The sequence below is a fragment of the Robinsoniella peoriensis genome (assembly GCF_000797495.1).
In the GTDB taxonomy this organism is placed as follows: domain Bacteria; phylum Bacillota; class Clostridia; order Lachnospirales; family Lachnospiraceae; genus Robinsoniella; species Robinsoniella peoriensis.
In genome coordinates, this window is sequence record NZ_JTGN01000003.1 from 1 (window position 1) to 115343 (window position 115343).

97 protein-coding genes, 1 tRNA gene and 1 pseudogene (1 of these 99 running past the window's edge) are annotated in these 115343 nt (G+C 41.9%); 28 read left to right on the forward strand and 71 right to left on the reverse strand.

The annotated features are described in order from the left end of the window. On the forward strand, nucleotides 1-1121 hold a 1121-nt coding region (locus QR40_RS06625; RefSeq protein WP_044294042.1), incomplete at its 5' end, for an IS1634 family transposase. 197 nt (nucleotides 1122-1318) lie between these two features. Here the strand turns inward: QR40_RS06625 and QR40_RS06630 are convergent. Beyond that, entirely contained in the window at nucleotides 1319-7870 is a 6552-nt protein-coding gene (locus QR40_RS06630; RefSeq protein ID WP_044294044.1) for a discoidin domain-containing protein, read from the reverse strand. 265 nt (nucleotides 7871-8135) lie between these two features. On the opposite strand from QR40_RS06630, the gene QR40_RS32460 reads away from it, so the two are divergent. Both QR40_RS32460 and QR40_RS33030 read left to right on the forward strand, forming a co-directional pair. Beyond that, nucleotides 8136-8258: a hypothetical protein gene (locus QR40_RS32460; protein WP_276325419.1), complete on the forward strand. Its 123-nt coding sequence runs from the start codon at nucleotides 8136-8138 to the stop codon at nucleotides 8256-8258. Next, on the forward strand, nucleotides 8258-8446 hold the full coding sequence (locus QR40_RS33030) for a DUF6783 domain-containing protein (protein ID WP_081998811.1): 189 nt from the start codon (nucleotides 8258-8260) through the stop codon (nucleotides 8444-8446). The genes QR40_RS32460 and QR40_RS33030 overlap by 1 nt, the downstream gene beginning before the upstream one ends. A gap of 768 nt (nucleotides 8447-9214) precedes the next feature. Here QR40_RS33030 and QR40_RS06635 read toward each other — a convergent pair. From QR40_RS06635 to QR40_RS06655, 5 genes are all read right to left on the reverse strand, one after another. Further along, complete coding sequence (locus QR40_RS06635; protein WP_044294046.1) at nucleotides 9215-10717, reverse strand: sugar ABC transporter ATP-binding protein; 1503 nt, start codon at nucleotides 10715-10717, stop codon at nucleotides 9215-9217. A 53-nt stretch (nucleotides 10718-10770) separates the two neighbouring features. Then, nucleotides 10771-11862: a sugar ABC transporter substrate-binding protein gene (locus QR40_RS06640; protein WP_044294048.1), complete on the reverse strand. Its 1092-nt coding sequence runs from the start codon at nucleotides 11860-11862 to the stop codon at nucleotides 10771-10773. A gap of 83 nt (nucleotides 11863-11945) precedes the next feature. Beyond that, complete coding sequence (locus tag QR40_RS06645) at nucleotides 11946-12956, reverse strand: ABC transporter permease (RefSeq protein WP_044289256.1); 1011 nt, start codon at nucleotides 12954-12956, stop codon at nucleotides 11946-11948. Nucleotides 12957-13018: 62 nt separating this feature from the next. Beyond that, entirely contained in the window at nucleotides 13019-14257 is a 1239-nt protein-coding gene (locus QR40_RS06650) for a uroporphyrinogen decarboxylase family protein (protein WP_044294050.1), read from the reverse strand. 31 nt (nucleotides 14258-14288) lie between these two features. After that, on the reverse strand, nucleotides 14289-14612 hold the full coding sequence (locus tag QR40_RS06655; protein WP_027293344.1) for an L-rhamnose mutarotase: 324 nt from the start codon (nucleotides 14610-14612) through the stop codon (nucleotides 14289-14291). Nucleotides 14613-14966: 354 nt separating this feature from the next. Between QR40_RS06655 and QR40_RS06660 the strand changes: the two genes are divergently transcribed. Continuing rightward, nucleotides 14967-17267, forward strand: a complete 2301-nt coding sequence (locus QR40_RS06660; RefSeq protein WP_027293343.1) for an extracellular solute-binding protein — start codon at nucleotides 14967-14969, stop codon at nucleotides 17265-17267. Between the two features lie 169 nt (nucleotides 17268-17436). Here QR40_RS06660 and QR40_RS06665 read toward each other — a convergent pair whose 3' ends face one another. Both QR40_RS06665 and QR40_RS06670 read right to left on the reverse strand, forming a co-directional pair. Then, nucleotides 17437-18039, reverse strand: a complete 603-nt coding sequence (locus QR40_RS06665) for an adaptor protein MecA (protein WP_027293342.1) — start codon at nucleotides 18037-18039, stop codon at nucleotides 17437-17439. Nucleotides 18040-18224: 185 nt separating this feature from the next. Next, nucleotides 18225-18710: an acyl-CoA thioesterase gene (locus tag QR40_RS06670; RefSeq protein ID WP_044294390.1), complete on the reverse strand. Its 486-nt coding sequence runs from the start codon at nucleotides 18708-18710 to the stop codon at nucleotides 18225-18227. Between the two features lie 296 nt (nucleotides 18711-19006). Between QR40_RS06670 and QR40_RS06675 the strand changes: the two genes are divergently transcribed. The 7 genes from QR40_RS06675 to nspC all read left to right on the forward strand — a co-directional run bounded on the left by QR40_RS06675 (nucleotide 19007) and on the right by nspC (nucleotide 26747). Continuing rightward, nucleotides 19007-19879 (forward strand): DegV family protein, encoded by an 873-nt coding sequence (locus QR40_RS06675; protein WP_044294053.1) that lies wholly within the window; start codon nucleotides 19007-19009, stop codon nucleotides 19877-19879. 513 nt (nucleotides 19880-20392) lie between these two features. Further along, a complete protein-coding gene (speD, locus tag QR40_RS06680; protein ID WP_027293339.1) occupies nucleotides 20393-21154 on the forward strand; it encodes an adenosylmethionine decarboxylase in 762 nt (253 codons plus the stop codon). Between the two features lie 10 nt (nucleotides 21155-21164). Next, entirely contained in the window at nucleotides 21165-22619 is a 1455-nt protein-coding gene (locus tag QR40_RS06685) for an aminotransferase class I/II-fold pyridoxal phosphate-dependent enzyme (protein WP_044294055.1), read from the forward strand. A 4-nt stretch (nucleotides 22620-22623) separates the two neighbouring features. Beyond that, the gene (speE, locus tag QR40_RS06690) at nucleotides 22624-23475 is read left to right on the forward strand and encodes a polyamine aminopropyltransferase (RefSeq protein ID WP_044294057.1); all 852 of its coding nucleotides are present in this window, start codon (nucleotides 22624-22626) and stop codon (nucleotides 23473-23475) included. Beyond that, complete coding sequence (gene speB, locus QR40_RS06695) at nucleotides 23465-24328, forward strand: agmatinase (protein ID WP_044294059.1); 864 nt, start codon at nucleotides 23465-23467, stop codon at nucleotides 24326-24328. Before speE ends, speB begins: the two co-directional genes overlap by 11 nt. A 73-nt stretch (nucleotides 24329-24401) precedes the next feature. Further along, complete coding sequence (locus QR40_RS06700) at nucleotides 24402-25604, forward strand: saccharopine dehydrogenase family protein (protein ID WP_027293335.1); 1203 nt, start codon at nucleotides 24402-24404, stop codon at nucleotides 25602-25604. A 15-nt stretch (nucleotides 25605-25619) separates the two neighbouring features. Next, complete coding sequence (gene nspC / locus QR40_RS06705) at nucleotides 25620-26747, forward strand: carboxynorspermidine decarboxylase (RefSeq protein ID WP_044294062.1); 1128 nt, start codon at nucleotides 25620-25622, stop codon at nucleotides 26745-26747. Between the two features lie 805 nt (nucleotides 26748-27552). Here the strand turns inward: nspC and QR40_RS32465 are convergent. The 4 genes from QR40_RS32465 to uxuA form a co-directional block, all read right to left on the reverse strand. Then, a complete protein-coding gene (locus tag QR40_RS32465) occupies nucleotides 27553-27675 on the reverse strand; it encodes a hypothetical protein (protein WP_276325420.1) in 123 nt (40 codons plus the stop codon). An 80-nt stretch (nucleotides 27676-27755) separates the two neighbouring features. Further along, on the reverse strand, nucleotides 27756-29162 hold the full coding sequence (gene uxaC, locus QR40_RS06715; protein WP_044294066.1) for a glucuronate isomerase: 1407 nt from the start codon (nucleotides 29160-29162) through the stop codon (nucleotides 27756-27758). 111 nt (nucleotides 29163-29273) lie between these two features. Continuing rightward, nucleotides 29274-30893, reverse strand: a complete 1620-nt coding sequence (locus tag QR40_RS06720; RefSeq protein WP_044294392.1) for a mannitol dehydrogenase family protein — start codon at nucleotides 30891-30893, stop codon at nucleotides 29274-29276. A gap of 41 nt (nucleotides 30894-30934) precedes the next feature. After that, on the reverse strand, nucleotides 30935-32002 hold the full coding sequence (uxuA, locus tag QR40_RS06725) for a mannonate dehydratase (protein WP_044294394.1): 1068 nt from the start codon (nucleotides 32000-32002) through the stop codon (nucleotides 30935-30937). 217 nt (nucleotides 32003-32219) lie between these two features. On the opposite strand from uxuA, the gene QR40_RS06730 reads away from it, so the two are divergent. Then, nucleotides 32220-33104, forward strand: a complete 885-nt coding sequence (locus tag QR40_RS06730) for a helix-turn-helix domain-containing protein (protein ID WP_044294067.1) — start codon at nucleotides 32220-32222, stop codon at nucleotides 33102-33104. Between the two features lie 145 nt (nucleotides 33105-33249). Here the strand turns inward: QR40_RS06730 and QR40_RS06735 are convergent, their stop codons facing one another. After that, on the reverse strand, nucleotides 33250-35631 hold the full coding sequence (locus QR40_RS06735; protein ID WP_044294068.1) for an HAD-IC family P-type ATPase: 2382 nt from the start codon (nucleotides 35629-35631) through the stop codon (nucleotides 33250-33252). Nucleotides 35632-35958: 327 nt separating this feature from the next. On the opposite strand from QR40_RS06735, the gene QR40_RS06740 reads away from it, so the two are divergent. Continuing rightward, nucleotides 35959-36966 (forward strand): substrate-binding domain-containing protein, encoded by a 1008-nt coding sequence (locus tag QR40_RS06740; protein ID WP_044294069.1) that lies wholly within the window; start codon nucleotides 35959-35961, stop codon nucleotides 36964-36966. Nucleotides 36967-37102: 136 nt separating this feature from the next. On the opposite strand, the gene QR40_RS06745 is transcribed toward QR40_RS06740, so the two are convergent. From QR40_RS06745 to QR40_RS06755, 3 genes are read right to left on the reverse strand one after another with little or no spacing between them, the layout of a single operon-like run. Continuing rightward, entirely contained in the window at nucleotides 37103-37993 is an 891-nt protein-coding gene (locus tag QR40_RS06745) for a PHP domain-containing protein (protein WP_044294070.1), read from the reverse strand. Between the two features lies 1 nt (nucleotide 37994). Continuing rightward, nucleotides 37995-39287: an MFS transporter gene (locus QR40_RS06750; RefSeq protein ID WP_052430727.1), complete on the reverse strand. Its 1293-nt coding sequence runs from the start codon at nucleotides 39285-39287 to the stop codon at nucleotides 37995-37997. A 1-nt stretch (nucleotide 39288) separates the two neighbouring features. Then, nucleotides 39289-40323 carry an ROK family protein gene (locus QR40_RS06755; protein ID WP_027294851.1) on the reverse strand — a complete coding sequence of 345 codons (1035 nt, stop codon included), beginning with the start codon at nucleotides 40321-40323 and terminating at the stop codon, nucleotides 39289-39291. Between the two features lie 192 nt (nucleotides 40324-40515). Here QR40_RS06755 and QR40_RS06760 point away from each other — a divergent pair, with 192 nt between their 5' ends. Beyond that, the gene (locus QR40_RS06760) at nucleotides 40516-40776 is read left to right on the forward strand and encodes a hypothetical protein (protein WP_242858466.1); all 261 of its coding nucleotides are present in this window, start codon (nucleotides 40516-40518) and stop codon (nucleotides 40774-40776) included. A 93-nt stretch (nucleotides 40777-40869) separates the two neighbouring features. After that, nucleotides 40870-41058 (forward strand): hypothetical protein, encoded by a 189-nt coding sequence (locus QR40_RS06765; protein ID WP_044294071.1) that lies wholly within the window; start codon nucleotides 40870-40872, stop codon nucleotides 41056-41058. A 276-nt stretch (nucleotides 41059-41334) separates the two neighbouring features. Here the strand turns inward: QR40_RS06765 and QR40_RS06770 are convergent, their stop codons facing one another. Beyond that, nucleotides 41335-41976, reverse strand: coding sequence for a hypothetical protein (locus tag QR40_RS06770; RefSeq protein ID WP_152614177.1), 642 nt, complete (start codon nucleotides 41974-41976; stop codon nucleotides 41335-41337). Between the two features lie 1104 nt (nucleotides 41977-43080). Here QR40_RS06770 and QR40_RS31690 point away from each other — a divergent pair. Further along, nucleotides 43081-43287 (forward strand): hypothetical protein, encoded by a 207-nt coding sequence (locus QR40_RS31690; RefSeq protein ID WP_160295778.1) that lies wholly within the window; start codon nucleotides 43081-43083, stop codon nucleotides 43285-43287. Between the two features lie 78 nt (nucleotides 43288-43365). Here the strand turns inward: QR40_RS31690 and QR40_RS06780 are convergent. The 7 genes from QR40_RS06780 to QR40_RS06810 form a co-directional block, all read right to left on the reverse strand. Next, nucleotides 43366-43438 (reverse strand) — tRNA-Gly (locus QR40_RS06780). Nucleotides 43439-43780: 342 nt separating this feature from the next. Continuing rightward, nucleotides 43781-44551 carry a nitroreductase family protein gene (locus QR40_RS06785; protein WP_044294075.1) on the reverse strand — a complete coding sequence of 257 codons (771 nt, stop codon included), beginning with the start codon at nucleotides 44549-44551 and terminating at the stop codon, nucleotides 43781-43783. A 99-nt stretch (nucleotides 44552-44650) separates the two neighbouring features. Further along, complete coding sequence (pepF, locus tag QR40_RS06790; protein WP_044294076.1) at nucleotides 44651-46456, reverse strand: oligoendopeptidase F; 1806 nt, start codon at nucleotides 46454-46456, stop codon at nucleotides 44651-44653. Between the two features lie 204 nt (nucleotides 46457-46660). Continuing rightward, a complete protein-coding gene (locus tag QR40_RS06795; RefSeq protein ID WP_044294078.1) occupies nucleotides 46661-48145 on the reverse strand; it encodes a methyltransferase in 1485 nt (494 codons plus the stop codon). Between the two features lie 34 nt (nucleotides 48146-48179). Continuing rightward, nucleotides 48180-48746 carry an HD domain-containing protein gene (locus QR40_RS06800; protein ID WP_044294079.1) on the reverse strand — a complete coding sequence of 189 codons (567 nt, stop codon included), beginning with the start codon at nucleotides 48744-48746 and terminating at the stop codon, nucleotides 48180-48182. Between the two features lie 3 nt (nucleotides 48747-48749). Then, a complete protein-coding gene (locus QR40_RS06805) occupies nucleotides 48750-49154 on the reverse strand; it encodes a secondary thiamine-phosphate synthase enzyme YjbQ (protein ID WP_027297030.1) in 405 nt (134 codons plus the stop codon). After that, on the reverse strand, nucleotides 49151-49930 hold the full coding sequence (locus QR40_RS06810) for a peptidoglycan recognition protein family protein (RefSeq protein ID WP_044294081.1): 780 nt from the start codon (nucleotides 49928-49930) through the stop codon (nucleotides 49151-49153). The genes QR40_RS06805 and QR40_RS06810 overlap by 4 nt, the downstream gene beginning before the upstream one ends. Before the next feature lie 199 nt (nucleotides 49931-50129). Between QR40_RS06810 and QR40_RS33535 the strand changes: the two genes are divergently transcribed. Further along, nucleotides 50130-50252: a DUF6783 domain-containing protein gene (locus tag QR40_RS33535; RefSeq protein ID WP_416389830.1), complete on the forward strand. Its 123-nt coding sequence runs from the start codon at nucleotides 50130-50132 to the stop codon at nucleotides 50250-50252. Here the strand turns inward: QR40_RS33535 and QR40_RS33540 are convergent. Beyond that, nucleotides 50208-50309 (reverse strand): annotated as a pseudogene (locus tag QR40_RS33540) (DUF6783 domain-containing protein); the annotation flags it as partial. The gene QR40_RS33535 and the pseudogene QR40_RS33540 overlap by 45 nt on opposite strands. On the opposite strand from QR40_RS33540, the gene QR40_RS33545 reads away from it, so the two are divergent. Continuing rightward, complete coding sequence (locus QR40_RS33545; protein WP_465231361.1) at nucleotides 50289-50441, forward strand: hypothetical protein; 153 nt, start codon at nucleotides 50289-50291, stop codon at nucleotides 50439-50441. The pseudogene QR40_RS33540 and the gene QR40_RS33545 sit on opposite strands and share 21 nt — an antisense overlap. On the opposite strand, the gene QR40_RS06815 is transcribed toward QR40_RS33545, so the two are convergent. The 22 genes from QR40_RS06815 to mtaB form a co-directional block, all read right to left on the reverse strand. Then, nucleotides 50394-50897 (reverse strand): DUF6106 family protein, encoded by a 504-nt coding sequence (locus QR40_RS06815; protein ID WP_027297028.1) that lies wholly within the window; start codon nucleotides 50895-50897, stop codon nucleotides 50394-50396. The genes QR40_RS33545 and QR40_RS06815 overlap by 48 nt on opposite strands. Nucleotides 50898-50982: 85 nt before the next feature. After that, nucleotides 50983-51660, reverse strand: a complete 678-nt coding sequence (locus tag QR40_RS06820; protein WP_027297027.1) for a hypothetical protein — start codon at nucleotides 51658-51660, stop codon at nucleotides 50983-50985. Between the two features lie 129 nt (nucleotides 51661-51789). Further along, nucleotides 51790-53412: a chaperonin GroEL gene (gene groL / locus QR40_RS06825; protein ID WP_027297026.1), complete on the reverse strand. Its 1623-nt coding sequence runs from the start codon at nucleotides 53410-53412 to the stop codon at nucleotides 51790-51792. 29 nt (nucleotides 53413-53441) lie between these two features. Further along, complete coding sequence (locus QR40_RS06830; protein ID WP_027297025.1) at nucleotides 53442-53726, reverse strand: co-chaperone GroES; 285 nt, start codon at nucleotides 53724-53726, stop codon at nucleotides 53442-53444. A 323-nt stretch (nucleotides 53727-54049) separates the two neighbouring features. Beyond that, nucleotides 54050-54799, reverse strand: coding sequence for a hypothetical protein (locus QR40_RS06835; protein ID WP_044294083.1), 750 nt, complete (start codon nucleotides 54797-54799; stop codon nucleotides 54050-54052). Next, nucleotides 54783-55508 carry a DUF4489 domain-containing protein gene (locus tag QR40_RS30710; RefSeq protein ID WP_052430728.1) on the reverse strand — a complete coding sequence of 242 codons (726 nt, stop codon included), beginning with the start codon at nucleotides 55506-55508 and terminating at the stop codon, nucleotides 54783-54785. The genes QR40_RS06835 and QR40_RS30710 overlap by 17 nt, the downstream gene beginning before the upstream one ends. Before the next feature lie 153 nt (nucleotides 55509-55661). Further along, nucleotides 55662-56228, reverse strand: coding sequence for a DUF4489 domain-containing protein (locus tag QR40_RS06845; protein ID WP_044289797.1), 567 nt, complete (start codon nucleotides 56226-56228; stop codon nucleotides 55662-55664). A 196-nt stretch (nucleotides 56229-56424) separates the two neighbouring features. Next, nucleotides 56425-57207, reverse strand: a complete 783-nt coding sequence (gene codY, locus QR40_RS06850; protein ID WP_027297022.1) for a GTP-sensing pleiotropic transcriptional regulator CodY — start codon at nucleotides 57205-57207, stop codon at nucleotides 56425-56427. A 180-nt stretch (nucleotides 57208-57387) separates the two neighbouring features. Then, nucleotides 57388-59475, reverse strand: a complete 2088-nt coding sequence (gene topA, locus QR40_RS06855; protein ID WP_044294085.1) for a type I DNA topoisomerase — start codon at nucleotides 59473-59475, stop codon at nucleotides 57388-57390. Nucleotides 59476-59499: 24 nt separating this feature from the next. Beyond that, nucleotides 59500-60582: a DNA-processing protein DprA gene (gene dprA, locus QR40_RS06860; protein WP_044294086.1), complete on the reverse strand. Its 1083-nt coding sequence runs from the start codon at nucleotides 60580-60582 to the stop codon at nucleotides 59500-59502. Between the two features lie 6 nt (nucleotides 60583-60588). Continuing rightward, a complete protein-coding gene (locus QR40_RS06865; protein WP_330373675.1) occupies nucleotides 60589-62124 on the reverse strand; it encodes a YifB family Mg chelatase-like AAA ATPase in 1536 nt (511 codons plus the stop codon). A gap of 189 nt (nucleotides 62125-62313) precedes the next feature. Next, entirely contained in the window at nucleotides 62314-62949 is a 636-nt protein-coding gene (locus tag QR40_RS29585) for a 4'-phosphopantetheinyl transferase family protein (RefSeq protein ID WP_052378067.1), read from the reverse strand. 74 nt (nucleotides 62950-63023) lie between these two features. Then, a complete protein-coding gene (sigK, locus tag QR40_RS06875; RefSeq protein WP_027297018.1) occupies nucleotides 63024-63641 on the reverse strand; it encodes an RNA polymerase sporulation sigma factor SigK in 618 nt (205 codons plus the stop codon). A gap of 83 nt (nucleotides 63642-63724) precedes the next feature. Then, nucleotides 63725-64948: a peptidase U32 family protein gene (locus QR40_RS06880; RefSeq protein WP_027297017.1), complete on the reverse strand. Its 1224-nt coding sequence runs from the start codon at nucleotides 64946-64948 to the stop codon at nucleotides 63725-63727. A gap of 243 nt (nucleotides 64949-65191) precedes the next feature. Further along, nucleotides 65192-65842: an O-methyltransferase gene (locus QR40_RS06885; RefSeq protein WP_027297016.1), complete on the reverse strand. Its 651-nt coding sequence runs from the start codon at nucleotides 65840-65842 to the stop codon at nucleotides 65192-65194. Between the two features lie 12 nt (nucleotides 65843-65854). Continuing rightward, a complete protein-coding gene (locus QR40_RS06890; RefSeq protein WP_044294089.1) occupies nucleotides 65855-66238 on the reverse strand; it encodes an endolytic transglycosylase MltG in 384 nt (127 codons plus the stop codon). Between the two features lie 85 nt (nucleotides 66239-66323). Beyond that, nucleotides 66324-66680, reverse strand: coding sequence for a YlbF/YmcA family competence regulator (locus QR40_RS06895; protein ID WP_027297015.1), 357 nt, complete (start codon nucleotides 66678-66680; stop codon nucleotides 66324-66326). A 12-nt stretch (nucleotides 66681-66692) separates the two neighbouring features. Further along, on the reverse strand, nucleotides 66693-68357 hold the full coding sequence (locus tag QR40_RS06900; RefSeq protein WP_027297014.1) for a ribonuclease J: 1665 nt from the start codon (nucleotides 68355-68357) through the stop codon (nucleotides 66693-66695). Between the two features lie 75 nt (nucleotides 68358-68432). Next, a complete protein-coding gene (locus QR40_RS06905) occupies nucleotides 68433-68699 on the reverse strand; it encodes a DUF1292 domain-containing protein (RefSeq protein WP_044294093.1) in 267 nt (88 codons plus the stop codon). A 2-nt stretch (nucleotides 68700-68701) separates the two neighbouring features. Next, nucleotides 68702-69133, reverse strand: coding sequence for a Holliday junction resolvase RuvX (ruvX, locus tag QR40_RS06910; RefSeq protein ID WP_027297012.1), 432 nt, complete (start codon nucleotides 69131-69133; stop codon nucleotides 68702-68704). 7 nt (nucleotides 69134-69140) lie between these two features. After that, a complete protein-coding gene (locus QR40_RS06915; protein WP_027297011.1) occupies nucleotides 69141-69404 on the reverse strand; it encodes an IreB family regulatory phosphoprotein in 264 nt (87 codons plus the stop codon). A gap of 113 nt (nucleotides 69405-69517) precedes the next feature. Next, nucleotides 69518-70825, reverse strand: coding sequence for a tRNA (N(6)-L-threonylcarbamoyladenosine(37)-C(2))-methylthiotransferase MtaB (mtaB, locus tag QR40_RS06920; RefSeq protein WP_044294095.1), 1308 nt, complete (start codon nucleotides 70823-70825; stop codon nucleotides 69518-69520). A gap of 203 nt (nucleotides 70826-71028) precedes the next feature. On the opposite strand from mtaB, the gene QR40_RS06925 reads away from it, so the two are divergent. Continuing rightward, the gene (locus QR40_RS06925; RefSeq protein WP_027297009.1) at nucleotides 71029-71259 is read left to right on the forward strand and encodes an HPr family phosphocarrier protein; all 231 of its coding nucleotides are present in this window, start codon (nucleotides 71029-71031) and stop codon (nucleotides 71257-71259) included. 172 nt (nucleotides 71260-71431) lie between these two features. On the opposite strand, the gene thiI is transcribed toward QR40_RS06925, so the two are convergent. The 4 genes from thiI to prmA all read right to left on the reverse strand — a co-directional run bounded on the left by thiI (nucleotide 71432) and on the right by prmA (nucleotide 75585). Next, nucleotides 71432-72610: a tRNA uracil 4-sulfurtransferase ThiI gene (gene thiI / locus QR40_RS06930; RefSeq protein WP_027297008.1), complete on the reverse strand. Its 1179-nt coding sequence runs from the start codon at nucleotides 72608-72610 to the stop codon at nucleotides 71432-71434. Between the two features lie 109 nt (nucleotides 72611-72719). Further along, complete coding sequence (locus QR40_RS06935) at nucleotides 72720-73877, reverse strand: cysteine desulfurase family protein (RefSeq protein WP_044294097.1); 1158 nt, start codon at nucleotides 73875-73877, stop codon at nucleotides 72720-72722. A gap of 5 nt (nucleotides 73878-73882) precedes the next feature. Beyond that, nucleotides 73883-74623: a 16S rRNA (uracil(1498)-N(3))-methyltransferase gene (locus QR40_RS06940; protein WP_044294098.1), complete on the reverse strand. Its 741-nt coding sequence runs from the start codon at nucleotides 74621-74623 to the stop codon at nucleotides 73883-73885. Nucleotides 74624-74631: 8 nt separating this feature from the next. Next, entirely contained in the window at nucleotides 74632-75585 is a 954-nt protein-coding gene (prmA, locus tag QR40_RS06945) for a 50S ribosomal protein L11 methyltransferase (RefSeq protein WP_027297005.1), read from the reverse strand. Between the two features lie 157 nt (nucleotides 75586-75742). On the opposite strand from prmA, the gene QR40_RS32470 reads away from it, so the two are divergent. After that, nucleotides 75743-75865 (forward strand): hypothetical protein, encoded by a 123-nt coding sequence (locus tag QR40_RS32470; protein ID WP_276325421.1) that lies wholly within the window; start codon nucleotides 75743-75745, stop codon nucleotides 75863-75865. A 634-nt stretch (nucleotides 75866-76499) separates the two neighbouring features. On the opposite strand, the gene QR40_RS32475 is transcribed toward QR40_RS32470, so the two are convergent. The 10 genes from QR40_RS32475 to QR40_RS06995 form a co-directional block, all read right to left on the reverse strand. Further along, on the reverse strand, nucleotides 76500-76622 hold the full coding sequence (locus tag QR40_RS32475) for a hypothetical protein (protein ID WP_255348087.1): 123 nt from the start codon (nucleotides 76620-76622) through the stop codon (nucleotides 76500-76502). 28 nt (nucleotides 76623-76650) lie between these two features. Then, on the reverse strand, nucleotides 76651-77901 hold the full coding sequence (locus QR40_RS06955; RefSeq protein ID WP_052430729.1) for an ABC transporter substrate-binding protein: 1251 nt from the start codon (nucleotides 77899-77901) through the stop codon (nucleotides 76651-76653). Then, nucleotides 77825-79363 carry a response regulator transcription factor gene (locus QR40_RS06960; RefSeq protein ID WP_044294101.1) on the reverse strand — a complete coding sequence of 513 codons (1539 nt, stop codon included), beginning with the start codon at nucleotides 79361-79363 and terminating at the stop codon, nucleotides 77825-77827. Before QR40_RS06960 ends, QR40_RS06955 begins: the two co-directional genes overlap by 77 nt. After that, nucleotides 79360-81171 (reverse strand): cache domain-containing sensor histidine kinase, encoded by a 1812-nt coding sequence (locus QR40_RS06965; protein WP_027297003.1) that lies wholly within the window; start codon nucleotides 81169-81171, stop codon nucleotides 79360-79362. The genes QR40_RS06960 and QR40_RS06965 overlap by 4 nt, the downstream gene beginning before the upstream one ends. Continuing rightward, nucleotides 81168-84248 (reverse strand): beta-L-arabinofuranosidase domain-containing protein, encoded by a 3081-nt coding sequence (locus QR40_RS06970; protein WP_044294103.1) that lies wholly within the window; start codon nucleotides 84246-84248, stop codon nucleotides 81168-81170. The genes QR40_RS06965 and QR40_RS06970 overlap by 4 nt, the downstream gene beginning before the upstream one ends. A gap of 112 nt (nucleotides 84249-84360) precedes the next feature. After that, nucleotides 84361-89601: a beta-L-arabinofuranosidase domain-containing protein gene (locus QR40_RS29590; RefSeq protein ID WP_052430730.1), complete on the reverse strand. Its 5241-nt coding sequence runs from the start codon at nucleotides 89599-89601 to the stop codon at nucleotides 84361-84363. Between the two features lie 114 nt (nucleotides 89602-89715). Beyond that, nucleotides 89716-91047: an alpha-L-fucosidase gene (locus tag QR40_RS06980; protein WP_027297001.1), complete on the reverse strand. Its 1332-nt coding sequence runs from the start codon at nucleotides 91045-91047 to the stop codon at nucleotides 89716-89718. A 72-nt stretch (nucleotides 91048-91119) separates the two neighbouring features. Further along, nucleotides 91120-91944: a carbohydrate ABC transporter permease gene (locus QR40_RS06985; RefSeq protein WP_027297000.1), complete on the reverse strand. Its 825-nt coding sequence runs from the start codon at nucleotides 91942-91944 to the stop codon at nucleotides 91120-91122. Further along, nucleotides 91941-92813: a carbohydrate ABC transporter permease gene (locus QR40_RS06990; protein ID WP_044294404.1), complete on the reverse strand. Its 873-nt coding sequence runs from the start codon at nucleotides 92811-92813 to the stop codon at nucleotides 91941-91943. Before QR40_RS06990 ends, QR40_RS06985 begins: the two co-directional genes overlap by 4 nt. Nucleotides 92814-92908: 95 nt before the next feature. Beyond that, the gene (locus QR40_RS06995) at nucleotides 92909-94309 is read right to left on the reverse strand and encodes an ABC transporter substrate-binding protein (protein ID WP_044294104.1); all 1401 of its coding nucleotides are present in this window, start codon (nucleotides 94307-94309) and stop codon (nucleotides 92909-92911) included. 525 nt (nucleotides 94310-94834) lie between these two features. On the opposite strand from QR40_RS06995, the gene QR40_RS07000 reads away from it, so the two are divergent. Together QR40_RS07000 and QR40_RS29595 are read left to right on the forward strand one after the other, a co-directional pair. Next, on the forward strand, nucleotides 94835-96640 hold the full coding sequence (locus QR40_RS07000) for a cache domain-containing sensor histidine kinase (RefSeq protein ID WP_044294105.1): 1806 nt from the start codon (nucleotides 94835-94837) through the stop codon (nucleotides 96638-96640). Further along, a complete protein-coding gene (locus tag QR40_RS29595; protein WP_052430731.1) occupies nucleotides 96624-98156 on the forward strand; it encodes a response regulator transcription factor in 1533 nt (510 codons plus the stop codon). The genes QR40_RS07000 and QR40_RS29595 overlap by 17 nt, the downstream gene beginning before the upstream one ends. 93 nt (nucleotides 98157-98249) lie before the next feature. Here QR40_RS29595 and QR40_RS07010 read toward each other — a convergent pair whose 3' ends face one another. From QR40_RS07010 to QR40_RS33045, 3 genes are all read right to left on the reverse strand, one after another. Next, nucleotides 98250-99401 (reverse strand): iron-containing alcohol dehydrogenase, encoded by a 1152-nt coding sequence (locus QR40_RS07010; protein WP_027296994.1) that lies wholly within the window; start codon nucleotides 99399-99401, stop codon nucleotides 98250-98252. A gap of 195 nt (nucleotides 99402-99596) precedes the next feature. Beyond that, the gene (locus tag QR40_RS07015; RefSeq protein WP_027296993.1) at nucleotides 99597-100376 is read right to left on the reverse strand and encodes a 5-deoxy-glucuronate isomerase; all 780 of its coding nucleotides are present in this window, start codon (nucleotides 100374-100376) and stop codon (nucleotides 99597-99599) included. A gap of 30 nt (nucleotides 100377-100406) precedes the next feature. Then, the gene (locus QR40_RS33045; RefSeq protein WP_416389831.1) at nucleotides 100407-100592 is read right to left on the reverse strand and encodes a DUF6783 domain-containing protein; all 186 of its coding nucleotides are present in this window, start codon (nucleotides 100590-100592) and stop codon (nucleotides 100407-100409) included. Between QR40_RS33045 and QR40_RS33550 the strand changes: the two genes are divergently transcribed. Then, a complete protein-coding gene (locus QR40_RS33550) occupies nucleotides 100542-100658 on the forward strand; it encodes a DUF6783 domain-containing protein (protein WP_416389832.1) in 117 nt (38 codons plus the stop codon). The genes QR40_RS33045 and QR40_RS33550 overlap by 51 nt on opposite strands. Here the strand turns inward: QR40_RS33550 and iolG are convergent. From iolG to iolC, 4 genes are all read right to left on the reverse strand, one after another. After that, entirely contained in the window at nucleotides 100633-101646 is a 1014-nt protein-coding gene (gene iolG / locus QR40_RS07020) for an inositol 2-dehydrogenase (RefSeq protein ID WP_027296992.1), read from the reverse strand. The genes QR40_RS33550 and iolG overlap by 26 nt on opposite strands. A gap of 32 nt (nucleotides 101647-101678) precedes the next feature. Further along, nucleotides 101679-102575, reverse strand: a complete 897-nt coding sequence (gene iolE / locus QR40_RS07025) for a myo-inosose-2 dehydratase (protein ID WP_044294107.1) — start codon at nucleotides 102573-102575, stop codon at nucleotides 101679-101681. 95 nt (nucleotides 102576-102670) lie between these two features. After that, nucleotides 102671-104599, reverse strand: coding sequence for a 3D-(3,5/4)-trihydroxycyclohexane-1,2-dione acylhydrolase (decyclizing) (gene iolD, locus QR40_RS07030; RefSeq protein WP_027296990.1), 1929 nt, complete (start codon nucleotides 104597-104599; stop codon nucleotides 102671-102673). Between the two features lie 15 nt (nucleotides 104600-104614). After that, nucleotides 104615-105631: a 5-dehydro-2-deoxygluconokinase gene (iolC, locus tag QR40_RS07035; RefSeq protein ID WP_027296989.1), complete on the reverse strand. Its 1017-nt coding sequence runs from the start codon at nucleotides 105629-105631 to the stop codon at nucleotides 104615-104617. A gap of 1145 nt (nucleotides 105632-106776) precedes the next feature. Here iolC and QR40_RS07040 point away from each other — a divergent pair. Beyond that, nucleotides 106777-107196, forward strand: coding sequence for an HTH domain-containing protein (locus tag QR40_RS07040; protein WP_027293389.1), 420 nt, complete (start codon nucleotides 106777-106779; stop codon nucleotides 107194-107196). Between the two features lie 11 nt (nucleotides 107197-107207). Then, nucleotides 107208-108221 carry an IS3 family transposase gene (locus tag QR40_RS07045; protein WP_044294109.1) on the forward strand — a complete coding sequence of 338 codons (1014 nt, stop codon included), beginning with the start codon at nucleotides 107208-107210 and terminating at the stop codon, nucleotides 108219-108221. Nucleotides 108222-108750: 529 nt separating this feature from the next. On the opposite strand, the gene QR40_RS07050 is transcribed toward QR40_RS07045, so the two are convergent. Further along, nucleotides 108751-109557 carry a MerR family transcriptional regulator gene (locus QR40_RS07050; protein WP_044294110.1) on the reverse strand — a complete coding sequence of 269 codons (807 nt, stop codon included), beginning with the start codon at nucleotides 109555-109557 and terminating at the stop codon, nucleotides 108751-108753. A gap of 254 nt (nucleotides 109558-109811) precedes the next feature. Here QR40_RS07050 and QR40_RS07055 point away from each other — a divergent pair, with 254 nt between their 5' ends. Continuing rightward, a complete protein-coding gene (locus QR40_RS07055; protein ID WP_027293047.1) occupies nucleotides 109812-111671 on the forward strand; it encodes an ATP-dependent nuclease in 1860 nt (619 codons plus the stop codon). A gap of 24 nt (nucleotides 111672-111695) precedes the next feature. On the opposite strand, the gene QR40_RS07060 is transcribed toward QR40_RS07055, so the two are convergent. Continuing rightward, nucleotides 111696-112274, reverse strand: a complete 579-nt coding sequence (locus QR40_RS07060) for a pentapeptide repeat-containing protein (protein ID WP_044294111.1) — start codon at nucleotides 112272-112274, stop codon at nucleotides 111696-111698. 205 nt (nucleotides 112275-112479) lie between these two features. On the opposite strand from QR40_RS07060, the gene QR40_RS07065 reads away from it, so the two are divergent. Beyond that, nucleotides 112480-112743 (forward strand): helix-turn-helix transcriptional regulator, encoded by a 264-nt coding sequence (locus QR40_RS07065; RefSeq protein WP_027293049.1) that lies wholly within the window; start codon nucleotides 112480-112482, stop codon nucleotides 112741-112743. Then, nucleotides 112718-113170 (forward strand): peptide deformylase, encoded by a 453-nt coding sequence (gene def, locus QR40_RS07070; RefSeq protein ID WP_044294113.1) that lies wholly within the window; start codon nucleotides 112718-112720, stop codon nucleotides 113168-113170. Before QR40_RS07065 ends, def begins: the two co-directional genes overlap by 26 nt. Before the next feature lie 110 nt (nucleotides 113171-113280). Here the strand turns inward: def and QR40_RS29600 are convergent, their stop codons facing one another. After that, nucleotides 113281-115343 carry the 3' portion of a M56 family metallopeptidase gene (locus QR40_RS29600; protein WP_052430732.1) on the reverse strand. It continues 94 nt past the right edge of the window, so only the last 2063 of its 2157 coding nucleotides appear in the window; the start codon falls outside the window, past its right edge; the stop codon is at nucleotides 113281-113283.

Below are 115343 nucleotides of genomic sequence, written 5' to 3' on the forward strand. Positions count from 1 at the left end.
GTTCAAACTACTATGTCGAAATTGAGCATGAAGATGTGGCTAAAAAAGACGGGACACGCAAGGAACACAGACCAATCCCGATTATCCAGATGGGACTCTTTACGGATTGTGACGGATTACCGCTGGCTTTTTCTCTGTTGCCGGGTAACCAGAATGAGCAGACATCACTAAACCCTCTGGAGTCTAAAATCCTACAGCAGTTCGGATGTGAAAAGTTTATTTACTGCAGTGATGCAGGTCTCGCTTCGGAAGATAACAGAGTGTTTAACCATTTGGGCCAGCGCTCCTTTATTGTTACACAATCCATCAAAAAACTTCCAGCGGAGGAGCGCAAATGGGCGTTGAACCGGAGTGGTTTTAAACACTTATCCGATGACACGCCTGTCGACTTCTCCCTGCTGGCAGATGCTGATCAACAAAGCCTCTTTTATAAAGATGAACCCTATACAACCAAAAAGCTCCATCAGAGACTGATCATAACTTACTCTCCAAAGTATGCGGCCTATCAGAAAGCAGTTCGCGCAGAACAGGTTGCAAGAGCAGAAAAAATGGTTGCCAATGGCTCTTTAAAACGGCAGCGTAAAAATCCAAATGATCCGGCAAGATTTGTAAACAAGCTGGCCGTAACCACGGAAGGGGAAAAAGCAAAAGTACACTATTTTTTAGATTTGGATAAGATTGCAGAAGAAGAAAAATATGATGGTCTCTATGCCATCTGTACCGACCTGCTGGATGATGACGTGACAGATATCCTGAACGTCAGTGAAGGCAGGTGGCAGATTGAAGACTGCTTCAGAACCATGAAAACAGATTTTGAGGCAAGACCGGTTTACCTTGCACGTGATGACCGCATAAAGGCCCATTTTCTCACATGCTTCCTTGCATTATTACATTTCAGGCTGCTGAAACGCACCTTAAAGGGTACCTATACCACAGAGCAGCTGCTTCAGGTGTTAAGGAGCATCAATTTTGCTGATATAGAAGAACAAGGCTTTATGCCTGTATATGAACGGCAGGAAATAACAGACGATCTGCACAAGGTCTGTGGTTTCCGAACAGACTATCAATTTTTAACGAAACGTAAGATGAAAGAAATTCAGAAAAAAAGTAAAAACAGATAGAACATTACTATATTTCATGTATGGGGCATAAAGTGCCACAAACCCATTATTTTCAAGGGGTTGTGGCACCTATAAATCCCTACATGTGTCAAAGATGGGATAATATCCTGGTAAATGTTACAACTGTTGAATATCAAATCAAAAAAACTGCCCCACCAAACTGATCACTCAGCCCTGCGGGACAGCCTTTACCTGTCTTATTTTGTAATTTTTACGGTCTTTGCCTGTCCTTTTCCACTAAATAACTTTGTATAAGTATTTACTTTAGACTTTGGAACAGAGATTACCGCTTTTGTTGAAATTCCTTTCCATGCATTCTTGCCAACTGAATTTAACCCTTTGGATTTAATGGTAATATTCTTCAGTCCTTTTGTACCATAGAATGCCTGGGAACCAATCTTCTTCACATTAGAACCAATGGTTACTTTCTCCAGTGTTCTCCGGTTCTTAAATGCCTTACTTCCAATTTCCGTAACCTTAAACTTCACTTTCTGAATGGTAACCGTAGAAGGAATGGTCAGTTTCTTAATGTTTTTATTTGTGGTTCCTGTCACTGACACGGTTTTCGATCCGGATGTAAGCTTTGTTATTTTATACTTCAGGGAACCGCTCTGGTATACCTTGCCTTTCTTCAGGCTTGTAACGGTGTCTGTACTTCCCTTTTGTGCAGCTTTCTGTGCTTCTTCTGCTTTTCTCTGCGCCTCTTGTGCCGCATCTCTTGCTGCTTCTACTTTCTTTTGTACTTCTTCTGCTGCTTTTTTAGCTGCTTCAGCTTTCGCCTGGGCTTCCTGAGCCGATTTCTTTGCTTCTTCTGCTGCTTTTCGCTCTTCTTCAGCTTTTTGTCTGGCTGTTTCAGCCGCCTGTTTTTCGGCTTCTGCCTGTTTCTTTGCCTCTTCTGCCGCCTGCTTTTCGGCCTCAGCCTGTTTTCTCGCTTCTTCGGCTGCCTGTTTTTCAGCCTCTGCCTGCTTTTGAGCTTCCTCTGCTGCTGCTTTCAATCGGACAATTTCTTCTTTGGTGGCTTCAGTCTTAGACTGCGCCTCCTGGGCTGCTGTTTTTGCTGCTTCTGCGGCTTTCTTCGCCTCTTTTGCTTTTTCCTGGGCTTTCACTGCTTCTGCTCTGGCAGCCTCAGCCTTCGCCAGTGCTTCTTTTGCTGCTTCTGCATCCTGATCTGCTGCATTTTGTGCTGCTTCTGCCGCAGCCTTAGCTTCTTCTGCCGCCTTCTTTGCCGCTTCTGCTGCGATTTTTTCTTCCTCAGCTTTCTGCTGTGCCGCTTCTGCCGAAGCTTTTGCTGACTCTGCATCCGCCAGCATTTTCTCCAGGATATCCAACAGCTCTTCGTTATTGCCCAATTCGTGGATAATATAAGAAGTCCCCGGCTCTGTGCTAAATTCAATTGTTTTCTCTTTGGAATTTTCTGTTTCCCCGTAAGCTGTGGATACCAGACTTCCGTCTTCCCTGGTCACAAATGCTCCGTCCCATGGAATAACAACTTTTGCATCTGTTCCCTTTTCACTTGTAATATGAATGGACGCAACCGTTCCTTCTTTCATCTCTGCAGATACCAGAAATGCTCCTTTTACGCGGATATCCTGAAATTCTGCGTCATTGCCTGTCCAGGTTGGGAATGTCTTGATAAATCCATTATCGGAATAGACCATCATATCATTCAGAGCTTCCATAACCCCTACTTTTTCCCAGCCGTGGGTGTTGTCATCAACGTAATAATTACCTGCCATTTTCTTAACTACATACTGTTTGATCTTGCTGATCAGTGTTGCAGCATCATATTGTACCCTGGCTGCATGGGTGAAGATCTTTGGCGTGTTATTTACCATATTCCAGCCGGCACTTCCGTAGGCAGCGCCGTCGTTTCCGCATACATTTACGGTATTGCGCGTTACTTCCAGTAAGTAGGGATCGGAATCAAATCCCAGCTGGTCCCCTGGTTGTATTCCTTCCAGATTAACAGTTGCAGATATCGGACGGATCTTACGGTCTTCTGAAAGTCCGAATATTTCTTTTCCCAAATAATTAGAGTTTTTCTGGGAATTCGCATTAAATCCCTGATATTCATATATGCTGACTTCCATTCCGGGCAGGTGGGTGGAAATATCCTGCCATACTCCAAACTTTTCTTGTGACGGTGCTGCTTCACTGCCGATTCCAACCAGCGTATCCAACAGGTTCTGTAAATTGCCTATGGTCACATTGGGGTTGAATTCAAAAGAGCCTTCGTGGGAACCGTCAAATAGTACATAAGTATATTCACCTGTACCGTCATATTCCGGATATTTCTCATAGTTTTTAGTATATTTTGTAGTCTGTGACTGTCCTCCTGCATCGGAGCACGGATTATCCTTTACAAATTCATCATCTACTCTGGCACCCCGTTTTTCTACCCACTGTTCATAGAAATTAGCTGTCTTTACAAGAAAATCATATGGGGAATACAAATTTCCTGATGCAGATTCCTGCTTTTTCATCAGCCATTCCTTATCCAGTGTATAGTTGTAATATGCACAAATCTGAGACGCACAGAACAGAGCATTAATCGTCTGGTTCAAATAAGAAGCATCATCCGATGATACTTTAAATGGCTTTAATCCTACAGGAAGCAGTAAAGCATCCTCAAATCCGTTTTTAAAGTCTTCCTCTCTGGTTCCATAATACCAGCTGCTGATGGATTTTAAATGTTCCGGATTGGCCGCACGTTCTATTCCGGTATCCATGTATTCAATAAACACATCAAACATTGGCTGTGAAAATTCTTTCAACCTGTTGCTGGAATATGAGCCGTAATACGGGGACTGGAAATTATAATTTAAATGGTAGTCTCCCTGCCATCCTGAATTGTCCCTGGTTGTCCAAACTCCATATAAGCCCGGTGCCTGGGAACCTTCTCTGGTACAGCAAGCAAAAATGTATTGTGAACCATAATACAGCCTGTTTAATTCCGTGTCATGAAAGTCTGCATAGGACAGCTGATAATAATCTTTCCACCAATTGAGATGTTTTTCATGCAGGTTATACACATCATCTGTACTCTTTACTTCATCCAGGAGTTCCAGTACATTCTTAACTGCCAGCCCTTCTGCACCATCCGCTGCATCGACTGCCTGATTTTCTGCACAGTCTATGGCTGTAACAACGGTTACCGTCTCTCCTGCCGGGATTTCAATGCGGATAATTCCTTCATTGTCCTGAGAAGAATATTTTAGGTTATCTGTTCCCAGTACTTTGGATGCAATGGCAAACTCGCTCATCCAATCCGCCGCCTTTACCGTCTGGCTTCCATCGCTGCTTTTCTTTATTTCATCTTCTACGTTTGATTTTCTGGTTGCCCATACTGTATCATTGCTGACTCCGGACTGGGCAATGGTCTGCGGTTTACTTAATACATTGGCATCTGTCGTTGTCTTAGCCAGGGTGTTTTTCCCCCATGGGCGGACATCTACAGTCTGTGCCTGGTCGCCCTTTGAAGTAATCTGGGTAACCATTATATTCTTATCTGCCACAAGCCAGTTTGTCATATCCACGGGAACATTTCCCATGTCCATTACGGTACGTACTTCTGCTTTTGCAATGTCCATCTCTTCCCGGAAAGGAGTAGCTTCTCTTGTCTGGGCAGCCACTGGCTCCTCCTTTTGTACCACTGCCTCTTCTGGTACAAATGCAGCTGCCTCAGCAGATACATATTCCTCTTCTGCATATTTTACAGATTCCGCCTGCCCTGCTGCCGTGGCCAGCTCCTGATATACCGGATATTCTTCTACCGGTATTACGACTTTCGGTGTCTCCTGATTGTTAAATGCATAAATCTTACCGATTCTGGCTCTCTGATCCGATGCCGGAGTCTGCTGTCCCTGGCTAACGTTTACTCTGATATAACGGGCTTCTGCAAGTTCCGGTAATTGAATCGTTACTTCGCCTGCCCGGTTATCGGTATAATTACCAATTTCATCCCAGGATTCGCCGTCCTTACTGAGCTCTACGTTAAACTGCTTAGCCCGGAATCTGCGATATCCGATATTTCCTTCCGCATCCGTATACTTGCTGTTATCCGCATTTACAGCTCCCCCTGCTGCAAGATCCTGTACCAGGGCTTCTGCTCCTGCAAATAATATTCCTACTTCATCAAAAGACTTCACCTCACCCAGATCCACTTTTGCCCATTGAGGCATTTGTGCATGAACGCTGATCCAGCCGTTATAATCGTTGATTCCGTTTTTATCCAGTTTTACAAAATTATCTGAGATCAGGGTTTCCTGAGTTGTGTAAGGATCGGAGGAGGTGGTAACAGAAGCTCCCTTGTCCGCCATTGTAAGGCTGTTTGCAAAGTCATCATCCTGATAAAGTTCAAACTGGCTGATGCGTGCTCTTGCTTCCCCGCCGTCTTCTCCGGATGCTTTTGTAATATGTAATCTCACATACTTCGCGCTTACCGGATAAAGCATCTGCCTGTCTGTGACATCTTCCTGGTTATCCACTACCTGGTCAACTGTTACCCATTTTTCACCGTCTCTGCTGATTTCCAGTTTGAAATCCCTGGTGTTATAGACAGCACCTTTTCCGGTAGTTGCATTGTTATGTTTCACATGCCAGCGGCTAAACTGGATCATTTCCGGGAAACTCAGCTGGAGATACTGCTCCTGCCCGAGCATGGATACCCAGCCTTCAAACGCTTTTTCTTTCGAATCATCTGTGTACTGGTACACACCGCCTACCGCGTTTTTCCCTTCATATCCTTCGCTCTCAGAACTAACGCTGACTTCTGCTTTATATGCCACGTTGTACTGTGCCTCTTCCGGAGCAATTACCTCTTTGTTGTCATCCGGCTCCGGTTCCACAGGTGTAAACTCTAATGGCATGGAATATAACGGATTTTCATCATTATTAAAGGCAAATACTTTAAGAATCCGCGCCCGGTCATTTGCACTTTGCTCTGATTTCCCGATATCCACCCTGAGATATCTTGCCGATATAGGCTTGCTCAGTTTATTGTCGTAAATACTTGCCTTATTTCCTGTGATATCGTCCAGTACATCCCAGTTTGTTCCGTCTACACTAACGGAAACCTTATAATTATTTGTAGTAAACTTTTGATATCCCGGAGCATTTTTATTTCCCGTTGCGTACAGATCATCCATATGTGCCTGCATTCCCATATGTAAAATCGCAATTTCATCTATAGACCGTTCCGTCCCAAGATCAATCTGTGCCCAGTGGGGCTTTACATTTGTGTTGCTGACCCATCCGCAATAGTCATTTCCGCCGTTTCCTTCCGTATACCAGTTATTATTAATCATATTATCACCGGTTCGCGCCTCATTCATAATGCTGGAAACCTTCGCCTGTGCCCCTGCATCCAAAGTGGCATAACTGGTACCGTAGTTGTCATCCATATAGATTTCAAACTGGCTGATTCTTGCTCTTGCAGTCTTGTCATCTTCTTGGGAAGCTTTTGTAATATTTAATTTTACATAGCGTGCCTGATGGTCATAAAGCAGCCTTCTGTCTGTCACATCCGCTTTATTGCCGGTCACAGAATCAACCTTTGTCCAGTTCACGCCATCCGCACTGGTCTGCAGATCAAAAGAATCTGTATTTCTGTCTGCTCCTTTCCGGGATGTATAATTATCATGCTTCACATGCCAGCGGTTAAATTTAGTGGATACCTTCAGATCCACTATCAGATACTGTTCCTGTCCGATATCAGATACCCATCCTTCTGCCTGGGTTACGCCGCCCACGGCTTTTTCAGCTTCATGCCCCTGGGTCTGGCTGCTTGCATAAGCCGGCATCTGGTATACTTTATTATAGGGATGTTCCGATCCTTTATTATCTATAATCGGCATCTGGTATTCATCATTTTTGTAATAGCCTTCCAATTGCCCGATTCTGGCAATTCCATCATCCCCTTCAGCAGTCGCTTGGGTAATATAGATCCGAAGATACCGGAAGCTCTGTGCCGGATTTAATTTTACTTCCGTACTGTCGGCTTCATTGCCAGTGATTTTTTCTACTGTAACCCAGTCTTCTTCCCCTGCATTTTCCGGCTTGATGCCATTCTTTAAAGTCTGAATCTCAAAATCCTTTGTATTGCGCCCGCTTCCCTTGCCGGACGTGTAATTGTCATGGCGCACAACCAGACGGTCCATAATCTCATTAAATCCCAGATCATATAAAATCCACTGGGGTGTACCTGTTTCTGCTGCTTCCCAGCCCGTAAAGTTTTCACCGTCTCCATTTAAATTTTTCAAATATAATCCGCCAGCAGTCAGCGCTGCCCCATGGTCCCGGGACTCAGAACTGGCTTTGACCTGGCTGCCATAAATCAGGTTATATTCATGTCCGGCTTCAGCAGGGGTTATTGTCAGCCCGCCCCCCGTTATAATCTGCGGTGTTCTTCCCACATACCCAAAATACAGTGAATTGTCTGACCAGAAATCATTGGATGATAGAAGCCAGGTTTTTTCCGTATCATTCCCATAAGAGGTGGCACCGATTTCTCCATTTCCCAAAAGTGCGGTACTAGGCATTTGCTGCGTGATAGCCTGATCATATTTTGTATTCGTCCAGACCGCTTTATCCGCAAATGTATCCATGATTCCGGAAATCTTTTCCCACTGCGCATCGCTGTTTCCACCTTCTGCCTTCGCCGTAAATGCCGGGCTGATACATGGTACCAGCATTGCCGTGCATAAAATTCCGGCCAATCCCTGCCATACTTTTCTTTTCTTCCTTCTCATAAATGAAACCCCCATTCCTTTTTTTCACAGTGAGACTAATCAAAACGCTTCCATGCAGCTGACCGTAATACCCTTTACTGTGATATTCATAAGTATAACAAATGGATTTTTCTTAGGAAATGCACATTCCTGAACAATGATGTGGAAAATCAGGAACAGTTTTTTGTTTTCTGACGCAAAAACACCGAAAAACTACGTATTTGTAATTTTTCGGTGTCAATACTTGGGGTTTAGTTGAGTAATGACGCTTTGTAAATGATAGGTAGTGTACGGAAAGATGGGCGTGGGAAACTGGTATGGACTCCGTCAGCTGGCCGCAGAACTGGTATTTTCTAACCTTTCCGAAGCGCTTTTTGGCGGCACGCGGGCATTCGCTCCGAAATCCTGATGCATTTCGCAGCTAGAGCGTGTATTAAAATTCCTTCCTGCCATCTGCACGCCCCACTTTGCGGCATATTTGCCCCGAATTCAGGTTACATAGCCCGCTATGCGCCCTTCATCCGGGACAAATCTCCCACAAATTGTGACGCACAGCTGACAGAAATGAATATTAATACACGCTCACTGCCCGCTTAGTATCCGCTGGGAGCCAGTCGAATACTATCCGCCAAAAAACACTCCGCAAAGGTAAGTAAATACTCAGCTCTGCTCTACGCTTCCTCCGCCCACACCAGTTTCCCACCCCCATCTTTCCGAGATTCAGTTTACTTCCACAAAGCTGGTTTTCTCAGCAGGTAGGAACCCCTGGGGCTAAAACTGTCTATTCTTTATTGGATGGAACGCAGTATATTTTTGGCTGTTTATGCATAAGAGAATAAAAGAAGATGAAAGTCCACTTCTTTTTCTGATCACAGAAAGAAAAACAAATCCCGTTCTCAAGATCAGTTGCTTGACATCATTAGCTTTACACCAATAGCGTCCAGCTTGCCACAACCCCAGGGTCCCACCACGCTGAGAAAACCAGCTTTGTATCAACGAATGCTATCTCGGAAAGAGAAGGGGGCGGACCAGGACATTGGTTTGGAAGGCGTATAGCAGAGCTGAGCATTTACTTACCTTCCCGGAGTGCTTTTTGGCGGATACAATTCGACTGGCTCCCATCGGATTGTAAGCGGGCAGTGAGCTGCGAAATGCATCAGGATTTCGGAGCGAATGCCCGCGTGCCGCCAAAAAGTGCTCCGGGAAGGTTAGAAAATGCCAGTTCTGCGGTAAGCCTTCCAAACCAATGTCCTGGTCCGCCCCCTTCTCTTTCCGTACACTACCTCCATCTACAAAGCGTCCCTTCCTCAGCTAAACCCCAATATAATGCATTTAATAGAACATTACAAAACGTTCCCTGTAGTACTAAGCCATCAACTTCCCAATCTCTCCGCTTACATCTTCATATCTTCGTTCCTCTGCATTCAGGTTATTTATTTCGCCTGTGATTTTCTGATCCTTAAATACCAGGATGCGTCTGGCAAGGGTAATCATCTCAGGCATATCGGAAGAAATCAATATAATAGATTTTCCCTCATCCTTTGCAAGGCTCCAGATTAAATCATGGATATACTTTTTGGCTCCCACATCGACACCTACCGTAGGTTCGTCTATGATCAGCACATCACAATCTGCTGCCAGCCATTTCCCGATACTGACCTTTTGCTGGTTTCCGCCGGAGAGACTTCCTACCCTGGTTTCTGCTGTAGGCGTTTTGATTTTCATTTTGTCGATCATGTAACGGATTGTTTTTTCTTCTTCCTTTATATTGATCTTCTTGAATTTATTGCGGATGCGGGACCAGATTGTTATGGTTGTATTGGTCCCAACCGAAAAATCCAGAATCAAGCCTTCCTCTTTTCTGTTTTCCGATACATATCCGATGCCATACCGCTCCAGGCTGTCCTGTACGGAATTTATGGCTGCTTTTTTTCCTTTTACGTAAACTTCACCCTGATCCATTTTATCCGCACCGATCAAAAGCCGCACCAATTCTGTTCTTCCTGAGCCTACAAGCCCGTAAAAACCCAGTATCTCACCACGCTTTAACTGGAATCCAACTTGGTCGAACTGCCCATATGTGGTGATATTTTTTGCTTCCAGCACCACGTCTTCTTTCACATCCAGAAATCCCAGATGTTCATTTGACTCTTCCCGTCCAATCATCATTTTGACAATGTCCTGACGGGTAATTCCCACACAGCTTTTTGTCCCCACATATTTTCCGTCTCTCAGTACGGAGACTTTATCACAGAGTGCAATTACCTCTTCCAGCTTGTGAGATACAAATATGACTGCCACATTCTGTTCCTTTAAGCGCTTTACAATCTTAATCAGATTGTTGCTCTCATAGGTAGTCAATGATGATGTAGGTTCATCCAGAAGTATGTATTTTGCATTTGAGGACAAAGCTTTCGCTATTTGTATCAGCTGTTTTTGTGCAGCCGTCAGGTGTTCTATCTTCTGGGTAGGGCTGATGTCCAGACCCACAATGCGCAGATACTTGACCGCGGTCTCATTAATCCTTTTCCAGTCCACCACAAGCCCTTTTTTAAACTGGTCAATCCGGTCTAAAATAATGTTCTCAGCGACTGTTGACTCCGGAATCACCTGAATCTCCTGGCTTACCATATTGATATCATGGGCAACTGCATCCCTGAAATTCTTGATATCTGCCTTTTCTCCATCCAGATACACCTCTCCCATATCAGGATGGTAAATACCTGTTATAATTTTCATGAGGGTTGATTTTCCAGCTCCATTTTCACCCATTAGAGCGTGTATTTCGCCTTTGCGAAAACTCAGGGAAACATCATCCAGCGCTTTTACCCCCGGGAAGATTTTACTTATATTTTTTAATTCCAGCATACGAACCTCCACTAGGTGCCTCCTGGGGTAAATACTCCGGGAGGCACAATATTCTATTTCGTCAGATACTCGGTTGTAAGTTTTCCCAAGATATCCTGGGTTACCTGATCCAGCTCTGCTTCATAGGTAGTCTGATTATCTTTCGTAACAATAACATTTCCGGCATTGATAAAATACTGGCCATCCTTTACTTTATATCCTTCTCCCATATATTTTAAAATCATACAGGAAATGTAACCGTGACCTGCTGTATTCTGCGCAATTGTTGCATCTACAATACCATTCTCAATCCCTTTCATAACACCGGAGTCCGTATCAATGGCAACCGTATAGATATGCTTGTCATCTCCCTGTTTTTCGTAATAATCAGATAAAGTCTGTGTCATACCTACACTTGTAACCAGTCCGGTACAGACAATTCCATCAATCTTTCCAACGTTTGCAGAAAGTGCACTTTCAATTTTGCTGACTGCCTCTTCCTGGGTTTTAATTCCGGCTATTTCCTGTATGATCGTAACATCCGGATACTTAGCTACTGCTTCTTCCACACCTTCTTTACGAAGTGCAGTATTGGGATCTTCCAGTACTTCCAGTACATTTAAGATATTACCTTTTTCTCCCATCATCTTTATTACAGCTTCTGTTGCATCATATGCCGCCTGTTTTACATCGGTAGCTACTGCAAAGGAAGCAGTGGTAGGTTTTGCCGTATCGGTACCAAAATTAATGACATTAACCCCCATCTTTTTCGTAATTTCTTCATACAGGCCGTTAGCTCCGGACGCGTCACAGGGATAGATGGACAGTGCATTTACTCCCTGGGCAATTAAAGCTTCCACTTTTTCATTTTCACTTGCCTGGGTCCAGTCTGGACCGATCTGGATTACGACTTCCACACCCTGGTCTTCCTGAAATTTCTCAACGCCTTTTTTAACTTCGTCGAAATAAGGATGGGGCGCCGGAGCATACCATGCAATCTTTGTTGCCGAATCGGAATCCGATTTTTCTTCCCCTGCTGGTTCTTTAGCCTCCGCATCTGTCGTCTGACCTGATTTCGTCTCTTCTGTAGGTGCTTTTGGACTTCCACATGCACATAATCCCGTTACTAATACTGCACATAATAAAGTTGCCATCATTTTCTTCATATTATTTATTCTCCTTTTCTTAGGAGCTTTATAGCTCCTGCTTTCTATGTAATACAACCTGCTTCACTGCTCCTGAAATACCCCTATGCCTGCTGCTTCTTTTTCAACTCCTGCTTCAGCTTCCTGCTGTTCATGATAGATTTAATGCTGTCTAAGGAAACCGCCAGCAAAAGAATTAATCCCAGATACGCTTGTTCGTAATAAATATTAGCATTTAACATAACAAGTCCGTTCTTTACCATAACAATCAGAAATCCTGCAAAGAATACTCCTATTGGATTAAATACACCGCCCTTTAACGCCGTTCCGCCAATTACTGCCACCGCAAAGGATATAACCATCCAGTCTACACCTGTAGACGGCTGTGCAGATCCGGTTCTGGATATCCATAGCAGCCCTGCTATTGCTGCAAATAATCCGGAACCCACATTTGCCAGAATAATCATTTTATTGGTATTGACACCGGACATTCTTGCTGCTTCCACGTTGCCTCCCGTAGATAAAATGCGCCGTCCGGTCACCGTATATTTAAAGAAATATCCCAGTATCAGCAAAGCAATCGCTGCCATCCAGAGAAGAAACGGAATTCCAAGAAACCCTTCCCTTCCCAGGAATGTAAAGCTTTCCGGTATCTCATTATACGGATAACCCTGGGATATACCGTTGATTAATCCGGTAAATATAAAGGAAGTAGCCAGGGTAACTACAAATGAGTTTAATTTTAAAGTTGTAATAATCACTCCGTTTATACAGCCTGCTGCTACGCCTACTGCCAGGCCGGCCAATACCGCTGCCACCGGCGGAAGCCCCAACACCTGCATACTATAACCGGCAGCGACAACTGTCATACCCCCGATATATCCAAGCGATAAATTCATACCGCCTACAATGACTACCAATGCCTGCCCAATTGCAATGAATATATAAATTGCAGCCGTTCTTCCCATATTGAATAAATTATAAGCGGTAAAAAAGCTGTCTGAAAATGCTGTAAAAATAATTCCCAGAGCCAGTACTGCAGCAATTACCGTTACCTCACTTCTTGCAAACAATTTTTTCAGCTGGCTTTTGTTGACTTTATTGCCCTTTTCCATTTCTTAATACTCCTTTCATGCCATTACATGCTATCTTTAACTATCGCAAACTGTCACTTAACCTATCTGGCATCAGCCACTGCCCGATACATTGCCAGCAAATTCTCCGGCGGTACATCCGGCATAATATTGTGTTCCTGATTGAACACAAATCCTCCGTCCTGATAGAAGATATCAATCATCCTCCTGGTGTAGTCATATACTTCCCCGGGAGTGGATCTGTTAAGCACAGACCGGGTATTGCATCCACCGCCCCAAAAGGTAATGTCTCTGCCAAATTCTCTTTTTAATACCTGCGGATCCATCTGGTACGCAGTGGTCTGAACCGGATTAATCACATCATATCCCGCATCGATGAGATCTCCCATTATCGGGTAAATAGAACCACAGGAGTGTAAAAATGTCTTCATGCTGCTGTGCTTGTGGACATATTCATTTAACTTCTTATGATAAGGCTTAAAGAGGGTCTGATATTTCTCCTGAGACATAAACATTCCGGTATCCATTCCCAGGTCATCTCCAAATCTGAGAATATCCACAATATCTCCCACCGACTCACATACCTTTTCCAGGGTGGCCAAATGGCGCTCCATCAGCTCTCCTACCAATATCTCTACATTTTCCGGATCTGCATAAGTGTCCATAAGAAAATTATCCATTCTTCTTAAGAAGGTTCCCCATTCAAAAAGGTTGCATCCGCAGGTTATCATAAGTGCCCGGTCTGTCGTCGCCCTCATTTTGAGTGTGCGCTCCCGAAGCTGTTTATAAAAATCCGGCTCTGCGGCATGATCCCAGGGGCTATGTACCAGCGCGCTCCACAGTACTTTTCCCATTTGATGGTCCAGGTCACGATAGTCATCCGGGTAATCGTCACAATATGGGAAATATGTCTGATCAAAAAACGTTGCTCCTACCGGCATTTTAGCAATGGTGGTTCCTTCCTTGTCAATTACCAGATAATCTCCGTTCTCCTGTTTCTGTGGATGGAACCATTTGGGATACTGCCCAACAGATCCATCTGCTAAAGTAATGTCGTACCAGTCGCTGTCTTTTTCATTAAATGCCCTTCCAATATCAACTACATCTACTCCGAACATATCCATAATATTATCTTCCGGCTGTACAACCTGCTGTACTACATCAAAGATTCTCGTATGCCCTCCCGTCAGGTTCAAATGCCTCTTTAACTTGTTATAAGCAATTGCCGATATACCCGAGCTGGGTGTTCCCCCTAAATCCAGAGGAACATAATCCGGCTGCTTGTGTAAGATTGATGTTAATATCCGTTCTCTTGATGTCATATTAATCTCCTTTTCTCTAAACGTTTAGATTTTAATCTAAATGATAAACCTCATTCATTTCAGCCCACCATTCACCTTCTGCAGCCGATTCCACCGGCTCCTGACATGGATCACATAGCCCCCACCACTCCTGTGTTTTGGGATCATCTGCCATCTTCTTCATATCCGCTTCGTAGTCGTTTCCCGTATATTCATAGTAGCTGAATAAATAGCCATCCCGGTAATATATGGAATAATTGCTGATATTGCATTCTTTGATCTTTGCATTGATCTCCGGCCAAGGCTGTGCATGCAAAGCTTTATAAGTTTCTAAAAATTCTTCTTTAACCTTGATTACCTGCCCGTATCTTCTCATATGAATTTTCCTCCATTTCTAATTTTCCAAAGCATAATCCAGCGCCTGTTCAATTATTACTTTTTCACATTTTCGTTTCGATTTTAGTATCACTCTGGTATATCTCGTTCACGCTTTCGTCATATTGTACAATCTACAAGTAATTTTACATCTCTTTTTCGTTTTTTTATTGTTCATCTGATATTTACATTATATATTCTTAATCATTATTTACAATAGGTTTTCTAAAATATAAATCTAAACGTTTAGATATATTGACTGTTTTATGATTTCATGATAACTTCTTATTAACCGGTACTGCAAAATGTTAAATCCAGTACCAGATTCTCTTTAAGATAAGGGGGTATGCCATACATGGCAACTTTAAATGATGTTGCTAGAGATGCCGGTGTATCTATTGCAACAGTTTCCTGTTGTCTCAGCGGAAAACGCCAGGTGAAGCCGGAAACAAAAATGAAAGTTATGGATTCCATAGAAAAACTGAAATATATACCCAACGCCTCGGCCAGAAACTTGAAATTATCTGCTACCAACCGCATTGGCGTTGTACTCACTGATATTGACAACCACTATCATGCAGAAATATTTAAAGGAATTTCATCTTATCTGCAGAATAAAGACTATACGATCAGTGTGGCATTTTCTAATAATTCACCGGATATTGAATGCGAGAAAATCGAAGATTTTGTGAGTCAGAACGTATCAGGGCTTTTAATTATAACCTGCCAGCCGCAGAACACAGAATTTTTTCAAAACAGGATTAAGAATTTTAATATTCCGGCTGTCTTTATTGAACGGAGGCCCCACAATGTAGATGTCAGTTTTGCCGGTTTTGACAACTACCGCACTACCTGTTTTATTACTGAAAAACTATTATCCAAAGGTTACCGAAACATTGCACTAATTACCGGAGCTTCTCACTTTTCTTCAGAAAAAGACTGTATATGCGGATACCAGACAGCATTTCAAAATTATGGGTTGAAATTCGATGATACGCTGGTCTGCAATACTAATATGACAAAAGAAGATGCATTTAAATCCACTATGCATCGTCTCAGCGGCAAACCGGTTGAAGCAGTCATCACCTCTTCCGAGAACATCGCTTATGGCGTGCTGGAAGCATTCCAGATCCAGGGACGCAACGTTCCCCGTGATATCCAGGTTATCACACTTGGCGAGGAAAGCTGGAACAGTTCTGCCAAACTGCCGGGGACCATTTATACTTCCAGAACAGCTTTTACTCTGGGTACGGAGGCATCCCGCCTATTGGCAAAAAATATTGAATCCCCTATGTTTTTCGAAGAAAAATTACTGAATTTTACCGACAACATAACAGACTCCTCCCTGGACTTTCCAAAACCTCCATCCTTACCTCTGCCATCTGCCGTGCCTCTGAAAAAGGCCCCGGTACTACGTGCTCTAATGGTAGACCTGGACACTTCCCATTCTACGAAACTCCTGACCAGTTCATTTACCAGGGAATCCGGAATTTCGGTAGAATTCGATTTTGTTCCGCAAAATAACCTTTTGAATAAAATCATCGAAGATATTGACCGATCCCGCAATTATTATGATATCTATATGTATGATGTGCCCTGGCTGGAGTATATGGTACAAAACTCACTGGTGTCGGAAATCACCGATTTCATTGCCAATGGAAGCTTTAACCCGCTTTTACTCTTTGATGAAAACATGGACAACTGCTGTTATGAAAACCGCTACTATGGTATTCCCATTATAGGCGGATCCCAGATCATGTTTTACCGCAAGGACCTCTTTGAAAAGCGGGACCTGATTAAGTCATTTAAAAATAAATATAAGATCTCCCTTCGTCCGCCCAAGACCTGGACGGAATTTAACGGAATAGCCAATTTTTTCACACGTTCCTGTAACCCTGATTCACCCACCATTTATGGTACTTCCTTTGCCGGAAGCATGGATGAAGAACTGGCACCGGAAATTCTGATACGCCTCTGGTCTTTTGGCGGAAAGTTATGGGATAAATACAACCGGGTATGCATGAATACTCCCGAAAATATAAAAGCATTCCGCCATATATTAGAGACATTACACTATGTAGAGCAGTCCCCTTTTGAGACATCCATACAAAAAACTGTCTCAGATTTTTACTCCGGGAAAACCGCAATTCTTCTTACATATACAGAATACGCAGCACAAATCAGCAACAGTATTCATGAAAATATCATAGGACGGGTAGGATATGAACCCATTCCCGGCAAAACTCCGGTGAGCATCGGCTGGAATTTCGGCCTGAATCCGTTCACTACAAAGTCAGAAGAGATATTCCAATATTTTAACTGGCTCTGCCAGCCAGATACAAGCAGCTACATGACAATTCTGGATGGACAGTCACCGGTTATCGCACCTTACCACAGCCATGAACTTATGAAATTGTATCCCTGGATGGAATTAACCGAAAAAAGTTTTGCCTATTGCCGCAAAAGAAACGGACCTTACCGAAGCAGGTCCCTGATAATCCCCCAGAACAAGATCGAATCAATTCTCTGCGGGGTGCTGAGAAATATATTAGAAAAGGGCTATACCATAGAAGACGCACTGATCCAGGGTCAGACAAAGCTGGAAGCCCTTTTCCGTTCCTATGGGTATCCGAAACCGCTTCACTTTATTAAATAGATATTGGGGTTTTACTTACAAAAGATGCTTTGTAAATGAGAATTGTGCCGGGTAAGATAGGAAATGAAGGATCCTATAGATGTAAAATTCGCCAGAGCGTGTTTAAAATTGCTTTCTGACACGCTCTGGCAGTACCGGCACCAAATAGTCCCCCACTCCCGCCAGTTACTTAACTGAGAACCCGTAATTTCTGCAATGCATCCTTTTCCAATATACATTCAGAATGTTCACACAGCAGTGCCTTTTGTCCTCTGGTGACAGATTCCACATCTGCAAATTCAGCCAGATTAATGGTACACCATGCCATCTGTTCTCCCTCGTCCTTATTGGGTTCTACAAACAGAAGGTACTCTCCTTCAAATTTGTATAGTGCATTTTCCAATGGAATCTCCGTATTGATAAGCCTTGATACCCGAATTACATCATCCAGTTGTGCAAATTCATAAAGCAGATGTAATTCTTCTTCTGATCCCAGTGTATGTTCAACCGATTTTTCCTTTGACTGGTTTTCTTCTGTTTTTGGCAGCTGTTCTTTTCTTGTAATGGAAAATGTGATTCCGCTTGCCGATAATTCCTGAAGCTGACAATGAAGGAGATAACCTTCCACCTGGAACATTAAATCTTTTTCAGCTTTCCTCATTGCTTCCTGGAATAGTGTGCGTGCTTTTTGCGTCCCATATAAAAAATCGTTGACATTGAGTTTATATTCGATAAAGTCCTCTCTATTCAGTGACCACAGAAGCCTTGAATCATTCACTTTTTCTATTTTCATGGTTATTTCCCCCTTTCCAGACCATGTAAATTCAAAATGGTATTATTATATTTGTTATACTGTAACTATAACAAATTATTATGTAAACAGCAATAGGCAGATGCAAATTTATAGAAATTTAATCTATTTGTAAAAAAATGCTGTATTTACCAATTAAATAACTGGCAAATACAGCATTTTCCATTTTAATATCCTTCCTGCCTTCTGGTTTTCCGTAGCTGGTACCTCTTCTCTCCGCCTTCCCATTCAGCCCGGGCAGCTTCCGTTTCCAGTGCCAATCCCGGTATCCGTACAGGATTCCCCTCCTTGTCAATTGCCACCATAACCACATATGCCCGGTTGATCACTTTTCTGGTTCCGTTAAGCTCTTCTACATAGGTATCCACTCTCACTTCCATAGAAGTCCTTCCCACATAAGTAATCTTTCCGATAAGTACAACGGTCTGGTTCAGGTATGCAGCCGATTTAAACTGTAAATTATCAATTGCCGCTGTGGTAACTTCTGTCTGTGCATGCCGTTTTGCCACAATACCGGCAATCTCATCTATCCATTGCATCAGCATCCCTCCGAACAGCCTGCCATATCCGTTAATATGTCCCGGCATCAGCAGATAGGAATTTTCTGTCCTGGATTCTTCTGCTTTCTTAACCTGTGTCTGCTCCTTAATCATTATTTCCTCCATCCTGTATATTTCAATCTTGAATATTTCAATCTTGAATCCTTCATTCTTGAATCTTCCAATCTTGAATCCTTCATTCTTGAATCTTTCAATCAAAACCGGCAAAAGCAGATCTTTCAAATAATCCGCCTGTCTGTTCTCTGCAGTTCATTATATTACGCGACATGTCAGTTGTCAAAAAATTACGGTCTGTTTCCTCTTATTTTATCATTGACAACCCTATTTTTTTCATATACTATATACTTTGATAATCAAATCTTTTGAATATATAACAAAAGGAGATTCCCATGAACGATTTTGTAATCACTACTGATTCCAATTCCGACATTCCTTCGGAATACATAGAAAAATATAATTTAACCATTATTCCTCAATATTATGCTTTCGGGGACGAGGTATTTGGGGATGAGAAGCATCTATCTCCATCTGAATTTTATAAAAAGATGAGGGAAGGTGCACTACCCACTTCCATGGCTAACAATCCCGCAGTGATACGCCAGCACTTTGAATCCCTGCTGGAACAAGGTCTGGATATTCTGCATATTGCATTTTCCTCAAACCTGAGCGGTAGTTATAATAATGTGGCAGTTGCCGCTGGTGAACTTATGGAAGAATATCCCGGTTCCCGGATTCAGGTAATTGACTCCTTAACGGTATCTCTTGGAGAAACACTGCTTCTCCTTCGTGCGCTGGATCTAAAGGCTGATGGTAAATCCATAGATGACATAACCGCTGTTCTGGAAGAAGAAAAACTTCACGGCAATGTACAGTTTACCGTAGATGACCTGCACCATCTGCAGCGTGGAGGAAGAGTATCCAAAGTTGCTGCCGTATTCGGCAGTATGATTAATATTAAGCCTATACTGTATGTGAATCCGGAAGGAAAACTCGTGCCGCTGGCAACGGTTCGCGGACGTAAAAAATCTCTTTCAGCCTTAGTGGAAAATATGAAAGAAACCCTGGAAGAAAACTATGACAAGAGCCGTCCGGTGGGAATCATCCATGGCGACTGCATACAGGATGCTGAATTTGCCGCTTCACAGATACGGGAAAAACTGGAATTTGAAAATATTATAATTAATGACGTCAGTCCCAGTATCGGTACACATGCCGGTCCGGGTGCACTTGGTTTGTGCTATTATGGAAAGGTACGCTCATAATTTTTTGTTGACTTCCCAGACCACCTATGCTATATTGAAGTCGTATGGAAAAACAGATTTATCAGGTCTTCCCATGCAAATATTTTTGACCACTTTCACTTTGGAAAGTTTAGGCCATGCGGACAGCCGGGTCAACTGCCGATTGGCAACATTTGTTGCCTTATTGATTGAGTTAAAAGCTCAAATTTTATAAGTTGGTTACTTCATAACCAGTGTGCATTCTGGCACATCAAACTTGTGAAACGGTCAATAAGAGTAGTAAAAGTAAAATATTTGCTATATAGACTCTGATCCCTATATCTGTTTTTGAATCGGAATACTTAAGATGAATCTACATACCTTTATTGGGGGGCTCATCTTTTTGATATATGCAAATTCAAATTCAGAATAATATAACGCAAGTGATGGACAGTTTGTACCGGCGCTTGCGTTATTTTTTTGCCTGTCAGACAGGGAAATAAAGGCCGGAGCGCGTTTATAAAATACCTTTTGGTGGATAAAGGAGGTACGAATATGGAAAATAAGTTAAAGCTCTACGGCTTTAATAATCTGACGAAAGCCTTGAGCTTTAATATTTATGATGTCTGTTATGCCAAGACTCCCAGAGAACAGAAGGATTATATTGCTTATATTGATGAACAGTACAATTCAGAAAGGCTGCGGGCCATCCTGACGCATCTGGTTGATATGATCGGCGGCACGATCCTGAATATTTCCAGCCAGGATTATGAACCGCAGGGTGCTTCCGTCACAATCCTCATTGCAGAGGATCACATGGTTCCTGCCGGAGGCGATACCGTTGTGGCACATCTGGATAAAAGCCACGTGACGGTACATACCTATCCGGAATATCATCCGGATACCTGCCTCGCCACATTCCGTGTAGATATTGATGTGGCTACCTGCGGTGAGATTACACCCCTCTCCACCCTGGATTACCTGATCAGTTCCTTTGATTCAGATATTATCACGATGGACTACCGGGTACGGGGTTTCACCAGGGATGTATATGGTAACAAATTATTTATGGACCACTATATGACATCGATTCAGAATTATATAAAAGAAGAAACACTCCGCAAATATGATGCTGTTGATATTAACGTTTACGATGCCAATCTGTTCCATACCAAAATGCTGATAAAGGAAATCGATCTGCAAAATTATCTCTTTAATGCAGATGTTTATGAACTTCCACCCAGAGCCAGGCTTGAAATTATGGGAAGCCTGCGCAGGGAAATGATTGAAATTTTCAGCGGAAGAAATATATATTAGGAGGCAAGTTATGGGAAATCATGCTCAATCCCATGCCCCGATCTATGAGGCACTGGAACGTTTTAAACGAATGCGGGTCGTCCCTTTCGATGTCCCCGGACATAAAAGAGGACGTGGAAACCCTGAACTTGTGGAATTATTAGGCGAAGGTTGTGTCAGTATCGACGTAAATTCCATGAAGCCGCTGGATAATCTCTGCCACCCCATATCGGTTATTAAAGAAGCGGAGGAACTTGCTGCAGAAGCATTTGGCGCTGCAAACGCTTTCTTAATGGTTGGCGGTACGACATCTGCTGTTCAGAGCATGGTGCTCACTGCCTGCAAACGCGGGGATAAGATTATCCTTCCACGTAATGTACACCGAAGCGTCATTAATGCGCTGGTACTCTGCGGTGCAAAACCGGTATATGTCAATCCGGATATGGATCACAAGCTTGGCATTGCTCTTGGAATGAAAGTTTCACAGGTAGAACAGGCGATAGCCGAGCACCCCGATGCCGTCGCTATCTTAGTCAACAACCCAACCTACTACGGCATATGCTCCAACTTAAAAGCCATTGTGGATCTCGCCCACCGGCATAACATGCTGGCTCTGGCTGATGAAGCTCATGGGACCCATTTTTACTTCGGTGAGGATATGCCAATATCCGCCATGGCAGCCGGAGCTGATATGGCTTCCGTCAGTATGCATAAATCCGGAGGCAGCTTAACACAGAGTTCTTTTTTACTCACGGGGCCAAATGTAAGCGAGGGCTATACCCGGCAGATCATCAATCTGACCCAGACCACCAGCGGGTCTTACCTGCTTCTCTCCAGCCTTGATATTTCCAGACGTAATCTGGCACTTCGCGGCAGGGAAGAATTTGCAAAGGTACGCGCTCTTGCACAATATGCCCGCAGTGAAATCAATGCCATCGGAGGCTATTACGCCTATTGCCGTGAGATTATCAATGATAACAGTATTTATGACTTTGATGTGACAAAACTTTCTGTTCACACTCTGGATATCGGGCTTGCAGGAATAGAAGTTTATGATATTCTCAGGGACGAATACGATATTCAGATTGAGTTTGGCGATATCGGCAATATTCTGGCATACATTTCTATCGGAGACCGCAGGCAGGATATTGAGCGCCTTGTGAGTGCTTTAGCCGAAATAAAGCGCCGTTACCAGAAGGATAAAGCCGGCATGCTGACCCAGGAATATATAGACCCCCAGGTGGTAGTTACTCCCCAGGAAGCATTTTATGCGGAAAAAGAATCTCTTCCTATCCGTGAAACAGCCGGAAGGGTTTGCAGTGAATTTGTCATGTGCTATCCTCCGGGCATCCCGATTCTGGCTCCCGGGGAAAAAATCACCCAGGGAATTCTGGAATACATTGAATACGCAAAAATGAAAGGCTGCTCCATGACAGGTCCTGAAGATCCTGACATCGGACACCTGAATGTCTTAAAAGGAGTGTGATTATATGGAGCTATGGTTTTCTGAACAGCATACCCCTCATGTAAAGCTGTCAATCCGCGTGAACAGACAGTTATTCAGCGGGCAAAGTGATTTTCAGAGAATAGATATTTTTGAATCAAAAGAGTTCGGACGTTTCCTTACCTTAGACGGCTATATGATGCTGACGGAAAAAGATGAGTTCATCTATCACGAAATGATCACTCATGTTCCGCTCGCCGTCCATCCCTGTGTGAAAAAAGTCCTTGTGATCGGTGCCGGTGACGGAGGCGTTATCCGGGAGCTGACCCGTTATACCGGCATTGAACAAATCGATATGGTGGAAATAGATCCCCTGGTGGTAGAAGTCTGCAGAAAGTATCTGCCTCAGACCTCCTGCCGTCTGGATGATCCCAGAGTCAGTATCTTCTATGAAGACGGTCTGAAATTTATCCGGTCCAGAGAAAACGAATACGACTTGATTATCGTTGACTCCACTGATCCGTTTGGCCCGGGAGAAGGATTGTTCACCAAAGAATTTTATGGCAATTGCTATAAAGCCCTGAAAGAAGACGGCATCATGGTTAATCAGCACGAAAGCCCATTTTATGCTGATGATGCTATTGCGTGCCAGCGGGCGCACAAAAGGATTGTTGAGAGCTTTCCCATCAGCCGGGTCTATCAGGCTCACATACCAACCTATCCGTCCGGGCACTGGCTTTTTGGCTTTGCTTCCAAGCGGTACCATCCGGTACATGACTTGAATGCGGTTGGTTGGAATCTGCTAGGAATTAACACCCGTTACTATACACCCCGGGTGCATGCCGGAGCTTTTGCACTACCAGCTTATGTAGAGGAGTTATTAAGAGATGTTGAATAAAAATATAGAAACTTTTATCGGTTGTGACGCAGAGTATTCGGATGCAAAGATTGTTCTGTTTGGGGCTCCGTTTGACTCTACCACTTCTTTCCGTCCGGGTACCCGTTTCGGAAGCAAGGCGATCAGATCCGAATCCTTTGGCCTGGAAACCTATAGCCCTTATCAGGATAAAGACCTGAGTGACATGCAGATATTTGACAGCGGTGATCTTGAGCTTTGCTTCGGGGATACTGCACTTGCCCTGAAGGATATACAGGACCGTGCAGCAACAATCCTGCAGGACGGGAAACTGCCTCTGCTCATCGGCGGGGAACATCTGGTTACTTTAGGCGCTGTCCGGGCAGTTTTTGACAAGTACCCCGATCTGCATATTATTCATTTTGATGCTCATGCTGATCTCAGGGAAGATTATCTGGGTGCACAGCTTTCCCATGCCTGTGTTCTTCGCAGATGCTGGGAACTGGTTGGAGATGGGACGATCTATCAGTTCGGCATCCGTTCCGGTGACCGGGAAGAATTTAGCTGGGGCAGCCAGGGCCATGTGAACACCCGCAAGTTTAACTTTGACGGTCTTTCAGAAACCGTGGAGTCTCTGAAAGGAAAACCGGTTTACTTTACCATTGACCTGGATGTACTGGATCCCGGCATCTTTCCAGGAACCGGAACCCCGGAAGCCGGCGGTGTAACCTTTATGCAATTACTGAACGCCATTATAACCGTCTGCTCCGGTGCAAACATTGTGGGATGCGATGTGAATGAGCTCTGCCCTTCATATGACCAGAGCGGCATCTCTACTGCAACTGCCTGCAAAGTAGTCCGGGAACTGCTGTTGTCACTTGAACAGACGGGTTAGCGGTCAGCGCAGTACATGCGCAGACCTGCTAAATAGTTACTATATTACCATTTAAATTAGGAGGATTACAAATATGGGAAAAGCACTCATTATCGGATGCGGCGGTGTTGCAAGCGTTGCCATCCACAAATGCTGCCAAAACAGCAGCGTATTTGAAGAAATCTGCATTGCCAGCCGTACAATATCAAAATGCGATGCACTGAAAGAAAAATTATCCGCTGAGACAAAAACAAAGATTACAACAGCAAGTGTAGATGCTAATAATGTAGAAGAACTGATTACATTGATTGAAAAAGTTCAGCCGGATGTGGTACTGAATCTGGCATTGCCATACCAGGATCTTACTATTATGGATGCCTGCCTGGCTACCAGGACAAACTATGTTGACACCGCCAATTATGAACCGGAAGATACTGCCAAGTTTGAATATAAATGGCAGTGGGCATACCGGGAGAAATTTGAAAAAGCAGGTATCACCGCCCTTCTGGGCAGCGGCTTTGATCCGGGTGTAACCGGCGTCTTCTCCGCTTATGCACTGAAACACTATTTTGATGAAATTAACTACATCGATATTCTTGACTGCAATGCCGGAGACCACGGCTATCCCTTTGCCACCAACTTCAACCCGGAAATAAATATTCGCGAAGTTTCCGCAAATGGTTCCTATTGGGAAAACGGCCAGTGGATTGAGACAAAACCCATGGAAATCAAGCGTGTCTACAATTTCCCGGAAATAGGGGAAAAAGATATGTACCTGCTTCATCATGAAGAAATTGAATCACTGGCACTGAATATGCCCGGAATCAAGAGAATCCGCTTCTTTATGACCTTTGGACAGAGTTATCTGACCCATTTAAAATGTCTGGAGAATGTTGGCATGACTTCCATCGAACCAATTATGTATGAAGGAAAAGAAATTGTCCCTCTGCAGTTTTTAAAGGCGGTTCTTCCTGATCCCTCTTCTCTTGGTCCCCGTACAAAAGGAAAAACGAACATCGGAAATATTTTTATTGGTAAAAAAGACGGTGTGGAGAAGAAGATCTACATTTACAATACCTGTGACCATGAAAAATGTTATGAGGAAGTAGGTTCCCAGGCAGTCGCTTATACAACCGGAGTGCCTGCCATGATCGGCGCCATGATGCTGATGACCGGAACCTGGAAGAAAGCCGGTGTCTATAATATTGAAGAATTTGACCCTGATCCATACATGGATGCCCTGAATAAATGGGGACTGCCATGGAAGATTTCAGAGAACCCGGAACTGGTAGATTAGAATACAGGAGGATTTATGAAGTTCGAACATTTACCAACGCCCTGCTATGTGGTGGATCAAAAGCAATTGCGCCGTAACCTGGAAATTCTGGAAAGTGTGACCAGTCATACCGGCTGCCGGATTCTCCTGGCGCAAAAAGCATTTTCCATGTATGCGGTTTATCCTATGATCGGCGAATACCTAAACGGTACTACCGCCAGCGGGCTCTATGAAGCAAAGCTGGGAGCCGAAGAGATGGGAAAAGAGAATCATATTTTCTCCCCGGCTTACCGGGAAGACGAATTTGATGAAATCGCTTCTCTTTGCGGCCATATCGTGTTTAATTCCTTTTCACAGCTGGAACGGTTTGGGGCAAGGGCACGAGAAAAAGGCTGCAGTATCGGTTTACGTATAAATCCGGAATTTTCTACCCAGGAAGGTCACGAGATCTATGATCCCTGTGCTCCCGGCTCCCGGCTTGGAATTACGCCCGCTAATTTTCGTCCTGAGCTCCTGGATGGAGTGGAAGGACTTCATTTCCACACTTTATGCGAACAGGATTCAGACGCTTTACTGGATACCGTGAAAGCCGTAGAAGAAAAATTTGGTCCCTGGCTCTCTCAGATGAAGTGGTTGAATTTTGGAGGCGGGCACCACATTACCAGACCCGGTTATGACATTGCTGCTTTAGAATCCTGTATCAAACGCATTCAGGAAACGTATCAGGTTCAGGTCTATCTGGAACCCGGAGAAGCAGTGGCTTTAAATGCCGGTTTTCTGGTAACTACTGTTTTGGAAACCCTGCAGAATGAAATTCAGATTGCAATCTTAGACACCTCCGCAGCCTGCCATATGCCGGACGTACTGGAAATGCCTTATCGTCCTCCACTGCTTCATTCGGAAGAACCAGGTAAGAAACCCTGTACCTTCCGTCTGGCTGGTCCAACCTGCCTGGCTGGGGATGTCATTGGGGATTATTCCTTTGATGCTCCCCTAAAGCCGGGGGATCGCCTGGTATTCGCAGATATGGCTATCTATTCCATGGTCAAAAACAATACCTTCAATGGAATGGCTCTGCCTGCTATAGCACTTCAGGAGGAAAACGGAGACTGCCGGATCATCCATGAATTTGGTTATGAAGATTTTAAAAACCGATTATCCTGACCTCTGCTTAGACTAGAGCGAACGTTTTATAGTGTTCTATTAAATGAATTATATTTGGGTTTAGATGAGTAATGACGCTTTGTAAATGATAGGTAGTGTACGGAAAGAGAAGGGGGCGAGCCAGGACATTGATTTGGAAGGCTTACCGCAGAACTGGCATTTTCTAACCTTCCCAGAGCCCTTTTTGGCGGCACGCGGGCATTCGCTCCGAAATCCTGATGCATTTCGCAGCTCACTGCCCGCTTACAATCCGATGGGAGAAGTACTGCATTTTGCAATGCAGTACTAGTCGAATTGTATCCGCCAAAAAGCACACCGGGAAGGTAAGTAAATGCTCAGCTCTGCTATACGCCTCCCAAACCAATGTCCTGGTCCGACCCCTTCTCTTTCCGGGATGCAGTTTACTGATACAAAGCTGGTTTTCTCAGCGTGGTGGGACCCCGGGGTTGTGGCATGCTGTACGCTATTGGCGTAAAGCAACTGATCTTGAGAACGGAATTTGTTTTTCATTCTGTAACCAGAAAAAGGAGCAAACTTTCTTCTTCTTTTACGCAAACAGCCGAAACATACTGCGCAGTATCCAATAAAGAACAGCCTGCCACAACCCAGGGGTTACAACCTGCTGAGAAAACCAGCTTTGTATCAACGAATGCTATCTCGGAAAGATGGGTGTGGGAAACTGGTATGGGCGGAGGAAGCGTAGAGCAGAGCTGAGTATTTACTTACCTTTTCGGAGTGTTTTTTGGCGGATAGTATTCGACTGGCTCCCATCGGATACTAAGCGGGTACTGAACCGAGAAATGCATCAGGATTTCTCGGTGAATGCCCGCGTGCCGCCAAAAAGCGCTCCGGAAAGGTTAGAAAATACCAGTTCTGCGGCCAGCTGACGGAGCCCATGCCAGTTTTCCACACCCATCTTTCCGTACACTACCTACATCTACAAAGCGTCATTACTCAGCTAAACCCAAATACAAGAAATTGTTTGCTGTAGTACTAAAGCGATCGGGATTAATCTAAAATTCCAAAATAAGCAGCTGCATTCCCATAACAGATATCCTGCACAACTTTTCCAAGGTACGCCATGTCGGATGGGTATTCACCATCTTCCACCCAGGTGCCCAGTTTCCCGCATAGAATTCTTCGGAAATATTCGTGTCGCGGGAAGGATAAGAAGCTTCTGGAGTCGGTCAGCATTCCGATAAATGTGGGCAGAATTCCAACATTTGCAAGATCCTCCAGATGCTTTTCCATACCTGTTTTATGGTCGTTAAACCACCATGCCGCACCCAGCTGTACCTTTCCTTTCATCTGTCCGCCCTGGAAATTTCCCGCCATAACTGCCAGCATCTCCATATCGTTGGGATTCAGGCAATACAACACAGTCTTAGGCAGTTCGTCTGTTTTATCCATACTATTCAGCAATGCGCTGATATCAGGAGCATAGTGAAAATCATTCATTCCGTCAAATCCGCTGTCTGCACCTGTAATTTCAAACATTCTGGATGAATTATTGCGGAGAGCACCGATATGCAGCTGCATAACCATTTGGCGCCTGTGATATTCACGGCCAAGAGCACTTAGCAGAAAACCACGGTATTTTGCATATTCCGTATCACTGATTTCTTTACCAACCAGTTTTTTCTGATAAATAAAATCTGCCTCGTCTCCTTCAGAATACCGGTATATATTGCACTCCAGGCTGTGATCACTTACCAGACAACCCATCTGCCCAAAAAAGTCCAATCGTTCCTTTAATGCGTCCAGCAAAAGATCTATGGATGTCAGTTCATATCCAACTTTTTCCCCAAGTTCTTTTACATACAGTACGAAATCATCTTTCTCCAAAGCAATCGCTCTGTCCGGACGAAAGGTGGGCATAACCTGTATTTGAAAATGCTCGTCTCTCAGCTTTTTGTGGTATTCCAGGTCTTCCAATGGGTCATTTGTCGTACATAATGCTCTTACATTCTGCATACGAAGCAGGTTTCGGACCGAGTATTCTTTCATTCCCAGCAACTCATTGCATTTATCCCAGACCTCTTTTGCATTTTCAGGCATTAAAGGCTCATGAATATCAAAATACCGCTGTAATTCCAGATGCGTCCAGTGATAAAGCGGATTTCCAATAGCCGCCTGAATTGTTTCCGCCCAGGCTTTAAACTTCTCGTAGTCATTTCCTTTGATTCCGGTAATGTGCTCTTCCGGAATACCAAATGCACGCATAGCTCTCCATTTGTAATGATCCCCTCCAAGCCATACCTTGGCTATGTTTTCATAACACCGGTCTTCATAAATTTCCTGGGCACTCAGATGATTATGAAAATCAAAAATTGGCATTTCTTTTGCATAACTATGATACAGCGTTTTTGCCGTATCACTTTTTAATAGAAAATCTTCGTCTAAAAATTCTTTCATTTAATCCTCCCTGCCATTCCATAGATCGTTCTTAAAAATATTTCTACCTGGCTGGTTGTTACCGCCTTGTGGGATGCAGCCAGACAGGTGCAATGATTCTACAGGCATACTCTAACAGCCACTGGTTAAATTATTCAATAAGGTTCTGACAGCTCCCGGTCCTGCTGTCATTTTTTTTACGTAATCTTCTACAAGTTCCCCCATTCCCGCATCATAAATATTTACGCCAAAGATCTTCTCATTGGACAGAATCGGTTCTAATATCGAATGAATGTCTGTCTCTTCCCCCAGCTTCAGATTCTTTATCTGAGGAAGTAAAGTATCAAGCAGAGGATCCGGACTCAGCGTAAATACATTTCCGTTATCATCGACACCACAGAGGTAACGTATCCAGCCGGCGAATACCAATGGTATCATTTTCAGATCCTCCACATTTAACTGATCGGACTTTCGATATGCTTTCACGGTTTCTCCAAAGCGGATTGCCAGCTTCTGGGAAGTATCCGTAGCAATTCTCTGAGGGGCATCCGGCATAAACGGATTTGGTATTCTTACATTCAGGACTTCATCAATAAACTTTTTCGGATCCAGAATCCCTGGATTTACCACTACAGGAAGCCCTTCCTGGTATCCGATGATTTCCACCAGTTTTTTTAAAGCGGGATCTTTCATTTCTTTGGAAATTAAATCGTATCCTAAGAGGCAGCCAAATACCGCAAGGGAAGTATGCAGTGGATTTAAACAGGTGCACACTTTCATTTTTTCTACTTTATCAACCGTCTCTCTGGAAGTAAAGATAATACCACCTTTTTGCAGATCTGGCCTTCCATTTGGAAACGCATCTTCTATCACCAGATATTCGCACTCTTCCGCATTGACAAAGGGAGCCACATAAGTATTTTTAGAAGTTACGATCGGGTCTTGCTGTTCTACACCATCTTTTTTGAGAATTTCCTTCACAGAGGGATCCGGTCTTGGCGTAATTTTATCAATCATCGTCCATGGAAAAGATACTTTTTCTTTATTTGTTACATAATCCAGAAACCCTTTTTTTACAGTGCCGTTTTCTTCCCAAGCTCTGGCGAAAGCTGCAACTGCGTCATATAATTTGCTCCCATTGTGGGAACAGTTATCCATACTTACCATGGCTACCGGCTTTTCTTTAGACAAATATCTTTCATACAAAAGTGCAGCAACTTTTCCAATATAACTTTCCGGTTTCTTTGGACCACGCTCCATATCCACACTTACGGACGGTAACTGCTCTCCTTTTCCATTTACCAGACTATAACCTTTTTCTGTAATGGTAAAGCTGACCATTTCCAGAGAATCTTTCTGAAAGATCTCTTTTAACCTATTGAAATCCCTGTCATTTTCACTGTCTGCAATAAGGGATTCCACTACGCTTCCAACGACTGTTTTCTCCACGGTTCCATCTGCCTTTAAGGTAACCAGAATACTGTAGTCATCATGGGGTACATTCATCTTCTCCACAATTTCATAGTCATAACCTTCCGCAACAACCAGTCCTCTGTCCAAAACGCCTTCATTCAAAAGATTCTGCACCACATTCGCCTGAAATGCCCGAAAGATATTACCTGCCCCAAAGTGTATCCAAAAAGGGTTTTCCATCGTTTTATTTCTCACCGTTTCCCGGTCAAATTCCGGCAGTTTATATCCCGCTTTTTCCCATGCTGCCCTATCCTGTAAACCATCTTTATTTAACTGCATCATGATTCCTCTCTTCTATATAATAATTTGTTTTTGATTGTTCATTTTTGACTTTTTACAATTGCTTCCCATAATCCGTTTAAATAGGCGGCGCCTAATGCCCTGTCATATAATCCGTAACCCGGCATTGCAACCTCACCCCAGATCATACGGCCATGATCCGGTCTGACCGGTCCCTCAAATCCGATCTCATACAAGGCCTTCATAATTTCGTACATATCAAAAGTGCCATCACTGGAAAGATGTGCCGCTTCCTCGAAATCCGTTGGGGAATTAAATTTCAGATTTCTGACATGTGCAAAATGGATCCGGCCTTTTAGGGAGCGAATCATATCCGGCAAGTCATTTTCCAGATTTGTACCATAAGACCCCGAACAGAAAGTCACACCATTATGAGAATTATCCACCATTTTCATCATTCTTAAAATATTTTCTTTATTGATAATGATTCTTGGAAGTCCAAATACGCTCCATGCCGGATCATCCGGGTGAATTGCCATATTAATGTCATATTTATCACAAACCGGCATAATTCTTTCTAAAAAATATTTCAGATTCTCAAACAGTTTTTCTGCATCTACTTCTTTATAAAGATCAAATAATTCTTTGATTTTTGACATTCTCTCCGGCTCCCAGCCTGGAAGGACGAATCCATTGGAATCAGAATCTATGGACGCAAACATATCTTCGGGATTCAATTTATCCACTGTCTCCTGATTATAAGCCAGAACAGTAGAACCATCCGGTCTCTTTCTTGCAAGCTCTGTTCTGGTCCAGTCAAATACCGGCATAAAGTTATAGCAGACCAGATGAATATCTGCCTGCCCCAATCGTTCAAGTGTGGTAATATAATGATCGATATATTGATCTCTGTCAGGAGTTCCAATCTTGATTGCATCATGAATATTTACACTTTCAATACCGGACACATGAAGCCCTGCTGCCTCTACTTCGTCCTTCATTGCCTGGATATCCTGTACGCTCCAGGCTTCTCCTGGAACAGAATCATACAAGGTAGTGATAACTCCTGTCACCCCCGGAATCTGCCTGATCTGCTCCAAAGTTACTGAATCATGCTTACTCCCATACCATCTCAATGTCATTTCCATAAAATCCACCATTTACCTTTCTTATTTAACATACTCTCCCAACAAGTTACTCTCTTTTTGTTAATTCTAATTATACTTTTATTTTTAAAAATTCCAATTGGTATAGTTGTTGTATACATTGCAAAACTTGCTATAATGTATTATAGTAAAGTTCACACCAATACGCGAACTATATAGTATGGATTTTTCGGACATACTCCAAGAAAGAAGGATTCTTATGAAAAAAAACCTGCAGACAGCTTTCAGCACACGCCAGTATATGCGTTCCAAGGATTTCGAAATCTATTATTACAGTGATCTGGGACTATCCCCTGTGGAATCACACAGCCATGATTACTATGAATTTTATTTTTTTCTGGAAGGAAATGTGAGCATTTCCATAAACGGAACACCTCATCCTGTCAAGCCCGGTGACTTTTTATTGATACCTCCCGGCACAAAACACCATCCCTGTTTTCTGGATCAGGATAAGCCCTATAGGCGGTTCGTGCTCTGGATCAGCAAAGATTACTGCAGCCGGCTCACCAATGCCTCTACCGATTATATCTATCTGATGCAGTATACCGTTACGGCTAAACGCTATGTCTTCCATACGGAAGTAATCACCTTTAATGCGATTCAATCCATGATTTTCCGGCTTATAGAAGAAACGAGAAATGACCGTTTTGGAAAAGAATCTGAAATTTCCCTTCAGATAAATACCCTGATTCTCTACCTGAACAGACTGGTCTATGAACAGAACCACAAGAAAACCAATCCGGCCGAAAAATCCCTTTATCTGAATATATGTAATTATGTATCTGATCACCTGGAGGCAGACCTGTCACTGGAACATCTGGCACAAAAATTTTATGTAAGCAAATTTTATATTTCCCATACGTTTAAAGACAATATTGGCATATCCATCCATCAGTATATTACAAAAAAACGGCTGCATGCCTGTAAAGACGCCATCCTTGGCAGTACCCCCATCAGCAGGGTTTTTGAGCAGTATGGATTCAAAGATTATTCCAGTTTTTATCGGGCATTTAAAAAAGAATACGGGATCTCACCAAAAGATTATAAAGAAATGTATCAGCTTTCCGATGACCTTCATCAATAATCATGCATACCGCTGCGCATAACTCTTTACACCTTTACACCAAAATACGGCTGCAAAATCGCTCCCAGCAGGACTTAAAACAAAGTCCAAATCTGGCTGATTCTGCAGCCGTATCCACTGTTTATAATTCTATATATATGGGAAATCAACTGATACCCGTATAATGCTTTCTTAACTTATCATCTATTTTTTTAGCTATCCTATCTTTAAGTACATAGCAGAAATTAACAAATCTTGCAAATCCACGTTCCAGTACCAGCGCCATACAGATCATCGGTATTACAAAGATCACTTCCCAGCGGAAGATATCATATATTCCCAACAGCCCCGGTGCAATCAGAATTCCTGCACAAAAAATAGCAACTACTCCAATACTCAGGACTCTTCTGAGCATATTCATTGGCTTACATACTCTAAATACCACAAGCATACTCACCATACCGCCAACCAGCAGATTAAATGTGGAGGTCATGGTTTCATTCATACCCCAGAATGGACTTAATGCCTGAATCGTACTCATAGTAAGAACCATCGTCAATGCAGCTGGCAGTGACACCCGAAGTACATGCTTTAAGAAACCGGTGGTAGTTACACCTTCTGTCTGCTCCAGCGTTAAGATAAAACTGGGAATTCCGATTGCCGTACTGCTGATCCAGGAGAGCTGAATCGGAATAAACGGATAAGAACGCTGTAAAAATATAAATATGACGCATAAAATGACAGAATATATAGTCTTAGTCAGATACAGCGCACTTACCTTTTCAATGTTGGTAATAATCATACGGCCTTCCCGTACAATATTCTTCATCGATGCAAAATCCGAATCCAGCAGCACGATATGGGCAACCTGTTTTGCCGCATCACTTCCTGCCGCCATGGCAATACCACAGTCTGCATCTTTCAAAGCCAGAACATCATTGACACCATCTCCTACCATTCCCACAACCTTCTGGTTTGCCTGATAGGCTTTTACAATACTTTGTTTCTGTTCCGGGCGAACCCTGCCAAATACAGAAAACTTTGCAACTTCCTCACGAAGTTCTTCAAAGTCCTCCGGAAGCGTGGATGCATCCACATAATGCTCTCCGCCCTCCAGTCCGGCTTTCACGGCAATATTGGAAACTGTTATCGGATTATCGCCTGAGATAACCTTAATCTCTACCTGCTGCTCTTTAAAATATGCGAAAGTATCCTTTGCCGTAGAACGGATCTGATCAGTAATAACCACAAGCCCCACCGGGGTTACTCCTTCCACCGTTCCATCTTCCGACGATATTTTTTCACAGCCTGCAAGGAGCAGAACACGGTATCCCTGATTAGAATAACCATCCACCCGGACTTTTAATTCTTCGTCATCCCGGATTAAAAACTCAGGTGCTCCAAGTACAAATGCACCTTCCTGCTCAAACCTGATCGCTCTGTATTTACGTTCTGAAGAAAAAGGGATCTTCTCTTCCACTTTCCAGAGATTTGATTTCTTAAAACGCTGCATCAATGCATTCTGGGTAGCATTCACATCGTCAAAGGCGAATGCTATCTCATTCATAATATTCTCAACACGGATTTCCTGCGTATCACCCAGTGGCACTACTTCCACAACCTCCAGATTACCGGTTGTAATGGTACCTGTTTTATCCAGACAGAGTACATTTACCCTGGCAAGTGCTTCAATAGCTTCCATTTCCTGTACCAGCGCACGCTGCTTCGCCAGACGCCCTACCCCCAGGATGAAAGAAACACTGGTGAGCAATACCAGACCTTCCGGAATCATTCCAATAATACCGGCAACGGTACTGACCAGTGCGTTGGAAAAACTAATGTCATGAATGCTCTTCTGGGACCAGAATAATAATATTCCAACCGGAATAATCAAAATACCCAGAACTTTAATAATCCGTTTGATAGTACGCTGCATTTCCGACGTTGCACGTTTCTTGCTCTTGGCCTTTTTGGCAAGTTCTGTTGCATAATTTTCTTCCCCAACGTGTTCTACACGCCCGATCCCGCTGCCTGCAACCAGATAGCTGCCTGACATCAGAACATCTCCGGGTTTCTTCTTCACCGGCTTGGATTCTCCGGTAAGCATAGACTCATTTACTTCAATACCGTCGGATTCCAGTACAATACTATCTGAACATACCTGGTCTCCATTTTCCACAACCAGAATATCATCAATAACAACCTCATTTACCGGGATAATAATTTTAGCACCACTACGGATTACCTTTGCTTTGGATGCCGTTATTACCGACAGTTTATCAATCAATTTCTTTACTTTAAATTCCTGGGCAATACCAATAACCGAGTTAATGATAATAACTCCCATAAAAGTAATATTCTTAAATTGCCCCGATATCAGCACCAATACGCCTAAAAACAAGTTTAAAAAGTTAAAATATGTCAGCGTATGGGTTTTCACAATTTCCTTTTTCGATTTGGAAATATTCGTATCTACCGTATTGACCTCACCCAGGTTAATACGTTTTTGTACCTCATCATCGTTCAGTCCCGTATAGTTGTTCGTCATCTACCCATCCCTTTATCCATCGTCTCTGGTATAGTATATGTCATTCCTGTACCAAGCGCCGCTGCACTTTCGCACACGGAATAAAACTTTTACTTAATTATACTCTGGAGAAATTGCAAAGTCAATAAATGGTAATATTATTATTTCTTTAATAATAGGAAGAAAATATAAAATATATCAAAACAGGACGATCAATCATAGCCGTAAACCTCAGAAAATCACATATTTAGATAGTTTTTTATCTGTCATACTATACAAATTCTGATTATTATTATATCATAAAAGCTGATGTGCGCAATTATAACCACTATAAAGGAGTGTTTAAATATGAGACATAAAAAAAATCACAGAAAATTCTTCACCTTCTTATCCGCAAGCGCCCTATTTCTACTTGTTCCAGGCTGTTCCGATCCTGGAACAGCGGGTGTCACCAAATCCGTAATACAGGAAATCACACCTGCAAGCCCAAATGGTATTAACGTGGGGTGGTCTGTCTATACACTGGAAAATGATTTTTTCAAACGTATGGATAAAAGTTTAAAAGAAGATGCCGGTAATCTCGGCATCACACTGCTTACCCATAACCAGAACAACGATCCGGACGAAATGCTGCGGGGCTGTAAGAGTCTGATCGCACAAGACATCGATGCTTTGGTAGTGTCTCCCTGTTATCCGGGGTATATGGAAGAAATTGTAGACCTGGCACACGAGAAAGACATACCGATTGTCATTGTAGATATTGGGGATGGCGGTTCAGACAAAGATGCCCTTATTGTATCTGACTGTACTGCCGGAGGGGAAGCCGTGGCAGAGTATGCCTTAAGTTTATTAAAAGATGCCCCATCCCATAAAAAAGAAATGGCTGTGTTGAAATGTGAATCCTCTGCCGTTTATGCCAATCGCCGCGGGGATGCCTTTATTTCAAAGGTGACGGATGCCGGATATGAGATCTCGGCAGTAGAGTACGCGAATTCCGATGAAAATATTGCATATACAAAAACAAAGAAAATGATTTTATATCATCCGGATATTACCGTTCTTTTTGCCGAAAATGACCCAATGGCGCTGGGTGCTTCCCGCGCTCTAAAGGAAGCCGGTAAAGAGGATGTACTTGTTTTTGGCTTTGACGGAAGCCAGCAGGCGGTTAATGCCATTGTAGAAGGCGAGATGTCCGGAACCATGCTGCAGGATTCAGAAAAAATGGGCAGACTTGGTTTAGAAACAGCGCTTCAATTGTTAAATAAAGAAATACCGGCATATGATGAACCGGACAATAAGGTAATTTATACAGGTGGTTATCTGATTGGTAAAGATGGAGAAATGGTAAATAAATAATAAAAATAAAGCTGCATAACAGAAACCATCCGGTTCATTACCAGACGGTTTCTGTTATGTAGCTTCAGCCAATTTTAAACGAATGATAAATCCTATCATTTAGAGATTTAATTAGGGATTTACGCTAAACCCTAACCTACAATCGGATCTCCATCATCCTTTGACGGATAATGTCTGAGATATTTTCATCTGCACCATGTCCATTCAGACGAATTGAAGGTTTTGTTTTCCCATGAAAATCACTTCCACAAGTAATCAGTAATCCGTTTTCTTGTGCTATCTCATTAAAATAAGTTATTTCCATTCTGCAGTGGTAAGAAGAATATGCTTCTATGCCGTCAATATCAGTCTTCATAATCTGCTGCAGGAAAGCGTAGTCACCCTGCAGATTCTGTCCGGGGTGCGCCAGAACTGCGATTCCGCCTGCTTCATGAATCAGAGCAATGCCCTCTTCCATCGAAATATATTCTATGGGCACATATGCCGGTTTACCCTGGGAAAAATAATCCCAGTAAAAATTTACATATGGGTTATCACAGCGCCTTCCTCCTGGCAGGTATGATGAAAGTACTTTATAATTCTTCGCATCTTCTTTTGTAAGTAAAATTTCTGCAATCAGTTCACCGGTTACAACTCCATCACCAGAAGCTTGCAATACTTCCTCTGTATGAAGAGGAATACCAGTTTCATTTCTAATGAGCGCAATTTTCTGCTCAGCAGCATTTTGCTCCTGCTTCAAAATACCCTTCTCAATTTCTGAAAATACAGGTTTGGTATAATCAAAATGATAACCCAGCAGATGAAAATTCCGTCCCTTATAAGCACAGTCTAACTCCACACCTGATATCACATGAATTCCCATTTGTCCAGCAAGTGCCAAAGCCTCCGGTATGCCTCTCACGGTATTGTGATCGGTAATTGACATATACTTGATTTGGGATTGTTTACACAAATCCATAATTTCAGGAATAGAAAACTCTCCATCATCACTGCAGCTGGAATGGATATGCAAATCTATTTTTGCCATGTCAGCACCCTCCTTCTAAAGTTAATTTACTACCTCTGCTCTTAAAACCCAGCACCAGAATCTGCAATATTATAATTGCCACAGTGGATACTACATATAAAAGCCGGATATTTCCAAATTGTATTGCACCTTTAACCCAACTGCTGGATTCCAAAAGATGTTTCACGGCTCCTCCGATGACAGGTCCCAGGATAAACGCCAGCCCAACTGCAGCACTAAAGAAATTGTCAAACAGAATCCGCCCGTCTCTTGGCATCAGTTCGTAGCGGCGATTGAATACCGAGACCATAAAACCGGCATTGGCAACTGACGCAAATAAAAACGCTGCTGGAATAAAAATGTATAAATTGTGTGAATTTGACAACGCAAGAAAAAGTGTCTCACCTATAAAAAACCATATGGAAGCCGTGAGTGCAAACTGATGCCCTCTTTTATCACTGATCTTCCCCCAAATCCCCAGCAAAAAGATCTGTGGTAAAGAAATCAGCATCTGTATGGCGGTTGTCGCAATATAGGAAAGTTTTAGATAACGCATCATATATACAACTGTAAAACTGTCAGCTATGGAAAGCATGAGATAAAACAAAAATATATACACAACAAAAAACAGAAACCGCCGGCTTTTCATTGGTACCCTTATCATATCCGGGAAGCTGCTCTTCTTACCCATAGGTTTATGCTGTTCAACATCAGGAATGCGAAACAAAACAGCAATTTCTATAACAGCCATGAATAGAGCTGCGGAAAACAAAATAAAAAATCCAATATATCTGCCCGATACCGCATCCATTAGTCGTCCGCCTGCCAGCGACAAAATAACAGTTACCACTAATACCAAGGTCTGACGTCCTGCAATATACCGCCCGCTCTTCTTTTCATCCACAAAAGTTACCATCCAGTTATTTAATACAACGGTTGTTTGGGCCTGTAAAGTAAACGCAATAACCATCATCGGTATAAAGACTACAATCTGCAGGCCTGCCGGAATTAATAGCGGAATCAAAACTATAAGCAGCGTTGCAAGTTTTGAAAATACCGTTAATCCGATCGTTATCTTCTTGAAACTGCGAAACCGCTCAATCAGGGAAGAGAAAAGGAGGATTGATATTCCGCAGATATTGCTAATCATACTGATATAGCTTACCAGTAAGTCGCTTGCTCCCATATACATAGCCAGACCACTCAAAAAAACTCCGCTGGTCAGGAATGTAAAAGATGTTCCGAAAACCACTTGTGTATTAAATGATCTTCGACCTGTTGGAATAGCCGGGTCGCATTCTATCATATAGTTCATTTTACCCCCTTACAAGCATAACATCCGCAAAAATCTGTTCAGCAGTTAAATAAGCCATTCCTTCAAAATAATCATGCCATATATCTTCTGCATAAAGTATTTCAGCAGACATTTTATCCGGCAGTGTGCTGTCAAAATAGTTATTAATCATAGACAGACAGTCTTTGCGGAAATCATTCCCCCCCAAAGCAATATACTGCGGATTCAATATACAGCAAATTCCTGCAATTAATTTTGCAATAATACGTGCATAATGATCATCTTCCAAAGGTGATGACAACAGATCATCAAGCGTTCTGGTTTCATCCACGGGAAATAATCCCAACTCTCCTACGAAGTTATTCCAGCCCCGCAAAACCCTTCCTTCCGAAAGAAATCCCGCACTTAGGCAGTCATTATCAAAATGTACATATGCCATGTTTATATTTTCACAGCTCTCTTCCGGATATTCTTTTAAATAGCAGCGCCCAAATCCCAGAGTAATAGCGTTCAAGTCATTTTCTAAAATGACCGGTATTCCATATCGTTCGTGGATTGCCTCACCTATTGGATGATCCTCCAGTTGTCCTTCCGGATTCTTTCTCTGGTATTCCATACCATTGACAATTCCAGGAACACCGATACCAATAGACTTAATTTCTATCTTCGTTACAAGTTCATCCAGGAAATCGCATATGGATGCTGCCACATTTTCATTTGCCGCAAATACTCCGCTCTCTTGAATCTCACCACAGATATTAACGGTTAGATAACGGATGCTGTCACCATCCAGACACAGTCCTACTCCAAAAAATCTGTTCTTATTCAGCTCATAGCGAACTGCTTTTCTTCCGCCTATGGATTCATCGTAACCGGCATCAACAATTTCATTATTCATCAGCATTTCTGTCAGAAGTGTGCGTACGGTAGTCACACTGATTTTTGTTGCTGCCACGATCTCCGCCCTCGTCGCCGAGCCTTTTTCCTTAATCGCCTTGCGTACAACCGAAAGATTGACTTGTTTCAATGCATGAGGCTTCCCTAATATATCTTTCATGTTAGCTGTTACTCCTGTCTGTATTCTTTTGTAATATACTTATATAAGTTTCTAACAAAAGTATATACCTGGTTATTAATTATGTCAAGTCTTTGTGTATTGATTTTTAGATTGAACTTTACATACTCGGTTAGAGTTGATTTTGAACTAATTAGCATTTATAATAAAACTAAAATCAGAAAGGATCGCACAATGAAGAAACTTATTCATATCATATGCTGTGTAATACTGCTGTTCATAGTTGGCATTATTGGATTCTTTATTGGTAAAAATACACATGCACCAGTTGACGATACTACATTTTATGCCACTATTGAGGAAATCAGGGATAACTATTTAATGGTTAGTGGTTTGAAAATTAACGACATAAACAGCCGGGGAGAATTCTTTTTTACTATAGATGATAAAACGCATTTAGAATGGAGACATACAGAAATTACGATAACAGATTAAAAATCGGTAATACGGTATCCATTACATACACCGGCTCTGTTCTGGAGACATCTCCCGCTTGCATTGAAGATGTGGTCAAGGTGTAGCTTTTAGATGATGAAATATAATGATACGGAGAACTTACTTTGCATAGAGGATTGGCTAAATGATCTGGTGGTATCGGACATGAAGACTGCGCAGATCATAGGGAACAGTGTTAAAACTCTTATATTCCATACAGATGTTGACACTAAGATGACAAGTCAGGATTTAGAAAACTATTCTAAGCATGTGGCAATGTAATACAGTGGAATACAAAAAAGGAATAACTTTAGAATAAAACTTTAGAAAAAAGATGCAGGCTTGAGACTAGACCTCTCAAATCCGGATAAATACTATTAAAATCAAAAGCGCGAGACGGGGCTCGAATAATACAGTAGTTAAAAAACACTGATAGAAAGGGGTGTTTTACCACATCTATTTTTTACGGACTCAATGAAAAAAGTGGGATTATAATTGAGAATTTCAAGAACACCGTTTCTCAAACTGATCCTGAGACCCTTTGTGGCATATCAAACCCTAATTTTGCAATATAGAATGTATCATGTCCTCCATAGATTCATATTTTATCTTAAAATCAAATTGAACGTATATCATATCGTTATTCACTTTGAAAAATAGTTCGTTCATACGATCTCCTTGCTGAACAACATTACCTTTCTCATCAACCGTATAATAAACAGACAATCTACCTTGGTTTTTGTTTAAACCTTCATAAAAAATGATATCTTTTTGCACGCCTTTTTCAATCAACTCTTCCCCAATTTCATTTACATAAATCGGATTATGAAACTCATCAAAAATCAAATTCATGTTCCTTGTCTTTAAATCCAATATTTGCTTTTCATACAATTTATCATTATCTTTTAATTTAGAGATTACCAGTGTATTATATTCATTTTTATACACTTTTTGAAATCCAGCCCCCATTTCTATCTTGACCATTTCTACATATTCTACATTTAATATATTTATTTTATTTAATAAATCGTTTTCTATCTTTTTGGGTTTACTATGTACACTTTCATTTAAAATCAAATCAATTCTTTCAAAATTGGTCTGATATTCCTGATAATCTATTTTTTGTGTAAACAAACACAATATTACCGATATTACTATAATTACTATAACTGAAAGAATATGTTTATAATTAATTTTCATTTTATTCTTTTTCCCCAATTTTTTTGAAGTTAATATTGAAATTCCTCCTGAATGATCTCAGAAGGAATTTTTTTAAACTTATTATATACATCCATTTCTAAATTTTATCTTACAGTACTATCCACAGAATATGATGCATAACGAGTAGGTTTCACATATATACCTGTTTTTTTGTTGTACTTGTAGACAATAATTTCGCATCAAAATACTGATAACCTTTTGGTTTGAGTATATGAACCTTTTACAGCGTAAAATTTCATATTGAATTTTCTTGAATTATAACGACTAGATTCAGGTGGACATGATTGTTTTAGTAGTAGACACTTTACCATAAGAATACCACAATCCCGCATTTCTTGCCACGGGCCCAGATGGCGTTTCTGCATGTTATCTTCTAGTATGACTGTAATCAGCTCCTCATATCCTATTGTACCACCTACTTTCCTTTTAATTTATATTGACTTAACCTTGTGTTATAATATCATATTTATATCATATAAGTATGTTACTCGCAATATTCTTTGCTTAACTGGTTGTTATTCTTGACTAATTGGTAATTTTTATTAAATTTTTCTACTCATTTCACCTGCATTTGTCCAAAAAATCAGAATCATATAGGTTTGTACCTCTACCATTCTAGTCCTTAGCGCTCTTACCACAATTTATTTCTCCTAGAGTATTACAATGGCTTAAATTATTCTCAAATAAATGTATCAAAATATATAGCCTATAAAAATTATACAGAATTCACCAAAGAAGCCTGTTATCCACTTTACCGTTAGGCACTTACAACGTAAGTAAGGGGGTTACTGGCTGGCGTATCGGATATAAATGTTTCTCAATCATATTTAAAAGGTCGATTCCCACGCATTTAGAGAATCACCCCTTGTTTACATCTTTTTATTTGCATCAAATTGAGTTATACGTTACTGTCATAAGCGATACGGATGAAAACCGGGCACGCTGGCAGACATGGCAACCGTGGGAGCGGTTTATTGAGGGAATGGATAAGCTAAAGCTGACCATGCGTCCAGCTCACAGAACTTTGGAGCAGAAAAACAGTGGATTGAGAACTATGTGGCTCCAACACTTAAAATGATACAAATGGCTGATGATAATTTAGAGGAAGAGGGGCTTCATGATGCAGAGCACACCAGCTATAATTTTCCGTACTCAAGCGGACTCAACCATCGAAAAAGCAAAAACCTCGCAAACCCGCATAAACACTGCGAATTTCGGGGCATAGAAAAAGCGCGAGACGGGACTCGAATTCAGGAGTACCGCAAAAACATTGATAAAACGGGAGGTTAAAAGCACGTCATCGCCTATGGAATAAAGTGGAATAAAAGAAAAAAGCCCCGAAAACCTTAGTTTTCAGGGCAAAACAAAAGCGCGAGACGGGACTCGAACCCGCGGCCTCGACCTTGGCAAGGTCGCGCTCCACCAACTGAGCCACTCGCGCATAACTTATTTCTTCTTTTTTTATCTCCTTGAGACAAGAATTATAATACTATATCTTCCTGGATTTGTCAACAGTTATTTTGAAATTTTTTATATTTTTCAAATTGTATATTCTATTTTGTTAAAAAATAGAATGAAGAACGGTATTCAAAAGCTGAACAAAACTTCCCTGTTATTCAAAAAACTAGAAAACCCAAGGACTTTCCAGGCAAATGATACCATCCTCCATTAGATATTTATTATTTACTGTTATCATTATAGCTTAATTTAAGATATTAATTTATAATTCAGTTTTCATTATTTTAATATTCACTATATTTAACACTTCCCCAGCATTTACAAATTACTGTTTCAACAGAATACTCAGGACATATTGATTATTCGGAAGTGATTTATGAGTGATATTATTCAGGCGGATTAAGTCTAAATCCACCCAAATCTCTTCTGCTGCAATCATAACATTGGCGAACATGATTCCAAGATTTAATTCTGCAAATTTACCAAAGGTCCCATTCGCCATCACTGCTTTTTTACAGAAAACATGAATTCTGTTTTCATATACAACGAATCTCCAGGGTTGGCTGTTATAGCTGGATGGTGCCAGCCTTGCAGTATCCAGAATCTCTTTCACCCAGGTTTTGGGTCTTTCTTTATATGCGCATAGTTCATCCATACTCAGACGCTTCGCTTCATAATCATGGCGAAACAGGGAACCCTTAGGGAATCCGACTGCCATCGCAGTGACAAATTCATACCCTTCTTCTTCCATCTTTTTATCTTTTCTTTTTGCCATGCCCAAAAAGCAGCATCCAATGCCCTTTGTATTTAAATACAATGATATATGCTCCATAATATAGCCTGCATGCAGATCTCTTTTTTCTTTCTTCTCAGCGTACAGAGCGATATAATAAGGCGCGCTTACATTTACAAGTCCACCAACACGGCCTCTTTTTGTAACATTATCAATAATTTCAACTTTCACACCAATTCCAGGAAATATCGGTTCTATTTCCTCTACAAATTCCAGGATCCCGCATAAGATTTTATCATCTATAGCTTCCTTTTTAAAATTCCGTATCGATTTTCTGACATAAATCGCTTCGTACAGATTCATTCTTCTCACCCATTTAAACATTTTGTAACAATATTGTAACATGTTTTTATCAGAATATCTACTGCAAATTTGATGGAAAATTGTTTTTTTTTCAAAGCATTAACTGTACAATTGTTCTAATTTATCCAAATAACTTTCAAAAACTTTCAGAGCCTCATCCACCGGCTCCGGCCGTGTCATATCCACTCCGCACAATTTCAGCAAGTCAATAGGATCCATGGAACTTCCGCTGCTTAAAAACTTCTTATAGTTTTCTACTGCATCTTTCTCTCCATTTAATATTTTACTGCTGATGGCAATTGCAGCCGAGAATCCCGTTGCATATTGATATACATAAAATGGTGTATAAAAATGAGGAATTCTTGCCCATTCATAGGAAATATCCTCATCAATCACCATGCCATCTCCATAATAAGTTTTATTCAGATTATAATATAATTTGCACAATATTTCTGCATTCAGTGTACCGCCTTCTCCCACTACTTTATGAGTTGCTTTTTCAAATTCTGCAAACATTGTCTGGCGGTATAGGGTGCTCTTGAACTGATCCAGGAAGTAATTAATCAGATATGCCTTTTCCTGTCTATCCTCTGTCTTTTCAATTAAATGATGAATCAGAAGTGCTTCATTGCATGTAGATGCCACTTCAGCCACAAAAATCTTATACCCGGCATAAATATACGGTTGGTTTTCATCCGAATAATAAGAATGCAGAGCATGCCCCATCTCATGTGCCAGAGTAAATACACTATTCAGATTATTCTGATGATTCAGCAATACATAGGGATGAGTTCCATAAGCGCCCCAGGAGTAAGCACCTGTCCTCTTTCCTTCATTTTCATATACATCAATCCAGCGGCTGTCAAATCCCTTTTTCAATAAATCCAGATACTCATCCCCCAGGGGTTCCAGCCCTTCCAGTACGATTTTCTTTGCCTGATCGTAAGCAATCTTCATATCTACTCCGGACACCATGGAAACATGAAGATCATACATGTGAAGTTCATCCAGATTTAAAAGTTTTTTTCGTAATTCTACATAACGGTACATCAGATTTATATTCTTATGAACTGCTTCAATCAGATTATCATAGACATGAATCGGTATATTACTGTCATCAAGGGCTGCTGCAAGTGCGGAATCATACTTTCTTGTTTTAGCAAAAAAAGCTGCCTGTCTCGCATTGGCATCGAAAGTAGCCGCCAGTGTATTCTGAAAGCTCTTATAAGAGGCGTATATGGTCTCAAAAGCTTCTTTACGGACATTCCTGTCCTTGCTTTCTAAAAAGGATATATAGCGCCCCTGTGTCAATCTGGTGATATCTCCATTTTCATCTGTTATATCACCAAATTTAATATCTGCGTTGTTAAACATACTGAAAATATTGCCCGGTCCCTGGGCAACCTCAGAAACACCCGCCAGTAACTCTTCCTCTTGCTCAGATAAAACATGGTTTTTCTGCCTGATGATATCTGTCAAAAATTTCTCGTATCTGCTAAGATCACTTGTCTCTTCTTTGAATTTCTCCAGTAATTCTTCCGGTATCCCAAGAATTTCCGGCACCACAAAAGCCGTAGCACTGTTAAGCATGGTCATTATTACCTGCGATTCTCCGGACATCTGCTGATACTTTCCATTACCGGTATTCTCATGTAATTTCTGGTTTGCATAGACATAGATTTTTTCCCCAAGCTGATTCATCTCACTGTAGGCATCCAGCATTTCCAGAAGGCGGCTTCCACTGTCTTTTAAATGTCCCCGAAAGGCTGTAAAATCCTCAATCATTTTCTCCAGCTGCCTGCTGTCTTCTCCCCATGCCTCATCTGTTTTGTAGAGATCTTCTATTGCCCATGTATTTTCAATCTTCTGTTGTTCCCTGGTTATAATCTGGTTTCCTTCTGCCATATAAATACCTCCATTCTTTGCTTCCATTATTATGGTTAAGTATACGATCCTGAAAAATTGCTGTCAAGGGGGTACATCCCGGTCAGTCCAATTCTTTAAAAAAATCACACAACAAAAAACCAGAGATGCTCTATAGCAGCTCCGGTTCTAATCTTATAAGGATAATCCCTATCAGACAATTCATCAGTCATCAATAGTCATCCGCTATCTGCATTTCACAATAAAAACGCTGCTGCCTTCCCGATCATTAATTACTGTTTCTTTTACCAGTTTAAAATAATTTTGTCTTCGCAGTGTACCCAGGAGTACCTCTCTCTCGTCGGAATACATTACAATGCATCCGTCCTCTTTTAACACCTCTGTGGATTTCGACCAGAATTTCTCGTAAAGTTTCTGCACAAATACCCGGTCTTTTGTCTTAGATACACCCGGCATATTAGTCACAATCTCATCGAACAGATATTCATGGCGGAAATCAAAATAATCCCGGTTAATGTAATGAGCTATCATACCTGCATTTTTCGTATTTTCCTCTGCTTTTACTACCGCTTCTTCCAAAATATCAAGACCATAAATCGGATCTGCCTTAGATATTTTACTGCGTTCTATCAGCATGGTTCCTACACCGCAAAACGGATCTAATACCTGTGCCCCATCTCTTAAATATTCTTTAGAAAGTTCCATGATGAGCGCCGCATTGCAGGGAGATATAGAGGTGGGCAGCGCCTGCTTCCGATAAGCAAACCGTTTATCCTCTAAGGTATATAACTTTAACAGTGGAATAAAATCCCCTGCTTTATTCTCAATCAGACGCAGTTCTATTTCATATTCAGATGAAGAATTAATCATTTTTCTATCCAGCTGCTTTTCAAGAGATGCTGAAAATTTACGTATAAACGTTCCCTTCTTATCCAACGTCATACGGCTTTTTAACTCAACGCGAAAATAAAACGATCCCTCTTCACTATGCATTTCCTCCAAAAAAGGCAGCAGGCCTGAACGTTTCAGCTGATATGCCATTTCCTCTGGCGTTCCTTTCAGTACCGGGGCTCCTTTGACAGGAAACAGCATTTCCTGATACGTACGGATTGGCAGAATATCCGTAAGGCATTCAGTAGCAACCCGCAGTCCTCCTGCAAGCATCTTAATCTCTCCGCCTTTAATCTGGTTTTTCGTTACTTCCCTATGGTTTCGGTTTGTAAGTAAAATCACTTCCAACGCTTTATCCACTCCTGTAAACTTATGCTTTTGCGGCTTTTCATATCTCAGAATCATATTTTGCAGCAGCGCAGCTTCTTCCCTCACATGCTTCACATTAGATTCCTCTACCGGATCATTTGTGAGTTCTGAAAGCCTTTCTTTTAACATAGGGAGGTATTCCTGATATTCATACTGTGAAATTGCTTTTAACAAATCTGCTTTTATAAAGAGTTTTTCTTCCTTTTTATATGCCTTTATCAAAACCGGCAATAAATCCTGGCATTCCAGATCCCCTATTATAAGAGCTGCATTTTTTCTTACTTTCGCATCTTCATTCTTTAAAAGTGTAACAAACACTTCAAATTCTCCTGCCAGTTCATATGCCAGTGCACGTTTAGCAAAAGGTTCTTTCATTTCCTGCCGAAGAGAAATCAAATTTTTTCTTACCTCGGTACCATCACAAATACTTTTATATAACTCTTTTATCATAAAGCTCCTTACAGGCTTCTAAGCCCGCTCTCTCTCATTTTTTCTTTTCCATGATTTTTTTACGGCTCTGTTCCAGTACAAGATCTCTTAATTTGCCGGTAACCGTAAACTCTCTGGCTTCATTTACCCCATAATTCATCTGCAGCTCATACTCCAGTGGAAGCCAGGTTGATATATCTGCTTCGTTATGCTGAATAACCGCTTCCATTTTATCCAATACATTAAATAATCTGGCCTCTTTTGACTTGTTTTCCTCCATCTCCCGGTGGAGATCTAAAAACTCCTGCTTCCTGCCATTGTCCAGCATTTCAGCAATATTTCTTATTTCTGATCCTTCAACTGCTCTTGCTTCTTCTGTCTTTTCAAAACAGGGGATATCGCCTGTCACAGCCTCTCCCATATCATGAACCAGGCACATATGCATCACCTTTTCCATATCCACATCAGGAAAATCATCCTGCAGCAGCCAGGCAAACATTACCAGAATAAAACAGTGCTCTGCTACACTTTCTTTTCTTCCCGACGAAGTCTCACAATGTCTGGTATTACATTTTAACTGTTCTGCAAGTTTCAGAAACTTTAATATGGATTCTGCATTCACGGATTACCCCTCCATCACTTTTACATAATAAGACCTGTTACGGGGACCGTCAAATTCGCAAAAATAAACTGCCTGCCAGGTACCCAGTATCAGCTTGCCATTTTCCAGTATCAGCGTAGAAGATGCTCCTACTGCTGCCGATTTCATATGGGCATGGGAATTTCCTTCAAAATGGCGGTATTCTTTATCCTGCGTAGGAAATACCTTTTCATAACCGTAAATAAAATCTGTGCAGACATCCGGATCACAGTTCTCATTAATGGTAATGCCAGCCGTTGTATGGGGACAATAAATGACAACAATTCCATCCGTGACCCCGCTTTTTTTTACATCCTCTTTTATGCTTCCTGTAATATCTACAAGACGCTGCCTCTGTGATATTGTTAAATTATGCTTATAGGTGCTCATTTCGTATACTCCTCCATATAATTTCCTACATCTGTCTTAAAAGCTTCCCACTTATCTTCATTTTCCACAAAATACTTGGGGCAGATTTTTCCCGTAACATCGTAATGCCTGATTATCTGATCCGTCCCCAGGTCGAACTTCCCGCACAGAAAAGCCACCAGCTTAACAAGAGATTCATAGGTTGCATCATTATATTTACCGCTTTCATCCGGGTGACAGCACTCAATAGAAACGGTATCGTTATTTCTGTCATTGGAAGCATATGCCATCTCGGAAGTCGGTACACACTGAATAATTTCCCCATCCAGTCCGATAACAAAATTACTGCTCAGATAATCATTCTGAAGATCCTTGAGACTATCAAAATAATCCCTGTTTTCCTGCGCCGTGGTCATAGGATTTGCAAGATAATGTACCACGATAGCAGTAATCTTATCAGTAGGTATCCCCGGTCTTGAATATGGATTTATATCTAACAGCTGAACATCAATATCCGGCTCTGGTATAGGATTCCCATCTTCCGTATCCTTAGCCTGCTGGTTTTCTGCAGTTGTTTCCGAAACACTGACCGGCTGAGTCTTATGGAATACCAGTTTATAACCTGCAACAGCAAGAACAATAATAAATATTCCGGCTCCTATCACGATTATTCTTCGCACCATCTCTTCGCGCTGCTGCTTCTGTGTTGCCTGCCCCCCTCTTGATCTCCTTTGGGACGATCTTCTTTTGCTTCTTTCAATTTTTCTGGTATATCTGCTTCTATGATTGCTTCTCATTCGTATTCTCACTTGACCGCATGTATATCGCAAGCCTGCCTGCGATACTGCCATATAATAGTGTGATAGTCCTTCACACCTTTTCCAGGTTGCATTTCCGTTCTACATAAAGTTTTCGTACTTTATTTTAACTCTTCCAGTATACCTTGATATTGTGAAAATTTTTACAACAATATCTTAAATTTTCCTTAACACAAGAGTGGGAATTAATTCTCAACCACGCTCTAGAGCGTGTTTTAAAATTGCTTACTGGCAGCTGTGCGTCACAGTTTGTGGGAGATTTGTCCCGGATGAAGGGCGCGTAGCGGGCTACGTAACCTGAATTCGGGGCAAATATGCCGCAAAGTGGGGCGTGCAGATGGCTGGAATGAATTTTCAAACACGCTCTAGCACAGAAAAAATAGCGCTTTCACTTAAACAGTGCGGCGCTACTTTTGTCTGCCCATACAGAGCAATTCATACTCTACATCAGTTTTACTTTACTTGGTGCAATTCTCCGGATATCATTTAACATCACGTCATTTGGCTCAAAAAGAATCTTTTCCAATCCTTTATCAGACTGCATAATTAATGCGAAAATCTTATGATCCGGTTCACCTGAAGAAAAATCAACTAATTTAATACTATTGTTCTGATTGTAATAATCCAGTTCATGAGAATTTACGGGTGCCATAAGTACCATCTTTTCCAGATCCAGGCTGCGGGCTCTCTTTCTTTTTGTCTTCGACATAATCCTGTCCACATCCAGTTCTCCATTTACATACAGGTACTCAAATTCCAGGTCAAATCTTGGAATCAGGAAATAATCCGCAACGCCTATGGCAATCAAAGCGATTAATCCGAAGGGAGTAACAAACAGCCCTACAAATGCGATCAAAACGGTAGCAACAATCAAAAGCACTTTCTTTACCTGGTCTGATACCGGTGTTTTCCTCTTAACAATTAACTCTGTGTACAAATCACTCATGTTCTTCCTCCTAAATTAGCAATACTTGTATTCTTTTATTATAAAGCCATTCGCTGAAATAATAAAGTATTTCTTCTCTTTTTCCTTAATTTGATCCAAAAAGATAATTTACATATTTTGCAGAAGTTTCTGTTCGTTCAGAACTTGCTACCGGACAGAGAATGACCGGACTGTAACTTGCCATCTGTGAATCCTTGATCAATTTGCTGTCTTCAATACGGAGTCCACACGTATATTCCGTCCCTGTATCATTATCTTTGCCAGTCATAAGGTAATCCTTATATTTTTCATAATCAGCCTCCGAAAGAATTCCTTTCCAGTCCTGGAATGCCCCGGCACCTGCATAATACTCAAATAAATCTTCCGGTACAATCATAAGATCCAGATCTCCCGTCGACATAACCGCCATGACTTTTGTAATACTGCTGACCGTCATCTGATCCTGCTGGTCCAGATTAATCATTGCAGATGCATCAAAGGTAACCTGCTCTCCTGTTTCCTCAAAGCCCGCTGCCTTTACAAAACCATCCGTAAGCGGTGAACCTTCCGTATCCACCATGTTCGTATTCAGTGCCATGACATACAGACCGGTTTTGATCTGTTTCCCCTTATAGATATCTACACCAAGCCAGACAATAACAACAATTATTGCAAGAATAACCAGCACAAACTTGTAATAATCCCAGAAATACTGTAATTTCCCTTTAAATGTCATGTCTTTTAACTTTGCTTTTTCCTCTGTTGCCTTCTCCTTAAATGACATCTTCTGATTTTGCTCCTTTTTCGTTTGTTTACCAACTAGTTTAACATAAATAAGGACGAACGTCTATCTCGTTCGTCCTCACTTTTTGTAAAATTTCTCTAAAAAATATTAAACTGAAGTTACCAGATATTACATCATGCCCATTCCAGGATTTCCTGCCGGCATAGCTGGAGCATCTTCTTTAATATTTGCAACACAGGATTCTGTTGTAAGGAAAGTACTTGCAACACTGGTTGCATTCTGCAGAGCGCTTCTTGTAACCTTTACAGGATCAAGGATTCCAGCTTCTACCATGTCTACATATGCTTCTTTTGCTGCATCAAATCCAATACCAACTTCGGATTCTTTAATCTTGTTGATAACTACAGATCCTTCTAATCCAGCATTTGCAACAATGTGGAACAGAGGGGATTCCAGAGCTTTTAAGATTACTTTTGCACCGGTTTTAACATCGCCTTCCAGAGTTCCTACTAATGTTTCTACTTCTTTTGCTGCATGGATATAAGCAGATCCGCCGCCTGCGATGATTCCTTCTTCAACTGCAGCTCTGGTTGCATTTAATGCATCTTCCATACGCAGTTTAGCTTCTTTCATTTCTGTTTCGGTAGCTGCTCCTACACGGATAACTGCAACTCCGCCTGCCAGTTTTGCAAGTCTTTCCTGTAATTTTTCTCTGTCAAAATCAGATGTTGTCTCTTCGATCATTGCTTTGATCTGGGACACTCTGTTGTCGATTGTCTCTTTATCTCCGTATCCGTCAACAATGATTGTATTTTCTTTCTGAACTTTTACGGATTTCGCACGTCCAAGCTGTTCCATTGTAGTTTCTTTTAAATCTAAGCCCAGTTCATCAGAAATTACCTGTCCGCCGGTTAAAATAGCGATATCTTCTAACATTGCTTTTCTTCTGTCGCCATAACCCGGAGCCTTTACGCCTACTACCTGGAATGTTCCTCTTAATTTATTAACAATTAAGGTTGTAAGTGCTTCGCCTTCGATGTCTTCTGCGATGATTAAAAGTTTTTTGCCGGACTGTACGATCTGCTCTAATAATGGAAGGATTTCCTGGATGTTGGAGATCTTCTTATCTGTGATTAAAATATATGGATCATCCAGATTCGCTTCCATTTTTTCCATATCAGTTGCCATGTATGCAGAGATATATCCTCTGTCAAACTGCATACCTTCTACAAGGTCTAATTCTGTCATCATTGTTTTTGATTCTTCGATTGTGATAACTCCGTCGTTTGAAACTTTTTCCATAGCATCTGCTACCATGTTTCCAACTTCATCATCACCAGCGGAGATAGCTGCAACTTTAGCGATCTGGCCTTTTCCGTTTACTTTACGGCTCATAGCTGCGATAGAATCTACTGCAGTCTGGGTTGCTTTTTTCATACCTTTTCTGAGTTCAATTGGGTTTGCTCCTGCTGCCAGGTTCTTCATTCCTTCATGGATCATTGCCTGTGCCAATACTGTTGCTGTCGTAGTACCATCACCAGCCACATCATTTGTCTTTGTAGCAACTTCCTTAACCAGCTGTGCGCCCATGTTTTCAAATGCATCTTCTAATTCGATTTCTTTTGCAATTGTAACACCATCGTTTGTGATAAGCGGAGTACCGAATTGTTTGTCAAGTACAACGTTTCTTCCTTTCGGTCCTAATGTTACTCTTACTGTATTTGCTAATTTGTCTACACCAGCTTCTAATGCTGTTCTTGCATCAATGCCGTATTTAATTTCCTTTGCCATGTTTATTTCCTCCTTGAAATTTCCACGTATTATTCTACGATTGCTAAAATGTCATTTTGTTTTACAATGATAAATTCTTCGTCTTCTAATTTCACTTCGTTGCCTGCGTATTTGGAGTAGATAACCTTATCTCCAACTTTAACCTGCATGGTAACTTCTTTACCATCAATATTTCCGCCAGGTCCTACAGCAACTACTTCTGCTTCCTGTGGTTTTTCCTGAGTTTTTCCGGCCAGGATAATTCCTGATTTTGTTGTTTCTTCAGCTTCAAACTGTTTCAATACGACTCTGTCGCCTAATGGTACTAATTTCATTCTATATTCCTCCTTAAATAATTTAAATTTTCTTTTACTAGCACTCGCTTTGATTGAGTGCTAACCGTTAGTCATATATTAGTTAAATTACTCCATTTGTGCAACTGTACGATTTCGTTCTATATACTTTTAATCTCTTTATAACTTTTATTTTCTCTTATATACTCTTATTTTCTTACTTTTTATGTTTTTATATTTTTTTTATAAAATATATGATTCCTTTATTTATGGTAACTATTCCCGGAAAAATTCCCGTAAAATAACATAAGGTGTGACATTTCATAAACATGCCACACCTCTAACCGGTACGAAAATTCCCCATATTAATAAACACAGCTTTTAATCTCATTTATCAGCGTATCCAGACCCAGATCATTGCAGTCGTTAATCAGCCCCGAAATAATAAACTGCTCAAAAGACTTTTTCATCTTTTCTCTGTCGTTTACTTCTGCTACCTGGATGGTATTTTCTATTAATTTAATATTTTCTTCGTTCATCTCATTTTTATGTTCACAGTTAGAAAGCAGCTGATTGAGTTCTGTTACCAGTGGGCCTTTGTTTTCGTGTGGTATACTCAATTTATGGGGAGGCTCCGCTATCTCTTCTGCTTCCACGGTTTCTATCACTTTTAATTCTTCCATGATCTTCCCTTCACCTGATAACTCTATATGATAAATTGTTGTATCATCATTCTCTGCAATAAGACGAATTAATAACTCATAGATTTTACTGTTAAATAAACTGTTCTCAGAATAAAAACTATATATTTCTCCGCTAATCAGCCCCAAATGAACGCCTTTACGGTTTTTAACGTTGTGAAACCAGACCATCCATGCCGATGTGCCTATAACAAGTACGGTAAGCATAAGAATCGTGCAGATAAGCCGGTAACTTGCGAGTGAAATAAAGATGCCTAATAATACATAAAGTACCGGTAATTTTTCTTCCGTTAATGTACCTTTCCACAGATGTGCTGTATACGATAATTGAACCATATGGTTATCCCATTTCATGGTTCCGCCATCAATATCTATTGTAGCATTTTCAACTATATTATTAATCTGCCTGGCCATTTATATCTCCTTCTACAAAATTTCTTTTTTTACTATCAGCAACAATTGCTATCAGGACCGGGTTTGTAATCATCACTGATCCAACTGTCTGCTGTCCCATAATCTCAATAAATACACTGTAATTGATCCACGGTGTACTATAAGAATCACAATCTATTGCGGAAAATGTAACTACATTGCTTTCCGTTACCATGTCATTTCTAAAATAAGAACAACCCGAACTCAGAGGCAGCGGCATCATTTGGTTTTTTTCCTGCTTGAAAATCTGAAACTTCAGCCTGGTTCTTGCATTCATACTTAAAATATTACAGGAAAAGCTCAGTTCCGTATTAAAATGCCGGCATTCTGCCGTGTTTAAATTAACAGAGACTACATTATATGCAGTTCCTTTTTCTATTCCTTCCGGTAAGATCATACCTCCGAAAGAAGAAGACTTGCAAAACACATCTGTACAGTCGGGCGATTGCTCATCCTGACAGTTATCTTTGCATTCATCATTGCATTTTTCTTTGCATTTTTCTTTATCATTTTCTCTGCAATCTTCCTCACAATTTGAGAATGTATTTTTTTTCCCATTAAAGTTATTCTGCGCATACGACCGGTTATTGCAGCATGGCTGTTGCATTGCCCTTGTATTGGCATTTGTTCTCATCCCTCTGTTAGGCTGACTATTTCCACGTCTCTGAGAGTAAAACAATCCATTATACATAGGCTACAGCTCCTTAATAAAATGTGCATAGATAGAATATTTCTCAGATACTCTATCTATGCAAACATTTTTATGCTAATTGACCTGCTGCCAGGTCAACAAGACTTAAGACTATACCACCGGTATATTCCTAACTCTTCATTTACAGTTCTGTTAACATCCGCAAGAGGAGTTATCAACAACAATTGCTGATAATGTTGCATTATTAATTGCAGTTACGCCTACAGTTGCAACGCCTGCAACAGTAGCTACTACACTATAAGTGCAGCATTCTTCATCACAAATATCACAGTCACAAACGAAGAATGTGAACGTATTACTGTCTGTAATTGCTACAAGGCGTGAAAATACCCATGTTGGTCCTACAGGAATCGGAGTCAACTGGCCTTTACACTGTTTAAATACCTGGAAATTCAGGGAAATAATTGCAGCCGTTGTATTGATATTGCTGGCAAACTCAAATTTGATACATGGATTCTCAAATCCTCTTGTATCTACATTTACGGTTGCTACCGTATAAGCTGTGCCTGCAATTGTTGCCAATGGAAGTGTAACTGACCCTGGAGTACCGCATTTAATTGTAGTTCTGTTTGGTCTAATATTTTTACGTTTTTCACATTTGCAGAATAATTTACATTCGCAGTCACGAGATTTATCACAACAGCAATCACAATGACGATCACAATCACAATCACAAATCAATTCTTTTATTTCACTCATACCAAGACCTCCTATGATCTTTCTTAATCTCAAAATTTATACCAAATTAGGTATAAAACATTATATTCGTAAATACAATTATTGTTACTTACTATTTTGAGTTCCCATACATAGACAGGCATAAAAAAACCTGGTACATTCGCTTCCCCAAACTTTTAATCAGTCAGGACAGGTTCCATGTACCAGGTATAAACAACTATTTTGTTTTCTGCGCTCTTAATTCTTCCAGTTCTTCAAAGATATAATCATTGATAACTTTAATATAAGTTCCTTTCATTCCTGAGGATCTGGATTCGATTACTCCGGCGCTTTCGAACTTACGCAGGGCATTAACGATTACGGATCTGGTAATTCCAACCCGGTCTGCAATCTTACTTGCTACCAGAATGCCTTCTGTTCCGTCCAGTTCTTCAAATATGTGGGTAATTGCCTCAAGTTCTGAGAAAGATAAGGTGCTGATTGCAGATTTTACAATTTGTATCTTTCTGCTCTCTTCTGCACTTTCTTCATTAACTGAGCGCATCATTTCCAATCCTACAACTGTAGTGCCGTATTCACTCAGGATAATATCATCAATCTCATACTGGGTATCAAACTTGTACATAAAAACAGTTCCAAGGCGTTCACCTGCAATATCAATAGGATTAATGATTGCACGGTAGTTTTTGATATCCTCTCCAACAAAGCCCAGGGTTTCCAGATTTACATTTTCTTTTGTGGACAGTATACCTAATAATCTTTCATTAAGCATGTTGTCTATATGTCCGCCTACTTTATCAACAATCAACTCCTTGATTTCTTCGACACCATCACAAAGACTGACACCCAGAACTTTTCCTTTTTTACTGATAACCAGAATATTGGATTCCAATATTTCTGTCAGCACCGTGCATATATCATTAAAAACGACCTTACTGGAATTATTGTTATGCAATAGCTTGTTGATTTTCCTTGTTTTATCTAACAATTGTACACTCATATTTAGCCTCCTATCTTCCATTGTTTCTATTCTACATACTGTTTCACGATAATACATATTTTATCATATAATTTTCTGAAAATCAATCGGTTTCTTGTGATAATCAATTATTTTTCACAACAACTGCAAATAATTCAGACGATAGAAAAAGAATGCCCTGTTTTCAAGAGCATCCTTTTTCTATTTTGCCTCATTTTGTTTCGATTTATCCTCAACATATCCGCACTGTTCATCTGCGCAGACCAGTTTATTTCCTTTTTCAAGCATTACACCGCCGCAATTCGGACACTTTTCTTTGGAAGGTTTCTGCCAGGACATGAAATCACATTCCGGATTATCTTCACATCCGAAGTATTTTCTTCCCTTTTTCGTTTTACGAAGAACGACTTCTTTTCCACATTTCGGACAGGCCACGCCAATCTTCTCCAGATATGGTTTGGTATTTCTGCAGTCAGGGAATCCCGGGCATGCCAGAAATCTTCCATGAGGTCCATATTTAACAACCATGTTGCGCCCGCATTCCTCACAAATTACATCAGTTACTTCATCTTCGATCTTAACCTGCTCTAATTCCTTCTCTGCTGCTTCTACTGCCATTTCCAGATCAGGATAAAAATTGCTGACAACTGTTTTCCAATTTACAACCCCTTCCTCCACTTTATCCAAAAGGGATTCCAGATTTGCCGTAAAGTTTACATCAACGATACTTGGGAATGCCTGCTTCATCATATTGTTCACGACTTCGCCAAGCTCCGTCATATACAGATTCTTGTTTTCCTTAGCAACATACCGGCGTCCCAATATGGTGGTAATGGTTGGCGCATAGGTACTTGGACGTCCAATCCCCAGCTCCTCTAAGGATTTAACAAGGGTTGCCTCTGTATAATGTGCAGGAGGCTGTGTAAAATGCTGTTTATAATCAAATTCTTTTAAAGATAATTGCGAATCTTTGGAAATCCCTTTCAGAAGGACATTTCCGCCAGTTTCTTCTTCATCACTGTCTGTGTAAACTGCCAGGAAACCATCAAATAACAGCTTAGATGCCGCTACGGTAAAACGGTATTCGCCTGCTGCAATCTTAACGGATGTGGTCTCATAGCGGGCATTCTCCATACGGCTCGCTGCAAAACGTTTCCAGATCAGCTGATAAAGACGATATTGATCTCTTGACAGGGACTCTTTCATGGATATAGGAGTCCTAATAATATCACTGGGACGGATTGCTTCATGGGCATCCTGAATCTTCTTACCGTTTTTCTTCTTTTCCTCTACTATGGAAGAAACATACTCTTTTCCATATTCCTGTTCGATATAACCTCTGGCCTGAGCATCTGCTTCTTCCGAAATACGGGTAGAATCGGTACGCAGATAGGTGATCAGACCTACTGTTCCATTTCCCTGAATCTCAATTCCTTCATAGAGCTGCTGAGCCAGACGCATCGTCTTCTGTGTAGAGAAGTTCAGCACTTTAGATGCTTCCTGCTGCAGGGTACTGGTTGTAAATGGAAGCGGTGCTTTTTTTATACGCTCCCCTTTTTTAATATCCGATACTTCATAGCTTGCATTTTCCAGATCTGACAGAATAATATCCAGTTCCTCTTTGGATGTAATCTGCATTTTTTTCTTGTCTGTGCCATAGAACTTTGCCCGTAAAGGCTTTTTCTCACCCTTTACCACAAAATCTGCTTCCAGTGTCCAGTACTCTTCCGGAATAAATGCATTGATCTCATCTTCCCTGTCACCAATAATACGCAGTGCAACAGACTGAACCCTTCCGGCACTTAATCCACGTTTTACCTTCGCCCATAAAAGAGGGCTGATGCGGTAACCAACCATACGGTCCAGCATTCTTCTTGCCTGCTGAGCGTCCACCAGGTCCATATCAATATCTCTTGCGCTCTTAAGAGATGTCTTAACAGCGTTTTTTGTTATTTCATTAAATGTAATCCGGTACATCTTATCTTCTTCCAGCTTCAAAGCCTTTGACAGATGCCAGGATATTGCTTCTCCTTCGCGGTCAGGGTCAGTTGCGAGATACACTTTATCCGCTTTCTTGGCAGCTTTTCGAAGTCCTGCCAGGATATCTCCTTTACCACGAATTGTGATGTATTTAGGCTCATAGCCATGTTCTACATCGATTCCCATCTGGCTCTTTGGCAGATCACGGACATGTCCGTTTGATGCCGCCACTTCATAATTTGCCCCCAGGAATTTTTTAATTGTCTTTACTTTAGTAGGAGATTCTACAATCACCAGATATTTCGCCATATATTCCTCCACGAGATAAAACCTCTATATTTTTTCATAAAAATTCTTTGCCGATTCCTTCACCAATCCCTTTAATTGCAGGGATATAAGTACTCCCGTCAGCTCCTTAACCTGTAGATTTGTAGCGTTTAAAATCTGATTCAGGCTTTTAGAGTTGAAATCCAGACAACTATACACCAAATTTTCTTTTGTTTCAAGTGTTATCTTACTTTTTTTGTTTTTACTTTCTTTTTCCCTCTCCTGCCCCAGTTCTTTTAAGAGGTCGTCAACCCCTGTAATAATACCGGCTCCCTGGGCAATCAGAAGATTACTTCCCTTACTTAATTCATCATTCATTCTTCCGGGAACAACATAGACTTCACGCCCCTGTTCCAAAGCACAGTCGGCTGTAATAAGTGAACCGCTTTTTACTTTTGCCTCAACTACAATCACCACATCAGACAGCCCGCTGATGATCCGGTTGCGCATTGGAAAATGAATCGGCAATGGCTGGGTTCCCGGCGGATATTCAGACAGAATACCGCCCTGCCGGGTCAGACGGTCATATAAATCCCGATTTCTTTTTGGATAGCAGATATCCACACCGCTGCCAAGAATCCCAAAACTGCTGCCCCCTGCCTCTAATGCCCCCTGCTGTCCAAATCCATCCACGCCAAGCGCCATACCGCTAATGATCTGAATGCCCCGGGCTGCCAGTTTTTTCCCGATTTCCTCCGCCATCTGTCTGCCATATCCGCTGCAGCGCCTGGCTCCTATAATCGCCGCCGAGTACGTTTTTTCCCGTGGCAGTTTTCCTTTTAAAAAAAGTCCGAAAGGCGGATCCGGAATTTTTTTTAAACGCTCCGGATACGCCGGATGTCCAATGCTGATAAAGTCTATTCCCTTTTTTCTTCTATTATGATATTCTTTGTCAATATCTGTGTTATTTTTAGCCTGAATCAGAACCTTCTTTTCTGTCTCATTTAGAAAAACCAGTCCGTTTATTTCTTTTTCTCTCGCAAAGAACAAGTGCCTGGGATCTCCAAAATAGTCTGTCAAACGACTTATCTGGTTTCTGTATATTCCTTTTATACCACAAATCCAATACCAGTATTCTTCCATTTCCATCTCCTTTCATACCTCCCAAAATTTTTTATCAATACTCCGGTAGCAGATTGCTTCACTTATATGCTCTGCTTTAATAATTTCGGAACCATCCATATCTGCAATGGTTCTGGCTACCTTAATAATCCGGTGATAGGCCCTTGCGCTCAATTCAAACCGTTCAAATGCCAGTTTCATCAATGATGCTTCCTGCTTACCAAGCCGGCAGAACGTCTGAATTCCTCTTTCTGTTAAGTCAGAGTTAAAACGAAAAGGTGTTCCTTCATAACGCGCAAGCTGAACTTTTTGCGCTATCTCAACTCTTTTCCGGATTATTTCGGAACTTTCATTTTTCTTTTTTTGTGCCAGATCCCTGTATGAAACTGCCGGAGCTTCTATGGCGATATCCATCCGGTCCAGCAGCGGTGCACTGATTCTTCCCAGATATTGGCGCACTTCATTTTCTGTACAGGTGCACTTGTTGATATCCGGGTAGTGTCCGCACCGGCAGGGATTCATTGCCGCCGCAAAGAGAAACTTTGCCGGAAAGCGGTAACTGCCTCCCATTCTGTTAATGCATACCTGGTGATCTTCCATAGGCTGGCGCAAAACCTCAAGTGTTTCTTTTTTAAATTCAGGAAGTTCATCCAGAAAGAGAATTCCATTATGTGCTAGGCTGATTTCTCCGGGTTTGGGATTCAATCCGCCTCCGATCAGGGCTTTGGGAGTTATTGTGTGGTGAGGTGACCGATAGGGCCGAAGATGAAGCAGAGGAGATGTGGCAGGAAGAATTCCTGCAACGCTGTAGACCTTTGATATTTCAAGACTTTCCGGCAGTGTTAATGGCGGCAGAATGGTTGGAAGGCGCCTGGCAAGCATAGACTTTCCGGAGCCAGGCGGACCGATCAAAAGCAGATTGTGCATACCCGCTGCTGCTACCTCCGCTGCACGCTTTACTGCCTCCTGACCGTTAATATCACTGAAATCCTCCTTTTGCTGTCCGTATGGCTCCGCAAACAGTGCTTCCACATCCACGTAACCCGGCTCAATTTTGGCAGTCCCATTGAGATAATCCATGGCTTGTCCCAGGTTATCTACACCAATGACACTGATTCCTTTAATGACAGAACCTTCTGTCAGGTTCTTTTTTGGAATGATACATTTGCTAAATCCCATTTTCTGAGCCAGGGATACGATGGATAAAACCCCCGGTATGGCATTTATTTCCCCATTTAAGCTGAGTTCACCCACGACCAGTACATTTGTCATAGTCTTTTGGGAAATAAAGCCGTATGAGCCCAATATGGCGATTGCAACAGGCAAATCAAATCCTGATCCGTTTTTCTTTAAATCAGCCGGTGCCAGATTAACGGTAATCCGTTTGGGAACAATACGAATCCCGGCATTTCGGATGGAAGTCCTCACCCGCTCCTGTGCCTCTTTTACCTGGGATGACAGATATCCCACCATAGTAAACATAGGCAGCCCGTCACTGACATCCGCCTCTACACGGACCAGCCTGCTTTCTACGCCGTAAATAACTGCAGACATAACTGTGCTAAACAATCTGCTACCTCCTTTATTCAATTAGATAAGTTGTTGGAAAATCCTTCAAAAGAATTTTGAAGAAAAGAATGCTGCTCTTGAGCATGTTTGAAAACCTAAAGCAGTTTTATCCAGTATACACTGGTTTACATAAAATTGCAAATATTTTTTCAGATATAAATAAAATAAAAATGCAAACGCCAGACCCTGCTAAATATTTTGAAGGTCCGACGCCCCTAACACCCGGATGCCGCATATTTCCTTTTCACTGCACACCGCAATGTTACAATTTTCCATCTGCCGGATCTGAAACCGGCAGCCATATTGAAAAAATGCGTCCCGTGTGCATGCAGAAAAATCCAGACTTCTCAAATCCCTGTTGATACCGGTTCCCTGCTGTTTTAGATAACTTTCTTTCGATACCCAGATCCTGCCAAAAATACGGTTTTTTTCTTCATCCGGTACATGACCAAACAGCTTCCATTCATTTTCATGACTGATCCGTTTTACGATATTTTCTTTATACACCAGCAGTTTTTCTATATCCACGCCTATCTCTTTCTCATGGATACCGCACACTATCCCATTCTGACAATGGCTTACATTAAAGTGGATATGGGGATAATCAGGAAGGTATGGCTTCCCATGCTCTCTTTTTCCAATATCGGGAAGCTTATCTATTCCATATTCATCTCTCAATCCAAATGCCAGCAGCTGATATCCGATTTTACTCTGCTGCTGCCGTTTTTCTTTTCCTGTTGCGGCAAGTATTTCCTCCGAAAACAAATATAGCATAATCCTCATCTTCCTCTCTGGTTCATTTTCAGCTGCCTGATGCCGTCCCATACAGCTGCCTTTTTGGCATTATAGCACAATTCCTGCTTCTTGCATATATCTGGATAAAGGCTTTCATTTTTATATCAGAAGCCTTCCCGCAATTTTTTTAAAGCATTTTTTTCAATCCTGGAAACGTAAGACCTGGATATGCCGAGGGCTTTTGCGATCTCCCGCTGTGTTGTCTCTTTTGCACCAAAGAGCCCATACCGGAGAGCCAGTACTTTTTGTTCTCTGTCATTCAAATATACTTTGAAGATTTCATACAATTTTTTTGTATTTTCTTCTAACTCCATGGTTTCAATCACATCCACATTATTGCTTTCAATAATGTCCAGAAGGCTGATTTCATTTCCCTCTTTGTCCATTCCGATTGGCTCGTAGAGAGAGACTTCCTTGGAAGTTTTTTTACGCATCCTTAGCATCATGAGGAGTTCATTTTCAATACACCTGGCGGCATAAGTGGCTAAACGATTGTTTTTACTATGATCGAAGGTAGTCACTGCTTTTATAAGGCCAATGGTTCCTATGGAAATCAGATCTTCCGAATCTTCTTCCGGCCTTTGATATTTTTTGGCGACGTGGGCTACCAATCTCAGGTTACGTTCGATTAGAATCCTCTTTGCGTCCAGGTCGCCCTCCTTGTATTTTTGAAGAAACAGCTTTTCTTCTTCGGCAGTAAGCGGCTTGGGAAATGTCTTCAAAAAAAGCACCTCAAAGCGGATTTATAACATTGTATGTTACAAATCTCTTATTAGTGCCTTTCCCATTTATTTTTGGTTGTCCTTTATTCTGCTCTTCTTAAAATATCATACGGATCCATGGCTGTCCCAAGGTCAATCCAGAGTACCTGCTTCGGGTGGGGTGCGCTTTCCTGGGGATTTCCATCCTCATCCAGAATCTGTTTCACCGTTACGTTCAGGTTGTCTCCGTTTGGTTTCATAACTTCAATTTCTTCGCCAACCGAAAATTTATTGCGCTGTTCTATTCTGTACAGCCCGTCTGCATTGCATTCGCCTACTATTCCAAGATAGGTATATTCTTTCATGTAGGTATTGCTGTCATAAATCTGCGTCGTTTCGTCCGGTTTTCCAAAGAAAAATCCCGTTGTAAACTGCCGGTAAGTGCAATTGGAAATCTGCTCTTTATACCATGGCATATTCTGTTCATAGCGTTTCGGATCAATGGCATAATCATCAATTGCTTTGCGGTATGTCCTGGCAACGGTTGCCACGTAAAGGGCCGTTTTCATTCTTCCTTCAATTTTGAAACTGTCTATGCCCGATTCCATCAATTCCGGCACATGCTCAATCATACAGAGATCCTTGGAATTAAATATATAGGTTCCCCGTTCATTTTCATAAACAGGCATGTATTCTCCGGGCCTTGTCTCTTCCACAATAGAATATTTCCATCGGCATGGATGCGTGCAGGCCCCCCGGTTGGCATCCCTGCCGGTAAAATAATTGCTCAGCAGGCATCTTCCGGAATAAGAAATACACATGGCACCGTGTACAAAAGTTTCGATTTCCATCTCTTCCGGTATATGCGCTCTGATTTCCCTGATTTCCTCCAAAGATAATTCTCTGGCTGTCACTACCCGCTTTGCCCCCAGCTCATGCCAGAAGAGATAGGTTGCGTAATTCGTATTGTTTGCCTGGGTACTGATATGGCGTTCGATTTCCGGGCATACTCTTTTTGCGATCATAAAAACTCCCGGATCCGCAATAATCAGGGCATCCGGACCAATTTGCCGCAGTTCCTTAAAATACTCCTCTACCCCGTCTAAATCAAGGTTATGGGCAAGAATATTAGCCGTCACGTATACTTTAACGCCATACTGATGCGCGAATGCAATTCCGGCCTTCATATCTTCCATAGAAAAATTCTTGGCTTTTGCCCTCAGTCCGAATGCTTCTCCGCCGATATATACGGCATCCGCCCCAAATATAACTGCTGTTTTTAATACCTCCAGGCTGCTTGCCGGTATCAGTAATTCTGGTTTTCTCATGTTTATACCCAATTGCATATTGCAGGCTTGCCTGCAATACTGCCACAATAAAACAGGTTGAAAGAATCAAACTGTGGCATCCTTTCTAAATCATAATTTTCTTTCAACCTTCTATCCTTTCTTTTGCTCTGCATAAACAGGGACGGAAGTTATCCCTCCGTCCCTGATCGTGTTTGATAATTGCTTATATCAAGATGTACGGTCCAGTTTGTGTAGAGATGTGCCGATTGGTGAAAATATTTTTCAGGCACGCTCTCGCTTTATACTCACCGTCGCCCCGTCTCCAATTGGAATAATTGTCGTCAGAAGCTGTTCGTTATGTTTCAATTCATAGAGGTAGTCTCTCATTCTTTTATAAATCGTCCTGTTCCTGCGTTCTACTGCAAACCGGGACTCTATGATATCACCGTCCTGGAGGACATTGTCCGATACCAGTATGCCTCCCGTTCCCAGAAGCCTTAATACTTCCGGCAGGAAATGAATATACTGCCCCTTAGCAGCATCCATAAAAATAAAGTCGAAGCTGCCCTGCAGCTCTTTTAAAATTTCCATGGCATCCCCCTCTAAAAGGGTAATCCGGTCTTCCCGACCTGCTTTTTTGAAATTTTCCCGTGCAATGGGAATCCTTTTTTCATATTTTTCAATGGTTGTAATATGACAGTCTTCCCCTGTATATTCACTCATCAGCAGAGTAGAAAATCCCACTGCTGTCCCAACCTCCAGAATCTTCTTCGGACGGTGGACCGTCAGAAGTACTTTTAAAAAGCTCTGCATCTCCCGGCGGATAATAGGCACATAATCTTCACATGCCTGTCTCTCCAATTCATCTAAAAAAGGCGTATTTCCCACATCCAGAGAGTTGATATAGGTTACCATTCTTTCATCTACAATCACTGCTGTTCCATCCTATTCTTCCGTCTGTGCTTCTGTTTCCTGAGCCAGCTCTTCCAGCATCTCATCCGCATCCTGCGCCGTCGTCAGAATATAGTTACCTTTTTTTAATTTACCACTGTACTTTGACAATTTTTCCTGTACCCAGAAAACTTTTGCATCTTTTATCAGCCCTTTGCTTTCCAACAGTTCGCCGACCTCCATAACTGACATATCATCTGTTATGGTAACCGCCACTTCTTTCCCGGGAGGATCTGATACCGTCTCCCCTGCAAAGACCTGAAAACCAAAATCGTAAGCATGTCTGCCAAAGACAAATAGCGCATATACAATTAAAATAAGGATTACCATTTTTACACAGGTCATCGTTATGGATAACACTACTTTTTTGGCATTCATATATATCCTCCTGAACAGCACAAGCCAGCTTGCGCTATTCCTTAATTAGTAATTTGAAAGCGGTCTTCTTTCAAACTACGGCCTCCTATAAGTTGAGCTCACCGGCAAAGTCGTCTATGTCCATTTCAATCACATTCATTATATCCTGATCGATCTTCTGGAGCATCTTACAGACACGCAGCTCTGACTTTAGATAGTCCTCCACCAGAGGATTTTTCCGAAACTCCGCATAATCTTTCTGAATCTTCTGAAGCTCCTGAAACAGATCTTTATCTTCTTTCAAACTCTGCATTTCAAAATTCTTCTTACGAAATTCATCAATTTGTGCCTTTAATTCCGGGTTATCTTTCAGTCTGATTTTCGCCTTCTCAAAGTCTCTGTACGCCGTACATTCCTGCACCGCTTCCACCAGAGCTTCTAAGCACGCTGTCACCTTGTCCATTTCTATCAATCCTTATACTTCCATAATAATTGGCAATATCATCGGGTTACGCTTTGTCTTTTTCCAGAGATAATCACTCAGTGAATCTTTGATTGAGCTTTTAATTTTGCCCCAGTCCGTAATATTCTTATCCGAACAATGGTCTAAAGATTCCTCTACTACCCGCCTTGCCTCTTCCATAAGAATCTCTGACTCTCTGACATATACAAATCCCCTGGAAACAATATCGGGACCCGCAAGCAGCTGGTTACTGTATTTTTCAAGCGTCAGTACCACAATCAGAATTCCGTCTTCCGCAAGGTGCTGTCTGTCACGAAGAACAATGTTCCCCACGTCTCCTACACCAAGTCCGTCTACCAGAATTGCTCCTGTCTGTACCTTATCAACTACTTTTGCCTGTTTGTCGTCCAGTTCCAATACATCTCCGGAAGATAAAATAAAAATGTTCTCTTTTGAAATACCAAGATTGCCTGCAATTCCAGCCTGTGCTTTCAAATGGCGGTATTCGCCGTGAACGGGTATTGCATATTTCGGACGTACCAGGGAATAAATCAATTTAATCTCTTCCTGGCAGGCATGTCCGGATACGTGTGCATCCTGGAAAATAACATCAGCACCCTTCATGGATAATTCATTAATAACTTTAGAAACCGCCTTCTCATTTCCCGGAATCGGGTTGGAACTGAAGATAACCGTATCCCCCGGCTTAATGCTGATCTTACGGTGCATGTCGTATGCCATTCTGGACAGCGCAGCCATAGATTCTCCCTGACTTCCGGTAGTAATTAACACCATCTGCTCATCCGGATAATTTTTCATCTGTTCCAGATCAATTAATGTATGTTCCGGTATGCTGATATATCCTAACTCGGAAGCAATGGTGATGATACTTACCATACTTCTTCCTTCTACTACTACTTTTCTTCCGTATTTATATGCCGAATTAATAATCTGCTGAACTCTGTCTACATTCGATGCAAACGTCGCAATAATAATTCTCGTATTTTTATGCTCCGCAAATATATTGTCAAAAGTTTTACCAACTGTCCGTTCAGACATGGTAAAGCCCGGTCTTTCCGCGTTTGTACTGTCACACATCAGGGCCAGAACGCCCTTCTTTCCAATTTCTCCGAATCGCTGTAAATCAATTGCATCTCCAAATACCGGTGTATAATCTACTTTAAAATCTCCTGTATGCACCACGGTTCCTGCTGGTGAATAAATAGCCAGGGCGGAAGCGTCTGCGATACTGTGATTTGTCTTGATAAATTCGATACGAAAAGCTCCCAGGTTAATGGCCTGTCCATGCTTAATCACCTTTCGCTTTGTCGTCTTCAGTAAATTGTGTTCCTTTAATTTGTTATCAATGATTCCAATTGTCAGCTTAGTTGCATAAATCGGAACATTGATCTCCTTAAGAACATATGGAAGAGCACCAATATGATCCTCGTGTCCATGGGTAATCACAAATCCCTTTACTTTCTGAATATTGTTCTTCAGATAAGTGATATCGGGGATTACCAGGTCAATTCCCAGCATGTCGTCTTCCGGAAATGACAATCCGCAATCCACAACAATAATACTGTCTTCAAATTCAAAGGCAGTAATGTTCATTCCGATCTGTTCCAAACCACCGAGCGGAATGATTTTCAATTTTGAGTTATTAATATTTTTCAATCAATTAGACCTCCTTTGCCTACTTGTTTTATTTTTATCTATACTTATATACGCAGCCCATACCTGCATATTTCTTTACAAAGTGATATCAACATCTTCCAGCATCTCACCGAAAATCTTAGATACTGCTTCCAATTCTTCGTCATCTTCTACGATCTCATAAAGTGCTTCCTGTTCTCCGTCTGCTGACAAATCTTTTAATATAAATGCTTCCGCATCTTCTTCTTCATCATCGGATTCGGTAACCAGAATATAATTCATACCATTTATACGTGTTTGTTCCAACACAAAAAACTCTGCAGCCTCATCTGTGTCTGCAAAAGTAAATTTAATTTTTTCCATTATTATTTTAACCTCATTCCCTCACTGTCTAAATAGCCCTGCAGGATATACACAGCCGCAAGTTGATCCACATACTTTTTACGGTCTTCTCTTCGCACATTGCTTTCCATTAAAGTACGGTTCGCTTCTACGGTTGTAAGCCTTTCATCCCACATGACAACTTCCAGACCTGTCCTTCTCTCCAGCATTTCTTTAAATGCCAAAGACTTTTCAGCCCTGTCACCAATTGTGTTATTCATATTTTTCGGAAAGCCGAGCACCAGCTTTCCAACTTCATATTCCTGTATCAATGTTTCTATTCTTGCCAGGGTCTGACGAAGCTTATTTTCGGACGTTCTTCGTACAATTTCAATCCCCTGGGCGGTAATTCCCAAAGCATCGCTGATAGCCACACCTACTGTTTTGGAGCCAAAGTCCAATCCCATTGTTCTCATAGTGCCGCTACTGCCATGCCTTATTCTTGATATACTCTTTTAATAACTCTTCGACAAGCTCGTCCCGTTCAACTTTCATAATCATGCTTCTGGCATTGTTATGACTGGTGATATATGTTGGATCACCTGACATAATATAGCCTACAATCTGATTCACAGGATTATAGCCTTTTTCAGTCATTGCATTATAAACGGTATCCAGTACGTCCTTTACCCGGATCTCTGCGTCTGAGTTTACGTTAAAATATTGTGTATTACTAATCTTTCCCATTTTATCACGCCCTTAATTAAACTTTACATTCATTCTAATATAAATAAAGGAAAATTACAATCCCATTTTTCAAAAAAGTTTCTCAACTGCTTCTTTTATTCCCGTAAATTTTCCTAATTTTCACATAATAGCAGATGATTTTTCAGTCTTCCCTGCAATCTCTTTTTCATCAGACAATTGGAATAATCAGCATCTGCAGGGCATGCTGCCTTAATATATTCCCGCGTATGTCCTATAAAATAATCTTTTTCTTCCACACTTATTTTTTCTTCAAAAAGAATCTCAGATTCTTTCCCAAAAAAGCTTTCTTCATATGCCGTTTGGTTTTCTTCGTTTAACCGGATCAGTTCCTGGCTGCGGATATTTTTTATATTTTCATCTATCTGGTTTTCCATAACTGCAGCTTTCGTACCCTTACGCCTGGAATATTTAAAGATGTGTGTTTCAAAAAAACGGATTCTTTTTAAGAACTCTTTTGTTGTGTGAAATTCTTCCTCTGTCTCACCTGGAAAACCAACAATTACATCTGTGGTCAGCGCCGGCTGATCAAAATATTTTCGCAAAATTATGCATTTTTCTTCAAATTCTCTGGTATCATAACGTCGGTTCATTCTTTTTAAAGTCTCATTACATCCACTCTGTAATGACAGGTGGAAATGCGGACAGATCTTTTCCAAAGAGCTTAATTTTTTCGCAAATTCTTCTGTAATAATACGAGGCTCTAAGGACCCCAGACGGATTCTCTGAATTCCCTCTATCTGATGAACCGTTACAATCAGTTCCAATAAGTCTGATCCCAGATCTATACCGTAAGAACTTAAATGAATACCGGTCAGAACCACTTCCTGATATCCTGCTTTTGCAAGATTTGCAACCTCGTTTTTTACATCTTCAGTACCCCTGCTGCGCACTCTGCCTCTGGCATAGGGTATGATACAATAGCTGCAGAACTGGTTGCATCCATCCTGCACCTTTATATATGCCCTGGTGTGCTCCGCCGTTCTGGAAATCGTCAGGTTTTCATACTCTGATGTATGGTTGACATCGATAATTGCTTCTTCTTCATCCTGATTTATTTCATAAGCTTTCAGGATAGAAACCAGATCTTTTTTCTTATTATTTCCAATTACAATATCGATCGCATCGTCTTTTTTCAGTTCTTCTTTCGATGCCTGTACATAACATCCGGCAGCCACTACAATTGCACCCGGATTCATCTTTTTAGCTTTGTGGAGCATCTGTCTGGACTTGCGATCCGCAATATTTGTTACCGTGCATGTATTAATGATATAGATATCGGCTCCCGGCTCAAAGGGAACTATTTTATAACCATTTTCCTGTAAAATCTGCTGCATCGCTTCGGTTTCATATGCATTTACTTTGCATCCCAGATTATGCAGCGCTACTGTTTTTTGATTCATGTTAACACCTTTCTCATAGATATACTTTACAATTGTATGCAATTAAATACTTTTCGTAAATCTTTCGTAAAATCAACAAACAAATTGTACAATTTTATAACTTTTGACGAATAACTCTTCCCAACTTTGTGAGTTTTCGCATTGACTTTTGTTACCACAAAATGTAAGATATAAGAAACAAAAATACAAGGGAGGTTTTTCCAATGAAGACAGTACAGATTTCTTTAAATTCCATCGATAAAGTAAAATCATTTGTAAATGATATTACAAAATTTGATTATGATTTTGATCTCGTATCAGGAAGATACGTAATCGATGCAAAATCTATCATGGGTATCTTCAGTTTAGATTTATCTAAACCAATCGACTTAAATATCCATGCTGAAGATGATGTTGACAGCATTTTAGCTGCATTAAAACCATACATCATCTAATTAATAACATAATATTAAATGGAATGCAAAGGCAAATCGATTTCGATTTGTCTTTTTTTAATTCAAAAACCTTTCTGTTCTTCAAATCTTAGAGCCTGTTTAAAAATGCCTGCACCAGGTACGATTGCCTGATTTTGTGCAACGGATTTTCAAACAGGCTCCGGAATATATGTTATTCCACCCAGATTGTTTCTGTTGTTTCAATTGCAGTTTTCATTAATTCTTCTATCTTCTCTTCCAGACTGACTTCTGAACGTTTGATTATATTAATATTCGGTTTTGTAACCGGATGTTTTGCAACGAAAATGGTACAGCAGTCTTCAAATGGAAGAATGGATGTCTCATATGTCCCGATTTTCAGGGAAACATCGACTATTTCCTGTTTGTCAAAGCCGATTACCGGACGGAAAACCGGAAGGGTACAAACTTCATTAGTGGCTGCAAGGCTCTGCATAGTCTGGCTTGCTACCTGACCGATGCTCTCCCCTGTAATAAGACCAAGACAGCCGGTCTCTTTTGCAAAATGCTCTGCAATACGCATCATATAGCGGCGCATAATAATAGTCAGTTCCTCATGAGGGCACTTGTCATAGATATACAGCTGGATATCCGTAAAGTTTACTACATGCAGATTAATGGGTCCGGAGTACCTGGATACCAGTTTTGCCAGATCTACCACCTTTTGTTTGGCACGTTCGCTTGTATAAGGCGGAGCGTGGAAATATACAGCATCGATCTTTACGCCTCTTTTGGAAATCATATATCCTGCAACCGGACTGTCGATTCCACCGGATAAAAGCAGCATTGCTTTCCCGTTTGTGCCTACCGGCATTCCACCCGGTCCCGGTATGATTTTAGAATAAATATAGATTTTTTCACGAATTTCCACATTCAACAGAATTTCCGGTTTATGCACATCTACTTTCATGCCGTCAAATGCTTCCAGAATCCGTTCACCCAGGTCGCAATTTAATTCCATAGATGTCATCGGATAGTTCTTTCTTGCTCTTCTGGCATTTACTTTAAAGGTCTGATTGTTATCCGGGTGCACCTGTGACATATAATCAATCACATTACTTGCCAGGCTGTCGAACCCATCATCGTCTACCTTAACAACCGGGCAGATTCCTACGATTCCAAAAACCCTCTGCAGTGCTTCCACTGTCTCTTCAAAGTCAAATACGCTCAGGCAGTCCACATAGATTCTTCCCTGTTCCTTATGAACGTAAAACTCACCTTCTACTTCTTTTAACGCATGGCGGATTTGTTTTACCAGTGCGTCTTCAAATAAATAACGGTTCTTACCCTTGATTCCTATTTCTCCGTATTTTATTAAAAATGCTTTAAACATCTTTTCTCCTATCTATCACTTAATATACAGCCTCTGTGTCCCCTGTCACGCCTCTGCTTATGCTTAAGTATGCCTGATTCAAAAGGTGCAGCGGGATGCAAAACAGGCTCTAATGCCTGGAGTATTTCCTCAGAACAGGCACTATTTTATTTAATTCTTCCAGACAATATGCTATCTCTTCATCCGTAGTAAAATGACTGAAGCTAAATCGCACCGTCGTTTCCAGCAGATCTTTTTCCAGACCGATTTCTTTTAACACTGTGCTGATGGGCAGCTTCTTATTAGATGAACACGCCGACCCCGACGAAACATAGATCTCCTTTTCCTCCAATGCATGAAGCAGCACCTCACTTCGGATTCCACGAAAGCTCACACTTACAATCTGGGGTGCGCCAAACTTACCCTCCCGGCTGTTAACCACCGTATCCGGTATCTCACTTACCCCTTTTATAAACAGATCTTTTATCCGGTACAAATGGCTGATCTTTTCTTCAAAGTCTGTGTAAGCCTCTTTGGCCGCCACACCAAGCCCCGCTATACCAGAGACATTATCGGTACCGGAACGCATTCCTTTTTGCTGACCGCCTCCCAGAATCAGAGGCTTTATCTTCACTTTTTCATTGACATATAAAAAGCCCACGCCTTTGGGTCCATGAATCTTATGTGCACTTACAGACAACATATCAATTCCCATTTTTTTAGGCAGAATACGGTATTTCCCATATGCCTGAATGGCATCCACGTGGAAGAGTATCCCGGGTTTTTTCTTCTTAATCAAAGCGGCTATTTCTTCTATTGGCTGAACCGCTCCCATCTCGTTATTTACATACATGGCGGAAATCAGGATTGTTTCATCACAGACAGCCTCTTCCAGCGCCTGCATATTCAGCTTACCATCACGCCCCACCGGAATGTAGCTTACCCGAAATCCCTGCTCAGCCAGATACTGCATCGGCTGGATCACTGCCGGATGCTCAATTGCCGTAGTGATCACATGCATTCCGGCACGCTTATTCGCCATTGCCGCACCTATGAGAGCCCAATTATTTGATTCTGTTCCGCCAGAAGTAAAGAAAATTTCTTTTTCATTTACTTTCATGGTTTTTGCAATTACATCTCTTGCCTCTTTTATATATTTCTCAGCATTTACACCGCGCAGATGCTTGGAAGAAGGATTCCCATAATCGTCCATCATCGTTTTCACGACTATATCTTTTACACTTTCCAGGCATCTGGTGGTAGCTGAATTATCTAAATATGCTTCCATTATTTCTAGTCCTCCAGAGTAAACATAAGTATTGACAAGACTGTCATACCTGCTGTTTCCGTTCTCAAAATACGCTTTCCCAGTGTAATCGGCACAGCTCCTGCCTCTCTTGCCGCTTCTACTTCCGCTTCATCAAATCCACCTTCCGGACCTATAAAGATTCCAATAGACTGTCCTTTTTGGATATTGCCTATGACATCTTTTGTCTTCTGCATTCCGGATGCCAGTTCATAGGGGATTAGTTTAATATCCAGTTCGTTTGCATAAATGACAGCTTCTTTAAAACTCATCACCTTAGTCACCATCGGAATCACGGAACGTTTGGACTGCTTTGCGGCACTTGTGGATATGCTGTTCCAACGTTTTCTCTTGGACTCTTCCTTTTTCGCATCCAGCTTAACAACCGCGCGTCTGGTTGCCACAGGAATAATCTCGTATGCACCCAGTTCCACTGCCTTCTGTATGATAAGTTCCATTTTATCATTCTTTGGCAGCCCCTGAAAAAGATAAATCTTAGAGGAAAGTTCCATACCGGCTTCTTCCACCCACATGATTTTAGCCCGGACTGCATTTGTGTCATATTCTGTAATTTCACATCGGTATTCCTTATTGTCCTGTCCGCTGCTGATACTGATCTGCTCACCGATATTCATCCGCAATACATTTTTAATATGGTTTACATCGTCACCGTTTATTATAATTTCTTTTTCTCCAATCTGTTCCGGAGATACAAAAAAATGATACATGAACCCACCTAATTCTTTCTGGCCGTTACAGAAACCCACTCGCCCTGGTGTGTCACTTCCACAACTTCCAGACCTGCAGCTTTGACTGCTTCTACAACACATTCTTCTTTATCATCAATGATACCGGATGTAATATAGATACCGCCTTTCTTCATCTGGTGTATAATTACCGGTGTCAGCGGCACCAGCACATCCGCCAGAATGTTAGCCGCCACGATGTCATACTTTTCATAACCCACCTGATCCTGAATATTTTTATCATCGATGATATTACCAATCATAACATCCATTTTCTCAGCTGCAATCTCATTCACTTCCAGATTTTCTTTTGCAGCATTGATGGCACAGGGATCCAGGTCCGTTCCCACTGCATGTTTGGCTCCAAGCTTAATGGCAACAATAGATAAAATGCCGCTTCCCGTACCTACATCCAGAATTTCCGTATCTGAATTCACATACTTTTTCAGCTGACGCATACAAAGCTGCGTGGTCTCATGCATACCTGTACCGAACGCCGTACCGGGATCGATATGGATAATCATTTTATCCTCATCAGTCTCCTTTACTTCTTCCCAGGATGGTATAATCAGAATATCATCCACATAGAACTGATGGAAATATTGTTTCCAATTGTTAATCCAGTCCTTATCCTCCGTCTGGCTCTCAACAATTGTACCTTCACCGATATCGATAAAGGTACGAAGTTCTTCCAATTCCCTGCGGACATTTTTCAGCATCTCTTCCTTATCTACATCTTCTTCCAGATAAAAGCTTAAATAAGCAATCCCGTCATCTTCCGGACCATCCGGAAGAATATCCACGAACATCTGCTGTTTATCCGATTCGGTAAGGGGTACTTTATCTTCAATCTCTACCCCTTCTACTCCAACATCAGCTAAAGTAGATATGACAATATCTTCCGCCTCAGTCAGGGTTTTTAACGTAAATTTATTCCATCTCATCTCTATAGATACCTCATTCTTTATTTTAACATTTTGGGACAGAAAATCCCACTATTTGATATCATAGCATAAAAAAAAGAGGAATGCTAGAATTTTATGGGGATAACTACTTTAAATTTGGGTTTCGCTGATTAAGACGCTTTGTAAATGATAGGTAGTGTACAGAAAGATGGGTGTGGAAAACTGGCATAGGCTCCGTCAGCTGGCCGCAGAACTGGTATTTTCTAACCTTTTCGAAGCGCTTTTTGGCGGCACGCGGGCATTCGCTCCGAAATCCTGATGCATTTCGCAGCTCACTGCCCGCTTAGTATCCGATGGGAGCCAGTCGAATACTATCCACCAAAAAACACTTCGAAAAGGTAAGTAAATACTCAGCTCTGCTCTACGCTTCCTCCGCCCATACCAGTTTCCCACACCCATCTTTCCGAGATAGCATTTGTTGATACAAAGCTGATTTTCTCAGCAGGTTGGAACCCCTGGGCTGTGGCATGCTGGACATTATTGGCATAGAACGTATAAAACCCATAAAGCAGCTGGATCTTGTCACTGTAGACGTTTCCTTCATTCTACTACAGTATATTTATTTTTGGTTAGACTTACATCCAGTTAAGTCTGTGATCAGGAAAGCAGGTAAAATTTCGTCTTATCATCCCCCTTTCACACTGAACTGCCAAACACACAATGCTGCATCCAAAAACGAACAGACCGTCACAGCCCAAGGGTCTCCACCCTACTGAGAAAACCAGCTTTGGCAACAGCCTGGATCTCGGAAAGATGGGTGTGGGAAACTTGTATGGACGGAGGAGGCGTAGAGCAGAACTGAGTATTTACTTACCTTTCCGGAGTGTTTTTTGGCGGATAGTATTCGACTGGCTCCCATCGGATACTAAGCGGGCACTGAACCGGGAAATGCATCAGGATTTCCCGGTGAATGCCCGCGTGCCGCCAAAAAGCGCTTCGGAAAGGTTAGAAAATACCAGTTCTGCGGCCAGCTGACGAAGTCCATACAAGTTTCCCACTCCCATCTTTCCGTACACTACCTAATATTATACAAAGCGTCTTTCCTCAGCGAAACCCAATTTTTCGTTTCTCCAGAATGATCTCAATCAAAGCCTCCGACAACTTATCCGACGACGCAGACCACTGAGCATAACTATTTCTGCTGATACTGTTTTCCAGTTCTTCTTCAAACACTTTGTACCTAGAATCTTTCTCTGCCTGTTTTCTTGCAAGTTCTTTTTTAGGGGCCAGTCCAAATTGGGGACCGCAGATTTGCTCCATAACCGGGTCATCCAGATAAAAATCCAGGAATGCCAGAGCGCCTGTTTTATTTTTGCCTTTCAGGATTCCAATATTTTCACCGCCTGCCATACTTTTTCTTCCTTCTCCGGAGGGGAGTTTTACGACTCCTGTGGAAACACTGCTTTTTTCCAGAAGCGGAAGAACATCCATACTGTTTTCCATCATGGCAATTTCACCGGCCAGAAAACTGCGTGCCACATCATTCCCAGACCAATTGATGCATTCTTTTGGCATGGAACCGGACTGCACCAGTTCCTGTATGACTGCAAAAAAATTCAGGGTATCATCGCTCTCCAGCACATTCTCCCTGTCCCCAGTGGAAATAACCCAGGGAAGGATCTGGGATGCGGACTGGCTGCCTCTGGCTGCTGACATACCAAAGCCATAGGTATCTCCGTCAGACAACACTTTTGCAGCAAGAACAAATTCATGCAGATTCTCAGGTGCTTCGATACCCGCTTTTGCCAGATAGTCTTTGTTATAAAACAGTGCTGCCGTATTGCAGCAGAACGGAAGCCCATAATACCGGTCCTGACTTTTCGCAGCCCCAAGCGCCGACTCAAAATACTCAGGTTCTTTTCCGGAATACTGTACGTAAGATGTGATATCTTCTAATAATCCTTTGCTGATATATGCCTGCATATTTGACTGGTCCGCAATAACGAGATCCGGCATTTCTTTTTCGGTCAGGGCAAGGGCAAGCTTTTTGTCAAACTCAATGACGGGTCCATGGTATTCCCATTTCATCCGGTATCTCCCCTGAGAGGTGTTGAATGCCTCGATGAGCCGGTCCAGACTGTCCTGCTGCTCCTTTGTTTCATAATAAGACCATAAAACCAGCGTTTCTTTACCGTCCTCTGATATGGATGTTTCCGCTATGGAGCCTTTCCCTGCGCTGCAGCCGTACAAAAGCCCTGTCAGACACAAGAATGCCATACTAATGCTGCATTTCGCGATAATCTCCCGGTGATATTCCTTCCTTTTCTTTAAATACTTTGATAAAATATTTAGCATCGCTGTATCCCACCTCCTGTGCCACCTCATAGATTTTCATATCGGTTCCTGTCAAAAGACGTTTGGCATGGTCGATACGGAATTTCTTCAAAAACACTGTAAAATTCTCTTTTACCTCCCGGTTAAACAGCGTGCTTAAATATTCCGGTGTCAGTCCCATCTGTACTGCAATTTCATCTAAAACTATTTTTTCACTGTAGTGTTCCTGTATATAATTAAGTACCTTCACGATAATATAGTTACTGATATCCTGCCTCCTGGCCGTTCCCTGCATCAGCACATCCCGGATCCTGCCAAAATTCTGTTTCATTTCTTCCCAGGTCATAATCTGGTTTAATGAATGCTCCAGATTGTAGCTCTGCAGTTTCTGGAATCGCTTTTTATCCAGATCCTGCAGCAGTCCGGTCACCATAAAATAGCACCGGATCAGTGCCTGGCGAATCTCTTCTTTGCGAAAGGAATGCCCTTGCAGGTATTCTGCCAGAAGATCTAAATTCTTACCTGCTTCTTCCATATGCTCCTGACAGATATCTGACTTTATTTTCTGCAGAATCTGTACCGGAGTTTTAAACTGCTCCCACTTACATTCCTCTGCAAAATGACCGGTATACCATCCCGGGAAGCCCGGTGCCGTAATCCCATAGTCCAGATAACCCTTTAACTCCTCTGCACACTGGTAAATCCTTCCACTATCCGAAAAATGAGTATATGCCCATAGCGGGTGCCTGCTTTTCCCCCGGTATTCTCTCACTAATTTCCGGTAGATTTCTTCTTCAAATTCATCCAGATAATCAAATCCACTGATCAGTGCATAGTAAATCCTGCTGTTTCCCTGATAAAAGCTGTAAATATGTAAGTTTGAAGAAACGTTCTCTTTGCCGTTATGTTTGTCAGGAAAATTCTCTTTACTATATTGGAAAAACTCGTGCACACGGTCTTCATACTCTTTCGTCATACTTCCAAAATAACAGGCTGCCATTAGAAATTTAATATTTTTCTGAAATTCAAACAGTTCGATCAGATCCGGTTCCGTGTTTCCCTCAATAATATCCCGCAAGCAGCTCTCTGGAGTCCCTTTCAATGCCAGAATTTCCTGTTCCATCTTATCTTCCACTTTTCTTAAAGCATTTTGGATGTCGGAGGCGGTCAACGGTTTCAGCAGATATTCGTCTACCCCGTAGGTGATGGCCTTTTTGGCGTATTCAAATTCAGAATACCCGCTTAACACAATAATATGGCAGGACAAATTTTTCTCTTTTAACGCTCTGATCATCTCCAGTCCGTCCAGAACCGGCATGCGGATATCCGTTATGACCAGATCCGGCCTGAGTTTTAGAATTATCTCCAGTCCATCTTTTCCATTGGCTGCCTCCGCTGCTACGGTATGGCGGGTGTGGCTGTCTATCATTGCAGCCATTCCCTCCCTCACCTTTTTCTCATCTTCTACAATTACAATTCTCATATCTTTACCTCTATTCTATTCGCCGGAAACCGCAAGGTAATGATAGTGCCGATATCCGGTATACTAATTACATTCCAGTCAGCCTTCTCTCCATAATACATCTCTATCCTGGAAAATACATTATTTAAACCGATCTTTTCCTGGTCTTCCTCCACAGCTGCAGACCGGTCATTATATTTTGTCACCTGTCTCTGATCCAGCCCGTTTCCATTATCCTCTATGATAACGCAGATATGCTTTCCCTCTTCTGTCAGTGAAATATCCACACGCAGCATTCCACCCTCTTCTATTCCTTTAAAACCATGGATCAGCGCATTTTCTATGAATGGCTGTATCAGCAGTTTCTTGATCCTGTATTCTTTGCATACTTCCTGTACCGTAAGCTGGAACTCGAAGGCATGGTCAAAACGCATCTGCTGGAGGCTGATATATTTATCAATCCAGTCCGCCACTTCCGCTATGCTTACCTCTATGTTACTTTTATTTACACTATAGCGTAAAATAATGCCCAGATTTCTCAGCATTTCACTGATTTCATCTTCACCTCTGCTAATTGCCAGCCAGTTGATAGAGTCCAGGGTATTATACAGAAAATGAGGATTGATCTGCGCTTCCAATGCCCGTATCTCCGCATTCTTTCGTTTTTCGGTAACCCCTTCTACTTCCTCTATCAAAATAGAAACCCGTTCTGTCATGTCGTTAAAATTTTCGGCTATTTCTCCCAGTTCGTCTTTATACTCCAGTCGAATCTCTGTTTTTAAATCACCGCTCTTTACCGCCTGGATTCCTGTAATAATTGTTTTTACCGAATCACCTATGTTCCGGACTGTGCCTGAAATCAGAAAGCAGGCGGATATAATCAGGATTCCTCCAAGAATCAGGGCATTCCTTCTTGTATCGCTAATTTCAGCGAGGATCTTCTCCAGATCATAGGCATTATAATATACCCAATCCGTTTTTGTATCTTCATAAGTACTAATCCCTATTTTTTTATCTTCCATTTCCCCTGTCATCCTGATAAAATCTGTGATATTTTGATTAGCCTCCAGGGTCGTACCGGCAAAAAATGAATCAGGATAGGTAATGATATGGCTCTGACTATCCAGTATAAAGTTAATTCCGTTCCATGCAATCTCCCTGTCATTTTCACATAGTTTTTTCAGAATACTTTCATCCAGGATCATTACAATGGCTGCGATAGGTTCACTTTCCAGCTCATCAAGATCGTAGATCGCTTTTGCTATCTGAAATACATGCAGCTGTTCCTCATCCTGCTCCATGACAGCAGTTGGCAGGATCGCAATCCCTGTGGATTCCTGCGCTTTTTTATAGGCAGCAGTTTCTCTCAGATCCACATAATCTTTCCATATATTCTCTCTGACGGAGGCTGTCCCCCAATCATAAGTTACATCCGTTCCACTGGCAGTGATGACACTGATACAGCGTATTCCTCCCACTGAATTGTTGTATTCCTGCAGCCGGCTGTAAATATTATGGCGGCTTTCCACCTGTTTGTTAATGTCCTTGCTTTTTAATCCTTTGATTTCATCAATCAGACCGCTGTCCACATTCATCTGGTAAACCAGGTTCATGTAGATATCCAGAGTCAGATCTACCCTTTCTGAAATCTGCACCAGCTGGCTGGTCATTAATTCCTGGATTTTATTTTCCATTTGCTTTTGATTCATACTCATCATGACATACCAGGAAATACTGATGGGAAGCAGAACTGCAAGCACAAACGTAATAATCAGTTTCTGCCAGATTTTCCGATTATAAAACCAGGAACTGAATTTTAATTTTTTCATTTCGTTTCGCGCTCACTCACTTTCCAGCGGTAAATTCCGGTGGCCCGCTTATCCTCTGCTACCGTCATGACCAGACGCAGTCCTTTTGTGGTTACGGGTTCCAGGAAAAACCCGTTATACTGGTCTTTATTTAGTAATTTTCCTGCATCTGTTTTCATGACTGCCCTGCACCATTCCCCTTTTTGATCCAGGTATTCCACATGGAAATCCGAAGGAGCCCCGGTATCATCCTCATCATCATACCAGTATATTTCACAGGCTCCTATTGCAACGGGTTCTATCCAGTTATATGCAATCCAGCAGGAGGCACCGGCAGGCTGCTGCCAGTTTCCCCATCCCTTTCCCATTCCTTCATTGGAAGAAGTCGGGTGGAATCCGGCATCTTTTATTCCATTTAAATTTTCCCAGGAAGCCGTATAATGGGCGCTAAGCGAAGCCGTCTGTTCCAGACTGTCGCTTTGCACTGTCAACGGATTTTTCTGTGTGAAGGTGCCGGAAACTGACAGATCACCTGTCACTTTTTCAATATGAAAGCTTCCGTCTTCTTCAACCTTTACCTCTTTTCCATTTACCATCAGATTTTGAAGCATATACCCCTCTTTTGGATTTGTGTATATATTTACCTGTTGATTTTCAAATACCAGCTCTCTGTCCGTCCGGATACTTCCTCCTTCCATCCCCTCATCTTCAATCCTGACTTCATACCATTTGCTATCCGGACTCTCTGTGTAAAGAATCTGATAATAGATTTTTCGGTTTGAATAAACAGATGCAGCGTAAGGTATAAATTTCACTCCGTTTATGGAAAGGGCAGGCATGGAATATCCGATCCGTTCTGTCATATCCGTTACCTTTTTTGTGAGAATCAGTGTATCTTTATAAACAGGCGTTTCGCTCACCATGACAAAAGGACCGTACATAACCGAAGCCACCTCATCCTTATTTCCCGTTTTCAGATAACAGGAGAACGGAAGATGCAGTTGTACTTCATCACCGCCCGAAAGCTCTGGAAGCACCCGAAAGCCTTGCTCTTCTACCGTTTCTGTTTCCACACCATTTACCTGTATCCTCATATTTTTGCCACACCAGGATGGAATCCTGAATCTGACACGCACCCTGCTATTGTTCGGCTTATCCAGGTTCTCAACCTTAAGCTTTGCTTCTTCACTGAATATGCCCGCTTCCATGAGAATTTTTAATCCCTGTTCGCTGAGTGTTTTTTCTCCAGTCCGGTACAGATTAACGGTTACCATATTATCCCTGACTTCGAATATCCTGAGTGCATCGGTATATTCACATCCTCCATCTTCTTGAAGTTGATTTCCTAGCAGGTTTTCATAATATTCCATATAGTCTGCTTTGTATGGATTAACCTGATGCAGTTTCCAGGTTAATTCCAGCATGCGGCGGCAGATCCTTTTATTTTTTTCTCTTTCTAAAACTGTGTTTTCTATCTTCTGATTCTCATTTCTGAATCTGCCATTTACACCTGTCATCCCGGTGGCATAAGTATATTCTTGAGTTGCCATATTCCAAAAATTTGCAGCCGCTTTGGCCGCTTCTGTATTTGCAGGATCTGTGCATGAAATTTCAAGCAGGGTTTCCGCCTGCGATACCGCCGCCTGGACAGACAGCAGATTCATTCGGTCTCTGCCCTCTTTCATAGCCGTATACCATTCCATCTGCACAAAATTCCAGGCACTTTTTAAATAACTTTCATCCTTTACAATACTGGACAGCCTCGCCAATGCACCGCCCAAAGCATGAGTATCACCGCTGACATCCTGGCTCCACATTGCTTTTTTCTGCCCTTTTGTATAATTACTGCTGCGTTCTATGATCCATTTTCCCAGACACTGAGCCGTCTCAAGTGCCTCCTGACTGTCCATAGTACAGTATGTATCTAAAAGCCCATTCATCAGACTGCCCAGAACGGCAAATGGCGCCCCTGTTTCAGGGTAAGACTTACCGTTCTCCAGACGAGAGATTTGATCCGGACAATCTGCACCCAGATATCCCGTTCCCCATCCCATTCCTTCTGACAGAAGCTGCAGGCTCCTGAGCTCGTGTATCATATAGAAGGCTTTTTCCTTCAGGGTTTGATCCTGCTTGTACTGATAGCTCTGTGCCAGATTTGTCAGCCATTCCCCGGCTGCCCTTCCTCTTAACAATCCTGCCGGATTTTCCCATCCGGTCAGAGGAACGGCACCTTTAGTATCCACCTTATAATTCTGGCGATAGCTGTATAACAGCCGGTCTGCATCCATACGAATATCCAGGGGATCCAGCTGATCATTTATTCCGCTTTCAAACAGTGCTTCTACCTGCATCTCATCCATGGCATAGTTATAGATGGCAATCTCAGCCAGCTTGCCATTCATTGGATCATCCGTAAATTGTCCCTTCCCAAAATAATTATTTCTGGTAGACCCCAATTCTGAAAGGCTGGCCTTTGTCCTGGCTTCTCCAACCACCTTTCCATTTTCATAAAGGGTTATATGGTTATCCTCTATAGTTACTGTTGTAAAAACCCAGGTGTTTCGAGGAAAATCACTGCCTTTTTCCACTCCGCTTTCATGGGTCCATCCCTGGTTTGTAATAGCTGTGGCATAACCTTTAAAACCTTTATTATTACCATTGGAAAGCAAATACATATAAGAACTCTGGTTATTGCCAAAATCCCAAATTCTCTGGTACCGAGCAGAAGACCGCAGATTAACCCATGTACTGACGGTAATTTCCGTCTCATTCTCTAAAATACCGGATGGAAGTTCCAGATATGCACCCGTGGTTCCTCCCTGCAGATCCAGGGCATTTAAGCGCACTCCGTTTATTACTTCTGTGCTGATCCGTACACCGTCCTCCTGATAATTTCTGATCACCCCGTCATTTCCCCGCCCGGAAACATCCTCGATCACAGCCGACTTTATATCTTTAAAATTATAATATAAGATCTGGCCTTTTATCGTCTGACCTTCCGCCTGCACTTTAATGGAAGGCACTGCAGCAATCAGGAACAGAAAAACTGCCCATGCTGTTAAAAATTTTATCTTTTTAATATGAATTCCCCCAACCATTTTTCTTCTGATTGTACTACAAAATTATATTTATTGCACGGATAATACAGGCCAGGATTTAAATATTTATCCTGACCTGTCTGTTTATTAAACGCTATTCCATTACCCCCGGCTATTTTACCTGAACCCGGATTTCTTTTTTCTTTCCATTGAATGTATACACCCAGATCTTACAGCTGCCTTTTCTTTTCGCCTTGATTACACCGGATGAACTGACACTTGCAATCTTTTTATTTGTAGTCTTGAAAGTATACCGGTAACTGGCTGTATTCTTTGGAAGTGTTACTTTAATTGTAAACTTTTTACCTTTCTTTATAGTAACGCTCTTCTTATTCAGTTTTACAATCTTGGACGGAGCTTTCTTAACAGTTATGTTCCATATCTTCATCTTACCGCTTTTGCTGACTGCATGAATCACTGCTTTTCCTGTCTTTTTGCCCTGTACCTGTCCCTTTTTGTTTACGGTTACAACACCTTTGCCTTTTTTAATGCTGAAGGTATATCCGGACGCAGACAATTTAATTTTTTCTTTTTTCCCGATAGTCAATTTCTTTGTGGACACTATTTTTATCTTCACAAGTTTATCTTTAGATGAAGTCAGTGTTTTCAGAATATTATCTACCTCCTGCTGTGATGCATTTGCTTTTCCCAGGATGACTTTGGCACTGTTTAAAGCTTTTATAAATTGATCCCAGCTGGCTTTCGTATAATTATCCTGTTTTTCTTTACTGCATGCACTCACCAGGGAAACCAGGCGGCTCTTGTCCACCGGTTTTACTACGGGTTTCAGAACTAATCCATTCACTGCATTTTCCAGCTTCTTACAGCCTTCTTCTACTTGTTCTACGGTAATATCTTCTTTGGATAAAAGACCTTTCACTTCCTCGATCACCCGTTTTAATTCTGCTGCGGATGCGTCTGTATAAGCTTTGGTATCCATTGCTTCTGCTTTTGCAATCGCTTCTGCTAATTTGGCAGTATTTACTACAGGTTTTTCATTATCTTCATAAGTAACAACCCAGCGATAGATACCGATAGCAGCTGCATTATCCGCTACTGTCATTTGCAGACGTAATCTGGTTGTGGTAAACGTATTAAATGTAAAAGGATTATATTGGTCAATATTCTTTGCTTTTCCCGGATCTGAAGTCAGCACCGCTTCCTGAACACTTCCATTTTCATCTTCATACTGAAATTTGATTTCTCCGGGAACTCTGGTGTCTGCACCGTCATCATACCAGAAAATACTGCTTCCATTGATGGTTACCGGAGCATCCCACTCATACTCAACCCAGCACTGTGCTCCTTTGGACTGCGGCCAGTTTCCCCATCCTTTTCCCATTCCACCATTTGAAACGGCAGGATTAAATTTTTGATTTTTTATTCCATTTAAATTTTCCCACCCCGCTGTAAAATGGGCACTGACTGTTGCTGTCTGTTCTACGGCACTGTTATCCTGTGCCGGCGGATTAATAAGGGCAAATGATCCAGAAATTTCCGTATTCTTCTGTACATTTTTTACCGTGTAAGTATTGTCTGCACCGATAGTTACCAGCTGCCCGTCAACCATCAGCTTCTTTACTTTATATCCTTCATTGGGCTTTGCCGTAATAATCAGGTCACTGCCTTCTTTTACCAGCTCGGAGTTCACTTCAAAGCTTCCCCGTTCCGGTGTGGAATTACTGATGTTTACTTCATAATAAGCACCGCTGCCTTCTCCCGACATGATTTTAAAATACGTATGGTAAGCGTAATCGGATGCATCATACATCGGGCGGAATGTCAATCCGTTTGTAACAAGGGTAGGAACCTTTTCTTCTTCTGCTTTTTTAATCGAACGATCCAGTACATTGGATAATACCAGTGTTTTCCATTTACTGGAATCGGATTTAGCAACCATAACAAACGGTCCGTACATCAGACTTGCCACGTCAGCACCACTCAGCTGATCCGGGGTTTTGTCAAGATGGTATCCATAAGGTGTACGGATCATGATCACATCTCCTGCTTTTACACCATTTAAGGTTACATAGGAGCTTGGTTCTGCCTGTTCGATCAGCTTATTTCCATTTACGGTAACCTCAAATCCCTGTTCTGCCCAGTAAGGGACTCTTAGCTTCATATCAAATTCAGATGCTGTCTGCCCCTGGGTCTTGGCAACAGTCAGTGTGGTAACCTCGGAAGGGAATTCCGTATCCTGGGTTACCGTAACCCCCTTTTCCTGCCATGTAACGCTGGATGGCAGATACAGGTTAACATACATGGTAGTATCATCCTGGTAATAGGCAGCTTCCTGATATTTTACGTGATTCTCCATACCGGTGCCGTGGCAGCAGGTAAAGGAATCGTAATCTCCGCCGTAATCTTTACGAACACCAGGTCCAATCGGAAGCATATATGTTGTTCCATTATGCATTTTTTCCGTTACATTTGGATTCTGGGATGCAATAATCTGATTGTACAGAGTTCTTTCATAATAATCCATGTATTTTGCATTATCTGCGTCATACTGATACAGCATTTTCGTAAGTTTCAGCATATTATAAGCGGCGCAGGTTTCACAATTTCGATCTCCGTTAATATACTCTGCCTGCTTATATGGTTCTTTAAAGTTTTCACCGGTACCTACACCTCCGATGGAATAGGCATATCTGGAAACTACCATATCCCAGAAATTGCTGGCCACATGGAAATAGTAGGGTTCTTCCTGCCCTGCCTGAACTGTCGCCTGATAAACTTCCATAGCTCCAATGATCTGGGGAATATGCTGGTTGGCATGACGCCCCTGGATATCGTCAACATTTTTACTTAAATTGTCAAAGAATTTGGTGTTATCAAAAAGTCTGGCACCTTTTAAGTAATCCTCGTCACCAGTCAGTTCATATAATTTTGCCATGGATTCATTAAATCCCCCAAGCTCACCTGCAATATACATATCCCACATCTTGGTAAGCTGCTCCTGGGAACACGCGCTGAGACGCTGATATACCCATTTGCCAAGTGCTTTTGCCGCTTCTAATGCTTCTTCATTTCCTGCATAAGTGTATGCATCCAGAAAACCTGCGATAATCTTATGGAGCGTATAGTAAGGTGCCCATATAGTGGCATACGGCGTATACTGCTCTAGCAGCGCGAACTGATCGGGTGAATAAGCACTGATAAAACCTTCGCCCCACTCCCGGGGATTTGTATTCCACACTTTCTGATCCGTACCCTTTGTCTTAAATGCTGCGGGATCTCCCTGGGAAAGCATTTGCAGGCTGCGCAGCTCATGGATCATTTCATCCAGCTTTTCTTTTATCTCTGCATCTTTTGTGGATGCATATGCCAGTGATAATGCCGACAGATAGTGACCGGTAGAATGCCCTCTTAACAGTCCGGTTGGCTCGTCCCAGCCTCCCAGTGGTGCAGCACCTTTGGTATCTGCGCCAAAAGTCTTGCGGAAATTATAAAGCATTCTGTCATTATCCAGAAGTTTCAGGTATTCCAGGGTTCTGCTTCTGTTCTGGGTCAGTATGGAATCACCATCCAATGTGATATCATTCAGATCAAATCCTTCTGCCTGAAGTACAATATCGGAATCAAGCTGTTCTACAACAGTTACTTCTGCTTTAATTACCTGTTTGGTACCCAGTAATCTGCCCTTTACCTCAAATTTCCCAGGCTGAGCATAGTCGCCTTTATCCGGTGTATTCCATACCGTTTTGACTTTGCCTGCCTTACCGTTGCTGTAAGTTACCTTTATGGAATCAGGAAGGGAAGGTACATTACCTGCTTTCGTGGTTACATAGACAGGTTCATAGTTCGTGATGGTAACCTCCTCATCCTCTGCAAGAACCGTTGCGGTAAATACCTTATTGCCGGAAGCTGTCTTAAAGCTGGCAGAAGCTGTCAGCAATACTTCCACATCCGGCTGTCCAGCCGCTGGACGGATTACTTTTCCATCGTTAGCTATAACATCCGGCCTGGAACTTTCCCAGGTAATTACGGATCCATTTTTCCCTTCTGTGGGCAGCTGCAGATTAGATACCACGCTGTCTAAATCCACCAGGTTTATTTCAGCCAGATCCTGCGCTACAATAGCTTTATCACCAAGCATGGCAGGTACCACTGCCCGGAATTCTTTTGTAGCACTTGCCTCCTGATACTTTACAGTTGCGGTGAGGGTTACCTGCGCATCCGGTTCTCCTGCAGCCGGCCGGACTACTTTTCCGTCATTGGCAATGACCGCCGGGTCAGAACTGATCCATTCAATCACGGATCCGTTTTCTCCAGCTGCCGGCAGAGACAGATCTGCGGTAACTGCAGTGAGATCTCCCAAGTTAAGCGCTGCTGCATCCCCATTCACAATTCCGGTATCATCCACGTCATACATAGCGGCTACCTGTTCCGCATTCATTGCATAATTATAAATCTCAAATTCTGCGTACTGCGCATTAGTAGGATCATCACCAAATTGTCCATAACCAATATAATTCTGGGTAGTGTGTCCCATATCTTTTAACGAAATTCCGGTATCCTTTGTTTCCACCAGAGATCCATTTTCATACAGGGACATATTGGTGCCATCAATGACTACTGTGGTCAGTACCCATCTGTTTTTATCTACATTGCTCCCTTTGGATACTCCCTGCTCCCTGCTCCAGCCTCCTGTGGTTATGGCTGCACTGTATCCTTTAAAACCATCATTTGCTCCGTCAGATAAAAGATACATATAGGAGCTTGTGCCGGATCCCAGATCCCAGATCCTCTGGTAACCGGTATCGGTCAGAAGCTTCACCCAGGTACTGATGGTAACGCTTTCTTCTCCATCCAGCAAGCCTACCGGAAGTTCCAGATAGCCTCCATCAGATCCCCCGGGAAGTGATAGTGCCTTAACATCTTTCCCATAGATATTGGTATCAATGATGCGAAATCCTCCTGCATCATAATTTCGAACAACACCGGCTTTCCCATTTCCGGAAGCATCATTAATAATTGTGGAGTCATAACTTTGAAAATCATAATATACGATTTTCCCCTGCTCTTTTACGTCTCCGGATTCTTTACCGGTATTGTCTTCCTCTTGTACACCGCCGGTTTCTTTTCCGATACTGTCTTCCTCTTGTACATCAAGGATTTCATTTCCGATACTGTCGGCCTCTGTTGCACCGCCATTTGTTTCCTGTTCACTGCTGTTTTCATTTTCTGCATCACTGCCTGCTTCTTCAGCATAGTTGTCTTCTATACTGCTATTGCTATCCGCTACATTGCTGACTGCATCCTCGGCAGCCCGTACTTCAAGTCCCGGTGATACCGTACCCATTATCATAGCGGCAGACAGCAATACAGACAACACTTTTTTCCATTTCATAGCCTTATCCCCTTCCTTTGATTGTTATAATAAATATTATAAGATCAAAGAATATTCAGGGCAATTCCAATATTCTAAGACGGGTGGAAAAAACTTATCTAAATTTGTATAAATCTATATTTCCGCCTGTGAAACCAGCAATCCGATTACATAGTCTTCTACCCTGTGGTTAAAGACTGTGATTTCCATATGTTCCCCAACTTTATGTCCGCTGATATGGATACTCTCATTGAGCGGCTTCGGAACCTGATCCAGTTCAGGAATGGAAATTGTAAAACTTTCTTTGGGACAGTGATCCAGCAGTATGTACAGATCTTCTCCTTTTTTTGTATAATGTACCTCTATTCCATTAGATGCAGTATGGGAGTGCCTTTTGCTGCAGGCAGTTCCATAGATGGCTTCTCCATTTGTTTTTAACCATTGTCCCAGCATTTGCAGCCTTTTTTCCTGCTCCGGAGGAATTGTGCCATCTGCCTTTGGTCCGATATTGATTAACAGGTTCCCGTTATTAGCTACGGTACTTACCAGCAGACTGATAAGATCTGCGGTACTGATCAGCTGGTCATCACCCTCATTTGCATTATATCCGAATGATAGTCCCATACCTCTGCACATCTCCCATTTTTCTTCTCTTACCGCTTCGCCATATTTATATTCTTTTGTTCCAAAGTCTTTATAAAGACCATTAAACCGATCATTAACCACACCATCCTCCACCGTATTGTAATAGTGGGATAATAAATGGGGTAGCATCTCTTCCCCTTGTTTCGGCCACCCGATATCATTCCAGAAAACAGACGGATGATAGCGGTCCATAAGTTCCATTGCCTGTTTATATGCATAATCCGCATATTCATGTGTGGGGCAGGCTTTATGAAAATTATCTTCCTCTTTATAAATAGGATCATGGGCAAATCTCCAGTCTATAATTCCGGAATAATAAAGACCCATTTTTAACCCTTCCTCTTTGACTGCTCTGGTCAGTTCTCCTACAATATCTCTTTTCGGACCTTTATTTATGGCAGTGTAATCGGTATATGCACTTGGAAACAGACAAAATCCGTCATGATGTTTCGTAACCAGTACAATATATTTTGCCCCTGCCTCTTTAAACAGCTTCGCCCAGTTAGCCGGCTTCCAGTTTTCTGCCTTCCACATGGGCAGGAAATCTTCATAGGCAAAATCCTTTCCGTATGTCTTCAAATGATGATCGTAAGTAGGTCCCTGCCCTACATTTACGGAATTATAGTACCATTCCGCATAAGGATTATTGCAAAACCACTGCTCATCTCCCGGTACTTCTCCCAATTCCCATGTCCTTGGAGCAAAAGCCGGCACGGAATAAATTCCCCAATGTATAAAAATCCCCAGCTTACAATCCTGGTACCACTTTGGCAATTCATGGGTTCTTATGGAGTCCCATGTTCCATCATATAATTTTTTCATTACTGCACCAAAAGGTTACACATACCTTTTCCTTTCTTACATGCTAAACTATCCGCCCTTTTCAGGACGCACCTATCCCTTTACAGCTCCTGCCGTCATACCCGCTATAATATATTTCTGTGCAAATATATATACAATCACAACCGGTATGGACACCAATACCATATCAGCACAAACAAGGTTCCAGCTGCGGCTGTACTGACCATAAAAATTATATACGGACAGTGGCAGAGTCCACTTACTGGATGAATTCAATAGATACATCGGATATTGAAAATCATTCCAAACCCACATAAAATTCAGTATTCCGGTTGTTGCCGTCACCGGTTTTAACAGCGGAAAAATAATCTGCCAGAAAAGTTTACCGCCCTTTGACCCGTCAATTACAGCTGCTTCATCTAATTCCTTTGGAATCCCTTTGATAAAGCTGGAATACAGCATTGTTGAAAACGGAAGATACAACGCTCCATAGACAAAGACCATGGATATTCTGGAACCGTATAAGCCCATATATTTCAGCATCTGAATCGTGGGCAGCGCCGCAAATGGGGCAATAATACCAAAAGTCATGCATTTTGATATAATCCGGCAGGCTTTGGTATTTCTCCTCACCAGTACATAGCTGAAAACAGATGCCAGCACCAGAACCAGCAAAACGGATAATACGGTTATAAACATACTGTTAAAAAATGCCCTGGGAATATGTCCCTGCTCCCAAACTTCTGCATAATTATCAAATGCCCATGCAGTTGGAAAATTGATATTCAGGTAACTGGCTTCTCCTTTTGGCTTAAAGGATGTAATCACTACCATCAAAAGGGGGTAAATCACGACGATACTAAGAAGCCACATTATAATTTCAATCAGAATATTAATTCGTTTTGTCTTCTTACTCATTCTACATTCTCCCACCTTTCACTAAATTTCTGGTAAGCAATGGCCACAATTACAAGAATTACGGTGAAAATAAGATTTATCGCAACGGAATGGGAATAACGCCCTCTTGCCATTTCATTCATCATTAGCGTTCCGAAAGTCTCCGTATCGTAACCCGGTCCTCCGGAAGTCATAACGTAAACCAGATCAAACATCTTAAGTCCGTAAATAAGGCTGAATAATATGTTGACATTTACTGACGGCATAATCAGCGGAAGGGTAATCTTGCGGAACATCTGCCATCCGGAAGCGCCATCCACTTTTGCCGCTTCTATGTAATCAGAAGAAACGGACTGTAAACCCGCCAGTGTAATTACAATTGCATATCCCAGGTTTCTCCAGATCTCTGCTATGGAAATTGTAAAAATAGCAGGCCCGCGGCTTCCCAGCCACTGAATGGCAAACTGTTCCAGACCTATACTGCGAAGCAGGTTATTGATGGTTCCATATCGGGCTTCAAATAGTGCATTGAATATTAAACCCACGATTAAAGCTGATAAAATAGCCGGTACGAAATATACTGTACGGATTAAATTTCTGGTCTTTAATTTCCGGTTTAAAACCAGTGCAAACACAAACCCCAAAACGGTTACAATCACTGTTTTTGCACCTGCAAAAATCAGGGTATTTACAAATGCAGTAGGAACCGTCTTCTCCGTTATAACCTCGATGAAATTCTTAATACCAACAAATTTTACATCACTGACATACGAACTCCAGTCTGTAAAAGCATATAGATAACCGATCGTAGACGGAAGTATAAAAAACAAACCGAACACAGCCAAAGGTACAATCAGCATATAAGTAGGATAAATCTTCTTTGTATTCATAAATGCTCCTTTCTGCATTTCCTTGGGGCTCTCCAGAGTCAGAGAAGCAGGGCCCGGGAATCCCGGGCTCTTATCCCTTACTACTATGTTCCGGTTTATTTAAATCCTTCAACCTGCTGTGCTGTTGCCACTTTAATACGGGCATCATCCATCATTTTCAGACAGCCTGCAGCATCTACATTTCCAACTAACAGTTCCTGAATACATTTTCCGCCGTCATTCTGGGAAAAACCTATAATTTCAGGATTTGCAATGGATGGTCTGCCAACTTCTGCAACCCAGTCAACTGCTGCATCATACTGGGGAGTTGTTTTAATTGTTGTCTGTCCTTTAAAACAAGGCGCCGTTGAAATGCCGTCAAATGCCACGTTGTAATTTTCCGGATCCGCCATAAAGTTTATAAAATCAATAGCTGCGTCCACATTCTTACCATTTTTATTCGCCAGCATCAGGCTGCAGTTTGGCCCTTCAAAAGTACCTTCCTTGGTAGTACCCACAAATGCAGGCATAATTCCAAAATCATCTGCTTTATAAGTATAGGATTCACTGTCATAATCCGTATACAGCCAGGTATCCCAGCCTAACATCATTGCAGCTTCCCCATTTCCCAATACTTCTGAGGCGTAATCCCAGGTATCGGTATTATATGATTTACCAAAGTATCCTTTATCTGCTGAGGTTTTATACCAGTCTGCCAAATCTGTCATTTCCGGTATGTCTGCGTATTTTATCTGGTTTGAATTGATCTTCTTTAAGTTATCTTCATTCTGGAAGATCGGATCCATACCAAACTGATAAAGCATAGGCCATACATCTTTCACTGCCATGTACATGGGCGTAATCCCTGCATCCATGAGTTTCTGGCAGACCTGGTTAAATTCTTCCTGGGTTTTTGGCACTTCTATCCCCTGCTCTTCGAATATTTTTTTATTGTAAAATGTACCGGATAAAGATGCTTCCCAGAAAGGAAGTCCATAGACTACATCATCACGTTTTGTCTGAGGCAGTACGTTATCCTGAATATCCGAAACCCATTTTGCATCCGTAAAATCTACAAAGTTTTCTTTCGGGTTATAAGCATCCAGTCCATAACCGCCAAAATGCATGAATAAATCCGGGATATCACCTGTCTGGAATTTTGTCAGCGCTACGTTTTCAAAATTATCCGTATCGATTCCCTGAACATCAATTTTGTTTCCCGTCTTTTCTTCATACAGTTTAAAAATATTCTGCATGAACGGTCTCTGGGTATCTCCGGCATTTCCATAGAGCGTTAAGGTAATGCCGCCTTCTTTCTTTGCATCCTTACTTTCTTCTGCCTTGGTATCCGCTGCTTTTGTGCCCTCATCGGTATCTGCCGCTTTTGTCTCCTGCTTTGTCTCTGCCTTTGTTCCTTCTTTCGTCTCACCTGTGTTCCCGCCACACCCTGCCAACATAGCGGCTGTTATGGAAATTGCAATTGCCGAACATAAAACCTTTGTTTTTTTGTTTCTCATTCTTATTTCCTCCCATTCTTTCGTTTCTTTGTAAATTTATTGTAACAAAAGATCCGGCAAACTAGAATAGATAAAGGGAAGACTTTACATGGACAATATTCCTATTTTTTATAATTGTATCAACAACGTCCATACAAAAATAAAGGCCAGAACGACTATGTGAGAGACCAGCCGTTCTAACCTTTTATTAATTTAATTATAATACTCTTTAATATTCCCCGTATGTTTCTGGAACTCCACCTAATATAAATGCAGTTTGTTTACCGATAGACCCTGAATCCCCGATAGGTGCGGGAGTAATTGATACATCAAGCATTTGTTTCTGTTGCACATATCTCTGCGGGATAGATGCCCTATGTCGGAAAGGTTACCCCCACAAACTTACAGCAAAGATCACATTCAAGATATGAACAATTTAAATAAAGTCTTCAAAAACCTCGGTCTTAGTGGTATGATTATCTTAAAATTATTAAATTTTTGCTGCTTCATCTGGCAAAAAGGATTAATAAGAACGAGGTGTTCCCCATGATGCAAAAATTGCCGTATCATTATAAGTTATATTTATCTTTCAGTCTGATTGTTACCTTGATTTTATTTGCAAGCGGCACCTTCTTTTTCCAGTACAACAACCGGCTTTTGCAGAACAATCTTCAATCCAACAGCCTGGACTCCCTGAACCTGATTCAGTCCAGAATTGAAGATATGCTGGTCAATGTGGACAAAGACCTGGTGACGCTCCATGCCTCAAAGGCATTCACGGACATCGTATTTCATATACCTGAGACACCCTATAACTATTTTCTTCAGCATCCCACCATCACTTCTGATGTAGATGGGATACTGCTGTCTGTGCTGGCTACCACGAAGGCAAATCGCAGCATTCATTACATCAGCCGCTATTACGATTACCTGGGGACGCAGATTAACCAGCAGTCTCTCAATTCCAAACCAATGACAAAAGATGAAATCCGGGACATACCCACAGTTCGGGAAGCTTTAACTACGAAAAAATATAAGTTATATTTTCCACCCCATCCGGATTACTGGTCCTCAGATGCTCATCTGACGCTGACAGTGTCAAGGCCCATCCGGGATACTTACCACACCTACGGAGTACTGGAATATAATATAGAAGCCGAGGAATTAGACGAGCTTTTAAAGCTCCCCAACAGCGACGACACTTATCAGCTATTATTACTGGATGATTCCGGGAAACTGCTCTATCATAATATACCCGACACCCCTGACAACCAGATAAAAGAGCTTTACAAAGGGGAAACCTTTGAACAGCCCATCGGATATTATTATGCAGATAAAAATTCATTGATGGCATACAGCCATTCGGAATTAACCGGATGGACAATCCTCATCAAAAGAGATATCCATACTTACACCATGCAGGTGAATTCCATGGCGAAAACCATCATTTTATCTTACATAGCCGCATTCATCATATTACTGCTCTTCCTTTTTATTATTACCAGGAACCTGACTCAGCCCCTTCGCACCCTCCGTAATAATTTATACCACCTGGAATTAAACCAGGATATCCACTTAGATATCCAGTCCAGCAATAATGAAATTGTGGTACTGACCAGCGGTATTGAAGAAATCCTGAATAAAATGCGGCTTCAGAATATTCATATCATGGAGATACGTGAACGGGCGGTAAAAGCTCATTTTGATGCAATGGAAGCCCAGCTGAATCCACATTTTCTATATAATACCCTGTCTGTAATCGGCGCCTACGGTTTAGAACAGGGCAATACGACCGTTCCTAAAATGTGTACGGAACTGGCTAACCTGCTGCGCTATTCTATCAACTTCAACCATCGGACCGTTCGTCTGAAAGATGAGTTTGATAACATAAAAAGTTATCTCTATATTATGAAAATGAGGCACGAGCATATGTTGGATTACAGCTGGGATCTGGATCCTACCCTGGATGATATCAATGTTCCGAAATTAATCCTGCAGCCGATTATTGAAAATTGTTTTCAGCACGGCTTCCAAAATGTTCCACCGGTCTGGAAAATCCATATCCGATCCTACCGCAGGGAGAATCGGTGGCTGGCAGCTGTATCCAACAATGGGCAGCCATTTAATCAGGAAAAAATCAACCAGCTCTACAACCGGTTCGATCAGTTTAAAAAAGCCTTTCTGGAAGGGCGGGAGGTGGAAAACAATCTGGAACAACAGGGGTTTGGATTAGAAAATACAATTCTGCGCCTCTCTATCTATTACCGGGGACTGGAATATTTTCATATACAGACAGAAGATAATCTGACTACAATTGAGATTGGAGGATTTATTGATGATGAATCAAATTAAAATAATAATTGCTGAAGATGAACCTGCTATTTTAAGAGGGATTTGTGCAGCAATAACCATGATATCTGACAAATTTATCATATCCGGCACTGCATATGACGGAGAAAATGCCCTGAATTTGATTCAGGAACACCACCCGCACATCGTAATCACAGATATCAAAATGCCGCTGATGGATGGATTGACACTGATCGCTGAAGCTAAAAAACAAAATTCCACTGCAAAGTTCGTAATTTTAACCGGATTTGCAGAATTTGAGTATGCAAAAAAAGCAATTACACTGGGTGTATCTGACTACCTGTTAAAGCCTGTGGATCCGGAAGAATTAGCAAAACTTTTAAACGGAATGAAACAGGAAATTAATAGCAAAAGCTCTCAGGTACAGATGGAATATATCCGCTCCTGCTTTTTCAAAAGAGTGCTTACGGATTTTACTTTTAATCCTTTGGCACACTGCAGCCTTCACCTGTTGTTTTCTTATTATGGCTCCATTGTCAATAATACTTATTCAGAATTCAATCTGTCCGGCGAAATTGTAAGGAATCTGGATACTTCATTTTTAGATGGCATTATCGAAAAATACCAACTCCCGGTTTATTCCTTCCGGGGTAATTACTATAATGAATTCGTCTATGCCATTGTCACTCCTTCAGATAAGAAAATGGACATTCTTCCGGTGGTCCGGGAGATCCGGGAAAATGCCCAAAAATCAGACACCTACGTGAATTTTGTTTTATCTGCCGTTGTTCATAGCGGCGAAGAGATTAAAGATTTAATGCAAAATGCTTACCTGTTTACCCTGTTTCATTTGCCCTTTGGCAAAAACAGTTTTTTAATCCAGGATGATGCCTGTACTAAGAAAAATGCCATAGAAATTTCTGATAACATCGTTGCACTGGCCGGAAAATTCAGGCCCGGCACTACTGAAAATGAACTAAAAAATATCCTTTCCCAAATGACAGCATGGTGGCAGGAATCGGATACTACCCAATTCCAGCTGCTCGCAGACGTACGCCATATAGCTAGTGCCGCTATTCACGTAAGTCCTAATGCATCCCAGATTTTGTTCGATCCAACCGAAATCATTGCCTCTTCCGATTCCTACGAAGAGTTATTTGAGAACCTTCTGCTTGAATTGACTAAAATATTGTTCCCGGAACACATACAGCAAAAAAAATCCTCCTCTCAGCTGGTAGATGACATTCGCGCGTATCTGGATAAAAACTTTACACAGCAGATCACCTACAAAGTCTTTTACGATATCTGGGGCTATAACGAAAAATATACCACAACCCTTTTCAAAGAAGCTTTTGGAATTTCACCCAGTAAATACATTACTTCACTGCGACTGGAAATGGCAAAAAGTTTAATGATAAAAAATCCCCAGATTCTGTTAAAAGATGTTGCGGAACAAACTGGTTACACAGATGCACTTTATTTCAGCAGGGTGTTTAAAAATAATGAAGGGATGTCACCCAGTGCTTTTATACAGTCACTGGAGCAGCCCCCCTGTTAAAGGGCTGGCCGCTGCAGCATTAAAAAAGGAAAGTAATCTCATATGATAAATCAATCATAAAAGATTACTTTCCTTGCATTTACCTGCAGATTATTACCACAGATTGCGGTAAATCTGCTCCAGATCTTCTTTACTCACTTCTTTTCTGCTATTTTGAGGACTTCCGCTGTCCATGGCATCCAGAGCCATTTTTTCCACAACACTCATGAACTCCTGTTTATTGATGCCATATTCTTCGAAGCTTGGTGTTGCCAGTTCTCTGCAAATGGTTTCTACTGCTTTTAAAAAATTCCAGCTTGCTGCTTCGTCTGAATCCAGGTCAGTAGCGACTCCCACTGCCCTGCCCAGTTCTCCAAACCGGTCATATGCCCCATCCAGCACAAAACCCAGACATTCTTTTAACAGCATCGCATTGGATAAACCATGTGCAATGTGGAACAGCGCTCCGATAGGACGGCTCATGCCATGCACAATCGTAACCGATGCATTATTAAATGCAATTCCTGCTTCCAGTGAAGCGATAGACATCTGTTCTCTTGCCGTTAGATCTGTTCCCTCCCGGAAGGCTGCCGGCAGATAAGCAAAGATTCTCTTTACTGCGGAAAGGGCAAACGTATCGGAAAGGGGCTGTGCCTTTCTGGAGGTAAAGGCTTCAATTGCATGGGTTAATGCGTCCAGTCCGGTAGCTGCCGTTATCTTGGGAGGTGCCGTCATGGTAAACTGCGGATCTATAATTGCAAGAGCAGGCATCAATACCTGACCCTTTAATAGCATTTTAATATCTTTTTTTGTATCCGTAATAATGGTAAACTGCGTTGCCTCAGAACCGGTACCTGCTGTTGTGGGAATTGCCGCCATAGGAGGTGTGGGCACTTTAATCACTTTTCCCATATAGTCAGCGATTTTGCCGCCGTTTGTTGCCAGCGCTCCGATTGCCTTCATGGAATCAATGGGGCTTCCTCCGCCCAGCGCAATCAGAAAATCACATTTTTCTTTTAAATACATACTCAGCCCGTTTTCAATCATTTTGTCGGTGGGCTCACCCACTATTTCGGAATATATTACATACTCTATTCCCTGGTTTTTCAGGGCTTCTTCTACATGAGCTGCATTTCCCAGCTGAATCATCACTTTATCTGTAATGATCAGCGCTTTTTTTCCAAACCCTCTTAAAATTTCTTCTGCCATGGTAAGTGCGCCGGAACCGGTAATCATCTGTCCCGGAACGATAAAATCTCTTCCCATTTTTATTCCCCTTGCATATTCCAGGCTTGCCTGTAATACTGCCACAAATTAAACAGGTTGAAAGAATCACTGCGTGGCATCCTTCCATTTCTTATTTATTCTTTCAACCTTTCATTTTCTTCTCTGTCCGGCAGCCGGTTAACCGCAGACTTTCCACCAGGTAATGGGGCTGCCTTTCTATATAACTACTTATATCTAAAATTCTGCATCATACAGCCAGGTATAACGCTCATCATCAATACGGTCCGTCCAGGGATTCCCCTCCAGATGACGGATCATCCAACAGGTATACATCTGATATCCCGGTGCCGCTGCCTGTGGGTGTGTCTTTCCCCCTGGTATTGCGGAAAAACTGCCGTCTTTAATTTTATAGACCTCATCCCCAATGAAACTCGCACCAAATCCTTCCGGACGGTCAAACAGAAAGTAATATGTTTCCGGCTGGGGATGCTGATGTGGAATGTATCCCGACCAGTTACCACGGTCATTTAATACTTCTCCTAATACCATATTGGAATAAGGCGCTGTTTCGTAATCAAAAACAGTACTTACACGACGAACAGCCGTATCTCCAAACTTACCCTTGCAGGAATAAATCCATGGAGCATCCTCAGGCCCGTAGAACTTACTGTCAAAGGTTCTGTCGTTGAAAGTAGACTGGACAAGGATCTGTGTATCCATAGAAGCCTCTACGCTGACTTCCACGCCTTTACACACATGCAGGCACCAGAGGCCTTCCGTAAACACATCTTTTCTGCTGACTTCCTTTTCCTTCTCTTCCCACTTGATGGTAATGCGGCCATTTAACAAAAGCACTGCAGTCTCTTCCCCGGACTTCACTAATTTCTTAACATCGCCCTTTTTCATTTTGAACACACGAATATCCATCATCATTTCTTTATAATCATTGTCATAGGTAGTGAGAACCTTCTCTCCCGCCTCGTTAAATCCTGGATAACCAAATACCTTACTCATTCTATCCGCTTCCTTTCATTTATATGGTGTTCATATATGACTCTGGAGCGTGTCTGAAGTCAAAGCCCTAGAGCGTGTCAGAAAATTGCTATCTGACAGCTGTGCGTCACAGTTTGCGGGAGATTTGTCCCGAATGAAGGGCGCGTAGCGGGCTACGTAACCTGAATTCGGGGCAAATATGCCGCAAAGTGGGACATACAGATGGCAGGAATGAATTTTCAGACACGCTCTGGCACGCTCCATATAATCACTGGTTCTATAACTGAATCTCGGAAATCTTAACCGGTCTGTGCTCTTCTACTGATTTTTTCGCCGCCAATCCCATAATTACCGGCTTCAAACCGTCTTCTACTCCTAGAGGTGTATCCGTATTATTTTCAATTGCATCTATAAAGCAATTCATTTCTTTCGCAAAGGAATCCATGTAACGTTCCAGGAAGAAGTAAAGCGGCTTTTCTCCGGTTACGCCTTCGGCTGTGCTGATGACTGCGCTGGACTGTGTATCATTTACCGTTGCAACCATACCCTTAGAGCCAAATACTTCTGCACGCTGATCGTATCCATAAGCTGCTTTTCTGGAATTGTCAATGACTGCAATGGCACCGTTTTCCATCTGAAGAGTAATGACAGCTGTATCCACATCGCCTGCTTCTCCAATACTTGGATCTACTAAAACTGCAGACTGTACATAAACTTCTGTTGCATCGCAGCCAGCCAGGAATCGAACCATATCAAAATCATGGATGGTCATATCCAGGAAAATTCCTCCGGATACCTTTACATATTCCGCACTTGGTGGTTCCGGATCTCTGCTGGTTACTTTGATAATGTGGGGATCGCCGATCTGTCCTGCGGTTACGGCATTTTTTACCGCTTCAAAGTTATGGTCAAATCTGCGGTTAAATCCAACCTGGTATTTCACGTCAGAATCCTTTAAAGCATCCATTACTTCTTTAATCTTAGCTACATCATGATCGATGGGTTTTTCACAGAAAACATGTTTTCCGGCTTTGATTGCTTCAATGGAAATCGGGGAATGCGTATTGGTAGATGAGCAGATCAGCACTGCATCAATCTCCGGATCTGCAAGGATTTCCTTGTAGTCTTTCGTTGTATTTGCCACACCCATGCTGTGTGCCCATTTGTCCGTCTCTTCATTCATAAACGGATCTGCGATTGTTTTAATTTCCGCATTTTTTACCAGATTACAAATACTCTTTGTATGTACTTTACCAATTCTTCCTGCACCTATAATACCTACTTTTACCATGATAATTCTCCTTTTCTTTAAATGAATAATTCTTACAGACCTGTCTTTTCAGTAATGAACTTTCTAGCTTTTATTGCATATTCCAATGGATTCGCTTTTGCAGGATCCTGTTCAGCCTCTACTACCATGTATCCTTCATATCCGGCATCTTCCAGCACTTTGAAGATCGGATCAAAGTCAATACATCCGTCTCCCGGAACCGTAAATGCTCCCAATCTGACACCTGCAAGGAAGCTTAACTTCTCTGCTTTTACCTTTTCAACTACTTCCGGGCGCACATCTTTTAAATGCACATGTTTTATTCTGTTGCTGTATTTCTGAACCATTTCAAGAGGGTCAGCACCGCAGTAAGTAAAATGTCCGCTGTCAAATAAGAGATTTACATATTCCGGATCGGTACCTGCCATCAGTCGTTCCACTTCGTCCGGATCCTGGATAACCGTTCCCATATGATGGTGGAAAGTCAAAGTAATTCCATATTCTTTTGCTATTTTACCAAGTTTATTTAATCCGGTGCAGACTTTATCCCATTCTTCATCATTCATGATGTATTTACAGCCAAAGATTGGTGTTTCCAGCTGTCCCTGCACACTGTGTCCCTGCTCCGACACACCGATGATCTTAGAACCCATCGCCTGTAAAAATTTCACCTGTTCAATAAAAGCTTTTTCGGTCTCTTCATAAGGCTGTGTGGTTAGAAAGCTGGAAAACCACTGATTACAGATTTGGATTCCGCGAAGATCCAGTGCCTTTTTCAAAGCAACAGGATCTGCAGGATATTTATTTCCAACTTCGGAACCGGTATATCCCGCAAGTGCCATCTCACTTACGCACTGTTCAAAAGTATTTTCTTTTCCTAAATCCGGCATATCATCGTTGGTCCATGCAATTGGTGCAATTCCTAATTTTACTTTTTCTTTGTTAAACATGACTGTGCCTCCTATGGCTTTTTTATTTCAGCTTAGCTGATAATTTAATTGGATTTTGCTCTTAATTTTGCTGGTACAAAACCTTTACGGTAATTTTAATATCGTCTGGCTTTATATCTCTCTGCTTCCAGTTCCGTATACTTTTCCTGCACACTTTCCATCCCGGAAGTGCTTGCAAGACCTACATTCCACCAGGACTTGTAACCGTCCGTCATAGTCTTTGGAATTACTTTTAAGTCAATCAGGACTGCATTATCCTGGTTTTTTGCATCTTCCAAAGCAGCTTTTAATTCATCAATTGTCTTAACGGTGTAAGTTTTCAGGCCATAACCTTCTGCAACTTTTGCATAACTTACCGGAATCAGGTTTCCTTTTGTTTCATTATTCGTATCCCGGTAGCGGAATTCTGTGCCAATGCTTCCAATGCCATTATTCATTTGCAGATTGTTGATACAACCAAATCCACAATTGTCAAATACCAGGATATTGATTTTGGCTCTTTCCTGCATAGCAGTCATAATTTCACTGTGCAGCATCTGGAACGAAGCATCTCCCACAACCGTATATACTTCTTTATCCGGCTCAGCCAGTTTTACACCAAGAGCCGCTGCCACTTCATATCCCATACAGGAGTATCCGTATTCCGCATGGTAGCCGCCTCTTTTATCGGTAGTCCAGATTCTCTGCATACAGCTTGGAAGGCTGCCCCCTGCCGTTATAATGGTTGCATCCTCCGGGATTACCTCCCGAATTGCACACAACGCAGCAGTCTGGGTAATTACCCCGCCGGTCAGTTCTACGAATTCCGGAATCGTTCTTGGGTCTCTGGCTTTTACCATAGGTTCAAACTGATCGTCATATGCATATTTTGCCAAATGTTCCATTTCTTTGTCCCATGCAGCTTTTGCATCTGTTATCTCTGTCGTATAAGCGGATTTATAATTGCGTTCCCTCAGTTTCTGTGACAGCGCCTCCAGCGTTACTTTTGCATCCCCAACAGCTTTTACCGCATCCAATTTATAAGCATGGAATTTATTGTTATTGATAGTCACAACCTTCACATCCGGATTCTTAAACTGGTTCTTGGAACCGGTTGTAAAATCAGATAATCTGGTTCCGATTGCAATCACGGCATCTGCGTCTTCTGCAATGGTATTGGAAGCCAGTGTGCCGGTTACGCCAATTCCTCCAAGACAGTACTGGTGACTGGATTTACAGGCACTTTTTCCTGCCTGACTCTCACCAAACGGAATGTTGAATTCTTCACAGAATTTTTCAACTGTTTCGCCTGCTTCTGAATATTTTACGCCGCCGCCAACCACAATCAGCGGTTTTTTAGCTCCGGCAATAATCGCTGCCAGATCTTCTACTTCTTCTTCCACTGCCACCGGCCTTGTAATTCTGTGTACCCTCTTCTGGAAAAAATATTCCGGGTACTCATAAGATTCGCCTTCCACATCCTGACAGATTCCGATACATACAGCACCTGTTTCAGCCGGGTCCGTCAATACACGCATGGCATTAATCATTGCTGTCATCAGCTGTTCCGGACGGACAATGCGGTCCCAGTATTTACACACAGGCTTAAATGCATCATTGGTTGTGATAGATAAACTGCTGCTCTGCTCTAACTGCTGCAGTACCGGATCGGGCTGTCTGTTGGCAAAGGTATCTGCCGGAAATACCAGCAGCGGAATATTATTCACAGTAGCGGTAGCTGCTGCCGTCACCATATTTGCAGCTCCCGGTCCCACGGACGATGCACAGGGAATAATTTTTCTTCTATTGTGCTGTTTCGCAAATGCAGTAGCCACATGACACATTCCCTGCTCGTTTCTGCCCTGGAATACCTTCAGATCTCCGGGATTCTCATCTAACGCCTGGCCTAAACCAACGGCAATTCCATGTCCGAAAATTGTAAAGATACCTTCTACAAACTTTGTTTCCACTCCATCAAATTCTACATACTGGTTATCCAGGAATTTTACCAATGCCTGCGCAACCGTCATCTTTGTATATTCCATTTCCTATCCGCCTCCTTATACTCTTGCAATCATTTCACCGTACTGGTCTTTTGTTTCTTTTATAAACTTCTTAACTTCATCGGGATTCGGGAGTTCTTCGGAGCAGGAATGGCTGCGTACCATCATCGCTGCTTCTGCACTTCCAAATTCCAGACATTCGATCATATCCCATCCTTCAAAAATGCCATACAAAAATCCGGATGCATAACCGTCTCCGCCGCCGAATGATTTCAGTGCAGTAACTGGAAATGGTTTAATACTATAGCTGTTGCCATCGTTCGTATAAGCTGTGGAACCTTTTCTGCCGTGCTTGATGACCACGATCTTCGCATTTTCATTCTGCCAGCTTTGTGCCGTTGTCTTATCATCTCTTCCCGGCTGTATCAGCTTTTCTGTCAGGTCAAATTCTTCCCTGGATCCCAGAATAATATCCGCTTCTTTTGCCACACAAGCATAGTAAATGGAAATTTCATCACTGTTCTTCCAGTTATATTCACGATAATCAATATCAAAGACTACAACAGTTCCGTTTTTCTTTGCCAGCATCACTGCTTTTAATGCAGCTTCCCTGGAGGGGCTCTGTGCAAGGGCGGTACCAGAGATTAAAATTGCCTTTGCGTTCTTTATGTATTCTTCATCCACATCATCCACCGACAGCTGAAGATCTGCAATGCAGTTGCGGTACATCAAAATGCTGCTTTCGTCAGGAGAAAGAATTTCTGTAAATGTGAGACCCAGTTTTTCTCCGTTTGTACATCTTGTAATGTGTGAAGTATCAATTCCTTCTTTATTAAAAAACTCTGTAACGTAATCACCGAACTGGTCATCAGACACTTTTCCGATAAATCCAACTTTCTTGCCATGTCTCGTAACGCCTACTGCGATATTCGCTGGAGAACCTCCTACGTACTTTTTAAATGTGGTAGATTCCGATAATGGATGAAAATAATCCACCGGATTAAAGTCAATTGCCACTCGCCCTAACAGTACTAGATCCATTGGTCTTGATTCATCAAACTTAACATACTTCATTCCATTCACCTCATACTTGAATTTCAACACAGATCGGAAACTGCTTCCACTCCGCGTTCCATTTACAGTTTTTCTTTTCTTGCGTTCTTTAGCACGCTTTTCTCTCATGTACTCATGATAGCACACACTTTTATTGCGTGCAAGCTATTTCTGAGTCATTACAGTACTTTCCCTGTATTGTACAATTTTCTATTCATATATTTGTAACGTTTTCACAAAGATTATCGCACGCATTTGCACGCAAATTAGATCTTAATTACTTTATTTGGGTTTAGTTGATTAATGACGCTTTGTAGATGTAGGTAGTGTACGGAAAGAGAAGGGGGCGGACCAGGACATTGGTTTGGAATGCTTACCGCAGAACTGGCATTTTCTAACCTTCCCGGAGCACTTTTTGGCGGCACGCGGGCATTCGCTCCGAAATCCTGATGCATTTCGCAGCTCACTGCCCGCTTAGTATCCGATGGGAGCCAGTCGAATACTATCCGCCAAAAAGCACTCCGGGAAGGTAAGTAAATACGCAGCTCTGCTATACGCCTTCCAAACCAATGTCCTGATCCGCCCCCTTCTCTTTCCGAGATAGCATTCGTTGATACAAAGCTGGTTTTCTCAGCAGGGTGGGGCCCCGGGGTTGTGGCATGCCGGACGCGATTGGCATAAAGCAACTAATCTTGAGAATGGAATTTGTTTTTCATTCTGTAACCAGAAAAAGGAGCAAACTTTCATCTTCTTTTACACAAACAGCCGAAACATACTGAGCAGCATCCAATAACGAACAGCCTGCCACAGCCCAGGGGTTCCAACCTGCTGAGAAAACCAGCTTTGTATCAACGAATGCTATCTCGGAAAGATGGGTGTGGGGAACTGGTATGGGCGTAGGAAGCGTAGAGCAGAGCTGCGTATTTTATAATGTACCCATAAGTGTGGACACATCATTTAGCGGGGCTCCCATTTTTTTAGACATCCCTTCCCATTAGTTCCATATAAATGGACACCCCCTCACCTTTCAGAACCCCAATTGTGGACATGCCTTGCTGGTATACCCTGYTTCTGGGACAACTGGCTTGGATGATTGCTGAGGCCTCTTTTGGCTTAGACACCTCTCTTGGCTTATGGTATTCTTATCTAAGAACAGGAGGAATACCATGACCAAAAACCCTTTTACCAATGAACAAATGCTGCTGCTTCGTCAAAATCCTTACACCTACAAGGTGTCCAAATTCCAATTAACCTTTACCAGRGAGTTCAAGGAGATCTTTTACTCGGAATACCAGTTAGGGGAGATTCCGCGGCAGATCCTCGCAGATCATGGCTATGATCCTGCCGTCCTTGGGGACCGCAGGGTATGGAGCATTGCCAGACACATTCGGGAACAGTACGATAAATATGGCGGGTTTCACCAAGGACATTCCCCTCACAGGATGCAAAGCTCCGTCTCCCCGGCTGCTGATCTGCCGCCATCCGAAAAGGATGAATTAAAACAGCTTCGGCATGAGGTTGATTATCTGAAACAGGAAGTTGAGTTCTTAAAAAAAATTTCCTCACTCAGGACTACAAGGAAGTAGGTGCTCTGCTTATGAACGACTCTTCCTGTATATTTGAGATTATCCAGCAAACGATCCGGCAAAGCGMGAATTCCCTTTCTGCCAAAGAACTCTGTTCCATAGCCGGTGTTTCCAGAAGCGGTTATTACGCCTGGATAAAGGCAGCTCCTGTCCGTTCGCTTCAGGAACAGAAGGACCGTGAGGATTTTGATCTGGTTCTGGCCGCTTACAGGCTGCATGGTTATGCCAAAGGGGCCAGGGGCATCTATATGGAACTGCTCCATATGACCCCGCCGGTGATCATGAACCTGAAAAARATCCGCAGGCTGATGGAAAAGTTCCACCTCTCCTGTCCATACCGAGGCCCAAATCCATATAAAAGAATGGCAAAGGCACTAAGGACCAGCAATGTAGCGGACAACCTGCTAAACCGTGAGTTCGAATGTTATGGACCAAGAATAGTCTTGTTGACGGATATCACTTATCTGTCCTATAGCGGATCCTTTGCCTACCTGTCAACCATCCTGGATGCCTTTACCAGGCAGATACTTTCTTATGTGCTCAGTGAYTCCCTGGAAGTGGATTTTGTTCTTGAAACGGTCAATAAACTGGTGGCCGATCATGGGATCTCACTTCAAGCAGAAACAATCATCCACAGTGATCAGGGGTGCCATTACACCAGCCAAAGTTTTCTTCATATACTTTATAACAAGAAGCTGCGCCAGTCCATGTCCCGGCGTGGCAACTGCTGGGACAATGCGCCCCAGGAGAGTTTCTTTGGSCATATGAAGGACCATATCAAGGCAAAACTGGCTGAATGCGTAAGCTTTGCAGAGGTACAGTCTGTCATTGATGACTACATGGCTTATTATAATAATCAGCGGTACCAATGGCATCTGGCGAAGCTTGCACCCAATGAGTTTTATAAATTTGTCATCACTGGAGAATATCCACTGGATGTTCCCAAAATACCTGCGCATCCGGTCATAGCCAARAAACCGGAAGAACTTGGATGCCAATTATATCAGAAAAATACGGATAGTTAAAAAATTTCATAGAATACCATGACATTTAAAGAGGTGTACCTGTATGCAGGATACTTTGGAAGTAAAGGTGCGAAAAAAGTGCCCCACTTTTTAAAATGTCCTTGACAARGGGTACAGTTCATTTACTTACCTTTYCGGAGTGTTTTTTGGCGGATAGTATTCGACTGGCTCCCATCGGATACTAAGCGGGTACTGAACCGAGAAATGCATCAGGATTTCTCGGTGAATGCCCGCGTGCCGCCAAAAAGCGCTTCGGAAAGGTTAGAAAATACCAGTTCTGCGGCCAGCTGACGGAGTCCATATCAGTTTCCCACCCCCATCTTTCCGCACACTACCTATATTACACAAAGCGTCTATCCTCAGCTAAACCCAAATATAATAAACCAGCAGGGAGTCTCAATTTCAAGTAATGACTCATAAGATTGTTTTGAATAGTGAGCCATAAGCCACTTATAAACGGTTCGTTGTAGTACTAGAAGATTTCTACGAAAAAAGGAAAAGCAACTTCCACGCTTTTCCTTTTTTGCATCTATTTTGTTTTCACCAATGGAAATAAAATTCCTGTTTCTAAGTCATCGGCAGAAGAAGCACTGTGTTCGTCTCTGATAAAACGTTCGATGCCCGGACCGGAGATCTGATATTCCGGATGATCTGCAAGCCAGTTTAGGATAGCCTCATATGCCTGATGAAGATTCTGATGAGAGCCATAATGGGTAACTGCCGCACAAAGTGTGGGTGGGATGGTGCGGATGTCCGGGTGGGGACTGTTCACGGGAACCTGGGCTTCTACTTCAACATTTTCATGGGAAAATTCCTCATTCAAATAAATTAATTGGAAAGCACCTGCCGGCTTAAGACCCCGCGTGTCCATTTCCTGATGAAGATTTGCGAACAACTGGTGAATACTGTCTGCATCAATGTTGATCGTACGGCGGATCCCAAAAACATTTTGTGCAGGAGTATCCATTGTAATAACGTGATATTGGTTCTGTTTCATGGTTTTTTTCTCCTTTGTCAGAGACAGATCCTGTTCCATTTGGCTGAGTATGGTGTTTAAAGAATAAATCTGATCCTTTATTTTCTGATGCTGCAGTTGTATCTGGATATATAATGCATCATCCGTAAGTTCCAGCAAAACTTTGATCTCAGACAGTGTAAAGCCGTAGCGTTTTAATTTTTCAATCATGTGCAGGGTTTTTGCCTGGGAAGCTTTATAATAACGGTATCCGTTATCGGCTCCCGTTGCAGCAGGATGAAGCAGTCCAATGCTGTCATAATGGCGCAGCATTCTCGCAGAGATACAGCAAAGTTTTGAAAATTCTCCAATGGTAAACATATCTGCCTCCTTTTGAAAGTTTATAGTATAGTGGAACCGGTTCTGAGAATATCATAAACCTTAGCATTGTGGTAATGTCAATAGGAAATTAAATTTGTTGTATATTCCCCAATATTATTGCTATAATGAAACTAACAACGTCTAAACCGAAGAGGGACAAAATGGCAGAGCCAATCAAATCGAACCTGAAATGTAATTGTTTTCGGGGATTGTATGAGAATGGGAAGACGCTCAAAAGAAAAGAGGTGCTTCATATGCAGTTCACAGGCCTGCATATCCGCAATTTCAAGTGGATACGGGATATGAAAATCCAGGATATTGAGAATGCGTTAATCCTGGTGGGGAAGAACAATACCGGAAAAACTACGATTCTGGACGCAATTCGTGCGGTCTGTGGATCTTATGCGGTGACGGAAGAAGATTTTAATGAGAAAAAGCAGAATATAGAAATAGAGGTATCGGTTCGGATCACGGCGGATGACAGGCAGATGCTGCATAGAAATGGTATTGTCAGCCAGTATAAGCGCTACGATGTGTGGGAAAAAGATTTCCGTTTAAAGCTGCCTTCCTATGACGGGGAAATCATGACATTTTTGTTCACCGTGAACCGGGAGGGACAGATTCGATATGGGGATGGTGTGAAGAAGCATAACCGCTACATACAGGAAGTGATGCCTAAGATTTACTACATCGATGTACAAAGAGACTTGGAGCAGATACAGGAAGATCTTCTCATGTGCCAGGAGGATGAACTGTTAACGCAGATGCGATCAGGATGCTGTCTGTTTGACCAGGCAAAGCAGTGCAATCACTGTTTTCAGTGCATAGGCCTGATCAATCAGAAAAGTCCGGTTGAGCTGAATGCATATGAAACTTCAAAATTGTTGGAATACAAGCTTTATCAGCTGAATTTAAGTGAATTTTCCGAAAAGGTAAATCGTATCTTTCACAGAAATGGCGGATTTATGGAAGAAATCCATTATACAATGGAGTGCGATGTAGACCGGTTATTTAAAGTGAATGCCAGGACTTACAGTAAGGAGAGAGGCACTACTAGCCCCATAGAACATTTGGGCAAAGGTATGAGAAGTATCTACATGCTGTCTCTGCTGGAAGCATATGTGGAGGGAGAAAATCATTTATCCAGTATTATTCTTGTGGAAGATCCGGAAATATTTCTTCATCCGCAGCTGCAAAAGGTTGCCAGTGAAATACTTTACCGGTTATCCAAGAAAAACCAGGTGATTTTTACCACGCATTCACCAAATATGCTGTTTAATTTTAACAGCAGGCAGATCAGACAGATAGTACTGGATGGAGAATATTTTTCCATTGTAAGGGAGCGCACGGATATCGGGAATATTCTGGATGATCTGGGCTACTCTGCAAATGACCTTCTGGACGTCAGTTTTGTCTTTATTGTTGAGGGGAAGCAGGATAAGAGCAGACTTCCGCTGCTGCTTGAAAAATATTATTCGGAAGTGTATGACAGGCATGGAAAATTGTCCCGGATTGCAATTATCACGACGAATAGCTGTACAAATATTAAGACTTATGCCAATTTAAAATATATGAACCGGATTTACCTGAGAGATCAGTTTCTGATGATTCGGGACGGTGATGGCAAGGATCCCAAAAAGCTTGCGGGACAGCTTTGCAGGTACTATGATCAGAGAAATCTGGAAGATGTGGATCAGTTACCAAAGGTAACCCAGAGAAATGTACTGATTTTAAAATACTATTCTTTTGAAAATTACTTTTTAAATCCTGGAATTATGGCTCAGCTTGGAATTATAGAAAGTGAAGAAGAATTTTATGAGATTCTTTTTACAAAGTGGAAAGAGTATCTGTACCGCCTGAGAAGTGCTAAGAACCTGGTAGAAGTACTGGGAAAAGATCTGGAAAGTATTCAGGACATAAAAGAGCATATGGAGACTTTTAAAATCTATATGAGGGGACATAACCTCTATGATATTTTTTACGGCAGATACCGCAGCCAGGAGACAGAACTTCTGCGCAGATATATAGATCTGGCTCCCAGAGATGATTTTGCGGATATCTTAGATTCCATTGATCAGTTTGTCTATTTTGACAGCCGGAAAAAAGAAATGTAGGATCGCTAATTGGCTTGGGCGGGGTTAATCCAGAATAATCCCCAGTCCCGTCAGCAGATTTACGGCTTCCGGATATGAAAAACGTGCATTTTTTACTTTATTTGTCTGAACATCAATCATATAATCCCTGGCGTCTCTGAAATCAGTGAATGCCAGGTTATTTTTTGCGAACTTTGTATTTTTAAGCTGGCAGCCCTGAAAGTTGGTTTTCTCCATCCGGCAGTCTTCAAAATAACATTCTTCCATGACATTTCCCTGAAAAGAAAATTGATTCAGTTTTAGCTTTACAAAATAATTATATTTTAAGACACAGTTTTCAAAGGCAGTAAAGGGAAGTGTAATTCCGTTTTTGGTCTTTAACTCATCCCAGCTGATTCCAACCAGAGAACAGTGGTGAAAATCGTTGTTTTTTAAATCCGTATACTTAAAGTCCGTGCCTGCGCAGGTACAGCTGCGGAAGGTACACCGGTCAAAAACACAGTTTTTAATTTTCATTTCAAAAAAATTGCAATGAGAAAAGGTGCATTCAATAAAATGCGCATTTTCAATGAGCTGTGATTCCAGATTCAAAGTCTCAAATAGTTGTTCTTCGTATGTTTGCATGGTTGTTCTCCTATGTATATACCGTGATTTTTATTAGATTCATATTTTAATTATCATGCCATGTATCTGGAAAATGGTCAAGGGGGAAATGATGTGTCATGTTAACAGAGGGAAATGGTGTGTCATGTTAACTTGACATATAAGAATCTCCATGCTACTATAATGTAAGGTTAACATTACATGCCTGTTTAGCAAGGAGAGATTAATGAAAAACAGAATTAGAGAATTAAGAGAAAAGAAAGGACTTACCCAGGCTCAGTTAGGGGATATGGTAGGTACTTCGAGACAGGCAATTAATGCCATTGAAACAGAGAAATCTGAGCCTTCCATATGGCTGGCATATGATATTTCAAGGGTGTTTGAATGCAGTATAGAGGATGTCTTTTTATTTGAGGAAAGTTTGAAAAAGTCCAGGGCTGAAAGCAGCAGAAAGGAGCAGGGAAATGGCGGTAAGGCAGCTTCGTTATGAAGGAGACGAGATACTAAGGAAAAAATGTAAAGAGGTTACAGTGGTAGATGATAAAATCAGGGAGCTTTTGGATGATATGCTGGATACGCTGCATACGATGCCCAATGGGGCAGCGATCGCGGCATGCCAGGTTGGGGTTTTGAAACGTCTGGTTGTGATAGATATGGGAAATGGTGTTATAAAATTGGTGAATCCTAAGATTACCGGAACCAGCGGGGTGCAGGAGAGTATAGAAGGATGTTTAAGCTTTCCGGATAAGGCGGGGATAACTGTCAGGCCTAAAAAAGTAACGGTTCAGGCGCAAAATGAATTTGGAGAGGAAATTCTGCTGGAGGGAGAGGATCTTATGGCAAAATGTCTCTGCCATGAGATTGAGCATCTGGATGGCAGAGTATTTTTAGAACATGTAATCAGTTTTGTGGATTAAAAAAGCTGGATAAGCAGCAGGTAGGTACCTGCCATCTTATCCAGCATTAATTTTGCAATCAAAATCCTCCGATGAACCATTAACAATATACAACAGGGAAGCGGAAAATATCAAGAGTGGTTAAACCATTTTTTAACATAATCTTTTGTATGTTCCGGTGCAAATGTTTCAAAACCCGTCAGATTCCCTTCTTTATCACGAAGAGCAAATACATCGATCACACCTTCGGATGTTGAAAAGCAGGGGCCATATGTCTGATCATCGTCTTTAGAGGTAATCCGGTCCTCGAAATACCGCACCAGTTTGTCGTTGTAGTAATATCTTCCGGTTTTTTTATCCCGGGTCAATCCAAATTTGGAATAATCTTTTTGCCGTTCTGCTGCAATCCTGTCAAAGACAGGATCTGCTATTTTGTCAATTTCAGCCAGCTTGGTTTCTGCCTTGGCATAATAATCGTCAAGGATTTTACTGGAGTTTTCCAGAATTCTTGTAAAACTGTCATATTTTTGGCTGACGGCATCTAATTCTTTTTGAAGTTCATTGATTTTTGCATCATAATCATCAACCGGAGTTTCAAGATCCTTGTTATCATCCTCCATAGATTTCTGGTATAGCATTTCTATCTTGGCGGAATAAGAGGCGGAAACTTTAGCGTATTGTTTGCTGACCTGATCAAAATAAGAATTCATGATGTCCTCATATTTTGTATTTACTTTTTCATAGTCGGTAGCACATTGTTCCATATATTTATTGTAGCTGCTATACACCTCATCTGTAAGAGTATACCATTGTTCTAAAAATGTGGGATCCAGATAATCTGTCTTCTCATCGGCTAATTTCTTGAGTTTTTCTAATTTCCCAGTCAGTTGGTTTTCCAGGTCAGTATAATTGGAAGCAACTTCTTTTTTCACAGCATCATATTCAGCTGTGATCTTTGATACTAATTTTTCAATATCAGCCTCACTCATGTTCGTAAAATCAATTTTTTCTGTCGCTGAACTCTCAGCCGGGTTTTCAGCTGCACTTTCAGATGAACTTTCAGCCATTCCCCGTTCTGCTGCGGAATTTGTTCCAAAATTTCTGGAAGAAGCTTCCGAAGCCAGAGCAGTTTCTGTGGGCGCCTCAGCGGCGGAGGTTGTAAATGTTATGGCAATACTGGCGGTTAATACCAGGGCTATGGCAGAACCTGCCAAAGAGGTTTTCTTTATTTTCATAATTGCTTTTATCCTTTCTTCAACTGCATTTTTACAAAAGTGGCTGCATAGAGGGTTCAATCGGCTTTTTGATTCTTCCAGGCTGATCAGCGTACGCGCATAATCAGATTTCAAACCTTCCCCAAATCTGCGGACCACAGACTCATCGCAGGAAAGTTCGATATCGCGATTTGCCAGAAGATACATGATCCATACAAATGGGTTGAACCAGTGAATGCAGGCAGCAAATGCAAAGAGGTATTTTAACAGTGCGTCAAAGTGACGGATATGGATATATTCATGGCTTAATACGTATCGCAGCTGCTCGTCATTGGGCTTCACCATGTTTTTGGGAAGGAGAATAACAGGCTTCAAAATTCCGTATGTAAAAGGGGTTTTAATCTGGTCGTACTGCTTTATCCGTACTTTTCGGCGGATAAAACCAGTTTTAATCATAAAATCCGGATATTCTTTGCCAACAGGTATAGCTGTGCGGTATTCCAGGCGGCAGCGTATATGGGGAACCATAAAAATCAATGCACTGATCAAGGCCCCTGCAAGCCACAGGATAAACAGTAAGGACTGTTTATCAACGGACATGGGGGTTTCCTGTACGACAGAACTCTGCACTGCCTTGTCTTCTAAAGAGGAACTGGCAGCATTAACAGTATGGTCAAATACTTCCATCTCTTCATTACCCATGGAATTGACAGCGGTATATTCCATTGCGGCAGCTTCCGCAGCATCTGCTGTATTGTTCACAATTGTTTCACTTAAGGTACGAAACGTATAGTCAGCATTGGATGAAATTTCTGTCGTTTCTAAATCTGAAGAAGCGGAATCTACTTTATCTCCGGATGCCGGAATATGTTCTGTCATCTGCTGCAGGTGATTGGCTAAATTGTAAACACTGAGTTGGGAAGAAACGGCAAACGGAATCAAAAGTCGGATGACAACAACTCCCCATAATACTAAAAAGG

What these genes read in the sequence shown, in the direction of transcription:
- QR40_RS06740 (WP_044294069.1), top strand. Translation starts at nt 35,959, where the DNA reads ATGAGACATAAAAAAAATCACAGAAAATTCTTCACCTTCTTATCCGCA.
- QR40_RS06810 (WP_044294081.1), bottom strand. Translation starts at nt 49,930, where the DNA reads ATGAGAAGCAATCATAGAAGCAGATATACCAGAAAAATTGAAAGAAGC.
- prmA (WP_027297005.1), bottom strand. Translation starts at nt 75,585, where the DNA reads ATGAGATGGAATAAATTTACGTTAAAAACCCTGACTGAGGCGGAAGAT.
- QR40_RS29590 (WP_052430730.1), bottom strand. Translation starts at nt 89,601, where the DNA reads ATGAAATGGAAAAAAGTGTTGTCTGTATTGCTGTCTGCCGCTATGATA.
- QR40_RS06880 (WP_027297017.1), bottom strand. Translation starts at nt 64,948, where the DNA reads ATGAGAAAACCAGAATTACTGATACCGGCAAGCAGCCTGGAGGTATTA.
- QR40_RS06770 (WP_152614177.1), bottom strand. Translation starts at nt 41,976, where the DNA reads ATGAAAATTAATTATAAACATATTCTTTCAGTTATAGTAATTATAGTA.
- QR40_RS06660 (WP_027293343.1), top strand. Translation starts at nt 14,967, where the DNA reads ATGGCAACTTTAAATGATGTTGCTAGAGATGCCGGTGTATCTATTGCA.
- QR40_RS06685 (WP_044294055.1), top strand. Translation starts at nt 21,165, where the DNA reads ATGGGAAATCATGCTCAATCCCATGCCCCGATCTATGAGGCACTGGAA.
- QR40_RS06815 (WP_027297028.1), bottom strand. Translation starts at nt 50,897, where the DNA reads ATGAGTGATTTGTACACAGAGTTAATTGTTAAGAGGAAAACACCGGTA.
- QR40_RS06720 (WP_044294392.1), bottom strand. Translation starts at nt 30,893, where the DNA reads ATGCAGTTAAATAAAGATGGTTTACAGGATAGGGCAGCATGGGAAAAA.
- QR40_RS06640 (WP_044294048.1), bottom strand. Translation starts at nt 11,862, where the DNA reads ATGAAGAAAATGATGGCAACTTTATTATGTGCAGTATTAGTAACGGGA.
- QR40_RS07060 (WP_044294111.1), bottom strand. Translation starts at nt 112,274, where the DNA reads ATGCAAACATACGAAGAACAACTATTTGAGACTTTGAATCTGGAATCA.
- QR40_RS06650 (WP_044294050.1), bottom strand. Translation starts at nt 14,257, where the DNA reads ATGACATCAAGAGAACGGATATTAACATCAATCTTACACAAGCAGCCG.
- iolD (WP_027296990.1), bottom strand. Translation starts at nt 104,599, where the DNA reads ATGGAATATACAAAGATGACGGTTGCGCAGGCATTGGTAAAATTCCTG.
- QR40_RS06805 (WP_027297030.1), bottom strand. Translation starts at nt 49,154, where the DNA reads ATGAGCACCTATAAGCATAATTTAACAATATCACAGAGGCAGCGTCTT.
- QR40_RS06670 (WP_044294390.1), bottom strand. Translation starts at nt 18,710, where the DNA reads ATGATTAAGGAGCAGACACAGGTTAAGAAAGCAGAAGAATCCAGGACA.
- mtaB (WP_044294095.1), bottom strand. Translation starts at nt 70,825, where the DNA reads ATGAATCAAAAAACAGTAGCGCTGCATAATCTGGGATGCAAAGTAAAT.
- QR40_RS06765 (WP_044294071.1), top strand. Translation starts at nt 40,870, where the DNA reads ATGATGAAATATAATGATACGGAGAACTTACTTTGCATAGAGGATTGG.
- pepF (WP_044294076.1), bottom strand. Translation starts at nt 46,456, where the DNA reads ATGGCAGAAGGAAACCAGATTATAACCAGGGAACAACAGAAGATTGAA.
- QR40_RS06905 (WP_044294093.1), bottom strand. Translation starts at nt 68,699, where the DNA reads ATGGAAAAAATTAAATTTACTTTTGCAGACACAGATGAGGCTGCAGAG.
- QR40_RS06665 (WP_027293342.1), bottom strand. Translation starts at nt 18,039, where the DNA reads ATGAAAATAGAAAAAGTGAATGATTCAAGGCTTCTGTGGTCACTGAAT.
- QR40_RS06970 (WP_044294103.1), bottom strand. Translation starts at nt 84,248, where the DNA reads ATGGTTGGGGGAATTCATATTAAAAAGATAAAATTTTTAACAGCATGG.
- QR40_RS06985 (WP_027297000.1), bottom strand. Translation starts at nt 91,944, where the DNA reads ATGAGTAAGAAGACAAAACGAATTAATATTCTGATTGAAATTATAATG.
- QR40_RS31690 (WP_160295778.1), top strand. Translation starts at nt 43,081, where the DNA reads ATGGCTGATGATAATTTAGAGGAAGAGGGGCTTCATGATGCAGAGCAC.
- QR40_RS06760 (WP_242858466.1), top strand. Translation starts at nt 40,516, where the DNA reads ATGAAGAAACTTATTCATATCATATGCTGTGTAATACTGCTGTTCATA.
- QR40_RS06735 (WP_044294068.1), bottom strand. Translation starts at nt 35,631, where the DNA reads ATGACGAACAACTATACGGGACTGAACGATGATGAGGTACAAAAACGT.
- dprA (WP_044294086.1), bottom strand. Translation starts at nt 60,582, where the DNA reads ATGGAAATGGAAGAATACTGGTATTGGATTTGTGGTATAAAAGGAATA.
- QR40_RS06745 (WP_044294070.1), bottom strand. Translation starts at nt 37,993, where the DNA reads ATGGCAAAAATAGATTTGCATATCCATTCCAGCTGCAGTGATGATGGA.
- uxuA (WP_044294394.1), bottom strand. Translation starts at nt 32,002, where the DNA reads ATGGAAATGACATTGAGATGGTATGGGAGTAAGCATGATTCAGTAACT.
- QR40_RS06890 (WP_044294089.1), bottom strand. Translation starts at nt 66,238, where the DNA reads ATGAATGCCAAAAAAGTAGTGTTATCCATAACGATGACCTGTGTAAAA.
- QR40_RS06990 (WP_044294404.1), bottom strand. Translation starts at nt 92,813, where the DNA reads ATGAATACAAAGAAGATTTATCCTACTTATATGCTGATTGTACCTTTG.
- speE (WP_044294057.1), top strand. Translation starts at nt 22,624, where the DNA reads ATGGAGCTATGGTTTTCTGAACAGCATACCCCTCATGTAAAGCTGTCA.
- QR40_RS33545 (WP_465231361.1), top strand. Translation starts at nt 50,289, where the DNA reads ATGGCTGGAATGAATTTTCAAACACGCTCTAGCACAGAAAAAATAGCG.
- QR40_RS33030 (WP_081998811.1), top strand. Translation starts at nt 8,258, where the DNA reads ATGCATTTCGCAGCTAGAGCGTGTATTAAAATTCCTTCCTGCCATCTG.
- uxaC (WP_044294066.1), bottom strand. Translation starts at nt 29,162, where the DNA reads ATGAAAGAATTTTTAGACGAAGATTTTCTATTAAAAAGTGATACGGCA.
- QR40_RS29595 (WP_052430731.1), top strand. Translation starts at nt 96,624, where the DNA reads ATGATGAATCAAATTAAAATAATAATTGCTGAAGATGAACCTGCTATT.
- QR40_RS06895 (WP_027297015.1), bottom strand. Translation starts at nt 66,680, where the DNA reads ATGGACAAGGTGACAGCGTGCTTAGAAGCTCTGGTGGAAGCGGTGCAG.
- speD (WP_027293339.1), top strand. Translation starts at nt 20,393, where the DNA reads ATGGAAAATAAGTTAAAGCTCTACGGCTTTAATAATCTGACGAAAGCC.
- QR40_RS06935 (WP_044294097.1), bottom strand. Translation starts at nt 73,877, where the DNA reads ATGGAAGCATATTTAGATAATTCAGCTACCACCAGATGCCTGGAAAGT.
- QR40_RS06645 (WP_044289256.1), bottom strand. Translation starts at nt 12,956, where the DNA reads ATGGAAAAGGGCAATAAAGTCAACAAAAGCCAGCTGAAAAAATTGTTT.
- iolE (WP_044294107.1), bottom strand. Translation starts at nt 102,575, where the DNA reads ATGTTTAACAAAGAAAAAGTAAAATTAGGAATTGCACCAATTGCATGG.
- groL (WP_027297026.1), bottom strand. Translation starts at nt 53,412, where the DNA reads ATGGCAAAGGAAATTAAATACGGCATTGATGCAAGAACAGCATTAGAA.
- QR40_RS06980 (WP_027297001.1), bottom strand. Translation starts at nt 91,047, where the DNA reads ATGAAAAAATTATATGATGGAACATGGGACTCCATAAGAACCCATGAA.
- QR40_RS29585 (WP_052378067.1), bottom strand. Translation starts at nt 62,949, where the DNA reads ATGGGACGGCATCAGGCAGCTGAAAATGAACCAGAGAGGAAGATGAGG.
- nspC (WP_044294062.1), top strand. Translation starts at nt 25,620, where the DNA reads ATGAAGTTCGAACATTTACCAACGCCCTGCTATGTGGTGGATCAAAAG.
- topA (WP_044294085.1), bottom strand. Translation starts at nt 59,475, where the DNA reads ATGGCGAAATATCTGGTGATTGTAGAATCTCCTACTAAAGTAAAGACA.
- QR40_RS06940 (WP_044294098.1), bottom strand. Translation starts at nt 74,623, where the DNA reads ATGTATCATTTTTTTGTATCTCCGGAACAGATTGGAGAAAAAGAAATT.
- QR40_RS06675 (WP_044294053.1), top strand. Translation starts at nt 19,007, where the DNA reads ATGAACGATTTTGTAATCACTACTGATTCCAATTCCGACATTCCTTCG.
- QR40_RS06655 (WP_027293344.1), bottom strand. Translation starts at nt 14,612, where the DNA reads ATGAGAAGATACGGGCAGGTAATCAAGGTTAAAGAAGAATTTTTAGAA.
- QR40_RS07000 (WP_044294105.1), top strand. Translation starts at nt 94,835, where the DNA reads ATGATGCAAAAATTGCCGTATCATTATAAGTTATATTTATCTTTCAGT.
- QR40_RS06635 (WP_044294046.1), bottom strand. Translation starts at nt 10,717, where the DNA reads ATGCTGGAATTAAAAAATATAAGTAAAATCTTCCCGGGGGTAAAAGCG.
- QR40_RS06995 (WP_044294104.1), bottom strand. Translation starts at nt 94,309, where the DNA reads ATGAGAAACAAAAAAACAAAGGTTTTATGTTCGGCAATTGCAATTTCC.
- QR40_RS06845 (WP_044289797.1), bottom strand. Translation starts at nt 56,228, where the DNA reads ATGAGTGAAATAAAAGAATTGATTTGTGATTGTGATTGTGATCGTCAT.
- QR40_RS06965 (WP_027297003.1), bottom strand. Translation starts at nt 81,171, where the DNA reads ATGAAAAAATTAAAATTCAGTTCCTGGTTTTATAATCGGAAAATCTGG.
- QR40_RS06630 (WP_044294044.1), bottom strand. Translation starts at nt 7,870, where the DNA reads ATGAGAAGGAAGAAAAGAAAAGTATGGCAGGGATTGGCCGGAATTTTA.
- QR40_RS07015 (WP_027296993.1), bottom strand. Translation starts at nt 100,376, where the DNA reads ATGAGTAAGGTATTTGGTTATCCAGGATTTAACGAGGCGGGAGAGAAG.
- QR40_RS06755 (WP_027294851.1), bottom strand. Translation starts at nt 40,323, where the DNA reads ATGAAAGATATATTAGGGAAGCCTCATGCATTGAAACAAGTCAATCTT.
- QR40_RS06820 (WP_027297027.1), bottom strand. Translation starts at nt 51,660, where the DNA reads ATGTCATTTAAGGAGAAGGCAACAGAGGAAAAAGCAAAGTTAAAAGAC.
- QR40_RS30710 (WP_052430728.1), bottom strand. Translation starts at nt 55,508, where the DNA reads ATGTATAATGGATTGTTTTACTCTCAGAGACGTGGAAATAGTCAGCCT.
- QR40_RS06915 (WP_027297011.1), bottom strand. Translation starts at nt 69,404, where the DNA reads ATGGGAAAGATTAGTAATACACAATATTTTAACGTAAACTCAGACGCA.
- QR40_RS06795 (WP_044294078.1), bottom strand. Translation starts at nt 48,145, where the DNA reads ATGATAAAAGAGTTATATAAAAGTATTTGTGATGGTACCGAGGTAAGA.
- QR40_RS06925 (WP_027297009.1), top strand. Translation starts at nt 71,029, where the DNA reads ATGAAGACAGTACAGATTTCTTTAAATTCCATCGATAAAGTAAAATCA.
- QR40_RS06700 (WP_027293335.1), top strand. Translation starts at nt 24,402, where the DNA reads ATGGGAAAAGCACTCATTATCGGATGCGGCGGTGTTGCAAGCGTTGCC.
- iolG (WP_027296992.1), bottom strand. Translation starts at nt 101,646, where the DNA reads ATGGTAAAAGTAGGTATTATAGGTGCAGGAAGAATTGGTAAAGTACAT.
- QR40_RS06830 (WP_027297025.1), bottom strand. Translation starts at nt 53,726, where the DNA reads ATGAAATTAGTACCATTAGGCGACAGAGTCGTATTGAAACAGTTTGAA.
- QR40_RS06750 (WP_052430727.1), bottom strand. Translation starts at nt 39,287, where the DNA reads ATGAACTATATGATAGAATGCGACCCGGCTATTCCAACAGGTCGAAGA.
- ruvX (WP_027297012.1), bottom strand. Translation starts at nt 69,133, where the DNA reads ATGAGAACAATGGGATTGGACTTTGGCTCCAAAACAGTAGGTGTGGCT.
- QR40_RS07010 (WP_027296994.1), bottom strand. Translation starts at nt 99,401, where the DNA reads ATGGGAAGAGATTTTATCGTTCCGGGACAGATGATTACCGGTTCCGGC.
- codY (WP_027297022.1), bottom strand. Translation starts at nt 57,207, where the DNA reads ATGAGTGTACAATTGTTAGATAAAACAAGGAAAATCAACAAGCTATTG.
- QR40_RS07050 (WP_044294110.1), bottom strand. Translation starts at nt 109,557, where the DNA reads ATGTTTACCATTGGAGAATTTTCAAAACTTTGCTGTATCTCTGCGAGA.
- QR40_RS06730 (WP_044294067.1), top strand. Translation starts at nt 32,220, where the DNA reads ATGAAAAAAAACCTGCAGACAGCTTTCAGCACACGCCAGTATATGCGT.
- speB (WP_044294059.1), top strand. Translation starts at nt 23,465, where the DNA reads ATGTTGAATAAAAATATAGAAACTTTTATCGGTTGTGACGCAGAGTAT.
- def (WP_044294113.1), top strand. Translation starts at nt 112,718, where the DNA reads ATGGCGGTAAGGCAGCTTCGTTATGAAGGAGACGAGATACTAAGGAAA.
- QR40_RS07065 (WP_027293049.1), top strand. Translation starts at nt 112,480, where the DNA reads ATGAAAAACAGAATTAGAGAATTAAGAGAAAAGAAAGGACTTACCCAG.
- QR40_RS06835 (WP_044294083.1), bottom strand. Translation starts at nt 54,799, where the DNA reads ATGGCCAGGCAGATTAATAATATAGTTGAAAATGCTACAATAGATATT.
- QR40_RS07055 (WP_027293047.1), top strand. Translation starts at nt 109,812, where the DNA reads ATGCAGTTCACAGGCCTGCATATCCGCAATTTCAAGTGGATACGGGAT.
- thiI (WP_027297008.1), bottom strand. Translation starts at nt 72,610, where the DNA reads ATGTTTAAAGCATTTTTAATAAAATACGGAGAAATAGGAATCAAGGGT.
- iolC (WP_027296989.1), bottom strand. Translation starts at nt 105,631, where the DNA reads ATGAAGTATGTTAAGTTTGATGAATCAAGACCAATGGATCTAGTACTG.
- QR40_RS06960 (WP_044294101.1), bottom strand. Translation starts at nt 79,363, where the DNA reads ATGAGAATTGTAATTGTAGAAGATGAGAAAAAGGTGAGGGAGGGAATG.
- QR40_RS06955 (WP_052430729.1), bottom strand. Translation starts at nt 77,901, where the DNA reads ATGCTAAATATTTTATCAAAGTATTTAAAGAAAAGGAAGGAATATCAC.
- QR40_RS06785 (WP_044294075.1), bottom strand. Translation starts at nt 44,551, where the DNA reads ATGAATCTGTACGAAGCGATTTATGTCAGAAAATCGATACGGAATTTT.